The 114,549-nt window shown below is 71.6% G+C and carries 104 protein-coding genes, 3 rRNA genes and 1 pseudogene (2 of these 108 running past the window's edge); 73 read left to right on the top strand and 35 right to left on the bottom strand.

The genetic code is table 11. The features are described from left to right. Positions 1-54: the 5' end (the start) of a 4'-phosphopantetheinyl transferase gene (locus OG242_RS14115; protein ID WP_405898506.1), read on the bottom strand. Its footprint begins 609 nt before the window's first position; 54 of the gene's 663 nt are visible here — the first part of the coding sequence; its start codon is at positions 52-54; the stop codon falls past the left edge of the window. Positions 55-357: 303 nt separating this feature from the next. Between OG242_RS14115 and OG242_RS14110 the strand changes: the two genes are divergently transcribed. The 8 genes from OG242_RS14110 to OG242_RS14075 are packed head-to-tail and all read left to right on the top strand — an operon-like array spanning position 358 to position 7,284. Beyond that, a complete protein-coding gene (locus OG242_RS14110; RefSeq protein ID WP_405898505.1) occupies positions 358-1,701 on the top strand; it encodes a class I adenylate-forming enzyme family protein in 1,344 nt (447 codons plus the stop codon). Beyond that, positions 1,698-2,498 carry an SDR family NAD(P)-dependent oxidoreductase gene (locus tag OG242_RS14105; protein WP_405898504.1) on the top strand — a complete coding sequence of 267 codons (801 nt, stop codon included), beginning with the start codon at positions 1,698-1,700 and terminating at the stop codon, positions 2,496-2,498. Before OG242_RS14110 ends, OG242_RS14105 begins: the two co-directional genes overlap by 4 nt. Beyond that, on the top strand, positions 2,492-2,773 hold the full coding sequence (locus OG242_RS14100) for a phosphopantetheine-binding protein (RefSeq protein ID WP_405898503.1): 282 nt from the start codon (positions 2,492-2,494) through the stop codon (positions 2,771-2,773). The genes OG242_RS14105 and OG242_RS14100 overlap by 7 nt, the downstream gene beginning before the upstream one ends. Positions 2,774-2,820: 47 nt before the next feature. Then, positions 2,821-3,585 (top strand): AfsA-related hotdog domain-containing protein, encoded by a 765-nt coding sequence (locus OG242_RS14095; protein ID WP_405898502.1) that lies wholly within the window; start codon positions 2,821-2,823, stop codon positions 3,583-3,585. A 33-nt stretch (positions 3,586-3,618) separates the two neighbouring features. Next, entirely contained in the window at positions 3,619-3,927 is a 309-nt protein-coding gene (locus OG242_RS14090; protein ID WP_093708189.1) for a YciI family protein, read from the top strand. Next, positions 3,924-5,462: an FAD-binding oxidoreductase gene (locus OG242_RS14085; protein WP_405898501.1), complete on the top strand. Its 1,539-nt coding sequence runs from the start codon at positions 3,924-3,926 to the stop codon at positions 5,460-5,462. Before OG242_RS14090 ends, OG242_RS14085 begins: the two co-directional genes overlap by 4 nt. Before the next feature lie 44 nt (positions 5,463-5,506). After that, the gene (locus OG242_RS14080) at positions 5,507-7,087 is read left to right on the top strand and encodes an acyl-CoA carboxylase subunit beta (protein WP_405901605.1); all 1,581 of its coding nucleotides are present in this window, start codon (positions 5,507-5,509) and stop codon (positions 7,085-7,087) included. After that, positions 7,084-7,284 carry an acyl-CoA carboxylase subunit epsilon gene (locus OG242_RS14075; RefSeq protein ID WP_405898500.1) on the top strand — a complete coding sequence of 67 codons (201 nt, stop codon included), beginning with the start codon at positions 7,084-7,086 and terminating at the stop codon, positions 7,282-7,284. The genes OG242_RS14080 and OG242_RS14075 overlap by 4 nt, the downstream gene beginning before the upstream one ends. Here OG242_RS14075 and OG242_RS14070 read toward each other — a convergent pair. Both OG242_RS14070 and OG242_RS14065 read right to left on the bottom strand, forming a co-directional pair. After that, the gene (locus OG242_RS14070; RefSeq protein ID WP_405898499.1) at positions 7,274-7,915 is read right to left on the bottom strand and encodes a response regulator; all 642 of its coding nucleotides are present in this window, start codon (positions 7,913-7,915) and stop codon (positions 7,274-7,276) included. The two genes, OG242_RS14075 and OG242_RS14070, sit on opposite strands and share 11 nt — an antisense overlap. A gap of 3 nt (positions 7,916-7,918) precedes the next feature. Next, positions 7,919-9,202, bottom strand: coding sequence for a sensor histidine kinase (locus tag OG242_RS14065; protein ID WP_405898498.1), 1,284 nt, complete (start codon positions 9,200-9,202; stop codon positions 7,919-7,921). Between the two features lie 132 nt (positions 9,203-9,334). Between OG242_RS14065 and OG242_RS14060 the strand changes: the two genes are divergently transcribed. Both OG242_RS14060 and OG242_RS14055 read left to right on the top strand, forming a co-directional pair. Continuing rightward, positions 9,335-10,069 carry an ABC transporter ATP-binding protein gene (locus OG242_RS14060; RefSeq protein ID WP_405898497.1) on the top strand — a complete coding sequence of 245 codons (735 nt, stop codon included), beginning with the start codon at positions 9,335-9,337 and terminating at the stop codon, positions 10,067-10,069. Further along, positions 10,063-12,513, top strand: coding sequence for an FtsX-like permease family protein (locus OG242_RS14055; RefSeq protein WP_405898496.1), 2,451 nt, complete (start codon positions 10,063-10,065; stop codon positions 12,511-12,513). The genes OG242_RS14060 and OG242_RS14055 overlap by 7 nt, the downstream gene beginning before the upstream one ends. 6 nt (positions 12,514-12,519) lie before the next feature. Here OG242_RS14055 and OG242_RS14050 read toward each other — a convergent pair whose 3' ends face one another. Continuing rightward, positions 12,520-13,203 (bottom strand): phosphotransferase, encoded by a 684-nt coding sequence (locus tag OG242_RS14050; protein ID WP_405898495.1) that lies wholly within the window; start codon positions 13,201-13,203, stop codon positions 12,520-12,522. A 198-nt stretch (positions 13,204-13,401) separates the two neighbouring features. Here OG242_RS14050 and OG242_RS14045 point away from each other — a divergent pair, with 198 nt between their 5' ends. Together OG242_RS14045 and OG242_RS14040 are read left to right on the top strand one after the other, a co-directional pair. After that, entirely contained in the window at positions 13,402-14,766 is a 1,365-nt protein-coding gene (locus tag OG242_RS14045) for an alpha-lytic protease prodomain-containing protein (RefSeq protein ID WP_405898494.1), read from the top strand. A gap of 114 nt (positions 14,767-14,880) precedes the next feature. Continuing rightward, entirely contained in the window at positions 14,881-15,744 is an 864-nt protein-coding gene (locus OG242_RS14040) for a carbohydrate-binding protein (protein ID WP_405898493.1), read from the top strand. Between the two features lie 124 nt (positions 15,745-15,868). On the opposite strand, the gene OG242_RS14035 is transcribed toward OG242_RS14040, so the two are convergent. Beyond that, positions 15,869-17,554 carry a bifunctional 3'-5' exonuclease/DNA polymerase gene (locus tag OG242_RS14035; protein ID WP_405898492.1) on the bottom strand — a complete coding sequence of 562 codons (1,686 nt, stop codon included), beginning with the start codon at positions 17,552-17,554 and terminating at the stop codon, positions 15,869-15,871. A gap of 116 nt (positions 17,555-17,670) precedes the next feature. Here OG242_RS14035 and OG242_RS14030 point away from each other — a divergent pair, with 116 nt between their 5' ends. Continuing rightward, positions 17,671-18,828: a DUF2786 domain-containing protein gene (locus OG242_RS14030; protein WP_405898491.1), complete on the top strand. Its 1,158-nt coding sequence runs from the start codon at positions 17,671-17,673 to the stop codon at positions 18,826-18,828. Between the two features lie 68 nt (positions 18,829-18,896). Further along, a complete protein-coding gene (locus tag OG242_RS14025; RefSeq protein ID WP_405898490.1) occupies positions 18,897-21,041 on the top strand; it encodes an FUSC family protein in 2,145 nt (714 codons plus the stop codon). Positions 21,042-21,043: 2 nt separating this feature from the next. On the opposite strand, the gene OG242_RS14020 is transcribed toward OG242_RS14025, so the two are convergent. Beyond that, entirely contained in the window at positions 21,044-21,547 is a 504-nt protein-coding gene (locus tag OG242_RS14020; protein WP_405898489.1) for a hypothetical protein, read from the bottom strand. Between the two features lie 249 nt (positions 21,548-21,796). Between OG242_RS14020 and OG242_RS14015 the strand changes: the two genes are divergently transcribed. Next, a complete protein-coding gene (locus OG242_RS14015; RefSeq protein WP_018102227.1) occupies positions 21,797-22,033 on the top strand; it encodes a DUF397 domain-containing protein in 237 nt (78 codons plus the stop codon). A gap of 111 nt (positions 22,034-22,144) precedes the next feature. On the opposite strand, the gene OG242_RS14010 is transcribed toward OG242_RS14015, so the two are convergent. Continuing rightward, positions 22,145-22,645, bottom strand: a complete 501-nt coding sequence (locus OG242_RS14010; RefSeq protein ID WP_405901604.1) for an ATP-binding protein — start codon at positions 22,643-22,645, stop codon at positions 22,145-22,147. 329 nt (positions 22,646-22,974) lie between these two features. Here OG242_RS14010 and OG242_RS14005 point away from each other — a divergent pair, with 329 nt between their 5' ends. Genes OG242_RS14005 through OG242_RS13995 form a run of 3 tightly spaced genes read left to right on the top strand, consistent with a single transcriptional unit; the run spans position 22,975 to position 26,031 of the window. Continuing rightward, complete coding sequence (locus OG242_RS14005) at positions 22,975-23,856, top strand: helix-turn-helix domain-containing protein (protein WP_405898488.1); 882 nt, start codon at positions 22,975-22,977, stop codon at positions 23,854-23,856. Positions 23,857-23,910: 54 nt separating this feature from the next. After that, complete coding sequence (locus OG242_RS14000) at positions 23,911-25,368, top strand: aldehyde dehydrogenase family protein (protein WP_405898487.1); 1,458 nt, start codon at positions 23,911-23,913, stop codon at positions 25,366-25,368. A 57-nt stretch (positions 25,369-25,425) separates the two neighbouring features. Further along, positions 25,426-26,031: a PadR family transcriptional regulator gene (locus tag OG242_RS13995; RefSeq protein ID WP_405898486.1), complete on the top strand. Its 606-nt coding sequence runs from the start codon at positions 25,426-25,428 to the stop codon at positions 26,029-26,031. Between the two features lie 9 nt (positions 26,032-26,040). Here the strand turns inward: OG242_RS13995 and OG242_RS13990 are convergent, their stop codons facing one another. Then, positions 26,041-27,465, bottom strand: coding sequence for a glutamate decarboxylase (locus tag OG242_RS13990; protein ID WP_405898485.1), 1,425 nt, complete (start codon positions 27,463-27,465; stop codon positions 26,041-26,043). A 97-nt stretch (positions 27,466-27,562) separates the two neighbouring features. Then, positions 27,563-28,840: an ion channel protein gene (locus OG242_RS13985; RefSeq protein WP_405898484.1), complete on the bottom strand. Its 1,278-nt coding sequence runs from the start codon at positions 28,838-28,840 to the stop codon at positions 27,563-27,565. Between the two features lie 129 nt (positions 28,841-28,969). Between OG242_RS13985 and OG242_RS13980 the strand changes: the two are divergent. Together OG242_RS13980 and OG242_RS13975 are read left to right on the top strand one after the other, a co-directional pair. Then, positions 28,970-29,380: pseudogene (locus OG242_RS13980) on the top strand (MerR family transcriptional regulator); the annotation flags it as partial. Between the two features lie 120 nt (positions 29,381-29,500). Continuing rightward, the gene (locus OG242_RS13975; RefSeq protein ID WP_405898483.1) at positions 29,501-30,205 is read left to right on the top strand and encodes a DedA family protein; all 705 of its coding nucleotides are present in this window, start codon (positions 29,501-29,503) and stop codon (positions 30,203-30,205) included. A 23-nt stretch (positions 30,206-30,228) separates the two neighbouring features. Here the strand turns inward: OG242_RS13975 and OG242_RS13970 are convergent, their stop codons facing one another. Both OG242_RS13970 and OG242_RS13965 read right to left on the bottom strand, forming a co-directional pair. Then, positions 30,229-31,935, bottom strand: coding sequence for a threonine/serine exporter ThrE family protein (locus OG242_RS13970; protein ID WP_405898482.1), 1,707 nt, complete (start codon positions 31,933-31,935; stop codon positions 30,229-30,231). Between the two features lie 142 nt (positions 31,936-32,077). Beyond that, a complete protein-coding gene (locus OG242_RS13965; RefSeq protein WP_018520452.1) occupies positions 32,078-32,572 on the bottom strand; it encodes an inorganic diphosphatase in 495 nt (164 codons plus the stop codon). A gap of 86 nt (positions 32,573-32,658) precedes the next feature. On the opposite strand from OG242_RS13965, the gene dacB reads away from it, so the two are divergent. The 6 genes from dacB to folE all read left to right on the top strand — a co-directional run bounded on the left by dacB (position 32,659) and on the right by folE (position 40,227). Next, positions 32,659-34,155 carry a D-alanyl-D-alanine carboxypeptidase/D-alanyl-D-alanine-endopeptidase gene (gene dacB / locus OG242_RS13960; protein ID WP_405898481.1) on the top strand — a complete coding sequence of 499 codons (1,497 nt, stop codon included), beginning with the start codon at positions 32,659-32,661 and terminating at the stop codon, positions 34,153-34,155. Positions 34,156-34,204: 49 nt separating this feature from the next. After that, a complete protein-coding gene (locus tag OG242_RS13955; RefSeq protein ID WP_405898480.1) occupies positions 34,205-35,338 on the top strand; it encodes a zinc-dependent metalloprotease in 1,134 nt (377 codons plus the stop codon). A gap of 189 nt (positions 35,339-35,527) precedes the next feature. After that, positions 35,528-36,613, top strand: a complete 1,086-nt coding sequence (tilS, locus tag OG242_RS13950) for a tRNA lysidine(34) synthetase TilS (protein WP_405898479.1) — start codon at positions 35,528-35,530, stop codon at positions 36,611-36,613. 100 nt (positions 36,614-36,713) lie between these two features. Beyond that, complete coding sequence (gene hpt / locus OG242_RS13945; protein ID WP_037777945.1) at positions 36,714-37,253, top strand: hypoxanthine phosphoribosyltransferase; 540 nt, start codon at positions 36,714-36,716, stop codon at positions 37,251-37,253. 194 nt (positions 37,254-37,447) lie between these two features. Continuing rightward, positions 37,448-39,472, top strand: a complete 2,025-nt coding sequence (gene ftsH / locus OG242_RS13940; RefSeq protein WP_405898478.1) for an ATP-dependent zinc metalloprotease FtsH — start codon at positions 37,448-37,450, stop codon at positions 39,470-39,472. A 149-nt stretch (positions 39,473-39,621) separates the two neighbouring features. Continuing rightward, on the top strand, positions 39,622-40,227 hold the full coding sequence (gene folE / locus OG242_RS13935; protein WP_405898477.1) for a GTP cyclohydrolase I FolE: 606 nt from the start codon (positions 39,622-39,624) through the stop codon (positions 40,225-40,227). A gap of 687 nt (positions 40,228-40,914) precedes the next feature. Here the strand turns inward: folE and OG242_RS13930 are convergent. From OG242_RS13930 to OG242_RS13905, 6 genes are all read right to left on the bottom strand, one after another. After that, the gene (locus OG242_RS13930; protein WP_405898476.1) at positions 40,915-41,400 is read right to left on the bottom strand and encodes a DUF3180 domain-containing protein; all 486 of its coding nucleotides are present in this window, start codon (positions 41,398-41,400) and stop codon (positions 40,915-40,917) included. 62 nt (positions 41,401-41,462) lie between these two features. Then, on the bottom strand, positions 41,463-42,071 hold the full coding sequence (gene folK, locus OG242_RS13925; RefSeq protein ID WP_405898475.1) for a 2-amino-4-hydroxy-6-hydroxymethyldihydropteridine diphosphokinase: 609 nt from the start codon (positions 42,069-42,071) through the stop codon (positions 41,463-41,465). After that, on the bottom strand, positions 42,068-42,427 hold the full coding sequence (folB, locus tag OG242_RS13920; RefSeq protein WP_018520460.1) for a dihydroneopterin aldolase: 360 nt from the start codon (positions 42,425-42,427) through the stop codon (positions 42,068-42,070). Before folB ends, folK begins: the two co-directional genes overlap by 4 nt. A 211-nt stretch (positions 42,428-42,638) precedes the next feature. After that, a complete protein-coding gene (locus OG242_RS13915; protein ID WP_405898474.1) occupies positions 42,639-43,118 on the bottom strand; it encodes a nuclear transport factor 2 family protein in 480 nt (159 codons plus the stop codon). Continuing rightward, positions 43,115-43,912, bottom strand: coding sequence for a dihydropteroate synthase (gene folP, locus OG242_RS13910; protein WP_405901603.1), 798 nt, complete (start codon positions 43,910-43,912; stop codon positions 43,115-43,117). Before folP ends, OG242_RS13915 begins: the two co-directional genes overlap by 4 nt. An 87-nt stretch (positions 43,913-43,999) precedes the next feature. Continuing rightward, positions 44,000-45,841 (bottom strand): phosphatidylglycerol lysyltransferase domain-containing protein, encoded by a 1,842-nt coding sequence (locus tag OG242_RS13905; protein WP_405898473.1) that lies wholly within the window; start codon positions 45,839-45,841, stop codon positions 44,000-44,002. A 138-nt stretch (positions 45,842-45,979) separates the two neighbouring features. Here OG242_RS13905 and OG242_RS13900 point away from each other — a divergent pair, with 138 nt between their 5' ends. Continuing rightward, positions 45,980-47,101, top strand: a complete 1,122-nt coding sequence (locus OG242_RS13900; RefSeq protein WP_405898472.1) for an alpha/beta hydrolase — start codon at positions 45,980-45,982, stop codon at positions 47,099-47,101. A 57-nt stretch (positions 47,102-47,158) separates the two neighbouring features. Here OG242_RS13900 and OG242_RS13895 read toward each other — a convergent pair whose 3' ends face one another. Beyond that, entirely contained in the window at positions 47,159-48,346 is a 1,188-nt protein-coding gene (locus tag OG242_RS13895) for an ABC transporter ATP-binding protein (RefSeq protein WP_405898471.1), read from the bottom strand. 131 nt (positions 48,347-48,477) lie between these two features. Here OG242_RS13895 and OG242_RS13890 point away from each other — a divergent pair, with 131 nt between their 5' ends. The 4 genes from OG242_RS13890 (at position 48,478) to OG242_RS13875 (ending at position 52,071) form a co-directional block, all read left to right on the top strand. After that, positions 48,478-49,179, top strand: a complete 702-nt coding sequence (locus OG242_RS13890) for an ABC transporter permease (RefSeq protein WP_405898470.1) — start codon at positions 48,478-48,480, stop codon at positions 49,177-49,179. Between the two features lies 1 nt (position 49,180). Further along, on the top strand, positions 49,181-49,855 hold the full coding sequence (locus OG242_RS13885) for an ABC transporter permease (protein WP_405898469.1): 675 nt from the start codon (positions 49,181-49,183) through the stop codon (positions 49,853-49,855). A gap of 84 nt (positions 49,856-49,939) precedes the next feature. Continuing rightward, a complete protein-coding gene (locus OG242_RS13880) occupies positions 49,940-50,917 on the top strand; it encodes an ABC transporter substrate-binding protein (RefSeq protein ID WP_405898468.1) in 978 nt (325 codons plus the stop codon). A gap of 230 nt (positions 50,918-51,147) precedes the next feature. After that, positions 51,148-52,071: a hypothetical protein gene (locus tag OG242_RS13875; protein ID WP_405898467.1), complete on the top strand. Its 924-nt coding sequence runs from the start codon at positions 51,148-51,150 to the stop codon at positions 52,069-52,071. 88 nt (positions 52,072-52,159) lie between these two features. Here the strand turns inward: OG242_RS13875 and OG242_RS13870 are convergent, their stop codons facing one another. Then, positions 52,160-53,302, bottom strand: a complete 1,143-nt coding sequence (locus OG242_RS13870) for an NADH-quinone oxidoreductase subunit D (RefSeq protein ID WP_405898466.1) — start codon at positions 53,300-53,302, stop codon at positions 52,160-52,162. Positions 53,303-53,358: 56 nt separating this feature from the next. Next, positions 53,359-54,414, bottom strand: a complete 1,056-nt coding sequence (locus OG242_RS13865) for an SAM-dependent methyltransferase (RefSeq protein WP_405898465.1) — start codon at positions 54,412-54,414, stop codon at positions 53,359-53,361. A 95-nt stretch (positions 54,415-54,509) separates the two neighbouring features. Between OG242_RS13865 and OG242_RS13860 the strand changes: the two genes are divergently transcribed. Further along, complete coding sequence (locus tag OG242_RS13860) at positions 54,510-55,727, top strand: sensor histidine kinase (protein WP_405898464.1); 1,218 nt, start codon at positions 54,510-54,512, stop codon at positions 55,725-55,727. 25 nt (positions 55,728-55,752) lie between these two features. After that, a complete protein-coding gene (locus OG242_RS13855; protein WP_405898463.1) occupies positions 55,753-56,424 on the top strand; it encodes a response regulator in 672 nt (223 codons plus the stop codon). 15 nt (positions 56,425-56,439) lie between these two features. On the opposite strand, the gene OG242_RS13850 is transcribed toward OG242_RS13855, so the two are convergent. Beyond that, complete coding sequence (locus tag OG242_RS13850; RefSeq protein ID WP_405898462.1) at positions 56,440-57,558, bottom strand: DUF5937 family protein; 1,119 nt, start codon at positions 57,556-57,558, stop codon at positions 56,440-56,442. 98 nt (positions 57,559-57,656) lie between these two features. Next, a complete protein-coding gene (locus tag OG242_RS13845) occupies positions 57,657-58,856 on the bottom strand; it encodes a threonine aldolase family protein (RefSeq protein WP_405898461.1) in 1,200 nt (399 codons plus the stop codon). A gap of 166 nt (positions 58,857-59,022) precedes the next feature. On the opposite strand from OG242_RS13845, the gene OG242_RS13840 reads away from it, so the two are divergent. From OG242_RS13840 to OG242_RS13795, 10 genes are all read left to right on the top strand, one after another. Then, positions 59,023-60,072 carry a Rossmann-like and DUF2520 domain-containing protein gene (locus OG242_RS13840; RefSeq protein WP_405898460.1) on the top strand — a complete coding sequence of 350 codons (1,050 nt, stop codon included), beginning with the start codon at positions 59,023-59,025 and terminating at the stop codon, positions 60,070-60,072. Beyond that, positions 60,072-61,085: a pantoate--beta-alanine ligase gene (panC, locus tag OG242_RS13835; RefSeq protein ID WP_405898459.1), complete on the top strand. Its 1,014-nt coding sequence runs from the start codon at positions 60,072-60,074 to the stop codon at positions 61,083-61,085. The genes OG242_RS13840 and panC overlap by 1 nt, the downstream gene beginning before the upstream one ends. Beyond that, a complete protein-coding gene (locus OG242_RS13830; protein ID WP_405898458.1) occupies positions 61,082-62,815 on the top strand; it encodes an L-aspartate oxidase in 1,734 nt (577 codons plus the stop codon). The genes panC and OG242_RS13830 overlap by 4 nt, the downstream gene beginning before the upstream one ends. A gap of 2 nt (positions 62,816-62,817) precedes the next feature. After that, positions 62,818-63,849: a carboxylating nicotinate-nucleotide diphosphorylase gene (gene nadC / locus OG242_RS13825; RefSeq protein ID WP_405898457.1), complete on the top strand. Its 1,032-nt coding sequence runs from the start codon at positions 62,818-62,820 to the stop codon at positions 63,847-63,849. Continuing rightward, a complete protein-coding gene (locus tag OG242_RS13820; protein ID WP_405898456.1) occupies positions 63,849-64,646 on the top strand; it encodes a type III pantothenate kinase in 798 nt (265 codons plus the stop codon). Before nadC ends, OG242_RS13820 begins: the two co-directional genes overlap by 1 nt. Before the next feature lie 137 nt (positions 64,647-64,783). Then, on the top strand, positions 64,784-65,356 hold the full coding sequence (locus OG242_RS13815; RefSeq protein WP_405901602.1) for a hypothetical protein: 573 nt from the start codon (positions 64,784-64,786) through the stop codon (positions 65,354-65,356). Between the two features lie 43 nt (positions 65,357-65,399). After that, positions 65,400-65,579: a hypothetical protein gene (locus OG242_RS13810; protein WP_093708238.1), complete on the top strand. Its 180-nt coding sequence runs from the start codon at positions 65,400-65,402 to the stop codon at positions 65,577-65,579. Positions 65,580-65,702: 123 nt separating this feature from the next. Next, positions 65,703-66,140 carry a BlaI/MecI/CopY family transcriptional regulator gene (locus OG242_RS13805; RefSeq protein WP_405898455.1) on the top strand — a complete coding sequence of 146 codons (438 nt, stop codon included), beginning with the start codon at positions 65,703-65,705 and terminating at the stop codon, positions 66,138-66,140. Between the two features lie 9 nt (positions 66,141-66,149). Beyond that, the gene (locus OG242_RS13800; protein ID WP_026242816.1) at positions 66,150-66,707 is read left to right on the top strand and encodes an amino-acid N-acetyltransferase; all 558 of its coding nucleotides are present in this window, start codon (positions 66,150-66,152) and stop codon (positions 66,705-66,707) included. Positions 66,708-66,851: 144 nt separating this feature from the next. After that, positions 66,852-67,187, top strand: a complete 336-nt coding sequence (locus tag OG242_RS13795; protein WP_405898454.1) for an Lsr2 family protein — start codon at positions 66,852-66,854, stop codon at positions 67,185-67,187. Here OG242_RS13795 and OG242_RS13790 read toward each other — a convergent pair. Continuing rightward, positions 67,166-67,777 (bottom strand): SCO3374 family protein, encoded by a 612-nt coding sequence (locus OG242_RS13790; RefSeq protein ID WP_405898453.1) that lies wholly within the window; start codon positions 67,775-67,777, stop codon positions 67,166-67,168. The two genes, OG242_RS13795 and OG242_RS13790, sit on opposite strands and share 22 nt — an antisense overlap. 441 nt (positions 67,778-68,218) lie before the next feature. Between OG242_RS13790 and OG242_RS13785 the strand changes: the two genes are divergently transcribed. From OG242_RS13785 to OG242_RS13775, 3 genes are all read left to right on the top strand, one after another. After that, positions 68,219-70,747 (top strand): ATP-dependent Clp protease ATP-binding subunit, encoded by a 2,529-nt coding sequence (locus OG242_RS13785; RefSeq protein WP_405898452.1) that lies wholly within the window; start codon positions 68,219-68,221, stop codon positions 70,745-70,747. 342 nt (positions 70,748-71,089) lie between these two features. Then, a complete protein-coding gene (locus OG242_RS13780) occupies positions 71,090-72,286 on the top strand; it encodes a PQQ-binding-like beta-propeller repeat protein (protein ID WP_405901601.1) in 1,197 nt (398 codons plus the stop codon). Between the two features lie 414 nt (positions 72,287-72,700). Next, positions 72,701-73,426: a M23 family metallopeptidase gene (locus OG242_RS13775; RefSeq protein ID WP_405898451.1), complete on the top strand. Its 726-nt coding sequence runs from the start codon at positions 72,701-72,703 to the stop codon at positions 73,424-73,426. 34 nt (positions 73,427-73,460) lie between these two features. Here the strand turns inward: OG242_RS13775 and OG242_RS13770 are convergent, their stop codons facing one another. Further along, on the bottom strand, positions 73,461-74,045 hold the full coding sequence (locus tag OG242_RS13770) for a TetR/AcrR family transcriptional regulator (protein WP_405898450.1): 585 nt from the start codon (positions 74,043-74,045) through the stop codon (positions 73,461-73,463). Between the two features lie 123 nt (positions 74,046-74,168). Here OG242_RS13770 and OG242_RS13765 point away from each other — a divergent pair, with 123 nt between their 5' ends. Further along, complete coding sequence (locus tag OG242_RS13765; RefSeq protein ID WP_405898449.1) at positions 74,169-75,752, top strand: MDR family MFS transporter; 1,584 nt, start codon at positions 74,169-74,171, stop codon at positions 75,750-75,752. Between the two features lie 60 nt (positions 75,753-75,812). On the opposite strand, the gene cseC is transcribed toward OG242_RS13765, so the two are convergent. From cseC to OG242_RS13740, 5 genes are all read right to left on the bottom strand, one after another. Beyond that, complete coding sequence (gene cseC, locus OG242_RS13760; RefSeq protein WP_405898448.1) at positions 75,813-77,171, bottom strand: two-component system sensor histidine kinase CseC; 1,359 nt, start codon at positions 77,169-77,171, stop codon at positions 75,813-75,815. After that, positions 77,168-77,872: a two-component system response regulator CseB gene (gene cseB / locus OG242_RS13755; RefSeq protein ID WP_093708248.1), complete on the bottom strand. Its 705-nt coding sequence runs from the start codon at positions 77,870-77,872 to the stop codon at positions 77,168-77,170. Before cseB ends, cseC begins: the two co-directional genes overlap by 4 nt. 10 nt (positions 77,873-77,882) lie before the next feature. After that, a complete protein-coding gene (locus OG242_RS13750; protein ID WP_405898447.1) occupies positions 77,883-78,602 on the bottom strand; it encodes a hypothetical protein in 720 nt (239 codons plus the stop codon). Beyond that, positions 78,590-79,138: a SigE family RNA polymerase sigma factor gene (locus tag OG242_RS13745; RefSeq protein ID WP_405898446.1), complete on the bottom strand. Its 549-nt coding sequence runs from the start codon at positions 79,136-79,138 to the stop codon at positions 78,590-78,592. Before OG242_RS13745 ends, OG242_RS13750 begins: the two co-directional genes overlap by 13 nt. Positions 79,139-79,455: 317 nt before the next feature. After that, the gene (locus tag OG242_RS13740) at positions 79,456-80,358 is read right to left on the bottom strand and encodes an A/G-specific adenine glycosylase (RefSeq protein WP_405898445.1); all 903 of its coding nucleotides are present in this window, start codon (positions 80,356-80,358) and stop codon (positions 79,456-79,458) included. A 333-nt stretch (positions 80,359-80,691) separates the two neighbouring features. Between OG242_RS13740 and OG242_RS13735 the strand changes: the two genes are divergently transcribed. Next, positions 80,692-81,462 carry a hypothetical protein gene (locus OG242_RS13735; protein WP_405901600.1) on the top strand — a complete coding sequence of 257 codons (771 nt, stop codon included), beginning with the start codon at positions 80,692-80,694 and terminating at the stop codon, positions 81,460-81,462. 22 nt (positions 81,463-81,484) lie between these two features. Here the strand turns inward: OG242_RS13735 and disA are convergent, their stop codons facing one another. Both disA and radA read right to left on the bottom strand, forming a co-directional pair. Continuing rightward, positions 81,485-82,609 carry a DNA integrity scanning diadenylate cyclase DisA gene (gene disA / locus OG242_RS13730; RefSeq protein ID WP_405898444.1) on the bottom strand — a complete coding sequence of 375 codons (1,125 nt, stop codon included), beginning with the start codon at positions 82,607-82,609 and terminating at the stop codon, positions 81,485-81,487. A 147-nt stretch (positions 82,610-82,756) separates the two neighbouring features. Continuing rightward, positions 82,757-84,169 carry a DNA repair protein RadA gene (radA, locus tag OG242_RS13725; protein WP_405898443.1) on the bottom strand — a complete coding sequence of 471 codons (1,413 nt, stop codon included), beginning with the start codon at positions 84,167-84,169 and terminating at the stop codon, positions 82,757-82,759. 135 nt (positions 84,170-84,304) lie between these two features. On the opposite strand from radA, the gene OG242_RS13720 reads away from it, so the two are divergent. After that, positions 84,305-86,047, top strand: a complete 1,743-nt coding sequence (locus tag OG242_RS13720; RefSeq protein ID WP_405898442.1) for a hypothetical protein — start codon at positions 84,305-84,307, stop codon at positions 86,045-86,047. Between the two features lie 13 nt (positions 86,048-86,060). On the opposite strand, the gene OG242_RS13715 is transcribed toward OG242_RS13720, so the two are convergent. Next, entirely contained in the window at positions 86,061-86,837 is a 777-nt protein-coding gene (locus OG242_RS13715) for a hypothetical protein (protein ID WP_405901599.1), read from the bottom strand. Positions 86,838-86,975: 138 nt separating this feature from the next. On the opposite strand from OG242_RS13715, the gene OG242_RS13710 reads away from it, so the two are divergent. The 20 genes from OG242_RS13710 to OG242_RS13615 all read left to right on the top strand — a co-directional run bounded on the left by OG242_RS13710 (position 86,976) and on the right by OG242_RS13615 (position 107,765). Next, a complete protein-coding gene (locus OG242_RS13710) occupies positions 86,976-87,926 on the top strand; it encodes a Ppx/GppA family phosphatase (RefSeq protein ID WP_405898441.1) in 951 nt (316 codons plus the stop codon). Positions 87,927-88,008: 82 nt separating this feature from the next. After that, positions 88,009-88,836 carry a sugar phosphate isomerase/epimerase gene (locus OG242_RS13705; protein ID WP_093708256.1) on the top strand — a complete coding sequence of 276 codons (828 nt, stop codon included), beginning with the start codon at positions 88,009-88,011 and terminating at the stop codon, positions 88,834-88,836. Beyond that, positions 88,833-89,486, top strand: a complete 654-nt coding sequence (locus tag OG242_RS13700) for a TetR family transcriptional regulator (protein ID WP_405898440.1) — start codon at positions 88,833-88,835, stop codon at positions 89,484-89,486. Before OG242_RS13705 ends, OG242_RS13700 begins: the two co-directional genes overlap by 4 nt. A gap of 171 nt (positions 89,487-89,657) precedes the next feature. After that, positions 89,658-91,508, top strand: coding sequence for a dihydroxy-acid dehydratase (gene ilvD / locus OG242_RS13695; RefSeq protein ID WP_405898439.1), 1,851 nt, complete (start codon positions 89,658-89,660; stop codon positions 91,506-91,508). 81 nt (positions 91,509-91,589) lie between these two features. Then, on the top strand, positions 91,590-92,126 hold the full coding sequence (locus tag OG242_RS13690; RefSeq protein WP_405898438.1) for a hypothetical protein: 537 nt from the start codon (positions 91,590-91,592) through the stop codon (positions 92,124-92,126). Between the two features lie 31 nt (positions 92,127-92,157). After that, positions 92,158-92,607, top strand: coding sequence for a hypothetical protein (locus tag OG242_RS13685; protein ID WP_405898437.1), 450 nt, complete (start codon positions 92,158-92,160; stop codon positions 92,605-92,607). Between the two features lie 39 nt (positions 92,608-92,646). Next, positions 92,647-93,414, top strand: a complete 768-nt coding sequence (locus OG242_RS13680) for an ABC transporter ATP-binding protein (RefSeq protein ID WP_405898436.1) — start codon at positions 92,647-92,649, stop codon at positions 93,412-93,414. Further along, entirely contained in the window at positions 93,411-94,166 is a 756-nt protein-coding gene (locus tag OG242_RS13675) for an ABC transporter permease (RefSeq protein WP_405898435.1), read from the top strand. Before OG242_RS13680 ends, OG242_RS13675 begins: the two co-directional genes overlap by 4 nt. 74 nt (positions 94,167-94,240) lie before the next feature. After that, positions 94,241-95,050: a pyrroline-5-carboxylate reductase gene (gene proC, locus OG242_RS13670; protein WP_405898434.1), complete on the top strand. Its 810-nt coding sequence runs from the start codon at positions 94,241-94,243 to the stop codon at positions 95,048-95,050. A 734-nt stretch (positions 95,051-95,784) separates the two neighbouring features. Continuing rightward, positions 95,785-97,310: ribosomal RNA gene (locus OG242_RS13665) — 16S ribosomal RNA — on the top strand. 300 nt (positions 97,311-97,610) lie between these two features. Continuing rightward, a 23S ribosomal RNA gene (locus OG242_RS13660) occupies positions 97,611-100,735 on the top strand. A gap of 78 nt (positions 100,736-100,813) precedes the next feature. Further along, positions 100,814-100,930 (top strand): 5S ribosomal RNA (rrf, locus tag OG242_RS13655). The 16S, 23S and 5S rRNA genes sit together here, the layout of an rRNA operon. Before the next feature lie 71 nt (positions 100,931-101,001). Then, entirely contained in the window at positions 101,002-101,646 is a 645-nt protein-coding gene (locus OG242_RS13650; RefSeq protein ID WP_405898433.1) for an HAD family hydrolase, read from the top strand. 42 nt (positions 101,647-101,688) lie between these two features. Further along, positions 101,689-102,894 carry an MFS transporter gene (locus OG242_RS13645; protein ID WP_405898432.1) on the top strand — a complete coding sequence of 402 codons (1,206 nt, stop codon included), beginning with the start codon at positions 101,689-101,691 and terminating at the stop codon, positions 102,892-102,894. After that, a complete protein-coding gene (locus OG242_RS13640; RefSeq protein WP_405898431.1) occupies positions 102,863-104,035 on the top strand; it encodes an acetoin utilization protein AcuC in 1,173 nt (390 codons plus the stop codon). Before OG242_RS13645 ends, OG242_RS13640 begins: the two co-directional genes overlap by 32 nt. 112 nt (positions 104,036-104,147) lie before the next feature. Then, positions 104,148-104,963, top strand: coding sequence for a phosphatase (locus OG242_RS13635; RefSeq protein WP_405898430.1), 816 nt, complete (start codon positions 104,148-104,150; stop codon positions 104,961-104,963). A 127-nt stretch (positions 104,964-105,090) separates the two neighbouring features. Further along, positions 105,091-105,303 carry a helix-turn-helix domain-containing protein gene (locus tag OG242_RS13630; RefSeq protein WP_018525026.1) on the top strand — a complete coding sequence of 71 codons (213 nt, stop codon included), beginning with the start codon at positions 105,091-105,093 and terminating at the stop codon, positions 105,301-105,303. Between the two features lie 110 nt (positions 105,304-105,413). Continuing rightward, positions 105,414-105,512 (top strand): 30S ribosomal protein bS22, encoded by a 99-nt coding sequence (locus OG242_RS13625; protein ID WP_003948845.1) that lies wholly within the window; start codon positions 105,414-105,416, stop codon positions 105,510-105,512. A 135-nt stretch (positions 105,513-105,647) separates the two neighbouring features. Continuing rightward, positions 105,648-106,721, top strand: coding sequence for an NAD-dependent epimerase/dehydratase family protein (locus tag OG242_RS13620; protein ID WP_405898429.1), 1,074 nt, complete (start codon positions 105,648-105,650; stop codon positions 106,719-106,721). Positions 106,722-106,736: 15 nt separating this feature from the next. Next, positions 106,737-107,765 (top strand): lysophospholipid acyltransferase family protein, encoded by a 1,029-nt coding sequence (locus tag OG242_RS13615; RefSeq protein ID WP_405898428.1) that lies wholly within the window; start codon positions 106,737-106,739, stop codon positions 107,763-107,765. 24 nt (positions 107,766-107,789) lie between these two features. On the opposite strand, the gene OG242_RS13610 is transcribed toward OG242_RS13615, so the two are convergent. The 3 genes from OG242_RS13610 to OG242_RS13600 form a co-directional block, all read right to left on the bottom strand. Next, positions 107,790-108,989, bottom strand: a complete 1,200-nt coding sequence (locus OG242_RS13610; RefSeq protein ID WP_405898427.1) for a DUF5667 domain-containing protein — start codon at positions 108,987-108,989, stop codon at positions 107,790-107,792. A gap of 246 nt (positions 108,990-109,235) precedes the next feature. Beyond that, the gene (locus OG242_RS13605; RefSeq protein WP_405898426.1) at positions 109,236-110,012 is read right to left on the bottom strand and encodes an ECF subfamily RNA polymerase sigma factor, BldN family; all 777 of its coding nucleotides are present in this window, start codon (positions 110,010-110,012) and stop codon (positions 109,236-109,238) included. Positions 110,013-110,299: 287 nt separating this feature from the next. Further along, positions 110,300-111,232 (bottom strand): HAD family hydrolase, encoded by a 933-nt coding sequence (locus OG242_RS13600; RefSeq protein WP_405898425.1) that lies wholly within the window; start codon positions 111,230-111,232, stop codon positions 110,300-110,302. 105 nt (positions 111,233-111,337) lie between these two features. On the opposite strand from OG242_RS13600, the gene OG242_RS13595 reads away from it, so the two are divergent. The 4 genes from OG242_RS13595 to hemC all read left to right on the top strand — a co-directional run. Then, positions 111,338-111,613: a glutaredoxin family protein gene (locus tag OG242_RS13595; protein WP_405898424.1), complete on the top strand. Its 276-nt coding sequence runs from the start codon at positions 111,338-111,340 to the stop codon at positions 111,611-111,613. Between the two features lie 272 nt (positions 111,614-111,885). After that, positions 111,886-112,650: a redox-sensing transcriptional repressor Rex gene (locus OG242_RS13590; RefSeq protein ID WP_164639981.1), complete on the top strand. Its 765-nt coding sequence runs from the start codon at positions 111,886-111,888 to the stop codon at positions 112,648-112,650. Beyond that, positions 112,647-114,041 carry a glutamyl-tRNA reductase gene (locus OG242_RS13585; protein WP_405898423.1) on the top strand — a complete coding sequence of 465 codons (1,395 nt, stop codon included), beginning with the start codon at positions 112,647-112,649 and terminating at the stop codon, positions 114,039-114,041. Before OG242_RS13590 ends, OG242_RS13585 begins: the two co-directional genes overlap by 4 nt. After that, on the top strand, positions 114,038-114,549 hold the 5' portion of the coding sequence (gene hemC / locus OG242_RS13580; protein WP_405898422.1) for a hydroxymethylbilane synthase. The gene runs 451 nt beyond the window's last position; the window shows 512 of its 963 coding nt (coding positions 1-512); the start codon lies at positions 114,038-114,040; its stop codon lies beyond the right edge, outside the window. Before OG242_RS13585 ends, hemC begins: the two co-directional genes overlap by 4 nt.

Below are 114,549 nucleotides of genomic sequence, written 5' to 3'. Positions count from 1 at the left end.
GTCGGCGGTGGTGTCGGCGCAGGCGACGGCGGACGGCAGGATCTGCTGGATCACTTCTGCTCCTGGGGGCAACGCGCCGAATGGACCGGCGCACCGGGGCCGGCCGTATTCGGCGGCCCGCTGCCATCCCAGGACAGGTCACGGCAGTCGTGCGTTACGCCTCCCAGCATGCGCCCGTCGATGCCTCTTCCGCTACATGCCCTTTCGGCTACCCCGTACCCCTGCCCGAATGGCCACCCCGAACGGCCTCGCCGTACGAGGGCTCATAAAAGCCATATTGAGCGACGAATTACCGCGGGCTAGCTTCGAGTTATCGAATTCCGAAAGAAACCGCCCATCACCCACCAGGAGAAAACGATGCCCCATCCGTTCCTGACCCGACTGGAATCCTTCCGGGATTCCGAGGCCGTCGCCTTCGAGGGCCGCAGCTACCGCTACGAGGACCTGCTGAGGCTCGTCGGCGAGTGGCGGCTCTTCCTCGACCGGTACGAGGTCCGCGCCGGCGAGGTCGTCACGCTGGAGGGCGCGTACTCCCCGCAGGCCTGCGCCGGTCTGCTCGCGCTGATCGAGCGCGGGGTCGTCGTCGTCCCGCTCTCCACCCTGCCCGCCGCGAAGCGCGCGGAGTTCCTGGACGTGGCCGAGGTCGAGGTCGTCGTCAAGGTCGACGAGGGCGGCGTGCACCGCTGCGAGCGCACCGGCCGCACCGCTGACCACGCGCTCTACGGCGAGCTGCGGGAAGCGGGCCGGCCCGGCCTGGTGCTGTTCAGCTCGGGCACGACCGGCCGCAGCAAGGCGTCCGTGCTCGACTTCGACAAGGTCCTCGCCCGCTACGGCGAGCCCACCCGCCCCTCGCGCATCCTGTCCTTCCTCAGCCTGGACCACATCGGCGGCGTCAACACCCTGCTGCACACGCTCAGCCAGGGCGGCACCGTGGTCACGGTCGCCGAGCGCACCCCGGAGGCCGTCTTCGAGGCGATCGCCGAGCACCGGGTGCAGATCCTGCCGACCACCCCGACCTTCCTGAACATGGTGCTGATCTCCGGCGCCCACGAGCGGTACGCCACCGACTCGCTGAAGCTCGTCACGTACGGGACCGAGCCCATGCCGCTGCAGACGCTGCGCCGGCTCGGCGAGGCGCTGCCGGGCGTACGGCTCAAGCAGACGTACGGGCTGTCCGAGCTGGGCATCCTGCCGACGCGGTCGCGCGGCGACGACACCCTGTGGGTGAAGCTCGGCTCGGCCGGCTTCGAGCACCGGATCATCGACAACATCCTGTGGATCCGCTCCGAGATGGCCATGCTCGGCTACCTCAACGCGCCCGCGCCCTTCGACGAGGAGGGGTTCTTCAACACGCAGGACGTCGTCGAGGTCGACGGCGACTGGGTGCGCATCCTGGGCCGCAACTCCGAGATCATCAACGTCGGCGGCGAGAAGGTCTACCCCAGCGAGGTCGAGAGCGTCCTGCTGGAGGTCGAGAACATCGCGGAGGTCACCGTCAGCGGCCGCCCGAGCCCGGTCACGGGCATGGTCGTCAAGGCGACCGTGCAGCTCGTCGAGGACGAGGACCGGCGCGCGGTGACGCGCAGGGTGCGCGAGTACTGCGGCCGGCGCCTGGAGGCGTACAAGGTCCCGGTGCTCGTGGAGATCTCCGCCGCCCCGCAGCACTCGGAGCGGTACAAGAAGATCCGGAGCGCGGCGTGAGCGCCGCGCAGACCCCGGAGACCCCCGCGCAGGATCCAGAGACCCCCGCGCAGCCCCCGGAGCCCCCCGCGCAGGACCGGGTCGCCCTCGTCAGCGGCGGCAGCCGCGGGCTCGGCCGGCTGCTCGTCGAGCGGCTGCTCGCGGAGGGCTGGCGGGTCGCCACGTTCAGCCGGTCCGCCAACGACTTCGTCAAGGACCTCCAGGCCGAGCAGGGCGACCGGTTCCTGTGGGAGGCCGCCGACCTCGGGGACCCGGACGCGCTGCGCGGGGTCGTCCGGACGACGGTGCGCCGCTTCGGCCGGGTCGACCTGCTCGTCAACAACGCGGCCGTGCTGCACCAGGAACTCTTCCTGACCACCTCCCGCAAGCAGACCGAGACGCTGATCGCGAGCAATCTGCTCGCCCCGATCACCCTCGCCCAGGCCTGCGCCCGCGCGATGACGCGCCAGGGCGGCGGCCAGATCCTCAACATCTCGTCCATCAATGCGATCCGCGGCTACCGGGGCGTGGCGGTCTACGCCGCCACCAAGGCCGGACTCGACGGATTCAGCCGCAGCCTGGCCCGGGAACTCGGGGCCTTCAATATCCGGGTGAATTCGCTGGTGCCCGGATTCTTCGACAGTGACATGACCGAAGAAGTCACCGAGAGGAACCGGGAACGCATTCAGCGCCGCACCCCGCTCGGCCGGCTCGGCACCATGAACGAAATCGCCGACGCCGTTCTCTATCTCATCTCGCCCGCCTCTTCATTCATCACCGGACAGTCGATCGTCGTAGACGGAGGAATCACATGCTGATCGCAACCGACATCACCGCCCTGGTCCACCAGGAGATCAACGCCCTGCTCGCCGAGGCCGAGCGCCCGACGCACCCCACGCTCACCGGCACGGAGTTCCTGCACGAGCTGGGGCTCAACTCCCTGCTCCTGGCCCGCCTCGTCATCCAGCTGGAGATGGAGCTCGGCGTCGACCCCTTCGAGGAGGAGTACGTCATCTCCGACGTCCGCACGGTCGGCGCCCTGTCCGACGCGTACGTCCGCACCGTCGAGCAGCTGGCGGCCACCGCCGTCTGACGCACCGCCCCCGCTCCGTACCAGCCCCACATCCTGGAGGGATCGACATGTCGCACGAAGCACTCATCGCCGTCGGGGACCGTTTCGAGGACTTCCTCGTCAACCGCGGGACCGTCCCGGTCTCCGAGCTGATCGCCCGGCTGCGCGCCGGTGAGCTGACCGAGAGCCTGTCGGTGAGCATCGGCCAGGGCCTCAGCGCCGGCCAGCTCGCCGAGATACGCGCCCTGGCCGAGCAGCACGGACAGGCCGTCTCGCTGGGCAAGGGCGGGGTCCCGGAACCCGCCGAGCAGCGGCTCACCCACAAGCACGACGCGAAGAACATCCTGATCGGCCCGGTCGGCCAGACCGGCGAGAAGCGCTTCGTCGCCGACCTCGTCATCGACGAGCGCGTCGAGGTCCTGGAGGACCACCTCACCGGGCAGCACATCCCGGCCATCACCCTCCTGGAGGCGGCCCGCCAGATGTGGACGGTCGTCACCGAGCAGTTCTTCGTCACCGGCCCGGAGAAGACCCGCTTCGTGATCAGCTCGGTCAACTCCGAGTTCCACAGCTTCGTCTTCCCGCTGCCCGCGACCGCCCAGTACGAGTTGCTCGAACACACCCGCAGCCCGGTCGGATCGGTCTTCCGCTGCCGGATCGGCTTCCACCACGGCGAGAAGCTCGCCAGCGTCGTGGAGGCCGAGTACCGGGTCATCCCGGAGAAGTTCTCCGTGAAGCAGGAGAAGCTCGCCGCCCGCCAGGCCGTCGTCAGCGAACTGACCCGGCTCCGCGAGCAGTCCGCCCCCGCGTTCAGCGCCGGACGCGCCGCCTGACCGGGCGACCCACCACCACGGAAGGAGAAGGACATGCTGTGGGCGATCCACTGCCTGGACGCGCCGGGAAGCGCCGCACTGCGCGCGGCCCAGCGCCCGGCCCACTCGGCACGGCTGCGGGAGGCGAGCGTACGGCCCGTGCTGTACGGCCCCCTGGTGGCCGCGGACGGGACCACCGCGGTCGGCAGCCTGATCGTGGTCGAGGCCGGAACCCGGGACGAGGTGGAGGAGTTCGCCACCGGTGACCCGTTCGCCGTCTCCGGGGTGTGGGAACGCATCGACATCCAGGCGTTCGCACCCTCGGAGCGGTCCCCGGTCCGGATCGGGGCAGGCACGCCGTGAAGGTCCGCCGGCTCCCGCCCGGGGTGGACGGCCGGGAGTTCACCCGGGCCCTGGCCGCCTTCCGGGTGGCCCTGGGTCCGCGGTGGGTCCTGACCGAGGGCGCGGTCGGGCTGCCGGGCTACGCCGACCCGCAACCGGTCCTGGAAGACAGGCACTTCGGCGCGTCCGCCGCCCTGATGCCCGGCTCGGTCGAGGACGTCCGGGCGGCGGTGCGGATCGCCGGGACGTTCGGGGTGCCGCTCTCGCCCGTGCTGCCGGGGCGCGACCCCGGCTTCGGCGGCCCGGCACCCCGGCTCCCGGGGGCCGTCGCCGTCGACCTGGCCCGGATGAACCGGGTCGTCGAGGTGGACCCGGCCGGCGGCTACGCGGTCGTCGAGCCCGGGGTCACCTTCCACGACCTGGCGGAGCGCATCGCCGAACTCGGCCTGGACCAGCGGGTGGACCTGGACGGCCCGCGCTGGGGCAGCGTCCTCGGCGAGGTCCTGGAACGCTCCACCGGCGGCCCCGGATACGAGGGCGCCGACGCGTCCCCGTACGGCATGGAGGTCGTGCTCGCCGACGGGGACGTGGTGCGCACCGGGACGGCCGCCCTGACCGGCCCCGGGCCCTGGGCACCCCACGGCTGCGGACCGGCCCTCGGCGCGATGTTCGCCCGGTCCGCGTTCGGGATCGTCACCAAGCTCGGCGTGCGGCTGCGCCCCGAACCGGCCGCCCGCCGGGCCTACGCGGTCGCCGTCCCGGCGGAGGACGGCCTCGGGCCCCTGGTCGACGCCCTGCGCCCGCTGCTGAGCGACCGCACCGTCACCGGGACGCCGACCGTCCGCAGCGTGCTCCTCGACGCGGCGGCGGCCGGCAGCCGCGCCACGTACCACCGGGGCACGGGCCCGATCCCCGACAGCGTCGTCCGCACGGTGATGGCGGACCTCGGCATCGGCCGCTGGAACCTTTACGGGGAGCTGGCCGGGGCGCCCGCGGTGATCGACGCCCAGTGGTCCGTGATCCGGGACGCGCTCGCCGCCGTCCCCGGCGCCCGGTTCTCCTGGGCCGAGGCGGCCGACGACGAGGCGGGGTACGTACGGCCGCCGGCGGACGAGGCCGACGGCTGGCTGCCGTACGGGGGCCGGCTCGACCTCACGCCCGTGTCACCGGTGACCGGCGCGGACGCCCTCGCGCAGTACGCGCTGGCCCGCGACCACGCGCACGCGTACGGCAGGGACTACCTGGGCGCCTTCGCGGTCGGGGCGCGGGCACTGCACCACCGGGTCACCGCCGTCTTCGACAGGCGGCACGCGGACGACCGGGCGCGGGCCCTGGCGCTGTGCGAGGCGCTGGTCCGGGCTGCGGCGGAGGCCGGCTACGGCGTCCAGCGCGCCCACCCCGCGCTGATGGACCAGGTCGCCGCGACCTACGGCTTCAACGACCACGCCGTGCGCAGGCTCGGCGAACGCATCAAGGACGCACTCGACGCGGAGGGCATTCTCGCCCCCGGCAAGCACGGCATCTGGCCACGCCGCTACCGCGGCCTCGGCCTCTGACCCAGCAAGGGAGTCGAACCGTGGAAACCCAGACGTTGGCAGAGCTGGAGGAGGAGTTCGCGGCACCCGCCGCGGTCCTCTCGCTCCGCACCCGTACCGCCGAACTGGGCGGTCTGCACGCCACCGTGGCCGCCGGGGACACGGCCGCCACCGAACGCCAGCACGCCAAGGGAAAGCTCACCGCCCGCGAACGCATCGACCTGCTGCTCGACCCGGGCACCTTCCAGGAGGTCGAGCCGCTGCGCCGGCACCGGGCGACCGGCTTCGGCCTGGAGGACCGGCGCCCGCACACCGACGGCGTCGTCGGCGGCTGGGGCACCGTCGAGGGCCGCACGGTCTTCGTCTACGCCCACGACTTCCGGATCTTCGGCGGGGCGCTCGGCGAGGCGCACGCCGCGAAGATCCACAAGGTGATGGACCTGGCCCTGGCGGCCGGCGCGCCGCTCGTCTCGCTCAACGACGGGGCCGGCGCCCGCATCCAGGAAGGCGTCACCGCGCTCGCCGGCTACGGCGGCATCTTCCAGCGCAACACCCGTGCCTCCGGGGTGATCCCGCAGATCAGCGTGATGCTCGGACCGTGCGCCGGCGGCGCGGCCTACAGCCCCGCCCTCACCGACTTCGTGTTCATGGTCCGCGGGACCTCCCAGATGTTCATCACCGGACCCGACGTCATCCAGGCCGTCACCGGCGAGCAGGTCACGCAGAACGGCCTGGGCGGCGCCGACATCCACGCGGGCACCTCGGGCGTCGCGCACTTCGCGTACGACGACGAGGAGACCTGCCTGGAGGAGGTCCGCCACCTGATCACGCTGCTTCCGGGCAACAGCACCGAGGAGCCGCCCGCCGTCGCCGGCGACGACCCGGCCGACCGCCCCGGCGATTCCCTGCTCGACCTGGTCCCGGCCGACCCGCAGCGCCCGTACGACATGCGCCGCGTGGTGGAGGAACTGCTCGACGACGGCGACCTGCTGGAGGTGCAGGAGCACTGGGCGGGCAACATCATCTGCGCGCTCGGCCGGATCGACGGGCGCACGGTCGGCGTCGTCGCCAACCAGCCGATGGTGCTGGCCGGGGTGCTCGACATCCACGCGTCCGAGAAGGCCGCGCGCTTCGTGCAGCTCTGCGACGCCTTCAACATCCCGCTCGTCACCCTCGTCGACGTGCCCGGCTTCCTGCCCGGCGTCGACCAGGAGCACGGCGGCATCATCCGGCACGGGGCGAAGCTGCTGTACGCGTACTGCAACGCGACCGTGCCCCGTATCCAGGTCATCCTGCGCAAGGCGTACGGCGGCGCGTACATCGTCATGGACTCCCGGTCCATCGGCACCGACCTCTCCTACGCCTGGCCCGCCAACGAGATCGCGGTCATGGGCGCGGAGGGCGCGGCCAACGTCGTCTTCCGCCGGCAGATCGCCGCGTCCGACGACCCGGAGGCGACCCGGCAGCAGCTGGTCAAGGAGTACAAGGCGGAGCTGATGCACCCGTACTACGCGGCCGAGCGCGGGCTCGTCGACGACGTCATCGACCCGGCGCGCACCCGGGCCGTCCTCGCCGCCGGCCTCGCGATGCTCAGGACCAAGACGGTGGCCCTCCCGCACCGCAAGCACGGGAACCAGCCGGCATGACCATCCGACTCCTGTCCGGAGACCCCACGCCCGAGGAACTGGCCGCCGTCCTCACCGTCCTGCACGCCCTGGCCCATCACCGCGCCGAGGACCTGCCCGCCGACGTGGTCCGCCCGGCCCCGTGGGCGCGCGCGGGCCGCCGCGTCCGGCCCGGCGGCCGGAGCGAGGCGGGCTGGGCGGGCAGGTCTACCCCCTGAGATAGGTGAGGACCGCGAGCACGCGGCGGTTGGTGGTGTCGTCGAGCGACAGGTCCAGCTTGCCGAGGATGGAGCCGAAGTGTTTGCTGACCGTGCCCTCGCTGACCGACATGGCCGCCGCGACGGAGGCGTTGGACTTGCCCTCCGCCATCAGGGCCAGCACCTCCAGCTCGCGCGCGGTCAGCCGGGACAGCGGGTCCCTGCGGTGCCGGATGAGCTGCCGGACGACCTCCGGGTCGACGACGGTGTCCCCGGCGGCGACCCGTCGCAGGGCGTCGACGAACTCCTCGACGTGGCCGATGCGTTCCTTGAGGAGGTAGCCGACGCCCCGCCCGTCCGCCGAGTCGAGCAGGTCCTCCGCGTAGGTGCGCTGTACGTACTGGCTGAGCACGAGGACGGGCAACCCGGGCTGCTTCTCGCGCAGTTCGAGCGCGGCGCGCAGGCCCTCGTCGGAGAAGCCGGGCGGCATGCGGACATCGGTGACCACGATGTCCGGGCCGTGCTCGGCGACGGCCGCGATCAGCTCCTCCGCCGTCCCGGCGCCCGCCACCACCTGATGGCCGAACCGCTCCAGCAGACCGACGAGACCTTCCCGCAGGAGCACGCTGTCCTCGGCCAGTACGATCCGCAACGCTCAGCGCCTCTCGCTCGCACCCGGCACCGGGACTTCCAGGCGGAACACCGTGGGCCCGCCGGGGGGACTGGACAGTACCAAACGGCCGTCAAGGACCGAGAGACGGTCGGCCACCCCCTGGAGCCCCGTCCCGTCACCCGCCGACGCGCCGCCCCGCCCGTCGTCCGCCACCTCCACCGCCAGCCGGCCCCGCGCTACCCGTCCGGTCACCCGGATCAGCGCCGCCCCGCTGTGCTTGGCCGCGTTCGCCAGCGCCTCGCACACCGCGAAGTAGACCCCGCTCTCCACAGCCTGCGGCAGCCGCTCCGGCAGCTCCAGGTCCACGTCCACCGGCACCACCGAGCGATCGGCGACGTCCTCCAGGGCCGCCCCGAGCCCCCGGTCGGTGAGGATCTGGGGGTGGATGCCCCGGATCAGCTCCCGGATCTCCACCAGCGCGGTGTCCGCCTCGTCGTGCGCCTTCGCCAGCAGCCCGGCCAGCGGCTCCCCCGGGCCCTCCAGCCGGGCCAGGCCGAGCGTCATCGACAGGGCGACCAGCCGCTGCTGCGCCCCGTCGTGCAGATCCCGCTCGATGCGCCGCCGCTCCGCCTCGAAGGCGTCGACGATCCGGCTGCGCGACCGGTCCAGCTCCCGCAGCCGCGCCCCGTCCCCGGAGTCCGTGAGCAGCGCCCGGGTCAGCGAGGCGCGCCCGGCCGCCAGCACGCCCAGTGGGTACGCGAAGACCGGGAGCAGCACCAGCCCGGCGAGGAGCGCGGCGCACGCGGACGGGTAGGAGTGGACGAGCCAGAGCTTCAGCACGCGGGCCTCCTCGCCGCCGCTCGCGGCCAGCACCACGGGCGCCGCGATCAGCCCGCCGCACACCGCGAGGGCGGTCCCCACGGCCACTGCCTCAAGCGGCCACAGGACGAACGCGGTGAGCAGCGCGTACGCCAGCTCCCGCCAGGTCGCCCGTTCCCCGAGCCGGGTCCGCAGCCAGGCGGCGAGGCCGGTGCCGTCCGGCTCGCGGTGGACCGGGGCGAGCGGGCGGGGGTCGACGAGCCGCAGCCTGCGGCGCTCCAGGGCGGCCAGCGGGATGCCGGAGAGCGCCAGGGTGAGCAGGAGCGGGAGGCCGATGAGGACCACGGCGAGCGCGCCGCCCGCGACCGCGAGCAGGACCAGGGCGGTGAGCGCGGCGACGCCGGTGAGGACGCCCGTCAGCAGGTAGAGCGCCGCCCGCCACGGCCAGGGGCCGCGCACGTACCGCCGCTGCCGCAGGGCCTGGTGGAGGCCGGGGGAGGAGGACATGGGGGAACGGTAGGCGGCGCGGGCGGCACCGGACCACCCAGCGGATTCCACCCCTGAGGTGGAGCTGCCTCCACCCCGAAGACGCCCTCTCGCTGTGATGTGCCGTGGGCGAGGCGGCGGTTGGCTGAGGGCATGAATCACGCAGCCGTCCGACTCCGTTCGGTCACCCGGTCCTACGCCGGGAATTCCGGTGCCGTCACCGCGCTCGACGCGGTCAGCCTGGACATCCCCCGGGGCTCCTTCACCGCAGTCATGGGCCCCTCCGGCTCCGGCAAGTCCACCCTGCTCCAGTGCGCGGCAGGCCTCGACCGGCCCACCGCCGGGCAGGTGTTCCTCGGCGACACCGAACTGACCGGGCTCAGCGAGCGCCGGCTGACCCTGCTGCGCCGCAGCCGCATCGGCTTCGTCTTCCAGGCGTTCAACCTGCTCCCCGCCCTCACCGCCGAGCAGAACGTGGCCCTGCCGCTCAGGCTCGCCGGCCGCCGCCCGAAGCGCGCCGACGTACTCGAAGTCCTGGACCGGGTGGGCCTCGCCGGCCGGGCCGGGCACCGCCCCGGTGAGCTGTCGGGCGGCCAGCAGCAGCGGGTGGCGCTCGCCCGCGCCCTGGTCACCCGCCCCGACGTGCTCTTCGGCGACGAGCCCACCGGTGCGCTGGACTCCGCGACCGGCCGCGAGGTGCTGACGCTGCTGCGCACGATGGCGGACGACGGCCAGACCGTGATCATGGTGACGCACGACCCGGTCGCCGCCTCCTACGCGGACCGGGTGCTGTTCCTCGCGGACGGCGGCGTGCGCGACGAGCTGCACGCCCCGGAGGCCGGCGAGATCGCGGCCCGCATGACGCGGATGGGGGCCGTCCCGTGCTGAAGCTCGTACTCCAAGGCATACGGACCCGCTGGGTCACCCTGGCCGGCTCCTTCCTCGCGCTGGCCCTCGGCGTGGGCATCATCGCCACGACGGGGCTCGCCCTCGCGGCGACGTTCGACGGCCCGGCGCAGGCTCCGGAACGGTTCGCCGCCGCGCCGGTGGTGGTGCGGGGGGCGGATGAGGTGCGCGTACGGACCTCAGTCGGCGTCCGTACGCAGAAGCTGACCGACCCCCGGCCTGTTCCGGCGGCTGTCGCCGAGCGGCTTGAAGGGCTGGGGCGGACGGCCGTGGACCGTACGTTCGCGGTGTCGGGCGGAGAAGCGGTCGGGCACCCCTGGTCCGTCGCCGCCGCGACCCCGTACCGGCTCCTGTCCGGGCGGGCTCCGGCCGCCCACGGAGAGGTCGTGGTAGCAGCGGGCACCGCCTCCGCAGGTGACCGGATCACCCTCACCACTCCTGCGGGCCGCGGCAGTTGGGCCGTGACCGGTACCGTCCGTCCCGCCCCCTTCGAGCACGCCGTGTTCTTCACCGAGGCCGACGCCGCCCGGCTCTCCCCGGACATCGACGCCGTCGTGGTGCAGGCCGACCCGGCCGAGGTCCGCGCGGCCGTGGGCGACGGCTCCGGTCTGGCCGTCCTCACCGGGGACGACCGGCGCCGGGCCGACCCCGACCCGGACCGGGACGCCGAGGCGCTGGTCTCCGTGAACGCCCTGCTGGGCACCGCCGCCGGCATCACCGCCTTCGTCTCCGTGTTCGTCGTCGCCTCGACGTTCTCCTTCGCCGTGGCCCAGCGCCGCCGCGAGTTCGGCCTGCTGCGCATGGCGGGCGCGACACCCGGCCAGGTGCGGCGGCTGGTGTACGCGGAGGCCGCGCTCGTCGGCGTCCTCGCCTCGGCGGCGGGCTGCCGGCTCGGGCTCTCCGGAGCGCCCCTCCTCGCGCACTGGATGGTCCGACAGGGCCTCGCACCCGCCTGGTTCGCCATCGGAGACCAGAACTGGCCGCTGCACACCGCGTTCTGGACCGGCCTCGCCGTCGCCCTCGCCGGATCGGTCGCCGCGGCCCACCGCGCCGGGCGGGTCCGCCCGGCCGAGGCGCTGCGGGACGCGGCCGTGGACAGCGGCACGATGCCGCCGGTACGGGTGCTGCTGGGGGCCGCCGTCCTGCTCACCGGCGCGGTCCTGGCGGTCACCGGCCTCGTCCAGGACCCCGCGGGGCTGCTGAAGCGCAAGACGTACACCACGCAGCCGATGCTTCTGATCGTCGGCTGCGCCCTGTTCGCGCCCGTCCTGGTGCGCCCCGCGCTCCGGCTCCTGACCTGGCTGCCCGCCCGGCTGCCGGGCGCCACCGGCCTCCTGGTCCGGGAGAACGCCTCCGCCGGGCTGCGCCGGACGGCCGCCGTCGCCGCGCCCGTGCTCGTCACCGTCGCCCTGGCCGCGTCCCTGATGGGCACCAAGGCGACCATCGACGCGGCGACGGCGGCCGAGGCGCGCGGCCAGGTCACCGCGGACTTCGTGGCCGGGGCCGGACACGGTGACGTATCGCAGGAGTTCGTGGATCGCGCCCGCCGCGTCGAGGGCGCCCGGGTCAGCGCCTCGCGCGCCACCTCCGTGACCGTGCTCGAAGAGGGCACCGCGCTCATCCGCTCCGACGCCCGGGCCGTGGACCCGGCCGACGCCGCCGCCGTGTCCGCGCTGCCCGTGGTGGCGGGCCGGCTCGCCGACCTGGACGACCGCTCGATCGTCGTCAACGAGGAGTGGGAGACCCACGGGGTCGGCGAGCGCGTCAGCGTCCGGCTCGGCGACGGCCGCGCGGTCACCCTGCGCGTGGCGGCCGTGCTCGCCAAGGGCACCGGCGACAACGGCGTCTACCTCACCCCGCACAACGCGGCCGGTGCCGGCATCGACCGCGTCGAGATCGCCGTCCGCGCCGGCGCGGACCGGCAGACCGTCGAGCGCGGACTGCGCGCCGCCGGGCGGGCGACCGGCACCGAGGTGCTGACCCGCGAGCAGTGGGCCGCGACACTCGTACAGGGCGGCGGCAGCACCCGGACCGGACTGCTGATGATCCTCGCGATCGCCCTGGTCTACACGGGGATCGCCCTGGCCAACACCCAGGTCATGGCCACGGCGGACCGGGTCCGCGACTTCGCCGTGCTGCGCCTCGCCGGGGCGACCAGGGGGCAGGTGCTGCGGCTGGCCGGGGCGGAGGCACTGGCCGTGGTCGTGGTGGGCGCGGTGCTCGGCGGGGCGGTGGCCGCGCTGAACCTGCTCGGCGTACGGGCCGCGCTCGGCCGCCTCGACGTCCCGGCGTCGGTCGTCGTGCCGTGGGAGGCCGTCGGGCCGGCGGTGGCGGTGAGTGCGGCCCTGGCGGTGGTCTTCGCCGTGTTGCCGGCCTCGCTCGCCCTGCGCACCCGGCCGGTGGAGCTCGCCGGGTCACGGGAGTAGGGCGTACTACCGGCCGGCGAGCGCGGTGACCAGGCCCGCCGCCTCCCCGATCAGCGCCGTCTCGGCCGGGCTCATCGTCGGGTTGAGGGCGCGCCGGGCGGCCGCGTCGGCGAGGTGGGGCGCGGGGATGCCGTCGTCGGCGGCCAGGCGCGGCACCAGGGCGGTGACCAGCTGCCGGGCACCGTCCGCCGCCGGGTGCGCGGGGTCCACCGCCACCTGCGCCAGGATCAGCGCCGACATGGCCCGGTCCAGGGCGGGCGGGCCCTCCTCGGTGTTGCTCCAGTCGATGACCATGGGCCCGTCCGGCGTGAGCACCACGTTGTCCGGGTGCAGGTCCAGGTGCAGGACGCGGTCGTCCGGGTCGGGCGAGAGCCGGGCCGGGACGGTGTGGAGGCCGGCGAGCAGACCGGTCAGCAGCTCGGCGCCCTCCTCGGCGCCGACCTCCCCGGACATCAGCGACTCCAGCATCGTCGGACCGTACAGGCGCTGGAGGACCAGGTCGCCGGGACCGGCCGACGGGGGCTGCGGGCCGAGCCGGGGCACCGGGTAGCCGGAGGCCGACAGGTAGGACATGACGGGCAGTTCGCGGGTGGCGTCCATCCCGTCCCGGTAACGCCGCAGGACCCACGCCTCGCCCAGCTCGTACACGTCCGCGTTGCGTCCGCTGCCCAGCAGTTGGCCTATTCGCATGAGGGGAACCTACTCGGGCCCTGTATACGACGGCGGTTCAGGCCCGGCGCAGTCCGCCCCATAACGCGGTGCGATGGGGCGGACGGGATCTCCTGAAGCTGACGTGTACGCGGCTACCTTGGCGGCGAATCCCCCGCAGTGCTTCCGCCGGAGCATTCCCCCCGCAGCAGCAGTTCCCCCGAATTCAAGGAGAGTTCCGTGGAGAGATCCGTGCTCCGCAGACGGGCCCTGGCCGCGTGTACCGCCACCGTGGCCGTCGGCGCGCTCGCGCTCGCCGGGCTGACCGGCACCGCGTCCGCCGATCCCGCCGCCCCCGCCCCCGTGCCGGACGCCGCCCAGCTCTCGCCGGGCCTGCTGAAGGCCATGCAGCGGGACCTCGGGCTCACCGCCACCGAGGCCCGGGGCCGCATCGGCAACGAGTCGCGCGCCGCCGCCGTCACCGCCGGGCTGCGGTACTCGCTCGGCGACCGGTTCGCCGGGGCCCGGGTCAGCGGTGACGCCGCGGACCTGACCGTCGCCACCACCGACGCCGCGGACGCCGCCCGCATCGCGAAGGCCGGCGCCCGCGCCGAGGTCGTCGACCACAGCCTCGCCGAACTCGACGCCGCCAAGGCCGCCCTGGACCGGGTCGCGCAGCGCACCGCGCCGAAGGACATACCCGCCTGGTACGTCGACGTGCGCAGCAACCACGTCGTCGTCCAGACCGCGAAGGCGTCCGCCGCCGACGCGTTCCTCGCGAAGGCCGGCGTCTCCGCCGGCCTGGTGACGGTCACCCGCTCCACCGAGCAGCCCCGCACCTTCACGGACCTGCGCGGCGGCGACGCGTACTACATGAACGGCTCCGGCCGCTGCTCCATCGGCTTCCCCGTCAAGCGCGGCACCCAGGGCGGCTTCGTCAGCGCCGGGCACTGCGGCACGCCGGGCGTCTCCACCAGCGGCTACAACCAGCAGGCGCAGGGCTCCTTCCAGGGCTCCACGTTCCCCGGCCGCGACTACTCCTGGGTCGTCACCAACACCAACTGGACCCCGCGCCCGCTGGTCAACGGCTACGGCAACGGCGACGTGACGGTCACCGGCTCCACCGAGGCGATCGAGGGCTCCTCCGTCTGCCGGTCCGGCTCGACGACCGGCTGGCACTGCGGCACGGTCCAGCAGCGCAACAGCAGCGTCACGTACCAGGAGGGCACCGTCTCCGGGGTGACCCGGACCAACGTGTGTGCCGAACCGGGCGACTCCGGCGGCTCGTTCATCTCGGGCAGTCAGGCCCAGGGCGTCACCTCCGGCGGCACCGGCAACTGCTCCCAGGGCGGTGTGACGTACTTCCAGCCGCTGAACCCGGCGCTCCAGGCGTACGGGCTGACCCTGGTCACCAACGGCTCGACCACCCCGCCGGACCCGACCGACCCGCCGACCAACCCGGGCGGCACCTGGGCGGCCGGGACCACCTACGCGGCCGGCGCCGTCGTGACGTACGGCTCGGCGAGCTACCGCTGCCTCCAGGGCCACCAGGCGCAACCCGGCTGGACCCCGCCGAACGTGCCCGCCCTGTGGCAGGCCCTGTAACACCACCGCCACTCCAGCCCCTCAGGCGAGAGGAACGGGTCCGGGGCGACGCAGCCCCGGGCCCCCGCACCGCGCACGTGCCCTTCCCCCACCACCCCGAGGAGTCCGTCAGCCATGCCCTCCGAGTCCCAGGAACCCACCGCCCCCGCCGAAGCGGCAGGCGGCCCGGCGATCAGCCGCAAGTCCCTCCTCAAGGCCGCGCTCGTGGCCACCGCCGTACCGCTGTTCGCGGGCGGCGGGGTGGCGCTGGCGCGCGACACCGGCGCGAGCGGCGCCCCGCTCGCACCGACCCCGGACTGCGACGACGGCGACGAGCCGACGCACGACCAGATCGAGGGCCCGTACTTCAAGCCCAACTCCCCGCTCCGCACCAGCCTGGTGACGGCGTCGACGCCCGGCGTCCCGCTGACCGTCAGCGGTTACGTCTTCGGCCGCGAGTGCCGCCCCGTCTCCGGCGTGCTGCTCGACTTCTGGCAGGCGGACACCAACGGCGCCTACGACATGAGCGGTTACGGCTTCCGCGGCCACCAGTTCACCGATCAGAACGGGGCGTTCACGCTCACCACGATCGTGCCGGGGCTCTACCCGGGCCGCACCCGGCACATCCACGTGAAGGCCCAGGCGCCCGGCTCCGGCATCCTCACCACGCAGCTGTACTTCCCGGGCGAGCCGCGCAACAGCACCGACATGCTGTACGACGCGGCGCTGCTGATGAACGTACGGGCGGTGGGCTCCGGGAAGGAGGGCACCTTCGACTTCGTCCTCGATGTCGCCCAGGACCCCACGGACCCGACCGATCCCCCGACCGACCCGACCGACCCGCCGACCGAACCGGGCGGCACCTGGAAGGCCGGGACGTCCTACACCGCGGGCAACCGCGTCACATACGGCGGGGTCGCGTACCGCTGTCTGCAGGCTCACACCGCCCTGACAGGCTGGGAGCCGCCGAATGTCCCCGCGCTGTGGGAACGCGGGTAGACAGGCAGCCCTGCGGCGCGACCGCAACCGCCGCGCCCCCGTGCCCCGGGCTCTCTCCCCGGGGCACGCGGGGCGGCACGGCCCGGGCCGGAGGGGGTTCGGCTCGGGCCGTACGCGCGCCCCCTCACTTCGCGTCCGAGTAGCGCTCCACCACAGCCGTGGTGAACGGGAAGCGCACCGGGGTCTCGCCGAAGACCGTCCGGCCGGCCAGCTCGGCGGCCTCCCGGATCGCCACCGCGACCGTCGCCGTCTCCGCCGCCGGGCAGTGCACGATCACCTCGTCGTGCTGGAAGAAGACCAGCTCGGCCCGGAGCCCGGCCTCGGCGATCGACCGGCGCAGGGCCGCCAGGACCAGCAGCGCCCAGTCCGCGGCGCTGCCCTGGACCACGAAGTTGCGTGTGAACCGGCCGCGGGCCCTCGCGTCCGACGAGGCGTAACCGGGCGTGAACTCCGAGCGCCTCCCGTCCTCCTCCTGCGGGATGCCCGCCTCCCCGTCCTCCCCGTGACCGGCCGCCGGCGGGCTGGTCCGGCCCAGCCACGTACGTACGAGGCGGCCCTCCTCGCCCGCCTTCGCGGCGTCGTCCACATAGGCCACCGCGCGCGGGAACCTGCGGCGCAGGGCCGCCAGATTCTTCAGGCCGTCCCCGGACGTCTGCCCGTAGACCGCGCCGAGCAGCGCGATCTTGGCGTGGTCGCGGTCGCCGTGGAAGGCGCGGTCGGACAGCGCCGTGTAGAGGTCGCCCTCGTGGCCCGCCACCTCCATCAGGCCCGGGTCGCGGGAGATCGCGGCCAGCACCCGCGGCTCCATCTGGTCGGCGTCCGCGACGACGAGGCGCCAGCCCTCGTCGGCGACGACGGCCCGCCGGATCACCTTCGGGATCTGGAGCGCCCCGCCGCCGTTCGTCGTCCAGCGCCCGCTGACCGTGCCGCCCGGCTGGTACTCGGGGCGGAAGCGGCCGTCGCGCACCCAGTCCTGGAGCCAGCTCCAGCCGTGCGCCGTCCAGATCCGGTACAGCTTCTTGTACTGGACGAGCGGCCGGACCGCCGGGTGGTCCAGGGCCTCCAGCTCCCAGCGGCGCGTCGAGCGCACCTTGATCCCGGCCTGCGCGAAGGCCCGCACCACATCGGCCGGCAGGTCCGGGCGCACCCGGCGGCCGAAGGCGGCGGACACCTCGTCGGCCAGCTCGGCCAGCCGGCGGGGCTCGCCACCGCCCGCGTACCGCTCGCCGAGCAGCTCGTGCAGCACCTCGCGGTGGACGTCGGCCCGCCAGGGCAGGCCCGCCCGGTTCATCTCGGCGGCCACCAGCATCCCCGCCGACTCGGCGGCGGTCAGCAGCCGCATCCGGTCCGGCCGGTCCGTCGCGTCGTGCCGCGCGAGCTGCGCCGCGTACACGTCGGTCAGGGCGTCGAACGGCAGCCCCGGACCCGAGGCGGGCTCGAACAGGGAGGACTGGGAGCCGGGCTCCGCGGACCGGGGCGGCGGATCGGGCGGCACCGGACCGCCGCGCAGCCGGGCGAGCGCGGCGGCGGCGGACCGGGGCTCGCCGAGCCGGCCCTCGTGCCCGAGCAGCAGGGACTCCGCCGCCTCCACGTCGTAGGCGCGCTCCACCCGCACCCCGGCGGCCAGCAGCCGGGGGTAGACCTCGGCCGTCGAGCGCCACACCCAGCGGGTGACGTCCGGGCGGGAGCGGACCGCGCCGGCCAGGTCCGGCTCGGTCAGGACCGGGCCCGCGGGGCCGCCGGAGCGGTCCAGCGGGGCGAGGCGCGCGCCCCCGCTCTCCGTGACGGCCAGCGCCCAGCGTTCGGTCATACGAGCGAGTCTGGCACCCGGCACTGACAACGGCCGCGAGCACCGGACCGCCCCCCCGGACCGGTCGCGTGTTCGATATCCACAGGCTGTGGACGGCGGACGCCTACCCTGAGCGGATGGAATCGGTGATCGACCAGGCGTTCGCGGCCGCCCTCTACGCGGAGGGCGACGCCGGTCTCGACGCCGGCGCCTCGCTGCTCGCCGCCGCCCCGGAGGCCGACGCGGAGCTGGCCCGCCGGGGCGAGGAGTTCGTCCGCCGGGCCTGGGAGCGCGGCTGGCTGCCCGCCGACGTCGTCCGCCTCGTCCGCCGCGACCTCGACGAGCACGCGGCGGGCCTGGCCGCCGGGCTGATCGCCTCCGAGGTCCGCCGCTACGACGAGCTGCCGCCGCGCTGGCGGCCCCAGCTCGACGAGCTGCCCGCCGCGCCGCCCCCGGGCCGGCCCGACCGGTTCTCGTACGCCTCCGCGCTCCTCGCGCTCCACCGGCTGCTGCTGAACCTCCCGGCCATCGAGCCCGTCGGGCCACCGCCGGGCGCGGCGCGCGAGGCCCTGCACCGGCCGCCCGTCGCCGGTGAGCCCCGCATGCTGACCCGCATCCGCGCGCTGCTGGCGAAGGCGGAGGCGACCGGCTATCCGGAGGAGGCGGAGGCGCTGACCACCAAGGCGCAGGAGCTGATGGCCCGGCACAGCATCGACGAGGCCCTGCTCGCGGCCCGTACGCACGGCGGCCGCACCCCGGGCGCCTGCCGGATCGGCGTGGACGCCCCGTACGAGACGGCCAAGGCGATCCTGCTGGACGCGGTGGCCTCGGCGAACCGCTGCCGGGCCGTGTGGAACAGCGACCTCGGCTTCACGACGGTGGTCGGGTTCGAGGCGGACCTGGAGGCGGTGGAACTGCTCCACACCTCGCTCCTCGTGCAGGGCACCGCCGCGATGACCCGGGCGGAGGCGGGCCAGCGGGCCGGCGGACGCAAACGGACCAAGACGTTCCGGCAGTCCTTCCTGATGGCGTACGCCCAGCGCCTGGGCAGCCGGCTGGCCGACGGCACCGCCCGCGCCACGGCCGAGGCGGAGGGTGAGGCGACCGCGGGCGCCGCGCTGCTCCCGGTGCTCGCCGCCCGCGACCTGGCGGTCACCGAGACCGCCGACCAGATGTTCCCCCGCACCACGACCACCCGCGTCAGGGGCGCCACGGACCTGGACGGCTGGACCCACGGCACGGCGGCGGCGGACCGGGCGCGGATGGGCGGGGAGGCGCGGGGCATCCGGGGCTGAGTGACCGCCGACGAAGCCCCCTTCCCGTACAACTCGGGCAAAACGGTGATTCCGGTTAGGCTCGGCACATGAGCTGGCTCCGGGCGCTGAAGGAGACCGCCCGCTCCGGCCTGAAGATCGAGCGGCGCCGCCTCGAACCCCTGATCGCGCTGCGCGGCGCTGCCGGGCTCGCCCTGGTCATCGGGGTGAGCCTCGCGCTCTTCGGACCCGTGGTCGCCGCCAGCTCCGCGTTCGGCGCGTTCCAGGCCGCCATCGCCACCTTCCAGCGCAGCTGGCGCCCCCGGCCCGTGCTCGCCCTCGTCTCCGGCGTGAGCCTCGGCCTGTCCACCTTCGTGGGCTATGTGACCGGCACCCATCTCCTGCTCTTCGTGGTCCTCCTCGTCGTCTGGACCTTCCTCGCCGGGCTCGCCTGGGCGGCGGGCCCGACCGGGGGCATCATCGCCGCGTCCAACGTCGCGATCATGCTCGTCACCATCACCCTGCCGACCTCCGCCGCCCAGGCGGCCCTGCACGGCGCGATGATCATGTTCGGCGGGGTCGTCCAGGCGGCGCTGATCGTGCTCTTCCCGATCCGCAGATGGGGCGCCCAGCGCGACGCGCTCGCCGACGCCCTGGCCGCCGAGGCCGACTACGCCCGGCGGCTGCGCCACGACCCGGCCGCCCACTTCGACCCGGTGCCGTTGATGCTCGCCCGCCGGGCCGCCGCCGTCACCGCGCGCGAGGCCCGCCGCCGCCCCGCCGAACTGCATGGCTCACGCGGGGTCGCCGAGCGCATCAGGCCCGTGCTGGCCTCGCTCGCCGACCCGACCATGGGCGTGCCCGCGGAGGGCCCCGGGCGCGACCGCGTCCGCGAGCTCCTGGGCGCCGCCGGATCACTGCTCGACGCGGCGGCCCGGGCGATCCGCAAGGGCGACCCGGTCAGGCTGCCCGCGCCCGCCGTCGCCGCGCTGAAGACCCCGGACACCGGGGCCCTGCTCACCGGCCCGCCGCTGCGCGCCGCCGACCGGCTCACCGCTCTGCTCTCCGACGTCATCGAGGCGGCCGAGGGCGACGGCACCAAGGAGGAGCGGGCCGGAGCGGAGGAGGCCGCCGACGCCATCAAGGGCAGCCGGGGCGGTGAACTGCCCGCCGCACACCACCCCCGCCCCGGCCTGCTGGCGCTGGTGCCGGTGATCCTCGGGGCGATGCGCCGCGAGGTGCACCCCGGCTCCCCGATCCTGCGGCACGCCGTCCGGCTCGCCTCGGTCGCGGCGGTCGGCTACCTCATCGGCCGCCTGCTGCCGCTCGGGCACGGCTACTGGGCGCCGCTGGCGGCGGTGATGGTGATGCGGCCGGAGTTCTCGCAGACGTACTCCCGCGCGGTTGCACGCTTCGGCGGCACCCTCGTCGGGGTGGCCCTCGCCTCGGCGATCGTCGAGGCCGCGCACCCGGGCAACGGACCCCTCGCCGCCCTCGCCGTGGTCTGCGCCCTGCTGATGTACCTGCTGATGCGGACCGGCTACGCGGTCGCCCAGGCGTGCGTCGGCGCGTACGTCGTCTTCCTGCTCGGCATGGCCGGCGACGACCTCACCCAGACCGTGTTCGAGCGGGTGCTCCTCACCCTGGCCGGCGGCCTCCTGGCGATGCTCTCGTACGCCGTCTACCCGGCCTGGGAGACCCCGCGCCTGCGCAGCCGGCTCGGTGACTGGCTCAAGGAGGACGGCCGGTACGCGGCGGCGGTCGTCGACCAGTACGCGGACCCGGCCGAGCGCGGCCGGGACGACGTGCGGCGGGCGCTGCTCGCGACCCGGGAGGCCAGGGTCGCCTGGCAGGAGGCGGTGGCGACCGCCCGGCACGAACCGGTGCGCCACCGGGGCCTCTCGCACGGCGCCGCCGACGCCACCCAGCACGCCCTGGCGCAGCTCGGCCGGGTCGCGATGCTCCTGGAGGCGCACATCCCGAGGAAGGGGGCCACGTCCGTACCGGGGGCCGCCCGGCTCGCCGAGGAGTTGCGCCGGGCCACCGACCGGGGTGCGAAGGCGGTGCGGGAGCGGCGGGTGCCGGACTGGACGCCGGTGCGGGAGGCCCTGGAGAGCTGGGAGGCGGAGTGCCGGGCGCGGGAGGAGGCGCCGGAAGCCGGGGCGCTGCCTCCCGCCGGGGCCGAACTCGTACGCAACAACGTCACGTTGCTGCTCGAAGCCCTGGAGGACTTCTCACAGGGGCTGACGTCGTGACGTCACGGCGCCGGCAGGTCCGGGAGGTCGGGCATGTCCGGCAGGTCCGGGAGGTTCTCCAGCGCGTCCGAGTCGGTCCTGACGAGCGTGTCCTTGGTCCCGGAGCCCCACGCGACGACGACGGTTCTGCCGTCGTTGGACTCGACGGCGCCCGTGACGCGGGTGGTGTCGCCGTCGACGCACTTCAGCTCCAGCTCCGGCTTGCCCGTGCCCGAGACGGTGCCCGAGCAGACGTGGGAGTCGGCGACGACGACCGCCTTCCCGTCGGCGACCGAGAGCACCACCGGCTTGCCGCCGGCCTGGCCCGCCCAGGCGCCCTCCAGGGCCTTCGCGTCGCCCGCTGAGTCCCCGCCGCCGTCCCCGCCGGAGGACGCGTCACCCGTCGTCGGGTTCGCGCCGGAACCGGAATCCTTGCCGGAGTCGCCGTCGCTTCCGCAACCGGCGAGCGCGAGCGCGGTCAGCAGACCGGTGGCGAGGACTGCGCCGGTACGTGCGAGTTTGTGCATGTGGAATTCCCCCTGGAAGACGAATGGCCGCCCAAGCTACCAGTGGGCCGCCGGGGGCGCCGAGGAGTCAACTCCCGGAATCGGGAGCCGAAGAGCCCGTTCGTACGTCTATCCCGGAAGAAGCTGTAATCGCGGGAACACCCCGCGTGCACGTGCATCTGCTCGTGCATCCGCTCATGCATCGAAAATTGAACACAGCTATGATCCGGGTCAGTTGACACTTGCACCTTGCAACTCGGGGAGCGTCCTGTGCACCACGTGTACAACGGCATGGCGGCCACAGAGCTTCGCGGAGTCGTCTGGCAGAAGAGCAGACACAGCAACTCCCAGGGTTCCTGCGTGGAGTTCGCGAAACTGCCCGACGGGGATGTGGCCATGCGCAATTCCCGCCATCCCGACGGGCCCGCGCTCGTCTACACACCGGCGGAGATAGAGGCGTTGCTGCTGGGCGTGAAGGACGGCGAGTTCGACCATCTCGTGGGCTGAGAACCGCGATTTCCGGACACGACGGAGGGCCGGATTCCGCTCGCTGGGAGCGGAATCCGGCCCTCGGGCCGGTGTGTCACGCGGTGCGCCGGCCGGTCGCACCGCCCCCCGTCACACCGGGTCGGCCAGCCTGAACAGTGCCCAGACGACCTTGCCCCGTGCCGCCGCCGTGCCCGGGGTGCTCTCCGTACTCAGGACGGGCGAGGGGTGCCAGCCCCAGCAGTCGCTGAAGGACTCCACCAGGAAGAGGCCGCGCCCCGACTCCGCGGAGTCCGCCGCCTCGGAGGCCACCGGGCTCGCCTGGCTCGGGTCGCGCACCGCGCATACCAGCCGCGAGGTCCAGCGCATCAGGTGCAGCCGTACGGCAGGTTCCTGGGTGTCGCGCGGGGCGTCGGCCGGCAGGGCGTGCCGCAGGGCGTTGGTGACCAGCTCGGAGACGACCAGGGCGACGTCGTCGAAGCGCTCGCTGAGTCCCCAGCCCCCCAGGGTCGACCGGGTGAACTGCCTGGCCCCGCCCACCGCTTCGTAGCGCGGGGGCAGTGTGCAGGTGGCGGATCCGGAGACGGCTGAGGGATCGATGGGGGGAAGCCCCTGCCGTAACGGCTCGAGCATCGTCGATCCATTCGTCCCCATGCGAGGCACTCCCGGGAATCGCGGCTGCGCCGGCACTTGCGTACCGGGTACAGCGGCACAACACGAACGAGCACGCAGGTGCGCGGGCCCCATGGTTCCGAATGCGCACGGCAGATGCAAGGGCAGATGCACGTGCACGCGCCGGACCTGTCCGACCCCGTCCGGTTCTTGCTCATTTCTTCCCACGCGCTGTTTCGCCGTCTTCCAAAGGTCTTCCCATTTCCGTAATCGAATGAGTACGGGCTGAAGCGTTTTGATGGCAGAATCCGGCTCTTGGGGTTCAGGGGGAGCCCCGATGCCAGGAAGCGATGGGGAGGGTTGGACCAGTGGCGGCAGGCGAGTCGAGTGGGTCCGTGGTGCGGCGCATCCTGCTGGGCTCCCAGCTCAGGAGACTGCGTGACTCGCGCGGCATCACGCGCGAGGCGGCCGGCTACTCGATCCGGGCCTCCGAGTCGAAGATCAGCCGCATGGAGTTGGGACGGGTGAGCTTCAAGGCCAGGGACGTCGAGGATCTGCTCACGCTCTACGGCGTCACGGACGAGGCGGAGCGCGACGCCCTGCTCTCCCTGGCCCGTGAGGCCAACGTGGCGGGCTGGTGGCACAGTTACGGGGACGTGCTGCCCGGCTGGTTCCAGACGTACGTCGGTCTGGAGGGGGCGGCCTCGCTCATCAGGATCTACGAGGTCCAGTTCGTGCACGGGCTGCTGCAGACCGAGGAATACGCCCACGCGGTCGTCTCGCGCGGCATGCGCGGCGCACCCTCCGCCGAGATCGAGCGCCGGGTCGCGCTCCGGCTCGAACGGCAGAAGGCCCTCGTGTCCGAGCGCGCGCCCCGCTTCCACGCCGTGCTGGACGAGGCGGCGCTGCGCCGCCCGTACGGCGGACGGGAAGTGATGCGGGCGCAATTGCGGCATCTGATCGATATGTCGGAGCAGCCGAACATCACGCTCCAGGTGATGCCGTTCAGTTTCGGCGGACACGCCGGGGAGAGCGGCTCCTTCACGATGCTGCGATTCCCGGAATCCGATCTGTCGGACATCGTGTATTTGGAGCAGCTGACAAGCGCGCTCTATCTGGACAAGGAAGAAGAAGTCGCCCAGTACGAAAAGGCGATGGCACTGCTCCACGAGGACAGCCCCGGCCCGGAAGAGAGCCGTGACCTGCTTCGGGGACTTCTCCAACTCTCCTGAAATTTCAGTACGATGGCGCTCCTACAGGAGTCTGCACCTGAGTTAAGGGATCGCATGTCCTTCTTCCAAGAGCTGGCCGGCCAGTACATCGACGGTGAATGGCGGACGGGCACCGGCTCCTGGGACATCATCGATTTCAACCCGTACAACGGGGAGAAGCTCGCCGCGATCACCATCGCCACCGCCGCCGAGGTGGACCTCGCCTACCGTGCCGCCGAGCGCGCGCAGGGGGAGTGGGCGGCGGCGGGCCCCTTCCGGCGCCGTGACGTCCTGGAGCGCGCGCAGCGGGTCACCGAGCGGCTGGCCGGTGAGATCACCGAGGCGATCATCGACGAGCTGGGCGGCACCCGCGCCAAGGCCGAGTACGAACTGAGCCTCACCCAGGAGTTCCTGCGCGAGGCCGCCCGGCAGGCGACGGCCGCGGAAGGGCGCATCCTGCCCTCCGTCACCGACGGCAAGGAGAACCTCCTCTACCGGCTCCCCGTCGGGGTCGTCGGCGTCATCAGCCCGTTCAACTTCCCGCTCCTGGTGACGATGAAGTCGGTCGCCCCGGCCCTCGCGCTCGGCAACGCGGTCGTCGTCAAGGCCAACCAGAACTCGCCCGTCGTCGGCGGTGGCCTGATCGCGAAGATCTTCGAGGAGGCCGGGTTGCCGGCCGGACTGCTCAACGTGGTCGTCACCGACATCGCCGAGATAGGCGACGCGTTCATCGAGCACCCCGTGCCCCAGGTGATCTCCTTCGCCGGCTCCGACCGGGTCGGCCGCCACGTCGCCGCCACCGCGGGCGGCCTCTTCAAGCGCACCGTCCTCGAACTCAGCGGCAACAGCGCCCTGGTGGTCCTTGAGGACGCCGACATCGACTACGCGGTCGACGCCGCCGTCTTCAGCCGGTTCATCTACTCGGGCCAGGTCTGCATGGCCGCCAACCGCATCCTGGTGGACCGCCCGGTGGCCGCGGAGTTCACCGAGAAGTTCTGCGCCCGGGTGGCCGCCCTGAAGACCGGCGACCCGCGCGAGCCCGACACCTGTATCGGCCCGGTCATCAACACCTTCCACGCCGACTCGCTGGCCGCCCTCGTCGACCAGGCGATCGCCGAGGGCGCCGGGGCGCCGGTGCGCGGCCGGGTGCGCGGCAACCTCGTCGGACCCACCGTGCTCACCGGGCTGCCCGACGGCTCCCCGCTGCTCCACCAGGAGATCTTCGGCCCGGTCGCGCTGCTGGTGCCCTTCGACGGCGAGGACGACGCGGTGCGGATCGTCAACGACAGCCCGTACGGGCTCAGCGGCGCCGTGCACACCGCGGACACCGGGCGGGGCGTGCGCTTCGCCCAGCGGATCCGGAGCGGAATGTTCCACGTCAACGACTCCACCGTCCACGACGACCCGGGCATCGCCTTCGGCGGCGAGAAGGACTCCGGACTCGGCCGGATGAACGGGGACGCGGCGGTGGACGCGTTCACCACCCAGAAGTGGATCTCCGTCCAGCACGGCCGCAGCGTCTTCCCCTTCTGACCTCGCCGGACACCGCCCGTTAGGCTGGTCGACGGGTTGACCAGAGAGGTGGAGGGCATGTCCGCGATCCGGCTGCTGGTCCTCGGCGCTGTGCGCCAGCACGGCCGGGCCCACGGCTACCAGGTCCGCAACGACCTGGAGTACTGGGGCGCCCACGAGTGGTCCAACGCCAAGCCCGGCTCCGTCTACCACGCGCTGAAGCAGCTCGCGAAGCAGGGCATGCTGCTCGCCCACGAGGTGGCCCCGAGCACCGCGGGCGGCCCGCCGCGCATCGAGTACGAGGTCACCGAGCGCGGCACCGAGGAGTACCTCGCGCTGCTGCGCGCCTCGCTGACCTCGTACGACCAGAGGATGGACGTGCTCTCGGCGGGCATCGGCTTCATCGTCGACCTGGAACGCTCCGAGGCGGTGTACCTGCTCCGGGAGCGGCTGGCGCACCTGGCGGCCTGGCGCACCGATGTCACCGACCGCTACACCCCGGGGTCGGGCGGGCACATCGGCGAGATCATGAACATGTGGGTCCACGCGGCGGACGCCGGCGCGGAGTGGACGCGCGGTCTGATCGAGCGGATCGAGGGCGGGGCGTACGTCTTCGCGGGCGAGGGCGACCCGTTCGTGGGGGTGCTCGCCGAGGGCGAGGAGAACCCGTACGCGACCGGGTAGCGGCCCGCCTCAGTGGTGGAAGGAGGTCGCCGCGTTCTGGTTGCGGGTCAGCGGGTGCGGCTGGGCGCGCAGTTCGGGCATCAGCAGCCGCAGGTCCTCCAGGAACAGTTCCGCCAGGTCCGAGGAGAAGCCGTTGCGGCACACGACGCGGAGCACCGCCAGGTCCTCTCGGTCGGCCGGGAAGGTGTACGCGGGCACCAGCCAGCCCCGCTCGCGCAGCCGCCGCGACACGTCGAAGACGTCGTACGCCGTCACCTCGGGCTTGGTCGTCAGCGCGAAGACGGGGAGCTGGTCGCCCCGGGTGAGCAGCCGGAAGTCGCCCAGCTCCTCGATCTTCGCGGCCAGGCCGGTCGCCACGTCCCGGGCCGCCTGCTGCACGGCCCGGTAGCCGTCGCGGCCCAGCCGCAGGAAGGTGTAGTACTGCGCGACGACCTGGGCGCCGGGCCGGGAGAAGTTCAGCGCGAAGGTGGGCATGTCGCCGCCGAGATAGTTCACCCGGAAGACCAGCTCCTCGGGCAGCTCGGCGGGCGAGCGCCACAGGGCCCAGCCGACGCCCGGGTAGACCAGGCCGTACTTGTGGCCGGAGGTGTTGATCGAGGAGACCCGGGGAAGCCGGAAGTCCCACACCAGGTCCTCGTCGAGGAACGGCGCGACCATGGCGCCGGAGGCCCCGTCGACGTGGACGGGGATGTCGAGGCCCGTGCGCTCCTGGAGGTCGTCCAGGGCGGCGCACAGCTCCGCGACGGGCTCGTAGCTGCCGTCGAAGGTGGAACCGAGGATGCCGACGACCCCGATGGTGTTCTCGTCGCACAGGCCGGCGGCGGCCTGCGGGTCGAGGTGGAAGCGGTCGCCCTCCATGGGCACGAGGCGCGGCTCGACCTCCCAGAACGTGCAGAACTTCTCCCAGCACACCTGCACGTTCACCCCCATCACCAGGTTGGGCTTGGCGCTCGCCGGGTAGCGGTCGGCGTTCTTGGCCGCCCAGCGGCGTTTGAGCGCCATCGCGGCGAGCATGCACGCCTCGCTGGACCCGGTCGTGGAACAGCCGACGGCCGCCGAGGGGTCGGGTGCGTGCCAGAGGTCGGCGAGCATCGACACGCAGCGCCGTTCCAGCTCGGCGGTGCGCGGGTACTCGTCCTTGTCGATCATGTTCTTGTCGCGGCACTCGGCCATCAGCACCCCGGCCTGGGGTTCCATCCAGGTGGTGACGAAGGTGGCGAGGTTGAGCCGCGAGTTGCCGTCCAGCATCAGCTCGTCGTGGACGAGCCCGTACGCGGTGTGGGGCGGCAGCGGCCCGTCGGGCATCCGGTGCCGGGGCGGCGCCGACTCCATCCCGGCGACCGGGTCGGCGACCCCGTAGAAGGGGTTGAGCGCCAGCTTGCGGTGGGCCGCCGACGGTTCGCCGTCGTGCGCCGAGCCCTGGTGGAGCGGCATCACGGACCTGCCTTTCTCGGCTCGCGCCCGCGAGACCGGACGAATCCGACGATACGGGCGGGGCCCGCGCGCGCCACCCGTTGCTGGTCCGTACGGTTCAGCGCAGCGCCGTACCGTCCTCGCGCAGCTGCATCAGCGGCCGGCCGGTCACCAGCAGCCATGCGGGCAGCGAGGCGACGCACAGGATCGGGAGCAGGGCCGTGTCGGCGGCCAGCACCGCCGCCGTGAACAGGCTCAGCCAGCCCTGCCGGGTGACGGCCAGCAGGACACCCAGCACCCCGCACGTCACCGCCAGCGCCACCGGCACCCCGCCGACGAGTGCGTGGGCGCACAGGCCGAGCGCCACGCCGGAGAACACCGCCGGGAAGATCCGGCCGCCCCGGAAGCCGCAGGTCGCCGCGATCAGCAGGGCCGCGGTCTTCACCACCGCCATCGTCCCGAACTCGGCGGCCGACCAGCCGTCCGGATCGGCGGCGATCGTCTTCACCTCGTCCAGCCCCTTGAAGAGGGTGAGGTGCCCGCCCAGCGCCCCGAGCAGGCCCAGCGCCAGACCGCCCAGGGTCAGGGCGAGCACCGGGTGCGGCAGGGCCCGGAAGAAGCGGTGGGCCAGGGGGAACGCGTACACCGCCGCGAGCCCCAGCACCGCTCCGGCGGACGCGATCACAAGGGCGGCGAGCAGGTCGCCCCAGCGCGCGTGCGTGTACTCCGGCAGCGACAGGTCGAAGCTGGGATGGGCGGCCAGCGACATCGTGAGGGAGCCCGCCGCCCCGGCCGCGAGCGGCCCGAACAGCTTGTCCCAGAGGGCGCCGGGGCCCGGCGCGGCGGCCAGCGTCTCGGTGAGGATCAGGGCGGCGGCCACCGGGGTGCCGAAGAGGGCGCCGATGGTGCCGGCGGCGGCGAGCGCGAGCCACAGCTCACCGGGCGCGCCCGGGGCGATCCGGCGGCCGGCCCAGGCGACCAGGGCGATGTTGGCCGCGGTGATCGGGTTCTCCGGGCCGAGGCTGACGCCGCCCGCCAGGGCCAGGACGGTGACCACGAGCAGACCGGGCACCACGTAGGGCGGCAGGGGAGGGTCGACCAGGCCCATGGTCGCCGGGTCCGGGCCGCCCCGGCCGGGTACGGCGCGCAGGACCAGGCCGGTCACCAGGCCCATGGCCGTGAGCATCACGATCATCCACAGCGAGGAGTACCGGCCCACGGACAGCGCGTCGGGCAGCGTCTCCCACAGCACGTCCTGGAGCTCGTCCGCGAGCAGGCTCACCCCGAGCAGCACCAGGGCCGAGGTCACTCCGACGGCCAGGGCGGGCACGATGAGCGCGAGCAGCCGGCGGGCGGGGGCCGGCTGGGCGGTGGCGACGGCGGAATCGGTCGGCATCGGCACACCATAGCGACGCGAAAGCCGTAAAAACCTTCAAAAGGGTCAGGTGGCGGCCCGGGCTTGCACCTCACGTCGCGTCAGGACCCAGGCTCGGACGCGTACCCACACAGGAAGGAGCGGGGAGCCATGGAGCACTCCGTGGGACAGGTCGCCGGTTTCGCCGGGGTCACGGTGCGCACCCTGCACCACTACGACTCCATCGGCCTGCTCTCACCGAGCGGGCGCAGCCACGCGGGCCACCGGCGCTACGAAGACGCCGACCTGGACCGGCTGCAGCAGATCCTGTTCTACCGGGAGCTCGGCTTCCCGCTCGACGGGATCGCGGCCCTGCTCGACGACCCGGACGCGGACCCGCGGGAGCACCTGCGGCGCCAGCACGCACTGCTGTCGCACCGGATCGAGGAGTTGCAGCGGATGGCCGCCGCCGTAGAGACAGCCATGGAGGCACGCAGGATGGGCATCAACCTCACCCCCGAGGAGAAGTTCGAGGTCTTCGGCGGCAAGGACCCCGACCAGTGCGCGACGCGATCGGGGCGAACGCGCGCCGCCGGGCGTAAACGGTCACGGAGGCGGGTGGAACCCGGGGCCGTCCCAAGGCGTTGATAGCTTGGGGCGGCCACGCAGCCGCTTATCGACCTCATCCTGGAGCCCGGACCCTTGAATACGCTTGCGCTCGGACCGAGCTGGCTGGACCCGGACCACCTCATCGGACAGTTCGGCCTGGCCGGTGTGCTGGTCATCGTCTTCGCCGAGTCCGGGCTGCTCATCGGCTTCTTCCTGCCCGGTGACTCCCTGCTGTTCACCACGGGCCTGCTGGTGACGACGGACAAGCTGCACACCCCGCTGTGGCTGGTCTGCGTCCTGGTCGCGCTGGCGGCGATCATCGGCGACCAGGTGGGATACCTCTTCGGCCGCAAGGTCGGCCCCTCGCTCTTCAGCCGGCCCGACTCGCGCCTCTTCAAGCAGGAGAACGTCGAGAAGGCCCACGAGTTCTTCGAGAAGCACGGCCCGAAGTCGCTGATCCTGGCCCGCTTCGTGCCGATCGTGCGGACGTTCACCCCGATCATCGCGGGCGTCAGCCGGATGAACTACCGCTCGTTCATCGTGTTCAACGTGATCGGCGGCGTCCTGTGGGGCGTCGGTGTGACCCTGCTCGGCGCCGCCCTCGGCAATGTCGAGTTCGTGCACAAGAACATCGAGGCGATACTGATCCTGATCGTGCTGATCTCGGTCGTCCCGATCGCCATCGAGTTCCTGCGCGCCCGGAGCAAGGCCAAGAAGGAGGGCCCCGCCGTCGGCGACGACGAGCTGCCCCCGCAGGACCCGGCCGCCGGCCGCCGCGGCCGCCACGCCAAGCGCTGACCTCTCTTTGGCCTCCGACCCCGTCAGAAGCCGCGCGTCCGCTTGGCCGCGCGGCGGTTCGCGCCGCCGACCGCGCCCGGCACCCGCATGAACAGCCGGGAGATCTCGCTCCCCAGGTTCACCCCGATGGCGATGGCCAGGGCCGTCGCCACCGCCGTCGACAGCGAGGCGAGGCCCCGCGCCAGCTCGTTCTGCGCGACGCCCAGCAGACCGAAGTACGTCGCCGAACCGGGCAGCAGCGGCCCGATCGCCGCCGTGATGTACGGCAGCGACGACGTGTAGCGGTACCGCGAGAACAGCTGCCCGAACAGCCCGACGAGCCCGGCGGCGGCGGCCGTCGCGGCCACCGCCGACAGGTGGCCCGTCCGGGCCATCGCCCCGAAGACGATCCAGGCCACTCCGCCGTTCAGGGTCACCGCGAGCACCGTCGCCCGCTCCTGCTGGAGCAGGATCGCGAACGACAGGGTCAGCACCATCGACGCCAGGATCTGGATCACCGGCCGGTCGTGGGTGATGAGCCGCGCGTCCGGGTCCAGCTTCGCGCCCAGCTGGAGGCCCCCGTACAGGGCCAGCAGCACCCCGGTGACGATGGCGATGAAGAAGTACATGACCTCCAGAAGGCGCGCCGAGGCCGTGATGTAGTACCCGGTCAGGCCGTCCTGCACGCCCGCCACCAGCGCCCGCCCCGGCAGCAGCGCGAACAGCCCACCGGTGATCACCGCTGACGGCCGTACGTCCGACCAGTGGGTCAGCGTCAGCGCCACGCCCATCGCGGCGGGAGGCATCGCCGCCACCACGAACTGGTAGAACTCCGGCAGCCCGCGCCCCGCACACAGCCAGGCCAGCCGGTCACCGAGCATCGCCCCCAGCGCCGCGATCACGAACACCAGCGGACCACCGCCGACCAGCACGGACGCCGCCCCGGCCAGCCCGCCGGCCGCCATCGTGAGCACCCAGCCGGGATACGGGTGCCGGTTGCGCCGGATCTCCGCCAGCCGCCGGTACGCCTCCTCCAGCGATACCTCGTCGTCGGCCGTCGTGATGTCGTCGATCAGCCGGAAGACCGCCGCGAGCCGCGTGTAGTCGGTGCCCCGGCGGCGTACCGTACGGCTCGCCGTCACCGGGTCGTCCACCAGCGACGGCTGATGCGAGATCGACAGCAGGGTGAACGTCACGGTCGGCTCGCAGCGGTCGAGCCCGTAGCTGCGCATCACCGCGAACATCGCCGCCTCGACGTCCTCGGCGCCCTCACCGCCCGCGAGCAGCAGCTCCCCGATACGCAGCGTCAGGTCGAGCACGCGCGGAACCGGGGGCCCCGCCTCCTCGTCGTGCCGCTGGACCGGCTCGGTGGCCGGGCGCTCGGCGACCGGCATCCGCAGCATCGTGCGCATCCGGTCCTGCCAGGGCGCCTCCTTCGTCAGCCGGACCATCGGCACCCCGTATGCCGGGGTGAACGCCGGCGGGGAGTCGCGGAAGCTGTACGTGCTCGGCGTGGCGAACGCCGAACCGGTCGTCTCGGAGCCGGAAGCGGAACCCGTACCGGAACCGGAACCGGAACCGGAGGCCGGGGCCTCGGGCGTCACCCCGGCCGGAAGGGCGAATTCCGACGTCGGGTGATCCTCCTCCGGCGGGGCAGCGGGCGGCTCGGTCCCGACCGGTTGCGAGAAGGCGCTGTGCGCCTCGTCGGACAGGGGCTTCTCGTCCTCGGGCCCGCCCGGTTCCGCCACCACTCGACCTCGCTCCTCCTCGGCTGCGCGTCCTAGGCTGCGCTCCTGCCCAGTATGGCCACGCCCAAGGGAGGCCACACGAAACGGGCGGCACACCGGTGAGGTGTACCGCCCGTTTCACAGCCCGCTCGCGAGAAGCGGAATGTCAGTGCGCGCCGCCCTGCGCCTCAAGGCGCTTGCGGGAGGCGACGATCTCGGCCTCGGCCTCGGCGCGGCCGACCCAGTCGGCGCCCTCGACGGACTTGCCCGGCTCCAGGTCCTTGTAGACCTCGAAGAAGTGCTGGATCTCCAGGCGGTCGAACTCCGACACGTGCTGGATGTCCTGCAGGTGCTCCACCCGGGGGTCGGACGCCGGGACGCACAGCAGCTTGTCGTCGCCGCCGGCCTCGTCGGTCATCCGGAACATGCCGATCGCGCGGCACTTGATGAGGCAGCCCGGGAAGGTCGGCTCCTCCAGGATCACCAGCGCGTCCAGCGGGTCGCCGTCCTCACCGAGGGTGTCCTCGACGAAGCCGTAGTCCGCCGGGTAGCTGGTCGAGGTGAAGAGCCGACGGTCCAGACGAATCCGGCCGGTCTCGTGATCCACCTCGTACTTGTTGCGCGAACCCTTCGGGATCTCGATAACGACGTCGAACTCCACGGGTGGCTCCTCCATGATCAACACATACGACTGGTGGTTAAGTGTCCCTCACGCAGATGTGTGCTCGCGAAAGGGGCTGGTCAACGGTGGCCGAGCCGGTGGAAAGACCGTCGACCGAACCGCCCGGCACGCCGGGCGGAAGTCTCGCGGCCCGCCTGGGCGTACGCGGCGGAGCGGACAACTGGCGGTTCACAGCCGTCTCCGCCGTCGCGGGACTGGCCCTCGCGGCCGGCGCCGTCCTCGCCGCCGGCCCCTGGGACTCGGGTCAGCGTAAGGCCGAGCGGGACCGGGCGACCGCCGCCGAACGCACAGGTGGCGCACATCACGACGCCGACGGCCCCGACGGCCCCGCGCCCGCTCCGAGCGCTCCCGCCGTCCTCGCCGCGCTGTCCGCCACCGGCACCCGCACCGGCACGAAGGACGCCCCCGCCGGCGCCCTCCGCGACCTGCGCGCCGTCCTGGACCCGCTGATGGAGAACGACGCGCTGGGCGACCGGCGCGCCGCCGTCGTCATCGACACCGCCACCGGCAAACGGCTCTACGGCAAGGGTGCCGACGCCCCCATGACACCCGCCTCCACGGTCAAGATCGCCACCACCGTCGCCGCCCTCAGCGCACTCGGCCCCGCCCACCGCATCCCCACCACGGTCCGCGCCTCCGACGACCTGCGCACCGTCACCCTCGTCGGCGGCGGCGACCCCACCCTCGACAAGGCCGACCTGCGCGCCCTGGCCGCCGGGACCGCCCGCGCGCTCAAGGCGGGCAAAGCCGGTTCCGTACGCCTCCGCTACGACGCCTCCGCCTATTCGGGGCCCTCGCACCACCCGATCGGCCCCAACGAGAACATCGCGCCGATGAGCGCCCTGATGGTGAACGAGGGCCGCCAGGACGACTCCTCCAAGGGCCCCGCCCCGCGCACCGAGGACCCGGCCGGCGACGCCGCCCGCACCTTCGCCGGGCTCCTCGACGCCGCAGGCGTCACCACCAAGGGCGCACCCGCCCCCGGCCGCCCCGCCAAGAAGTCCCGCACCGTCGCCACCCACCTCTCCGCGCCCCTCTCCGGCCTCGTCGAACGGGCGCTGACCAACAGCGACAACGACATCGCCGAGGCCCTGGCCCGGCAGACCGCCATCGCCGCCGGTGAGCCCGCCGACTTCAACGGCGGCCGACGGGCCGTCACCGCCCAGCTCAGGAAGCTCCGGCTGCCCCTCAAGGAGGTGAACGTCGCCGACGGCAGCGGCCTCGACCGCAAGGACAAGGTGACCGCCGCCCTGCTGGCCGGCCTCCTCGCCCGGGCGGCCGACCCGGCCCACCCCGAACTGCGCCCGGTCCTCACCGGCCTCCCCGTGGCCGGGTTCAGCGGCACGCTCAGCGGCCGCTACACCAGCAAGGCCGGCGGCACCGGCTTCATCCGCGCCAAGACCGGCACCCTCACCGGCGTCAACAGCCTCGCCGGCACCGTCGTCGACACCCGGGGCCGGCTCCTTGCCTTCGCCTTCCTCGCCTCCGGCACCACCGCCCCCACCGAGGCCCAGGCCGCACTCGACAAACTCGCCACCGCACTCGGCGCCGGCAAGCGATGAGCCCGTCAACACCTCACCGCGTCAAGGGCAGAGCACGTACGGTTGACGCATGACGAGCATCGGTGGTGCAGGGATGGTCGACTGGAACCTCGCGGTCGCGACCGCGACCCGGCTTGTGCGGCCGGGCCCCGAGATCAGCCGCGAGGAGGCCCGCGAGGTCGTCGCGGAGCTGCGCAGGCACGCGAAGGCCGCGGAGGAGCACGTCCGTTCCTTCACCCGGATGATCCCCGAGGGAACCGAGCCCGAGGACACCCCCGTCCTGGTCGTCGACCGCACGGGCTGGATCAAGGCCAACGTCGCGGGCTTCCGCGAACTGCTGCGCCCCCTCCTGGAGAAGATGGAGGAACGGCGCAGCGGCGGCGCGGGTGGCGCCGTGCTCGGCGCGGTCGGCTCCAAGGTGACCGGCGTCGAGGTCGGCATGCTGCTGTCCTTCCTCGCCTCCCGCGTCCTCGGCCAGTACGAGACCTTCGCCCCCGCCACCCGCGACCTCCCCGCCTCCGCGGACGGCGGCGGCCGGCTCCTGCTCGTCGCGCCGAACATCGTGCACGTCGAACGCGAGCTGGAGGCCGACCCGCACGACTTCCGGCTCTGGGTCGCCCTCCACGAGGAGACCCACCGCACCCAGTTCACCGCGGTGCCCTGGCTCCGCGACCACCTCCAGGGCGAGATCCAGTCCTTCCTGGACGAGACCGACGTCGACCCGATGACCTTCCTGGAGCGGCTGCGCGAGGCCGTCCAGTCCCTCTCCGGCGGCCGGCCCGAGGGCGAGGAGGGCGAGGACGGCGGCCGCAGCCTCGTCGAACTCGTCCAGACCCCCGCCCAGCGCGAGATCCTCGGCCGGCTCACCGCCGTCATGTCCCTCCTGGAGGGACACGCCGACTACGTCATGGACGGCGTCGGCCCGGAGGTCGTCTCCTCCGTCGCCGAGATCCGCGAGAAGTTCCAGCAGCGCCGCGCCCGCGGCGCGAGCCGTCTCGACCAGGCCCTGCGCAAGCTCCTCGGCCTCGACGCGAAGCTCCGCCAGTACCGGGACGGCGAACGGTTCGTCCGGGCCGTCGTCGACGAGGTCGGCATGGACGGCTTCAACCGTGTGTGGACCTCGCCCAACACCCTCCCCACCAAGGCCGAGATCGCCCGGCCCGAGGACTGGATCGCGAGGGTGCACCGTAAGGCAGAGTCGTGATCAAGGCTCCGGACCCGAAGGCAACGCGCCGGTAATCACCCATCCGAGGGACCGTAGGGGCATGGGAAGGCGTGCAATGCTCGATGAACGGCATTGCTCTGTCACCATCGACGCACTCTGAGTGACGGCACTCCTTCCCGTCCCGGCACTCCGAGACACCCCTGAAGAACTTCACGAAGGGCACCGGACATGGGTCCCCATCCTGCGGTCGCGGCGATACGCCTGGCGGTCCGCCGCGTACTCCACGACGTCATCGCCGAACACGCCGAACAGACCGAACGCGCCGGGCACGCCGCCCCGCACCCCGAGCTCGCGCAGGCCGGGGCCGGCAGCCGCCGCGGCGCACTCCCCGACCGCCCCGACACCCCCCTGGTGCTCGTCGCCTGCTCCGGCGGCGCCGACTCCATGGCGCTCGCCTCCGCCCTCGCCTTCGAGGCCCGCAAACTCCCCGTCCGCGCCGGCGGCATCACCGTCGACCACGGCCTCCAGGACGGCTCCGGCACCCGCGCCTCCGAGGTCGCCGCCCGGCTCGCCGCCATGGACCTCGGCCCGGTCGAGGCCGTCGCCGTCCGCGTCGGTCGCGAGGGGGGCCCCGAGGCCGCCGCCCGCGACGCCCGCTACGCCGCCCTCGACGCCGCCGCCGAACGCCACGGCGCCGCCGCCGTCCTCCTCGGCCACACCCGCGACGACCAGGCCGAGACCGTCCTGCTGGGCCTCGCCCGCGGCTCCGGCATCCGCTCCCTGTCCGGCATGGCCGCCGCCTCCGGCCCGGCCCGCCGCTACCGCCGGCCCTTCCTCCACCTCGACCGGCAGACCGCCCGCACCGCCTGCCTCGCCCAGTCCCTGCCCGTCTGGGACGACCCCCACAACATCGACCCCGCCTACACCCGCTCCCGGCTGCGCCACGAGGGCCTGCCCGCCCTGGAGAAGGCCCTCGGCAAGGGCGTCGTCGAAGCCCTCGCCCGTACGGCCCAGCTCTCCCGCGACGACGCCGACGCCCTCGACACCTGGGCCGCCGAGGCCGGCCGAGACGTACGCGACGACGCCGGCCGGCTGGAGTGCGCCAAGCTGTACGCGCTGCCCCCGGCCGTACGCCGCCGGGTGCTGCGCCGGGCCGCCATAGAGGCGGGTTCCCCGGCCGGCTCGCTCTTCGCCCGGCACATCGAGGAAGTGGACCGCCTCGTCACCGGCTGGCGCGGCCAGCAGGCCATCAACCTCCCCGGCCGCGTCGAAGCCCTGCGCCAGGGTGGCAGACTGGTCATCCGGCAGAGCTGACGCACGAGCGGCTGACATGCAGGGCGAGCGGCCGCGCAGGCCCGGGACTCCACCCCGGGCCCGGCAGGCACAGAAAGAGACGCGGGTGAACGAGAAGGACATGGGCACCGACCTCCAGTCGGTGCTCCTCACCAAGGAAGAGATCGACGCGAAACTCGTCGAGCTGGCCGCGAAGATCGACGCGGAGTACGCCGGCAAGGACCTGCTCCTCGTCGGGGTCCTCAAGGGCGCGGTCATGGTCATGGCGGACCTGGCGCGCGCGCTGTCCACCCCCGTCACCATGGACTGGATGGCCGTCTCCTCGTACGGCGCGGGCACCCAGTCCTCCGGTGTCGTCCGCATCCTCAAGGACCTCGACACCGACATCAAGGGCAAGCACGTCCTGATCGTCGAGGACATCATCGACTCCGGCCTGACGCTGTCCTGGCTGATGTCGAACCTCGGCTCGCGCGAGCCCGCCTCGCTCGAGATCTGCACCCTGCTGCGCAAGCCGGACGCGGCCAAGGTCGCGCTCGACTGCAAGTGGGTCGGCTTCGACATCCCCAACGAATTCGTCGTCGGATACGGACTGGACTACGCGGAGAAGTACCGCAACCTCCCGTTCGTCGGGACCCTCGCCCCGCACGTATACGGAGGCTGAGGGCGCGCGGCCCCCCGCCGGGAGCGCCGGGAACCCTCGCGGGCTTCCCGCCGTTGAGCCTTCGTAGGCGGGATTGCCGGACGTCCGAGGCGGACGCCGGTGACCTCGCTGGGGTACCGTCCGAAGAACACTCTTTACTCACAGCAGCATTTACCTACGGGCAGGAGGGACGGGGCGAACTTCGCTCCGTATGGATGGACGTGAAGCGATACTTCCGTGGGCCGGTCATGTGGATCGTGCTGGCCGTCCTCGCCGTGGTCGTGTTGATGAATGTCGTCGGCTCGGGCGGCGGCTACAAGACGGTGGACACCGGCCAGGTGATCCAGGCGATCAGCAAGAACCAGGTGGACCAGGCCAAGCTCACCACCGGTGACGACCAGATCATCAAGATCGAGATGAAGGACGGCCAGAAGCTGGCCGACGAGTCGGGCAGCAAGTTCCAGGCGAGCTACATCGGCAACCAGGGCGTCCAGCTCGCCGATCTGCTCCAGAAGAAGTTCGAGAGCGGCGACATCAAGGACGGGTACACCGTCTCGCCGTCGAAGCAGTCCCCGTTCGTCTCGATCCTCTTCTCGCTGCTGCCCTTCGTCCTCATCGTCGTCGTCTTCCTGTTCCTGATGAATCAGATGCAGGGCGGCGGCTCCAAGGTCATGCAGTTCGGCAAGTCCAAGGCCAAGCTGATCACCAAGGACACCCCGAAGACGACGTTCGCCGACGTGGCGGGCTCGGACGAGGCGGTCGAGGAGCTCCACGAGATCAAGGAGTTCCTCCAGGAGCCGGCCAAGTTCCAGGCCGTCGGCGCCAAGATTCCCAAGGGTGTCCTGCTCTACGGGCCCCCCGGTACGGGCAAGACCCTGCTCGCGCGCGCCGTCGCGGGCGAGGCGGGCGTCCCGTTCTACTCGATCTCCGGTTCCGACTTCGTCGAGATGTTCGTCGGTGTCGGTGCCTCCCGGGTCCGCGACCTCTTCGAGCAGGCCAAGGCGAACGCCCCGGCGATCGTCTTCGTCGACGAGATCGACGCCGTCGGCCGCCACCGCGGCGCCGGCATGGGCGGCGGTCACGACGAGCGCGAGCAGACGCTGAACCAGCTGCTCGTCGAGATGGACGGCTTCGACGTGAAGGGCGGCGTCATCCTGATCGCCGCCACGAACCGGCCGGACATCCTCGACCCGGCGCTGCTGCGCCCGGGCCGTTTCGACCGGCAGATCGCCGTCGACCGCCCGGACATGCAGGGCCGTCTGGAGATCCTCAAGGTCCACCAGAAGGGCAAGCCGGTCGCCCCGGACGTCGACCTCGGCGCCGTCGCCCGCCGCACGCCCGGCTTCACCGGTGCCGACCTGTCGAACGTGCTGAACGAGGCCGCGCTCCTGACGGCGCGCAGCAACCAGAAGCTCATCGACAACGCCATGCTGGACGAGGCCATCGACCGCGTCGTGGCGGGCCCGCAGAAGCGGACCCGGATCATGTCCGAGAAGGAGAAGAAGATCACCGCGTACCACGAGGGCGGACACGCCCTGGTCGCGGCGGCCTCCCCCCAGTCGGACCCGGTCCACAAGATCACGATCCTCTCCCGCGGCCGCGCCCTCGGTTACACGATGGTGCTCCCGGAGGAGGACAAGTACTCCACGACGCGCAACGAGATGCTCGACCAGCTGGCGTACATGCTGGGCGGGCGCGCGGCCGAGGAGCTGGTCTTCCACGACCCGACCACCGGCGCCGCGAACGACATCGAGAAGGCCACGGCAACGGCCCGCTCGATGGTCACGCAGTACGGCATGACGGAGCGGCTCGGCGCGATCAAGTTCGGCGGCGACAACACCGAACCCTTCGTCGGCCGCGAGATGGGCCACCAGCGCGACTACTCGGAAGAGGTCGCCGCGCTGGTAGACGAAGAGGTCAAGAAGCTCATCGAGACCGCCCACAACGACGCGTGGGAGATCCTCGTCGAGAACCGCGACGTGCTGGACGCCCTGGTCCTCCGCCTCCTGGAGAAGGAGACCCTGGGCAAGGAGGAGATCGCCGAGATCTTCGCCCCGATCGTCAAGCGCCCGGCCCGCCCCGCGTGGACCGGATCCGCCCGGCGTACCCCGTCCACCCGTCCCCCGGTCCTCTCCCCGAAGGAGCTCGCCCTCACCAACGGCGCGAGCACCGCGAACGGCTCGGTCACGGACACCGTCCCGGCCACCGAGACGCTTCCCGAGGAGCGCCCCGAGAGCTAGTCACCGACCCGGTGTGGCCCCTGTCACGGGGCTTTCACCAGGCCCGGAATGGATGCCGCGTCCCCCAGGTTCTAGCCTATTGGGGGCGCGGCATTTCCGTACACCCACGCGGATGTCCCCGCAGTGACGGCTCAAGGAACGAGGCACACATGACCGACCCGGTGACGCTGGACGCCCAGAGGCCGATCGGCGAGTTCGACGAAAAGCGTGCCGAGGCCGCCGTCCGAGAGCTGCTCATCGCCGTCGGCGAGGACCCGGACCGCGAGGGGCTGAGGGAGACGCCAGGGCGCGTGGCGCGGGCGTACAAGGAGATCCTCGCCGGTCTGCGGCAGGAGCCCGAGGACGTCCTGACGACGACGTTCGACCTGGGGCACGACGAGATGGTCCTGGTGAAGGACATCGAGATCGTGAGCCTCTGCGAGCACCACCTGCTCCCGTTCCACGGGGTGGCACACGTCGGATACATCCCTGCGGAGAGCGGCAAGATCACGGGGCTGTCCAAGCTGGCGCGTCTGGTCGAGGTCTTCGCCCGGCGACCGCAGGTCCAGGAGCGGCTGACCACGCAGGTCGCGGATTCGCTGATGCGCATCCTGGAGGCGCGCGGTGCGATCGTCGTCATCGAGGCGGAGCACATGTGCATGTCCGTTCGCGGCGTCCGGAAGCCGGGTGCGAAGACGACGACGTCCGCGGTGCGTGGGCAGCTGCGTGAGGCATCTACCCGGGCCGAGGCGATGAGCCTGATACTGGCGCGGTAGCCGGATTGTCAGTGCTGCGGCGTAACCTCCCGAATCCAGGCATGACCAGGTGATTCGGGAGGTGCGTCATGGGGGGGGGATCACCGAGCCGGCAAACGGTGAACGTCGTCGGAGGACGGGGGCGGGCCGCGAGCGTGAGCGTGGGCTCGCGGTTGTGGACCCTTGACGGCGAGCGTACGGCTCCGACCTGCGTCGTCGGCGTGAGCGCCGTCAAGGGACGTGCGGCGGTGGACGTGGTGACCAGTCACGCGACGTTCACCGTGGCCCCGGAGCAACTGCTCGGGACACCGGACGGCTGGGTGCACGCCCGGGACGTGGCGGGGACGGTGCTGGCCTGGACGCACGCCAGGAAACTGTGTCGGGAGCGGCTGACGATCAGGCCCGGATACGACTTCGGCTACTCCGTCGGTGCGACGTGTGCCGACGGAACCGTGGGCACGAACCATGTCTCGCTCGTGGTGAACGAGGAGGCGTTCGCCGCCAAGTACGCCCAGTGCCTGAGCGCGGCCACAGGGCTGCGTGCCCGGCTGGAAGGTGTGACGCGCCCGTCCGGCTGCCTCGGGCGGGATGTGCCGGGGTTCCGCGTACGGGTGGGCTCCCCGTACCGTGCGGATGCCCTGCGTCAGTACGTCGGGGGCGACGCCCACCATATGCGGCAGCGCTTCCCCCGTGTGGTCCTCGCCGGCCCTACGCCGCCGCCGCGTCCGGTTTGTTGTCGTCCTTGTCGTCCGGGAGCTTGCAGACGTGTTCCAGGAAGAGGGCGGCGGCGATGACGGCGATGCCGGCCAGGACCGCGAAGGCGGCGTAGACGGCCTGGTCGCGGCGGGGCGGGATGTCCAGGGAGCCGAGCAGGAAGACGGCCGTGCCGCCGTACATCCCGGAGACCAGGGCCACGACGAGGGCGCTCGCCTGGGCGAAGACCAGGGCGCGGGCGGCCATCATGGGCTCGACGCCCTTCGCGCCCGGGCGCCGTTCGCGCTGGGCGCGCAGACGGGAGCGGATGGACAGCGCCGTGGCCAGCAGGACGACGGCGATCACCGCGAGCACGATGGGCGCGGCCAGCGGGACGCTCGGCAGCGTGCCGAAGGAGTCCCACAGGCGGGCGGCGCCCCAGGACAGGACCCCGACGGCGGCGAAGAGGCCGGCCAGGACCCCGAGCCGTAGTTGCTTCACCGGGTGAGCCGCCCTTCGCCGCCTGTGGTCCGTCGTGCTGTGTTCTGTGAGCCTAACGACTACTACGGCAGCCGGAGTTCCAGGTCGGCCCGGGGGAGCACGCCGTCGCGCCCGACACCGGTCAGCAGATCGGCGACCGGGCCCGCGCCGGGCAGCTGTGCCTCGGGGTCCACGTCGTGCCACGGGACGAGGACGAAGGCGCGCTCACGGGCCCGGGGGTGGGGGAGGGTCAGCACCGGGTCGTCCGATACGACGTCCGCGTACGCGACGATGTCGACGTCGATGGTGCGCGGGCCCCACCGCTCCTCGCGGACCCGTTCGAAGGCTTCCTCGATGGCCTGGCCGCGCTCCAGGAGGGACGACGGGGGCAGCGTCGTCTTCACGACGACCACCGCGTTGAAGTACGACGGCTGGGAGCCGGGGGCGACGCCCCACGGCTCCGTCTCGTACACCGGGGAGACGGCCTTGACCCGCAGGCCGGGCGTGTCCTCCAGGGCGTCGATGGCGCCCTGGAGGGTCTCCAGGCGGTTGCCCAGGTTGGCGCCGAGCGAGAGCACGGCGAGTTTGGGGTTGGAAAGCGTGATGTCCGCCGCGTCCACCTGCTCGACCACGGAGGCGGGCACCGGCTGTACGGTCGGGTCGCTCTGCCCTTCGGTGGAAAATGCAGTCATGCTCGGCTCCGGGTGATGGTGATGGTGACGTCGTCGAACGGGACGGTGATGGGCGCGTCCGGCTTGTGCACCACGACCTCCACCTCCTCGACGCCGTCGTGCTTGAGGCACTGCTGGGCGATGCGCTCCGCGAGCGTCTCGATCAGGTCGACCGGCTCGCCCTGGACCACGCCGACGACCTCCTCCGCGACCACGCCGTAGTGAACGGTCTTCGTCAGGTCGTCGGCGGCTGCCGCGGGGCGGGTGTCGAGGCCGAGCACCAGGTCCACGATGAACGTCTGTCCCTCTTCCCGTTCCCGGGGGAAGACGCCATGGTGCCCACGGGCCTTGAGGCCGCGCAGCGCGACACGATCCACGCGAATCACTCCTGCTGTCGTTGGTCGTAGGGCACGGGGCCGCGTGCGGGCGGCCGGGTGCCCGGTTTCGAATCTACCTGCGGGCACCGACAGCCCACCCCCGCGGGGGCCCGGGCGTGCGGGCACGGAACAGATAGCCGCTGATACCCCGAAGCGGCGGAGTCCAATCCCGTTGGGCCGGCTTTCCTGTCCGGAGGGAGACCGGGCCCGCTCAGGACGTGGTGTCTTCGTCCTCTTCCTCGCCGGTATCGGCCAGTACGGGCGAACCGTGGTGGGACCAGAGCTTCCAGCCCTCCGGCGTGCGGCGGAACACATTCGTGGCGACCACGAGCTGCCCGACGAGCGGGCCGAGCGAGGCGCCCTCCTCGGCCGGGCCGCCGCTGAGGATGTTCTCGGTGCAGGTCACCAGCGCGGTGTCGCCGGTCATGGAGACGCCGACATCGGTCAGGAAGAACTGGATGTACTCGGTGTTCGCCATGATCAGCGCGTAGCTGCGGAGCACCTCGCCCCGGCCGCTGAGCACCGGCCACCCCGGGTGGACGCAGGAGGCCGTCAGGTCCTCGCCCGGCAGCCAGGCGGCGGTCAGCGCCTCCAGGTCGCCGCGTTCCACGGCCTCGTAGTAGGCGGTGTTCGCCTGCTCGACGGCCGCGATGTCGGCGGCGGCCCCCGCGTCGTCCCTCGGCCCGTTCACGCGGCTCCCTCGATGGCGCGGGCGACCCGGACGGCGTCGGCGGTGGCCCGTACCTCGTGGACGCGGACGGCCCAGGCGCCGGCCCGGGCGGAGAGCGCGGAGACGGCGGCGGTGGCCGCGTCGCGCTCGCGGGCGGGCGGCGGGGCGGCCCCCTCGCCGGCCAGCACACGGCCGAGGAACCGCTTGCGGGACGCGGCGACCAGCAGGGGGCGGCCCAGGGCGTGCAGCGCGTCCAGCCGGGCGAGGAGCGCGAGGTCGTGCGGGGCGTCCTTGGCGAAGCCGAGCCCGGGGTCGATGACGACGCGTTCCGGCGCGATGCCGCCGGCGACCGCCGCGTCCATCCGGGCGCGCAGCTCGTCGACGACCTCGGCGACCACGTCCCCGTACACCGCCCGGCTGTTCATCGACTCGCTGAAGCCGCGCCAGTGCATGACGACGAAGGGGGCCCCGGCCGCGGCGACCACGGGGACCATGTCGGGGTCGGCCCGGCCGCCGCTCACGTCGTTGACGAGGACCGCGCCGGCGGCTGTCGCCTGCTCGGCGACGCGGGCGCGCATGGTGTCGACGGAGACCGTGACCCCTTCGGACGCCAGGCCGCGGACCACCGGGATCACCCGGCGCAGCTCCTCGGCCTCGTCCACCCGGCTGGCGCCGGGACGGGTCGACTCGCCGCCGACGTCCACGAGGTCGGCGCCCTCGGCGACCAGGTCGAGGCCGTGCTTGACGGCCGTCGTGGTGTCGAACCAGCGGCCTCCGTCGGAGAAGGAGTCGGGCGTCACGTTGACGACGCCCATGACCGCGCAGCGGTCCCACTCCGGCAGCCCCTGGACCGTTCCGCGCAACGTACTCATATGACCAGCGTAGGCCCGCACGCGAACCCTTTACGCCGTGCGAGCTCCCTGTCCGCCCGCAGGCGGCCGTACGTGGGCGCAGGGGCGGCGTGGGCCGACCGGGAGGCGGCTTGCCAGGGGGCGGGGGAGCGCGAGGTTGACGAAGCCCTCGGCCTGCATCGCGGCGAACGAGATGCGGGGCAGGTCGCGGGCGTTGCGGTAGACCACGAAGCGGGGCTCCCAGCGCGGCCGGAACTTGGCGTTGAACTTGTACAGCGACTCGATCTGGAACCAGCGCGAGAGGAAGATCAGCAGCCCGCGCCAGACCCGCAGGACGGGCCCCGCGCCCAGCTTCTCGCCCCGGGCGAGGGCGGAGCGGAACATCGCGAAGTTCAGCGAGACGCGGCTGATCCCGAGCCGGGGCGCGGCCTGGAGGGAAGCGACGATGAGCAGTTCGTTCATGCCGGGGTCGGCGGACCGGTCGCGGCGCATGAGGTCGAGGGACATGCCGTCGGTGCCCCAGGGCACGAAGTGGAGTACGGCCTTCAGGTCGCCGTGGGGGGAGTCGGCACCGTGCTCGTCGGCCTTGTGGGCGGTGGCGACGAAGCAGTCCGCGTCGGCGGCGTCCCCGATCCGGCCGAGCGCCATGGAGAAGCCGCGTTCGGTGTCGGTGCCGCGCCAGTCGGCGGCGGCCCGGCGGATGCGGGCGAGCTCGGCCTCGCCGATGTCGGCCACGCGCCGGACGCGGGTCTCGTAGCCGCCCCGCTCAATGCGCTTCACCATCTGGCGTACGTTGCGCATCGCGCGGCCGGCGAGGGAGAAATCCGCGACGTCGACCACCGCCTCGTCGCCCAGTTCCAGCGCGGTGAGTCCGGTCTCGCGGGTCCAGACCTCGCCGCCGGTCTCGCCACAGCCCATGACGGCGGGGGCCCAGGAATGCGCCCGCGCCTCGTCCATGAAGCGTTCGATGGCGCCGGGCCAGGCCTCCACGTCGCCGATCGGGTCGCCGCTGGCGAGCATCACGCCGGAGACCACGCGGTAGCAGACCGCGGCCTTGCCGCTGGGTGAGAAGACGACGGCCTTGTCGCGGCGGAGCGCGAAGTGGCCGAGCGAGTCGAGCCCGCCGTGCCGCTCCAGCAGGGCGCGCAGCCGGGCCTCGTCGTCCTCGGTGAGGCGGGCGGCCGGGTGCTCGGGGCGGAAGGCCAGGTAGATGGTGGTGACGGCGGTCAGCAGGCCGAGGGCGCCGAGCGAGTAGGCGACGGTCCAGGAGGTGTCCCCGGCGTAGTCGACGGGCCCCTCGAAGCCGAACAGGCCGTACAGCACGTGCTGGAGACGGTCGGCGATGCTGGGGCTGCCGACCATGCGGCGGGGGTGGGCGCTGACGATGACCAGGCCGAGCCCGAGCGAACCGGCGCCGAGCAGGACGAAGTTGGCCAGGGCCCGCCACCGGCTGCGCGGGTCGGGCAGGGCGGCGAATTCACCCCGGTGGCGTACGAGCAGACAGCACAGCGTCAGCGATACGAGTGTGCCGAGGACCGAGTGCCGGTAGGTGAACTGGGCCAGCGCGCCGGCCGGCAGCAGCACGACGGCGGCCCGCCAGGCGCGACGCTTGTGGCGCTTGAGGCCGTGGGCCAGGAGGAGCAGCAGGACGCCGGCGCTGAGCGACAGCGCGGCGGCGAAGGGGCCGAGGGCCCCGGGGAGCACCTCGGCCAGACTGTGCATGCGGCTGTGCCGGAAGCGCGGGAAGACCCCGGCCGCGACGTCGATCAGTCCGACGGCGGCGCAGGCGGTGCCGACGAGCGCCGGTACGGCTTCCGGACGGGGGCCGCGCAGATGCGTACGCGCGCGAACCGGAACCGATCCTGATTTATCCCCATCTAGCGTGACAGACATCGCTTCCCGTGGTTCCGCGTGAGATTCCTGGAGTCCGGCGGCCGGAGCCCTGCGGACGATGTGCGACCTCTAGGACGAGCCTTCCGGGCCGCGGGTTCACCGTTGCCCGGAAATTTCCTGACAGAAAGTTCACCGGTCATGGGCCTTACGGACAAGCCGCTGCTGATCCTTGCGATCGCGCTGGCCGTCGTGCTGTTCACCGTCACCGTCTGGTGCTGGCCGAGGCTCGCCCGGCGCAGCGCGCCGGCGGTGCTCGGCCGGGTGGGCATGCTGCTCGCGACCCAGGTGGCGGTGTTCGCCACGGTCGGCCTGCTCGCCAACAACAGCTTCCTCTTCTACGGCTCCTGGGCGGACCTGTTCGGCCGCAAGCAGGACATGGGCGTGGTCACCGACCACGCGGCCGGGACGCTGGCCGCGAAGAACATCGTCCGGGTGGGGACGCAGCGGCCGGACGTGCCGGGCGGGGCGAGGGCGACGGTGGGCGGGCGGATCGACAAGGTCGTGATCGCGGGCCGGCACTCGGGCATCGAGAGTTCGGCGTACGTGTACCTGCCGCCGGAGTACTTCCAGCCGGCGTTCGCCCGGCGGAAGTTCCCGGCGGTCGTGGTCCTCACCGGCTACCCGGGCACCTCGGAGAACCTCATCAAGGGGCTGCGCTATCCGCGTACGGCGCTCGACCGGGTGAAGGCCGGACGGGCGCAGCCCATGGTCCTGGTGATGCTGCGCCCGACCGTGGCGCCGCCCCGGGACACGGAGTGCGTGGACATAGAGGGGGGCCCGAAGACGGAGACCTTCTTCGCCGATGACCTGCCCCGGGCGGTCTCGGCCGGATACCGGGTCGGCAAGCGCGCCCGCAACTGGGGCATCATCGGTAACTCGACCGGCGGGTACTGCGCCCTGAAGATCGGGCTGCACCACCCGGACAGGTTCGCCGCGAGCGCGGGGCTCTCCGCGTACTACAAGGCGGCCGAGGACCCGACGACGGGCGACCTCTTCCACGGCGACGAGGCGGCCCGGCGCCGCGCGGACCTGCTGTGGACGCTGGACAACCGGCCGCAGCCGGACTCCTCGTTCCTGGTCACGAGCTCCCGTCACGGCGAGCCGAACTACGCCGGCACGCGGGAGTTCGTGGCCAAGGTGAAGCAGCCGGCGCAGGTCTCCTCGATCGTGCTGGACAGCGGCGGCCACAACTTCAACACGTGGCGCCGGGAGATCCCGGCGGCGCTGGAGTGGCTGAGCAGCCGGCTGAGCGAGAGCTGAGACGGCGGCCGGAACCCCTCCCGCGGGCCCCGGGCTCGCGGGAGTGGGCCCGCCCCGCTACCCCGCCGCCGTCTCCGCCACGCCGGTGACGCTCTCCACCGTCACCTCCGCGCGCGGCACCGCGCGGCCGTCAGCGCCGACCGAGCGGCGCAGCGCCTCGTGGAGGCGGGCCGGGGTGAGCACGCCCAGGAAGCGGCCCTCGCCCGCCCCGTCGATGACGGCGATCCAGCCGGCGTCGTGCTGGAGCATGGTGGCGAATGCCTGTTTGAGCGGGGCGCCGAGGGGAAGCCACGCCTCCATCCGGCGGGCGTGGTCGCGGACGGTGCCCTTGGAGCCCGTACGCGTGTCGTCGGCGGCGATCCAGCCGTGCAGGTGCTCGTCGCCGTCCAGGACGACGGCCCAGCGGGCACCCTCGGCGCGGAGGCGCTCGGTCGCGGCGGCCAGCGGGTCGTCGAGGTGGACGACCGGCGGATGGTCGCAGTCGCTCTCCTCGACGGGGGTGACGGAGAGCCGCTTCAGGCCCCGGTCGGCGCCTACGAAGTCCGCGACATAGCCGGTGGCGGGGGCGCCGAGCACCGTGGCGGGGGTGTCGAACTGCTCGATCGAGCCCTGCCCGTAGACGGCGATGCGGTCGCCGAGACGGACCGCTTCCTCGATGTCGTGGGTGACGAACAGCACGGTTTTGCGGACCTGTTCCTGAAGCTTCAGGAATTCGTTCTGGAGGTGCTCGCGCACCACGGGGTCCACCGCGCCGAAGGGCTCGTCCATCAGCAGGACCGGCGGGTCGGCCGCCAGCGCCCGTGCCACGCCGACGCGTTGGCGCTGACCGCCGGAGAGCTGCTCGGGATAACGGTCGCCATAAACGGAAGGATCGAGTCCGACCAGATCGAGGAGTTCGGCCGCGCGGGCGCGGCCCTTTCCGCGTTTCCACCCGAGGAGATGGGGAACGGTGGCGGTGTTCTCCAGGACCGTCCTGTGCGGGAAGAGGCCCACTTGCTGGATCACATAGCCGATGCGGCGGCGCAGCTGGACGGGGTCGATGGCGGATATGTCGTCCCCGTCGAGGAATATCCGGCCCTCGGTCGGTTCGATGAGCCGGTTCACCATCTTCATGGTGGTCGTCTTGCCGCAGCCGGACGGTCCGACGAGCGTGACCAGTTCACCCTCGGCGACCTCGAAGGAAAGGCCGTCGACGGCGGTGGTGCCGTCCGCATACCGCTTGGTGACGTGCTCGAAACGGATCATGGTTCCCCATTGTCGCGGGTGTTCTGTGAAGGACATGTTGCTGGAATACAACGGCTCCGGCGATTGTCAGTGGTCGAGGATAGGCTCGCCGGACATCAGTACGAGAAGGCGAACGGGAGGTGGGGGGACGGATGGCCGGACAGAACTGCCTGGTGACGAACGACTGGATCTGCGGGGAGTATCTCCGCACCCGCAGCCAGGAGTTGACGGACGCGACCGTCCAGCACATCTGGATCACCGCCGTCTCGGTCGCGATCGGGGTGGCCGTCGCCTTCCCGCTGGCGCTCCTCGCACGCCGCGGCCGGCATTTCGCCGCACCGGTCCTCGGGCTGACGACGGTGCTCTACACCGTGCCCTCGCTCGCGATGTTCTCGCTGCTGCTGCCCCTGTTCGGGCTCTCCGCTGCGCTGGTGGTCACCGGTCTCGTGCTGTATTCGCTGACCATCCTCGTACGCAACATCCTGGCGGGCCTGGAAGCGGTGCCCGAGGAGGCGAAGGAGGCCGCACACGGCATGGGGTACGGGCCGGCCCGCCTGCTGTGGGAGGTCGAACTGCCGCTCGCGCTGCCCGCGCTGATGGCGGGGATACGGATCGCCACGGTGTCCACGATCGCGCTCACCACGGTCGGGTCGATCGTCGGCCGGGGCGGCCTCGGCAATCTCATCGAGGACGCGCTGCCCAGCTTCTTCAAGGCCCAGGTGCTGGCCGCCTCGGTGCTCTGCGTGCTGCTCGCGGTCGTCGCGGACCTGCTGCTGCTCGGTCTGCAACGGCTGCTGACGCCCTGGACCCGCATACGCGCCGCGCACGGCCCGGCCAAGGCGGAGGCGGTCTGACATGGGGGTTCTCGGGGACGCCTGGACCTGGCTCACCACCGGCACCAACTGGTCCGGGGAGAGCGGGGTCGCCCACCGGCTGGGCGAGCACCTGTACGTGAGCGGTGTGGCGCTCGCCCTGTCCTGCGCCATCGCCCTGCCCGTCGCGCTGTACCTGGGCCACATAAGGAAGGGCGGCGCGCTCGCGGTCAACCTGGCCAACGTCGGCCGGGCGGTCCCCGTCTTCGCGGTGCTGGCCCTCTTCATGGTCTCGCCCCTGCGCAACGCGGGCTACATACCCACGATCACCGCCCTGGTGCTGTTCGCCGTGCCGCCGCTGCTGACCAACGCCTACGTCGGGATGACCGAGGTGGACCGTTCGGTGACGGAGGCCGCGCGCGGGATGGGCATGTCGGGCGGCCAGCTCTTCCTGCGCGTCGAGCTCCCGCTGGCGTACCCGCTGATCATGACCGGGCTGCGGTCGGCCGCCGTCCAGGTCGTGGCCACGGCGACGATCGCGGCCATGGTCGGCCAGGGAGGCCTCGGCCGCATCATCACCGCGGGTTTCAACACGTACGACACCGCGCAGGTGGTGGCGGGGGCACTGCTGGTGGCCGTGCTCGCGCTGCTGGTGGAGGCGGTCCTGGTGGCCCTCGACCGCCTGCTGTCCCCACTGCGCCGCCGCCGGCCCGCGTAGGGGACCCGGCTCACCCACCCGTAATTCTTGTTGCATACGCACCATTTGTCGCATACGGCCTCGCCGCCGTGGACGGAGAAGAACATGACCAGCACCTCACGCATGGCCGGCGCCGTCATCGGCATCCTCGCGCTGGCGGGCTCGCTCGCCGCGTGCGGCGGAGACAGCCTGGAGAAGGACAAGGGCGCCCCGGCCGGGGGCGGGGACTCCGGCAAGAAGGGGTCGCTCGTCGTCGGCGCCGCCGCCTTCACCGAGTCCAAGGTGCTCGCCGAGCTGTACGCCCAGATCCTCGGGGACGCCGGATACAGCACCTCGGTCACCACCGTGAAGAACCGCGAACTCTACGAACCGTCCCTGGAGAAGGGCGAGATCGACGTCGTACCGGAATACGCGGCGACCATCGCGGAATTCCTCAACGCCAAGGTGAACGGCGCGAAGGCCGCCGAGTCGAAGCCGGTCGCCTCGGGCGACACCGCCGCCACCGTGGCCGCCCTGAAGAAGCTCGCCGAGCCGCGCGGACTGAAGGTCCTTCCGGCAGGGAAGGCCGTCGACCAGAACGCGTTCGCGGTGACCAAGGAATTCGCCGGCAAGCACAAGCTGAAGACCCTTTCGGATCTCGGCGCGGCGAAGATCGGCGTCAAGGTCGCGGCGGGCGACGAGTGCGAGGTGCGGCCGTTCTGCGCGCCCGGCCTGAAGAAGACGTACGGCATCGACGTCACCGGAATCGACCCCAAGGGCGTCGGAACCCCGCAGTCCAAGCAGGCGGTGAAGGACGGCAAGGACCAGCTCGTTCTCACCACGACCACCGACGCGGTGCTGGACACCTACGACCTGGTGTTCCTGGACGACGACAAGAAGCTCCAGAACGCGGACAACGTGCTGCCCGTTCTCAACGCCAAGGACGCCGGCGCCCAGGACATAGCCGACGCACTCGGCAAGCTCACCGGCGCGCTCACCACCGAGGACCTCGCCCACCTCAACCGCAAGGTCGACGCGGAGCGCGCCAAGCCGGCCGATGTGGCCCGCGAATATCTGCAGTCGAAGGGACTGATCAAGAAGTAGAAAGGCCCCGGGGGAGGCGCCCGGAGAAGGGGTCGCGGGAGCCGCCGGGTAACTTGCCGGGCACAGATTGCCGGGCGGCTCCCCAAGTACGCCGCGCACACGGTAAATTTCGGGCCATGCCACGTGGACGCCATCGCCATTCGCCACCACTGCACAGAATCCTTCCGCCTTCGGCAGTCGCCGGGGCATCGGTCGTCTGTGCCGCGGGAGCCTGGCTGCTGACCGAGCCCATGGTCCTGCGCGCCCTGGTCGCCGCCGCAGCGGCCGCCGCCGTCACCGGCGCGGTCCTGATGCGCAGCTGGGACCGCGAGGCGGGACGCCGTGTCGCCGATCTGACGCGTGCCCGCGCTGGCGACGAGTGGCGTGCCGAGGAACGCCTTGCGGAGCTCGAAGCGGACCTGGAGGAGGCGCGCGAGATCCGGGCCCGCCTGGAGACGAAGCTGCGCCGCAAGCGCGTGGAGCTGGCCGGACTGCGCGGCGAACACGCCGCGCTGCTGCGGCGGTACGCCAACGCCGAGACCGAGCGCGCCAGCGTCCTGGAGAGCCGGCGGCAGCTCGCCATCGAGGCGTCCGCGCCCGCCCGCGAACTGCCCGCCGCCCGCTCCACCCCCACCCCCGACGCGTACGCCCGCGCCGCCCGCGCGCTGGCCGACCTCCCGCGCAACGCGGCGCTCCAGAAGGCCCGCCGCATCGCCGACGAGGCCCGGCAGCGGGACCTCGCGGAGCGCGCCCGGGAGACGGAGGAGCGCCGGGGGAAGCACGCGGCGGCCGAGCCGTCCGGGGCCGGCACCGGCCAGGACCGCCGTCCGCCCGCCGCCCTGCCCGCGACCAGGCCCGCCGCCCAGGCACCCGCCACGCGCCCGGTCCCGGCCGCCAGCGCGGTCGTCCCGTACGCGGCGTCCCGCCGGCACCTGGTGCCGCAGGGCAGCTTCGACTTCTTCGGTACGCAGAAGGCCGAGCCCGCCGCGATCGAGCCCGCCGCGATCGAGTCCGTGCAGAACGAGGACCTGGCCGACGTGGTGGGCGAGGAGGCGCTGGCCGCGCACCGCTCGGACGCGTCCGAGGAGCGTGCCGTCGGCAAGGTCATCGACCTCACCGCGCACGACGAGACCGAGCAGCTCGACGTGGCGGAGCTGCGCAGCGCCATCTCGTAACGCGCACGGCAGACGGCGTACAGCACGAGGCAGCACGACGGCCGCCACCCGGACCCCGGGTGGCGGCCGTCGCGTCGTTCCGGCCCGCCTACTTGTCGATGTCGCCGACGACGAAGAACAGCGAGCCCAGGATCGCCACCATGTCCGCGACCAGCGTGCCCGGCAGCAGTTCGGTGAGCGCCTGGATGTTGTTGAACGACGCCGAGCGCAGCTTCAGCCGGTACGGGGTCTTCTCGCCCTTGGACACCAGGTAGTAGCCGTTGACGCCGAGCGGGTTCTCGGTCCAGGCGTAGGTGTGGCCCTCGGGGGCCTTGAGGACCTTGGGCAGCCGCTGGTTGACGGGCCCCGGCGCGAGGCCGGCCATCCGGTCCAGGCAGGCGTCCGCGAGGTCCAGGGCGTTGTGCGTCTGCTCCAGCAGGCACTCGAACCGGGCCAGGCAGTCGCCCTCGGTCCGGGTGACGACCTTCAGGGTGCCTTGCAGCTCCCCGTACGCGAGATACGGCTCGTCGCGCCGCAGGTCGAAGTCGACGCCCGAGGCACGGGCGATCGGCCCCGACACCCCGTACGCGTGCACCGCTTCGGCCGACAGCACGCCGACGCCACGGGTGCGGCCCCGGAAGATCTCGTTGCCGAGCACCAGCCCGTCGTACACGTCCATCCGGGAGCGGACCGAGGCGACGGCGTCCCGGGCGCGGCCGAGCCAGCCGGCCGGCAGGTCCTCCTTGAGGCCGCCCACCCGGTTGAACATGTAGTGCATGCGGCCGCCGGAGACCTCCTCCATCACCGCCTGGAGCTCCTCGCGCTCGCGGAACGCGTGGAACACCGGGGTGATCCCGCCCAGTTCGAGCGGGTACGAGCCGAGGAACATCAGGTGGTTGAGGACCCGGTTCAGCTCGGCGAGCAGGGTGCGGGTCCAGACCGCGCGCTCGGGGACCTCCATGCCGAGCATGCGCTCGACGGCCATCACGACGCCCAGCTCGTTGGAGAACGCGGAGAGCCAGTCGTGGCGGTTGGCGAGCATGATGATCTGGCGGTAGTCGCGGGCCTCGAACAGCTTCTCCGCGCCGCGGTGCATGTAGCCGACGACCGGTTCGGCGTGCTGGACGCGTTCGCCGTCCAGGACGATGCGGAGTCGGAGCACGCCGTGGGTGGAGGGGTGCTGGGGGCCGATGTTGAGCACCATGTCGGTGCTTTCGGCTGCGCCGCCGATGCCGATGGTCGTCTCCGTCATGGGGCGATTATTGCGTGCCGCGCCGTTCCTCGGGGCGCTGCCCCGGACCCCGCTCCTCAATCGCCGGAGGGGCTGGATGGTGCGGAGGGGCTGGGTTGTGTGGTGGGGCTGGATTGTGCGGAAGGGCTGGGTTGTGCGGCGGGGCTGACCACGTGGCTCAGCCAGCCGAAGTCGCCCAGGCCGCCCCTGGCCGTCAGTTCCGCCGCCTCGCCTGCCGTGGACAGGGTGCGGACGTACGCGGCCGGGTCCGTCGATGCCAGGGTCAGGGGCGGGCGTCCGCCGGTGATGCCCAGGGCCGCCAGGGCCTCGCGCTGGGTACGCAGGTCCGCGTCCCGTCCGCCCGCCGCCGCGCACGCGTCCAGCGCCACGTGCGCCGTCAGGTCGCAGCTCCCGTCCGGCACCGGCCGCACCTCGCGCCCGGCCCGGAAACCGGTGAGCGTCCCGTACGGTGGGCGCTGTCCGCGTGCGTGCGTGTAGTCCACCGCCACCGCGAGGCCCGCGGACAGGGACGCCACCGCGTCCGCCCACGCCTCGTCGCGCGGGCGGCCGATCTCCGCCCGGCTGCCCGGACCCGCCGACGGCCACCAGCGCCGCAGCCACTCCGCGTCCGCCCCGGTCACCGGCGCGCCCAGCCGCTCCGCGCCGTCGCGGGTGCGCACCTCGACGTACCGTTCGACGCCCTCGTCGTCCGTCTCCGCGACGGGCAGCGGCACGTTGTCCAGCCACTCGTTGGCGAACAGCAGCCCGCGCACCCCGGGCGGCGGCTCCGCGCACCACTCCACCCGGGGGTCCAGGCCGTCGGGGCGGGCGGCGAGCTCGACGGCGTACGCGCGCACGGCGAGGTCCGCCCCGCCTGCGGCGGGCAGCGCGGCGAGCACCCCGGTGACCAGTTCCCCGCGCCCGGCGCCCATGTCGACCAGGTCCACGTCCGCGGTGCCGAGCCCGGCCGCCGTACGGACCAGCAGCCGGGCGACGGCGGCGGCGAAGAGCGGGGAGGCGTGCACGGAGGTACGGAAGTGGCCCGCGGGGCCCTCGGGACGCCGGTAGAAACCCTCGTCACCGTAGAGCGCGGCCTCGGCCGCCTCCTGCCACCCGCGCCACTCATCCATCATGTTTCCCAGTCTCCACCTTGGGGAGTACGGTCCCAGGACCCGGATCGACCCTTCGGCTGACCCGGCACCCCTCGGTCTTCTTTACGCTGGGTTACGTGCAGCGCCTCTACGATTTCATCCGCAGACACCCGACGGGCGTCGACAGCTTCTGGGCTGTCTTCCTCCTCGGGCTCTCCGGCATGACCATCGTGGTCGGCGACGTCGGGCACGGCGGCCGTCTCGAACGCATCGCGATCGTGCCGATCGTCATCGGTCTCTGCCTCGTCGTCGCCCTGCGCCGGCGCGCGCCGGAGAAGATGCTGCTGCTCGCCATCGCGATGGGCGTCCTGCAACTGGTCTGCGGCGTCCGGCCGAACGCCGCCAACTTCGCCATGCTCGTGATCACCTTCACGGTGGCCACCGTCGGTGAGCGCTGGGCCTCCCGGCTCGCCCTGGCGTGCAGCCTGACCGCGGCCTCGATGTCCCAGCTCCGGTGGCCGGACGAGGAGGGGGCACCGCGCAACTGGGCGCAGGCGGCGTTCGTCGTCATCGTGCTGACGGTCCCGTTCGTGCTGGCCTGGGTCCTCGGCGACTCGATGCGGACGCGGCGTGCCTACTTCGACCAGCTGGAGGAGCGGGCGGCTCGGCTCGAACGGGAGCGGGAGGCCCAGTCGAAGGTCGCGGTGGCCGCCGAACGGGCCCGGATCGCCCGCGAGCTGCACGACGTCGTCGCGCACAACGTCTCCGTGATGGTGGTGCAGGCCGACGGCGCCGCCTACGTCATGGACGCGGCGCCCGACCAGGCCCGGCAGGCGCTGGAGACCATCTCCAGCACCGGCAGGCAGGCCCTCGCGGAGATGCGGCGGCTGCTCGGGGTGCTGCGGACGGGGGACGCGCAGGAGAGCGGGGAGTACGTCCCGCAGCCCGACGTGGAGCAGATCGAGGAGCTGATCGACCAGGTCAGGGCGGCCGGTCTGGCGGTGGACTTCAAGGTCGAGGGGACCGCCCGCCCGCTGCCCAGCGGCGTCGAGCTGACCGCGTACCGGATCGTGCAGGAGGCCCTGACCAACACCCGCAAGCACGGTGGCCCGCACGCCGGGGCGAGCGTGCGGTTGGTCTACTTCGACGACGGGCTAGGCCTGCTCGTCGAGGACGACGGCCGGGGCGCGGCGCACGAGCTGTACGAGGACGGGGGCGCCGACGGCGCCGGCCACGGCATGATCGGCATGCGGGAACGGGTCGGCATGGTCGGCGGCACACTGGACGCCGGGCCGCGCCCCGGCGGAGGATTCCGGATCAGCGCGCTGCTGCCCCTCAAGGCCGCCGACCGCTGAACGAACGAGGAGAGAACAGGCCCCCATGGCGATCCGCGTGATGCTCGTCGACGACCAGGTGCTGCTGCGCACCGGATTCCGGATGGTGCTCGCAGCCCAGCCCGACATGGAGGTGGTCGCCGAGGCCGGTGACGGCGCGGAGGCGATCGAGATCCTGCGCGCCACCGCCGTGGACGTGGTGCTGATGGACGTACGCATGCCCCGGCTGGACGGTGTCGAGGCGACCCGCCGCATCTGCGCGCAGCCCGACCCGCCGAAGGTGCTGATCCTGACGACCTTCGACCTCGACGAGTACGCGTTCTCCGGGCTGAAGGCCGGGGCCAGCGGCTTCATGCTGAAGGACGTGCCGCCGGGCGAACTGCTCGCCGCGATCCGCTCCGTGCACAGCGGGGACGCGGTCGTCGCCCCGTCCACCACCCGCCGGCTGCTCGACCGGTTCTCGCCGATGCTCCCCAGCGGCACCGCGGAACCCCAGCACAAGGACATCGCCAGGCTCACCGAGCGCGAGCGCGAGGTGATGCTGCTGGTCGCCCAGGGCCTGTCGAACGGCGAGATCGCAGGACGCCTGGTGCTCTCCGAGGCGACCGTGAAGACGCACGTCGGCCGCATCCTGACCAAGCTGTCCCTGCGCGACCGGGTGCAGGTCGTCGTCCTCGCCTACGAGACGGGCCTGGTACGCGCCGGCGGCGCGGGCTGATCCGAACGACAGGCCCTAGCGCAGGATCCCCTCCAGGAAGTCGCTGCCGAGCCGGGCCACCACGGTCAGGTCCAGCTGGTGCAGCACGTACCGGCCGCGCCGCCGGGTCGTGACCAGACCGGCCTTCTTGAGCACCGCGAGATGGCGGGAGACCTCGGGCGCCGTGATCCCGTTGGTGTCGGCGAGTTCGCCGGTCGTGTACGGGGAACGCGCGATGTTCCGGCACAGCCGCATCCGCATCGGGTGGGCCAGCGCCTCCATCCGCAGCTGGAGCAGCTCCACCGGGGCGGGCGCGGGCAGTTCCGGCCGGTGCACCGGGTAGTGGATCACCGGGCGCCAGCCCGGGGCGTGCACCACCATCAGATGCGGCCAGCCGAAGCTGGTCGGGATCAGCGTGAGCCCGGGGCCGACGGCCGGGTCCGTGGCGTCGGTCGCCCCCTCGGCCAGCTTGTCGACGCTGATCCGGCCGCCGTCCGCGTCGAGCGAGAGCGCGGGCGAGACCGCCCGTATCGCCTCGGCGACCCCCTTGCGCCGCAGCAGGTCAGTCTTGTGCCGCGCGTCCGCCACCAGCTGGATGCGCGTCCGCTCCCAGGTGTCCGCGAAGAACGCCTGATCGCAGTCCTCGAACAGGCGGCGCAGCCAGCGGCGTACGGGAGCGGGGTCGGCCAGCAGCCGCTGGGTGAACTCCACCTGGCGGGGGCCGCGTGCCGCCGCCATGTCCAGGGCCCGGGCGCGCGCCTCGGCGTCGCGCAGCGGGGAGGCCGCCCCGGTCCCGTAGAAGGCGGCGCAGGTGAACTCCAGGGCGGCCGAGACGAACCGGTCGTCGTCCAGCCGGTCCAGGATGTCCAGCTCGGCGGCGAGGCTGTCGCCCGGCATGCCGTCGCCCCCGACGACCCCTGCGGACGGCATGAAGATGTCCGAGAAGGTGTTCCGCCACAGGAACTCCGCCTCGTGCAGCCGGTCGGCGAGGTCGGGCTCCAGGGCCGTGGTGGTGGCCGTCGCCCAGCCGTGCAGGCCCGGGTGGTGTCCCGGCTCGGAGAGGGCGTGCAGGGCGACCCCCAGCTCGACGAGCGGGGAGGTCGTGAAGACGATGCGGGCGGGGTCGAGCCCCGCGATGCCGATGGTGACGCTCACCCGTCCATGGTGCCGGGTGGGTACGACAGCCCGGACGCGGATTGACGGCGGGCGTCAATCCGCGTCCTCGACCGGATCCGTCCGGGGGACGGGCCGGCTCAGCTCTTCCCCGGCAGCCGCTCCAGAAACGCGGCCACCGCGTCCCGCACCTCCTGGGCGGTCCACTCCAGCCCGGCCTCCGTCACGGTCACCTCCGTGAACGACACCCCGGGCGCACCGGTGCCGGGCGTGGACCAGCGGCGGAAGAGCACCGTGCCCGTCTCCTCCGCCTGCCGCACCGACGCCTCCGTCAGCTCGTCCGCCCCGTACGGCAGCCACACCCGGAACTGATGGGTCTGCGGGGGCTCCGGCTGCACCCGGAACCAGCCCGCCCCGGCCTGCGTGAACCCCTCGGCCAGCGCGGCCGCCACGACCTTGGCGTGTGCCACGTACGAGGGCAGCTTCGGCAGCTCCCGGTCGAGCCCCGTCAGGGCCGCCACCGCCGCCGGGAACTGCTGGTAGGGCAGGCCGCCGTACCGGTGCCGCCAGACGCGGGCCTCCTCGACCAGCGAGGCGGAACCGGCGAGCACGGCCCCGGAGATCCCGCCGAGGGACTTGTAGAACGACACGTACACGCTGTCCGCGAGCGCGGCGATCTCCGGCAGCCCGCGCCCGAAGTGCGTGGCGCACTCCCACAGCCGGGCCCCGTCGAAGTGGACCACCGCGTCCCGCTCGCGCGCGGCGGCCACCACCTCTTCCAGCTCCTCCCAGGTGGGCAGCACGAAACCGGCGTCCCGCAGCGGCAGCTCCAGCATCAGCGTGCCGAACGGCTCCGGGAAGTCGCGGATCTCGTCCGCCGTGGGCAGCCTCGGGTCGGACGTCGGGTGGACGGTGCGCAGCCCGCTGACCGCCCCCAGCGCGCCGCCCTCGTGCACCTCGGGGTGGGCGAGCGGGTGCAGGGCCACGGTGGGGTTGCCGGTGCGGCCCGCCCAGCAGCGCAGCGCCACCTGCTGGGCCATCGTCCCGGTCGGGAAGAACACGGCGGCCTCCGCGCCCAGCAGCCCGGCGACCCGCTGCTCCAGCTCGCCGGCGACGCCGTTCCCGTAGATGTCCGCGGGCAGGTCGAGATCGGTGACCGTCCCGGCGTCCGCCGCCAGGGCGGCCAGCTGCTCGCCGAGCGTGTCGTCCTGGGGGAGACGGGACAGGACGCGCCCGGCCTGCCGCCACGCGGTGAACCGGCGCAACCGCCAGGCCTCGCCGTCCCCGGCCGCCGCTTCGTCCGCCGCCCCGTCCTTCACCTGCGTGTTCATGTTTGCCATGGAACGATCATCACGCAGAACGCCGGGCCTGCCCACATGGTTTCCGACGCCCGACGGGCGCGGTATCCACAGCCTGTGGACAGCCGGGATGGCGGGGCGGACGCTGGCGTAGCATGCAGAGGAATCGTCCGGTACCCCCCGCGGACTGGAACGGAAGGCCCGCAGTGTGAACGCAACAGCTCCCAAGGACCCCCTCGACGCGAGGGACCGCCCCGCCCGGCTCACCGTCGGCGTGGTGGGGGCGGGCCGTGTCGGCCCCGCCCTGGCCGCGTCCCTCGCCCTCGCCGGACACCGCCCGGTCGCCGTCTCGGGCGTCTCCGACGCCTCCGTGCGGCGCGCCGCGGCCCTGCTCCCCGACGTCCCCCTCGTGACGCCGGCCGACGTCCTCGCGCGCGCCGAGCTCGTCCTGCTGACCGTCCCCGACGACGCCCTCCCCGGGCTCGTCGAGGGCCTGGCCGAGACCGGGGCCGTCCGCCCCGGACAGCTCCTCGTCCACACCTCCGGGCGGTACGGGACGAAGGTGCTGGCCCCCGCCCGGCGGGCCGGCGCCCTGCCGCTCGCCCTGCACCCCGCGATGACGTTCACCGGAACCTCCGTGGACGTCCAGCGGCTGGCCGGCTGCTCCTTCGGGGTCACCGCGCCCGACGAGCTGAGGCTCGCCGCCGAGGCGCTGGTGATCGAGATGGGCGGCGAGCCGGAGTGGATCGCGGAGGAGTCCCGTCCGCTCTACCACGCGGCCCTCGCCCTCGGCGCGAACCACCTGGTCACGCTGGTCGCCCAGTCGATGGAGCTGCTGCGCACCGCCGGGGTCACCGCCCCCGACCGGATGCTCGGCCCGCTGCTCGGCGCCGCCCTGGACAACGCCCTGCGCTCCGGCGACGCGGCGCTCACCGGCCCGGTCGCGCGCGGCGACGCCGGCACGGTCGCCGCGCACATCGGCGAGCTGCGCGCCCATGCCCCGCAGGCGGTCGCCGGTTACGTCGCGATGGCCCGCGCCACCGCGGACCGCGCCCTCGCCCACGGGCTGCTCAAGCCGGAGCTGGCCGAGGACCTGCTCGACGTCCTCGCGGACGGCGGCTCCGGCGCGAACGGCCCCGGCGCGAGCGGCTCCGGCCGGCCCGGCCCCGGCGCGAACGGCCCCGGCGGCTCCGGCGCGAACGGCCCCGGCGGCCCGACCCCTTCCGGCGACACCGGCAGCGGACCGGAGGAGTCCTGATGACCGCGACCACATCCGCCCCGGCCCTGCTGCACACGGCCGCCGAGCTGCACGCGTACGCCCCCGAGGGGCGGCGGGCCGTCGTCATGACGATGGGCGCCCTGCACGAGGGCCACGCCTCCCTGATCCGCGCCGCCCGCACCCACGCGGGCCCCGCCGGGCAGGTCGTCGTCACCGTCTTCGTCAACCCGCTCCAGTTCGGCGAGGCCACCGACCTCGACCGCTACCCGCGCACGCTCGAAGCCGACCTCGCGGTGGCCGCCGCGGCGGGCGCCGACGTGGTCTTCGCCCCGTCCGCCGACGAGGTCTACCCGGGCGGCGAACCGCAGGTCCGGATCTCGGCGGGCCCGATGGGCGAACGGCTGGAGGGGGCCTCGCGCCCCGGGCACTTCGACGGCATGCTCACCGTCGTCGCCAAGCTCCTCCACCTCACCCGCCCCGACACCGCGTTCTACGGGCAGAAGGACGCCCAGCAGCTCGCCCTGATCCGGCGCATGGTCCGCGACCTGAACTTCCCGGTGGAGATCGTCGGCGTGGAGACGGCCCGCGAGCCGGACGGCCTCGCGCTCTCCAGCCGCAACCGCTTCCTCGACCCGCACGAGCGCCACACCGCGCTCGCCCTGTCCCGGGCCCTGTTCGCGGCCCGCGACCGCCTCGCCGCCCAGGCCGCGCTGCACGCCCGCGCCCGGGCCACCGGCGCGACCGAGGACCGGGCCGCCGGGCTCAACCGGCTCGGCGAGGCCCGCCTCGCGGCCGACGCCCAGGCGGTGGCCCGCGCCCGCCCGGACGCCGGACCCGCCGCCGTGCGCGCCGCGGCCCGCACGGTCCTGGAGGAGGCGCAGGCCGCGAGCCCGCCGCTCGACCTGGACTACGTGGCGCTCGTGGACCCGGCCGACTTCACGGAGATCCCCGACGACCGCGCGGCCGGCGAGGCGATCCTCGCGGTGGCCGGCCGGGTCGGCGCCACCCGACTCATCGACAACATCCCCCTCACCTTCGGAGCGACATCGTGACCGGAATACGGCTGACCGCCCCCGCACCCGGCTGGTCCATCGACGCCGATGTCGTGGTCGTCGGCTCCGGCGTCGCCGGGCTCACCACCGCGCTGCGCTGCGCGGCGGCGGGCCTCGCCACCGTCGTGGTGACCAAGGCCCGGCTCGACGCCGGCTCCACCCGCTGGGCGCAGGGCGGTATCGCCGCGGCCCTCGGCGAGGGCGACACCCCCGAACAGCACCTGGACGACACCCTGGTCGCCGGCGCCGGGGTCTGCGACGAGGCGGCCGTGCGCGCCCTGGTCACCGACGGCCCCGACGCGGTGCGCCGGCTCATCGAGACCGGAGCCCGCTTCGACACCGCCGAGGACGGCTCCGTGGCCCTGACCCGCGAGGGCGGCCACCACCGCCGCCGCATCATCCACGCCGGCGGCGACGCGACCGGCGCGGAGGTCTCCCGCGCCCTGGTGGAAGCGGTCCGCGAGGCGGCCCTGCACACCGTCGAGAACGCCCTCGTGCTCGACCTCCTCACCGACGCCGAAGGCCGTACCGCCGGCGTCACCCTGCACGTCATGGGCGAGGGCCAGCACGACGGCGTCGGCGCGGTCAACGCCCCGGCCGTGGTCCTGGCCACCGGCGGCATGGGCCAGGTCTTCTCCGCCACCACCAACCCGTCGGTCTCCACCGGCGACGGCGTGGCCCTGGCGCTGCGGGCCGGTGCGGAGGTCTCGGACCTGGAGTTCGTCCAGTTCCACCCCACCGTGCTCTTCCTCGGCACCGGCTCCGAGGGCCAGCAGCCCCTGGTCTCGGAAGCGGTACGGGGCGAGGGCGCCCACCTCGTCGACGCGCACGGGACGCGCTTCATGGTCGGGCAGCACGAGCTGGCGGAGCTGGCCCCGCGCGACATCGTCGCCAAGGGCATCACCCGCCAGATGCAGCTGCACGGCACCGACCACATGTATCTGGACGCCCGCCACTTCGGCGCCGAGATGTGGGAGCAGCGCTTCCCGACCATCCTGGCCGCCTGCCGCGCCCACGGCATCGACCCGGTCACCGAACCGATCCCGGTCGCACCGGCCGCGCACTACGCCTCCGGCGGCGTCCGTACCGACCTGCGGGGCCGTACGACCGTGCCCGGCCTGTACGCCTGCGGCGAGGTCGCCTGCACCGGGGTGCACGGCGCGAACCGGCTGGCGTCCAACTCGCTGCTCGAAGGACTCGTCTTCGCCGAGCGCATCGCGGCCGACATCGTCGCCACCCGCCCCCGCGCGGGCGAGGCCGTCGACAAGGAGCCGGTGTTCTCCCCGCTCCTGGCCCCCGAGACCCGGGCCATGGTCCAGCGCATCATGACGCGGGGCGCCGGTGTCCTGCGTTCCGCCGCGAGCCTCACCACGGCGACCGACGAACTGGAGGACCTGCACCGCAGCGCGTACCTGAAGGCCGGGGCCGCCGAGCCGAAGACCGCGGAGCCCGGTGTCGAGACGTGGGAGGCCACCAACCTGCTGCTGGTCTCCCGGGTCCTGGTCGCCGCCGCCCGGCAGCGCGAGGAGACCCGCGGCTGCCACTGGCGCGAGGACCGGCCCGAGCGCGACGACGAGCACTGGCGCCGCCACCTCGTCGTACGGCTCGATTCCGACCGGAGCCTCGTCCTCCGTCGGACGGATACCGATGCGTTCGGGCCCGTGGACGCGCCCGGGGCAGCAGACTGCGCAGCGACGAGCACCACCCACCCCACTCCCGAGGAGCCGTAACCGTGAGCACGCCCGAAGAGAATCCGCGCCCCACTCCCGTGGACGTACCGCTGATCCGGGTCGGCGCGCCCGCACCCGCCGCCGGCGGCTGCGGTGACGGCTGCGGCTGCGGCGGCGACGACGAGTACGAGGAGTGCGGGCTCGACCCCGCGCTCGCCCAGCTCCTCGTCGAATCCGGCCTGGACCCCATCCAGGTCGAGGACATCGCGCACCTGGCCATCGCGGAGGACCTGGACGGCGGGGTGGACGTCACGACCGTCGCCACCGTCGCCGAGGACGCCATGGCCACCGGTGACTTCACCGCCCGCGAGGCCGGCGTGGTGGCCGGTCTGCGCGTCGCGGAGGCGGTCCTGTCGATCGTCTGCACCTCCGAGTTCGAGGTCGAGCGGCACGTCGAGGACGGCGACCGCGTCGTCCCCGGCCAGAAGCTGCTGACCGTCACCACCCGCACCCGCGACCTCCTCACCGGCGAGCGCAGCGCCCTCAACCTGCTCTGCCGCCTCTCCGGCATCGCCACCGCCACCCGCGCCTGGGCCGACGTACTGGAGGGCACCAAGGCCGAGGTCCGCGACACCCGCAAGACGACCCCGGGCCTGCGTGCCCTGGAGAAGTACGCGGTGCGCTGCGGCGGCGGCGTCAACCACCGGTTCTCGCTGTCCGACGCCGCGCTGGTCAAGGACAACCACGTCATCGCGGCGGGCGGGGTCGCCGAGGCGTTCAAGCGGGTCAGGGAGGAGTTCCCGGACGTCCCGATCGAGGTCGAGGTGGACACGCCGGCCCAGCTCACCGAGGTGCTGGACGCGGGCGCCGACCTGATCCTGCTGGACAACTTCACCCCGGCCGAGACCGCCGACGCGGTCGCCCTGACCGGCGGACGGGCCTTCCTGGAGTCCTCCGGCCGGCTCACGCTCGACTCGGCCCGCGCCTACGCGGAGGCCGGGGTCGACTACCTGGCCGTCGGCGCGCTGACCCACTCCTCGCCCATCCTGGACATCGGCCTGGACTTCCGCGACACCGACGGGGCCGGCGCCTGATGCTGCTCACCATCGACGTCGGGAACACCCACACGGTCCTCGGCCTGTTCGACGGCGAGGAGATCGTCGAGCACTGGCGGATCTCCACCGACGCCCGCCGCACCGCGGACGAGCTCGCCGTGCTGCTCCAGGGCCTGATGGGCATGCACCCGCTGCTCGGCATGGAGCTGGGCGACGGCATCGAGGGCATCGCGATCTGCTCCACGGTCCCGGCCGTGCTGCACGAGCTGCGCGAGGTGACCCGCCGCTACTACGGCGACGTCCCGGCCGTGCTCGTGGAGCCCGGCATCAAGACCGGGGTGCCGATCCTGATGGACAACCCGAAGGAGGTCGGCGCGGACCGCATCATCAACGCGGTCGCCGCCGTCGACCTGTACGGCGGTCCGGCGATCGTCGTCGACTTCGGCACGGCCACCACCTTCGACGCGGTCTCGGCCCGGGGCGAGTACACCGGCGGGGTCATCGCGCCCGGCATCGAGATCTCCGTCGAGGCGCTGGGCGTCAAGGGCGCCCAGCTGCGCAAGATCGAGCTGGCCCGGCCGCGCAGCGTCATCGGCAAGAACACCGTCGAGGCCATGCAGGCGGGCATCATCTACGGCTTCGCGGGCCAGGTCGACGGCGTCGTGGACCGGATGAAGAAGGAACTGGCCGCCGACCCGGACGACGTCACCGTCATCGCGACGGGCGGCCTTGCTCCGATGGTGCTGGGCGAGTCCTCCGTCATCGACGAGCACGAGCCCTGGCTGACCCTCATCGGCCTCCGTCTGGTGTACGAGCGCAACGTGTCGCGCCTCTAGCGAAGGGCCCCTGACCGGCGGCTCCGTGCGCGGCGGCTCTCCGGAGCCGCCGCGCCACCGACGACCAGTTAAGCGGATTTTGTCCCTTTAGCACGTATTGTCGCGTCATGCCCACGCCCTACGGATCACGCGGCGGTATGGCGTTCAGCGCGGACGAGCTGCGAGTGCTCCGACGCGCCCTCGCCTTCGCCCTGCACCCCGCGCCCCTGCCCGACGAGGATGTCCAGGACTGCCTGCGGCTGGCGGGCAGCGTGGACGACGCCGTCGCCGAGGCGGGACGGCTGCGCGCCTTCCTCCTCGCCGACCTCGTCCGCTACCGCGACGCCCTCCCCGGCTCCCTCACCGGCTACCTGGAACTCCTCCAGGACGCCCTGGCCGCCGGATACGACCCCCGCCCCGAGGATCTGGCCGCGCTGCGCGCCCTGCGCGGCGGCCCCCTCGCCGCCGCGCTCCTGGAACGCTGCCAGATGGTCGCGGAGCGCTCGGTACGCGCCCGGCTCGCCGGACGGGCCGTGCACGCGACCGCCCCCGCGCCCCGCAGCCGCCTCACCGCCCTGCCCGGCGGGCGCGCCGCGGAGCCGGACAAGCCGAAGACGCCGGCGGCCCCCGGCCGTCCCGTACCGCCGTCCGAGCGGCCGGCCCCGAAGCCCTCGGAGGTCTTCCCGCCGCGCCGGCCCGTGCCCCGGCCCCCGGAGCGCCGCGCGGGGTAGGGCCTCTCCGGAGGTCCGGGAGCGGCTCGCTACTCTGGACGGCATGGACTACGTATCCGCGCTCGTGCCCCCCGTGGTGATGGCCGCCTTCTTCATCGGCCTGGTCGTGACGATCGTCAAGAGCCAGGGCGGTCCCAACAAGGCCAAGGAGGACGCGGCCGTGGACGCGGCGATCAGCCGCGCCGAGTCGGTCCACCAGACCCCGCGCGCCGAAGGGGCCTGACCCTCCCGAGGCGCGTACCGCACACCTGGCGTACCGAAAGGGCGTACGGCTCCCGAAGGGCCGTACGCCCTTTTGCTGTGTAAATAGCTACGCATTCCAGACATCTGGCACTAAGGTGACGCTGTGCCCCGTCAATTGGGAGAGCTTGAGGACGCCGTGATGACACGGGTCTGGGAATGGAACCGTCCGGTCACTGTGCGGGAAGTCCTGGAGGACCTTCAGCAGGAGCGGTCCATCGCCTACACCACCGTCATGACGGTAATGGACAATCTCCATCAGAAGGGCTGGGTCCGCCGCGAAGTGGAGGGCCGTGCATATCGATATACGGCCGTCTCCACCCGCGCCGCATACGCCGCCGCCCTGATGAACGAAGCCTGGTCGCGCAGCGACAACCCGGCGGCCGCGCTGGTCGCGTTCTTCGGGATGATGTCGGCCGAGCAGCGCGAGGCACTGCGGGACGCGATGCGGATCGTTCTGCCCACTCTTCCCGAGGACGGCGCGGCGCCCGGGGACGAAGCCGTGGAAGCGGCCGATGACGCGGAGCCGGAGTCCGGGCGATAGCGTCTGCGTATGTCCTCAGAGCTTCCGCAAACCGATTTGCAGACCGAACCGTCGGTTATAAACGTGGCCATCACCGTCCGGCGCGCGCGGACGAGCGATGTGCCGGCCGTCCGCCGTCTCCTCGACGGCTACGTGCGGGAAGGCATCCTCCTCGACAAAGCCACGGTGACGCTTTACGAGGACATCCAGGAGTTCTGGATCGCCGAACGGGACGAGGACGCCTCGGTCGTCGGCTGCGGCGCACTGCACGTGATGTGGGAAGACCTCGCCGAAGTCCGTACGCTCGCCGTCGATCATGGCATCAAGGGCGCCGGAGTGGGGCACCAAGTCCTCGACAAGCTGCTGCGGACCGCCCGCTGGCTCGGCGTCCGACGGGTTTTCTGCCTCACCTTCGAAGTCGACTTCTTCGCGAAGCACGGCTTCGTGGAGATCGGAGAGACGCCGGTCGACGGAGATGTCTACAGCGAGCTGCTGCGTTCCTATGACGAGGGAGTCGCGGAGTTCCTGGGTCTCGAACGAGTGAAGCCGAACACCTTGGGCAACAGCCGGATGCTGCTGCACCTGTGACCGCGGGAAGTAGGGCGATCCCTATGTCCGAATCGCGCACGTTTCCCGTCTCCTTGAGCTGCTGAACCCCTCCCGGGGGTTTGTGTTTTCCGGGGAAAAGCGGTTTCCTTTCCGCGTACTCCATTTTCGATGAAAGGAAATCCAGTGGCACAGAAGGTTCAGGTCCTTCTTGTTGACGACCTCGACGGCGGCGAGGCGGACGAGACGGTGACGTTCGCGCTGGATGGCAAGTCCTACGAGATCGACCTCACCACCGCCAACGCGGACAAGCTGCGTTCTCTTCTCGAGCCCTACGCGAAGAGCGGCCGGCGTACCGGTGGCCGTGCGGCGTCGGGCCGCGGCAAGGGCCGTGCCGTCTCCGGTGGCAGCAAGGACACCGCCGAGATCCGCAAGTGGGCCCGCGAGAACGGCCACGACGTGAACGACCGGGGCCGCGTTCCCGCCGGGATCCGTCAGGCCTACGAGGAAGCCAACGGCTGAGCAGCGGGCTCTTCGGGGAAGACGCCCGCCCGGGCTCGCGTCAGCCGGGCCCGGTGGCATTCCGTCGCCACGGCGTCCACGAGCCGGACGAGGTCGGGGGCATCGCCACGCCTGCTCCCGAAGCCGGAGAAGGCCGGGAGAACCGGCGCTCCGTCCTGTTCCCGTGACGCCCCGGGGGGCCGCAGCCAGGAGGCGGCCCCCGGCTCCACCGGATGCCCGGGCGGCGGCGGAGCGGTGATCCGGCCGCCCGCGCCCAGCCGGCCCAGCGAGAGCGCGACCCCGCCCCACTCCAGCCAGTCGAGCAGCCCCGGCAGCTCCTCCGCGCTCCCCGGCGCCACCAGCAGGCTCATCCGCAGCCCCATGAGCGCCACCGGCCCGGTCCGGCCCACCCGCCGCAGCGCCGCGTGACCGGCGACGGCGGGGACGACGAGCGCGTCGAACCGCAGCCCGGTCAGCAGCCGCACCGGCGAGGTGCCCGCCGTGGTCCAGCCGAGCTCCCGCTCGTACCAACCGCCCCAGGGCTCGCCCCGTACCTCACCGCCCCGCTCGACGGGAGGCGGGACACGGGGCGGCGGGACGGTGAGGGCCATGACGGAACAACCCCCGACCGGCCCTCCCGGTTACGCAACGCTTACGGGCAAACGCATAGGGTGTCCGGGTTGGGGGCGTACGGGCGCATTCAGGAGTACGAAGATGTTCGCCCGTAGCGGAGGGAACCCGCGTACGCCGCATGGACTGTCTGTAATTGCGGGTAAGACATCCCTAGTGGGGAGGGGCGACACGCAAGCCATGCACGTCTCACGTTCGCCATCGGCGTACTGGCGACTGGGGTATTGGCCTGGCCTGCGGGAACATCGTCTCGCACCATCGGGTTGGAGGAGTTGTCGGCGTTCGGGGCGGAGGAACCGCCAGGAAGCAAGGCCGGGTGTCGGCAGTTGAAATGAGCGGTCCCCGCTTGCGGGACTAAGCTGCGGAAGGACAGGGAGGGGACCGACCCCTTACTGCCTGACCGCTCTGAGGAGCGATTAACGATGTTCGAGAGGTTCACCGACCGCGCGCGGCGGGTTGTCGTCCTGGCTCAGGAAGAAGCCCGGATGCTCAACCACAACTACATCGGCACCGAGCACATCCTCCTGGGCCTGATCCACGAGGGTGAGGGTGTCGCCGCTAAGGCCCTGGAGAGCCTCGGGATTTCGCTCGAGGCGGTCCGCCAGCAGGTGGAGGAGATCATCGGCCAGGGCCAGCAGGCCCCGTCCGGCCACATCCCCTTCACGCCCCGAGCCAAGAAGGTCCTGGAGCTGTCGCTCCGCGAGGCCCTCCAGCTCGGCCACAACTACATCGGTACGGAGCACATCCTGCTCGGCCTGATCCGCGAGGGCGAGGGCGTCGCCGCCCAGGTCCTCGTGAAGCTCGGCGCCGACCTGAACCGGGTGCGCCAGCAGGTCATCCAGCTGCTGTCCGGGTACTCGGGCGGCAAGGAGGCGGCCACCGCCGGCGGCCCCGCGGAGGGCACGCCCTCCACGTCGCTGGTGCTCGACCAGTTCGGCCGCAACCTCACGCAGGCCGCTCGCGAATCCAAGCTCGACCCGGTCATCGGGCGCGAGAAGGAGATCGAGCGGGTCATGCAGGTGCTCTCCCGCCGTACCAAGAACAACCCGGTCCTCATCGGCGAGCCCGGCGTCGGCAAGACGGCGGTCGTCGAGGGCCTGGCGCAGGCCATCGTCAAGGGCGAGGTGCCCGAGACCCTCAAGGACAAGCACCTCTACACCCTGGACCTCGGCGCGCTGGTCGCCGGCTCCCGCTACCGCGGTGACTTCGAGGAGCGCCTGAAGAAGGTCCTCAAGGAGATCCGCACCCGCGGCGACATCATCCTGTTCATCGACGAGCTCCACACCCTGGTGGGTGCGGGCGCCGCCGAGGGCGCGATCGACGCCGCGAGCATCCTCAAGCCCATGCTGGCGCGAGGCGAGCTGCAGACCATCGGTGCCACCACGCTCGACGAGTACCGCAAGCACCTGGAGAAGGACGCCGCGCTCGAGCGCCGCTTCCAGCCCATCCAGGTCGCGGAGCCGTCGCTGCCGCACACCATCGAGATCCTCAAGGGCCTGCGCGACCGCTACGAGGCCCACCACCGCGTGTCCATCACGGACGAGGCGCTGGTCCAGGCCGCGACGCTGGCCGACCGCTACATCTCGGACCGCTTCCTGCCGGACAAGGCGATCGACCTGATCGACGAGGCCGGTTCCCGGATGCGCATCCGCCGGATGACCGCGCCGCCGGACCTCCGCGAGTTCGACGAGAAGATCGCGGGCGTGCGCCGCGACAAGGAGTCGGCCATCGACTCCCAGGACTTCGAGAAGGCGGCCTCTCTCCGCGACAAGGAGAAGCAGCTGCTGGCGGCGAAGGCCAAGCGCGAGAAGGAGTGGAAGGCCGGCGACATGGACGTCGTGGCCGAGGTCGACGGCGAGCTCATCGCCGAGGTCCTCGCCACCGCCACCGGCATCCCGGTCTTCAAGCTGACCGAGGAGGAGTCCTCCCGGCTGCTGCGCATGGAGGACGAGCTCCACAAGCGCGTCATCGGCCAGAAGGACGCCATCAAGGCCCTCTCGCAGGCGATCCGCCGTACGCGGGCCGGTCTGAAGGACCCGAAGCGCCCCGGTGGCTCGTTCATCTTCGCCGGCCCGTCCGGTGTCGGTAAGACGGAGCTGTCCAAGACGCTCGCCGAGTTCCTCTTCGGTGACGAGGACGCGCTGATCTCCCTCGACATGTCGGAGTTCAGCGAGAAGCACACGGTCTCGCGTCTCTTCGGTTCGCCCCCCGGCTACGTGGGCTACGAGGAGGGCGGGCAGCTCACCGAGAAGGTGCGCCGCAAGCCGTTCTCCGTCGTCCTCTTCGACGAGGTCGAGAAGGCCCACCCCGACATCTTCAACTCCCTGCTCCAGATCCTGGAGGACGGTCGCCTGACCGACTCCCAGGGCCGGGTCGTGGACTTCAAGAACACGGTCATCATCATGACGACCAACCTCGGGACCCGGGACATCTCCAAGGGCTTCAACCTGGGCTTCGCCGCCCAGGGCGACGTCAAGACGAACTACGAGCGGATGAAGGTCAAGGTCAACGACGAGCTCAAGCAGCACTTCCGGCCCGAGTTCCTCAACCGTGTGGACGACACGGTCGTCTTCCACCAGCTCAGCCAGGAAGACATCATCGAGATCGTCGACCTGATGATCGCGAAGGTGGACGAGCGGCTCAAGGACCGTGACATGGGCATCGAGCTCAGCACGGACGCCAAGAAGCTGCTCGCCAAGAAGGGCTACGACCCCGTGATGGGCGCCCGGCCGCTGCGCCGGACGATCCAGCGCGAGATCGAGGACATCCTCTCGGAGAAGATCCTCTTCGGCGAGCTGCGCCCCGGCCACATCGTGGTCGTCGGCAGCGAGGGCGAGGGCGACGACCAGAAGTTCACCTTCCGCGGCGAGGAGAAGTCGGCTCTGCCCGACGTCCCGCCGATCGAGCAGGCGGCAGGCGGCGCCGGCCCGAACATGTCGAAGGAGGCGTGACAGGCGCCCGCTGCCCCTCCCGGCAGTAGCGCCCGAGCGTCCGAAGGGGCGGCCCCGGACCGGTTTCGACCGGCCGGGGCCGCCCCTTTTCCGCATTCGGCGCGGCCTTCTTTCCCGGAGCGCACGACTCTTTTCTTCGCGGCGCGCACGGTGACAGGCGCGTCACAGAAGCGTCCCGGTCACGATCGCTACGCGTGTTGGCAAACATCCGTTGGCTAATCTGGCGCAGCCCCGGGTGACCTGCCCGGGGAAGGTTTCTCGTTCGCAAACGAGAGACCCCGGAAAGTTGCAGCGAGGGGGATGGGGCACGCCATGGGCAGAGGCGATGTGTCACGCAGGCGGATGATCAAGCTGGCCGGCGCCGGAGCGGGACTGGCCCTGCTGGGCGCCGGGACCGCGGCCTGCGGGCCGGAGGAGGAGCCGGCCGAGGGCGGCGGCTCCGGTTCGCGGAAGCCCGGGGAGTCCGGGAAGCCGGGAGGCGCGGCCCCCGCACCCGGTGGGAAGCCGGAGCCCGCCTGGCAGCACACCACCACGTTCGACGGACTGGCCTGGATATCGGCGGTCGCCGTGGTCGACGACGTGGTGCTCGTCTCCGGTGACCCGTTGGTGGCCCGCGACCTGGCCACCGGCAAGGAGATCTGGTCCCGCGCCGAGGTCACCACCCCCGGCGCGAGCATGCTGATCGGCGACGGCACCCTCTACCTGGCCAGCGCCCGGTACGACGGCAACATCATCGGGCTCGACCCCAGGACGGGCAGGGACACCTGGCGCAGCCGGCTGGGCGACGAGGAGTACTCCCAGCCCCGGGTCATCGCCGCGGACGCCGACCACGTCTACGTCGTCGCGGGAATCCTGGACAAGGACTTCCGGACGCCCGACAACGTGATCGCCGCCATCTCCACCGGCTCCGGCAAGGTCGTCTGGCGCGAGCAGCGCGACCACGGCACCGAGCAGAACGGCATCACCGCGCAGACCTCCGGCAAGCGCCTCGTCTACACGGACTTCCGCAAGAACCTCACGGTCCGCGACACCGCGACCGGCCACCAGGTCTGGACGAAGAAGATCGGCCGCACCGGCAACCGCGGCTTCGTGGTCCACGAGGGCCTCGTCATCATCGCGACCGGCGAGCAGCTGCGCGCCTTCGATCTGGAGACGGGTGCCGAGCGCTGGTCCCTCGCGACCGAGAAGTACAGCCGGTTCAACGACCCGGCGGTGCTGGACGGCGTCCTCTACGCCTCCGACACCGTGCACGCCCTGTGGGCGGTCGACCCGGCGACCGGGAAGCGCCGCTGGCACAACAAGGAAAGCCTGGACGTGGCCGCCCCGTGGCAGTTCGCCAAGGTGGGGGACGTCCTCTACGGGGCGACCGAGTTCGACAAGGACGGCGGCGTCCACGCCTTCGACCCGGCCGACGGCAAGCTGCTGTGGACGTACAACGACGGTTCCGGCGACCTCGACCGCTGGTACCTGGCCTCGGGCGGCAGGCGACTGGTCGCGCTGCACGCCAAGAAGGTGACCGCGCTGCCCGTCGGGCAGTGATCGGCCCCGGGCCGAAGGTCCCGAAACGGACGGCCTTCGGTCCCACCGCCGGTGACAAGGCGCACAGGCCATTCGAGGCCTACTAGCCGCCTTAGGAGGAACGGGCCCGATCCGTCGGGGGCCTTTCGGCCCTGCGGCGGACGGGCCCTCGGCGTGCGGGGCGTCGTATGCCCACACAGGGGGCGTATGTCCGGTTGGGGCGGTTTGGAACTGGGTCTAAACCCGTTCCGCCGAGGACTTTCGGGGGCCTTCCGGAGGGGCTCGGGCGGGAGTGCGCCGGGCGAATTCCCGGGGTGCTTTCTACGGCTTTTGATCGTAGATGGGGTGTTTGAGCATCGGCGGGGGTGCGGGTTACCAAGGTATGGCCAGCCCGGCACACCGCCGGGTCCAGTCATCTCCGGAGGATTTCCGCTTATGTCGAAGCGCGTTACGTTCCAGTCCCGCCGCCCGTCCGTGTCCCGTGTTCGCGGCGCTGTGGTGGCAGCCGGTCTGGGGACGTCGATGGTTCTCGGTGCGGGCGCTGCGTTCGCGGCCGGCACTGCGGACGCCCCCCAGGCCTCGAACCTGGTGACCACGACCACCGCCGACTCGGTCGCCCAGCAGGCGGCCGCGCAGGGCAAGGCGGCGGCCAAGCACACGGCCGAGAAGAAGGCCGACGCGGCGAAGAAGAAGGAAGCGGCGAAGAAGAAGGCCGCCGCCAAGAAGAAGGCCATCGCCAAGCTTCCCTGGGAGGCCCCGGTCAACCACTACGAGCTGAGCGCGAGCTTCGGCAACGACGGCAGCCGCTGGGCGCACAAGCACTCCGGCCAGGACTTCGCCGTGCCGATCGGCACCAAGGTCGAGGCCGCCCACACCGGCACGATCGTGAAGGCCGGCCCGAACGGCGGCGGCGACGGCCCCGCGTACGGCAACGCCATCGTGATCTCGCACGGCAACGGCACGTACTCCCAGTACGCGCACCTGTCGAAGATCGACGTGCACATCGGCCAGCACGTGAAGAAGGGCCAGAAGATCGCCCTGTCCGGCAACACCGGCAACTCCAGCGGCCCGCACCTGCACTTCGAGATCCGGACCACCCCGAACTACGGCTCGGCGGTCAACCCGGTCAACTTCCTGCACAAGCACGGCATCAACGTCTGATACGTCCGGTCCGGCCGTGCCCCCGCCCCCCCGGCTACCGGGGGGTTTCCGGGTCATGGGCCCGGGTGACCAGTTCGACGGCGACTTCGAGAGCGGCCTTGCGCTTCTCCTCGGGGTCGCCGTCGACGTCTTTCAGGGCGAGCATCCCCGCGTGCAGGGTGAAGAGCGCGCTGAAGCACCGCACCTGGTCGGTGAGCGGCGCGTCGGGTTCCTTGATCAGGTCCACCAGGCCCAGGACCCGGTGCTTGATGGTCTCGCCGATGCTCAGATCGCGTACCGTCGCCTGGTTCTCCTGCATGAAGCGGAAGAGCGGGGCCGCGTGCGCCAGCGCGTCGCTGTAGCGGCGCAGGAGCTCCGTCTTCATCCCCAGGGTGCGCGGCTGGGCCTCGCCCCAGGTGATCAGCTCCTCCACCGGCCGGTTCAGGTCCTCGAAGATGGAGACGAGGATGTCTTCCTTCGTCTTGAAGTGGTAGTAGAGCGCCGCCTTGGTGACCCCCAGTTTCTCGGCGATCTCCCGCAACGAGGTCTTCTCGTACCCCTGCTCGGCGAAGAGCTCCAGGGCGACGTCCTGGATGCGCTGGCGGGTGTTGCCCCGGCGCGGCTGCGGCGTGCTGCCCATGGTGCTCTCCCAAAAACTTACTTGACGCCCGGCTAGTTACGGGTCTACCTTCCTCCAGTGTAATCAACTAGCCGGGCGGCAAGTAAGGGCTCGGTGAGCAGGGTGACTGGGGAGTTGGGGAAGATGGCGGACCTGATCAAGACGGCCGACGGGAAGGCGGACGGCCCACCGGCCACGAAGGCGGAACCATCGGCTCCGCCGCAGCGCAGCGTCCGGGTGGTGGTCCTCGCCCTGATGATCGCCATGCTGCTGGCGATGCTCGACAACCTGATCGTCGGCACCGCGATGCCGACCATCGTCGGCGACCTCGGCGGCCTCGAACACCTCTCGTGGGTCGTCACCGCCTACACCCTGGCCACCGCAGCGGCCACCCCGATCTGGGGCAAGCTCGGCGACATGTACGGGCGCAAGGGCATCTTCCTCACGTCCATCGTGATCTTCCTGATCGGCTCGGTCCTCAGCGGCATGGCCCAGGACATGGGCCAGCTGATCGGCTTCCGCGCCGTCCAGGGCCTCGGCGCCGGCGGCCTGATGGTCGGAGTCATGGCGATCATCGGTGACCTCGTGCCGCCCCGTGAGCGCGGCAAGTACCAGGGCATGATGGCCGGCGTGATGGCCATCGCCATGATCGGCGGACCGCTGGTCGGCGGCACCATCACCGACCACCTCGGCTGGCGCTGGAGCTTCTACATCAACCTCCCGCTCGGCGCCGTGGCCCTGGTCATGATCACCACGGTCCTGCACCTGCCCAAGCGGGAGCGCACCAAGCGGAACGTCGACTACCTCGGCGCCGCGCTGCTCACCGTCGGCATCACCGCGATCGTGCTGGTCACCACCTGGGGCGGTTCCGAGTACGACTGGAACTCCGCGGTCATCATGGAGCTCATCGCGATCGGCGTCGCCGCGCTGGCAGGCTTCCTCTTCGTCGAGACGAAGGCCGCCGAGCCGATGATCCCGCTCCACATCTTCCGCAACCGCAACTTCACGCTGATGTCCGTGGTCGGCTTCATGGCCGGGTTCGTGATGTTCGGCGCGGTGCTCTTCCTGCCGTTGTTCCAGCAGTCCGTCCAGGGCGCCTCCGCGACCAACTCCGGACTGCTGCTCCTGCCGATGCTGCTGTCGATGATGGTCGTCTCGCTCGTCGCGGGCCGCGTCACCACCAGCACCGGCAAGTACAAGATCTTCCCCATCGTGGGCTCGATCCTCATGGTCACCGGCCTGTTCCTGCTCGCGCAGATGGACACCGGTACCACCCGCTTCACCTCGGGGCTCTACATGGCGGTGCTCGGTGCCGGCATGGGCTTCCTGATGCAGATCACGATGCTCGTCGCGCAGAACAGCGTCGAGCTGAAGGACATGGGCGTCGCCTCCTCCTCCACCACCCTCTTCCGGACGCTCGGCAGCTCCTTCGGCGTCGCCATCATGGGCGCGCTGTTCACCGGCAGGGTCCAGGACGAGATGGCGGCCAACGGCGGCGGCGCGGCCACCGCGCACTCCGCCCAGCTGGACGCGGCGAGCCTGGCCAAGCTGCCGGTGCCGGTGCGCGAGGCGTACGAGTTCGCGGTGTCCTCCGGTACGCACATCGCCTTCCTGGTCGGCGCGTCCGTCGGCCTGGTCGCGGTCGTCGCCTCCTTCTTCGTCAAGGAGGTCCCGCTGCGGGGCGCCGGCCCGGAGACCAAGGCCGCCCCGGCGGTCGCGGAGGTCTGACCGGACACGTATGTACGACGGGGGCCCCGGGACAACGCGTCCCGGGGCTCTCGTCGTCGTTCAGACCCGCTTCCCGGCCCCCGGCTCCCCGGCCGGGCTCCGGTGCTCCGCGAACTGGAGCATCGGATAGCTGCCCGTGTCCGTCGGCGCGTGCTCGGGCAGCCACAGCACCGCGACCGCCCCGCCGCTGCCCTCCGCCGCACCCTCCGGCGCCGCGTTGCGGAAGGTCAGCCGGGCCCCGAGCACCCGGGCCTGCCCGGCCGCGATGGTCAGCCCGAGCCCGTGCCCGCGCCCGGCCCGGTCGGCCGACCCGGTACGGAACCGGCTCGGCCCCTCCCGCAGCAGCGCCGCCGGGAACCCCGGCCCGTGATCGCGGACCCGGACCACCCGGCCCTCGACCGTGACCTCCACTGGGGCCGCCCCGTGCTTGGCCGCGTTGCCCAGCAGGTTGCCCAGGATGCGCTCCAGGCGGCGGGGGTCCGTGTTCACCCAGGACTCGTGGACCACCTGCACCCGGACCTCCGGGTCCAGCAGCGCGACCCGGCGGCTGACGAACTCGCCGAGCGCGATCTCCTGGAGCTCGGCCCGCTCCGACGCGCTGTCCAGCCGGGCCACCTCCAGCACGTCCTCGACCAGCGTGCGCATCGCCTGCGCCCGGTCGCGCACCAGTTCCGTCGGGCGGCCCGGCGGCAGCAGCTCCGCCGCAGTGAGCAGCCCGGTCACCGGGGTCCGCAGCTCGTGCGCGATGTCCGCGGTGACCCGGCGCTCCGCCTCGATCCGCTCGTTCAGCGCGTCGGTCAGCGCGTCCACCGCACCGGCCAGCTCATCGGTCTCGTCGCGCACGACCCCGCCGACCGCCTCCCTGACCCGGACGTCCGTGTTGCCCTGGGCGACCTTGCCCGCCGCCGCGGCCGCCTTGCGCAGCCGGCGCGAGAGCTGGCCGCCGATCAGCACACCCAGCGCGGAGCCGCCGAGGACCACCGAGACGGAACCGATGATCAGGGCCCGGTCCAGGTCGCCCATGATCGTGGTCGAGCGGTCCGCGAACCGGGTGTGCAGCGACAGCACGTTCCCGTTGCCCACCGGCACGGCCGCCCAGACGTCGGGCACCCCGCCGGACTCCTCGACGTGCGTGGCGCGGCGGTTGCGCCGGGTCTCCGCGCGAAGGCTCCGCGGCATCGTCGGGTCGTTGAGCTTCGCCCCGAACCGGGGGTCGGCCCTCTTCGTCTTCTTCGCCTCGTACAGCAGCTGCGCGTACGTCAGCCGCTCCAGCTGCACCTCGCGGGCGTTCTCCAGCATCGAGACCCGGGCCGCGTTGTGCACCACCAGGCTCAGCGCGACCGCGATCAGCGCCCCGACCGCCGCGATCGCGATGCTGATCTTCCAGCGGACGCCCGTCCGCAGGGAGGGCCGCCTCATGCCCGGAGCTTGTAGCCGAAGCCGCGGACCGTCTCGATGCGGTCCTGGCCGATCTTCGTCCGCAGCCGCTGCACATGGACGTCCACGACCCGGGTGTCGCCGCCCCAGCCGTAGTCCCAGACCCGCTCAAGCAGCTTGTCGCGGGAGAGCACCGTGCCGGGCGCCGACGAGAACTCCAGGAGCAGCCGCATCTCGGTCGGGGTCAGCCCCACCTGCGCACCGCCCCTGCGGACCTCCATGCCCTCGGTGTCGACCTCCAGGTCCCCGAAGACGAGCACCCCGCCCTCGGCCGCGGGCTCCGGCTGCCCGCCGCCGGCCCGGCCGCCCGACGCATGGCCGAAGCGGCGCAGCACGGCCCGGATCCGGGCCACCAGGACGGCCCCGTCGAAGGGCTTGGTGACGTAGTCGTCGGCGCCGGCCTCCAGGCCGAGGACCACGTCGATGGAGTCGGCCCGCGCCGACAGCATGATCACCGGGACCGTCGACTCGTCCCGGATGCGGCGGCAGAGGCTGACCCCGTCCAGACCGGGGACCATCACGTCGAGCAGCGCGATGTCGGGCTGCTTCGCCCGGAACGCCTCCAGGCCGGTCAGCCCGTCGGGCACCGCGGTGACCGCGAAGCCGTCCCGCTCCAGCGCCAGCTGGGTGGCCTCGCGGATGACGTCGTCGTCCTCGACGAACAGCACATGGGTCTCGGCCATCGGAAAGCTCTCAGTTCCTCGACGGTTCCGTGGGCGCGGGAAGGTCTCCGTCACCGCCGCCCACGGCTCGGTTGAAGTCGTTGTGCACCCGGTCCAGCTCGCCGAACCGGCCGCTCGCCCAGTGGTACGTGATCACTTCCTCGCCCGAGGGATAGACCACCGAGTCCTTCTTCTCGTACACCTGGGTCGTCACCACCAGGTCCCCCCGGTCGATGGTGCCGTACACGGCGGGCTGCTCGACGGCGAAGACGTTCTCGTACGTGCCGTCGGCGCGCGGCCGGTAGACGTACGTGCCGACGCCCACGGAATCACCGCAGGTCATCACGTTCACCACGACGTCGGCGGACGCGCCGCCGGTGAGCTTCCCGTACGAGGAGTCCACCGGGTACTCGTCGCCGCTGCACGGCTTCAGGCCCATCCGGACCTGCCCGCTCACCTTCGGGTCCGCCTTGAGCAGCTCCACGGCGTCCACCCGCGGCGCGGGCCTCGCCGTGGACGCGGGCGTGGTGCTCGGGGTGACGCGGACCACCGGCTCGGCACCCGCCGGGCCCTCGTCCCGGGTGCCGGTGCCGCCCGTGGTGCAGCTGACGGCGAACAGCCCGAAGACGGCGAGCCCGGCGAGTGCCGCGCTGCTCGCCGCCCAGCCGGTCAGCGGGCGTCTGCCGGCCGTTCCCCCGCCCGTCGTGCCGGTGACCGTCTCCTCGTCACCGCTGCCTGTCAGGCCGCGCACCGCTCCCGCCCCCGCTCCTCGGCGAGCCCGGCCTCCCGGCTCGCCGCTTCCCTGTTCTCCAGCTCCTGGCGCAGTCGTGCCAGCGCACGGTGCAGCGTGCTCTTCACCGTACCGGCCGACATGCCGAGCGCCGCGGCCGTCTCCTCCGTGCTCATCTGCTCCCAGTGTCGCAGGACGACGACACTGCGCTGCTTCGGAGCGAGCACGCCCAGGATGTCCATCAGCAGGGCGCGGTCGGCGCGCTGCTCGGTGCCGTCCTCGACGCTGGCGTCGGGCAGCTGCTCGGTGGGCACCTCGTCGAGCTTGCGGGCCCGCCACCACTCGGTGCGGGTGTTGATCATGACGCGGCGCAGATAGGCGTCGGCGAGGGACTTGTCCTGGATGCGGTCCCAGCGGCCGTACGTCCGGGCCAGCGCGGTCTGCAGCAGGTCCTGGGCGTCCACCGGGTCCGGGACGAGCCGGCGCGCACTGCGCAGCAGCGCCTCCTGCCGGGTCCGTACGTACTCTTCGAAGCCGAGCACCTCGCCCTGCGCCATCACAACCGCCTCCATCCCCGTGGAACCCCGTAGTACCGCTCGTACCGCTGTCCGCCGGTGGTCGTTCCGGCCGACGTCGCAGACGCTACGGAGCTGTTGTCACGAGGCTGTGCGGAGCAGCCATAGGCGGGCGCACGGCTGTCCATCGGTTGTGTAACAGCGCAGGGAGGAGCCCGGACAAAGGCCCCCGCGCCGGACGCGGACAGGGTCCGTCCGTCCCGTCATTGTGACGGGGCGGACGGACCCTGTCCGCGTTTGTTACGAAGGCGGGCGGGCCCGGTCGTCTCCTTGTTACGAAGACGGCCCGGCCCGGTCCGTCAGGTCAGCGGCAGCCGGTAGCGGCCACCGGCCAGCGGCTCGACCAGACCGTCGGAGACCAGCCCGTCCAGTGCGCGGGCGCGCTGCACCGGCTCGTCCCACACCGCGTCGAGCGCCGCCTGCGGCACCGGCCCGACCGCGTCCCGCAGCACGGCCAGCAACCTGCCGCGCACCTGCCGGTCCGTGCCGGCGTAGGTCTGGCCCCGGCGCGGCGGCCCCTGGTGCGCGGGCTTCCCGGCGAGCCGCCAGGCGCACTGCTCCGCGATCGGGCAGCGCGAGCAGTCCTCGTTCTTCGCAGTGCAGACGAGGGCGCCCAGCTCCATCGTGGCCGCCGCCCAGCGGGCCGCCCGCTCGTCCTCGTCGGGCAGCAGCTCCCGGGCGAGCCTGCGTTCGGCGGCGGTGGTCGCGTTCGGCGGGTACTGGATGCCGGCTGCGGCCCGGGCGAAGACCCGGCGGACGTTGGTGTCCAGGACGGCGTGCCGCTGCCGGTACGCGAACGAGGCCACGGCCGCCGCCGTGTACTCGCCGATGCCGGGCAGCGCGAGCAGCTGGGCGTGCTCGCTCGGTACGTCGCCGCCATGGCGTTCCGTTATCGCCTGGGCGGCCCCGTGGAGCCGTAGTGCCCGGCGCGGGTAGCCGAGCCGGCCCCAGGCACGGACCGCCTCACCGGGCGGCTCGGCCGCGAGGTCGGCGGGGCGCGGCCAGCGGGCCAGCCACTGCTCGTACACCGGGAGTACCCGGCTGACGGGGGTCTGCTGCAGCATGAACTCGCTCACCATCACACCCCAGGCACCCGCTTCGGGGCGGCGCCAGGGCAGATCGCGGGCGTGCTGGTCGAACCACCCGATGACGGGGGTGTGGAGGGAGGAGGGGGGCGTCTGGGTCGCAGTCGTGGCAGTCATCGCACCATCGATCCTGACACGGCGTTCCGGTAAGAGGCCCCACGCCCCGCGAGCCGTTGCGGCAAGTGGCCGATGGGGCCTTTTCCGCCCGGTCGAGGGCGTTGGCCCTGCGTAAACGTTTCATCGCACCGGGTCATTGCGGATGTGCTCGGCGGCCGAACTGGCCTTCGCGGAATGATGATCCGGAAAACTTGGGGGCCAAGGCGGCGGGTGGGGCGGGAGTTGGGCCGGATCTCTCGTACAGTTTGCGCCGTGGGATCTCTGCGTAGTCCGATCGGTCCGCTACCCTCCAGCATCTACTGGCGACGGAGGGCGGTCGCGGCGGCCCTGGTCGTGCTGCTCGCACTGCTGATCGCATGGGCCGTCACCTCGGGTGGCGGCAAGGGGAAGCCCCACGACGACTCCAAGGCGCCCGGCTCCAGCCCGGCCGGTTCGATCACGCCCGGACCTTCCGGTTCCGGCCCCGCGATCAGCGAACAGCCCGGCGGGGGCGGCGAGTCGGACGGCTCCGGCGGCAGCAACGGTGACGAGGACGGCAGTTCGGGCGGCGGTTCCGCCGGCACGGGCGGCTCGTCCGGCTCCTCGGACGCCAACGGCGGTGGCCAGGAGACCGGTTCCGGCTCCGCCTCCGGTTCGAGCTCCGGGTCGGCTTCCGGTTCCGGTGCCGAGGCCGCGCGGCCGGTGCCGGCGGGCTCCTCGCTCCCCGACTGCGTCCCGGGCTCGATCCGGCTCAGCCTGAAGACCGAACTCAGCTATTCGCCCGACGAGAAGCCGAAGTTCCGCCTCTTCGCCACCAACACCTCGTCCACCGCCTGCAAGGCCGACTTCGGCCCGAAGAGCGCGGTGTTCACCGTCACCGAGGCGGGCGGGGACGACGACGAGGTGTGGTCGTCGAAGGACTGCCCGCGCAAGCCGGCACCCGTGCTCCTTGAGGTGCCCGCCGGGACGACCGTCGTGCACACCGTGGAGTGGGACCGCGACAGGAGCGCCCCCAAGTGCGCGACCCCGCCGCCGGGGAGGGCGAAGCCGGGCACGTACCTCGTGGAGGCCAAGGCGCCGGGCGAGCCGGTGCAGCGCGCCTCGTTCGTCCTCGCGAAGGACTGAGCCCGCGCGGCCGGCCCGGGGCCTACACGTACCGTTCGAGGATCGACGACTCGGCCAGCCGGGACAGGCCCTCGCGCACGCTGCGCGCCCGGGCCTCGCCGACCCCGTCCACCGTCTGCAGGTCGTCCACGCTCGCCGCGAGCAGCTTCTGCAGACCGCCGAAGTGCTCCACGAGCCGGTCGATGATCGCGCCGGGCAGCCGCGGCACCTTCGCCAGCAGCCGGAAACCGCGCGGCGACACCGCCGAGTCCAGCGTCTCGGGCGAACCGCTGTAGCCCAGCGCCCGCGCCACCACCGGGAGTTCGAGCAGCTCGGTGTGGGTCAGCGAGTCCAGCTCGGTCAGCGCCTCCGCCACCGTGCGCGAACGCTTCGCGGTCGGCTCCGGCACGTAGTCCCGCACGACCAGCTCGCGCTCCGGCTCCACGCCCGCGATCAGCTCGTCCAGCTGGAGCGACAGCAGCCGTCCGTCGGTGCCGAGCTCCACCACGTACTCCGCGATCTCCGTCGCGATCCGGCGGACCATCTCCAGGCGCTGGGCCACCGCCGTCACGTCCCGGACGGTCACCAGGTCCTCGATCTCCAGCGCGGAGAGCGTCCCGGCGACCTCGTCGAGCCGCAGCTTGTACCGCTCCAGCGTCGCGAGCGCCTGGTTGGCGCGGGACAGGATCGCCGCCGACTCCTCCAGGACCCGGCGCTCCCCGTTCACGTACAGCGCGATCAGGCGCATCGACTGGGAGACCGAGACCACCGGGAAATTGCACTGCTTGGAGACCCGGTCCGCCGTGCGGTGCCGGGTGCCGGTCTCCTCGGTGGGGATCGACGCGTCCGGGACCAGTTGCACGCCGGCCCGCAGGATCTTGGTCATGTCCTTGTCGAGGATCAGGGCCCCGTCGAGCTTGGCGAGCTCCCGCAGCCGTGTCGCGGTGAACTCCACGTCCAGCACGAAGCCGCCCGTGCACATCGACTCGACGGTCTTGTCCATGCCGAGCACGATCAGACCCCCGGTGTTGCCGCGGAGAACGCGCTCCAGGCCGTCCCGCAGGGCCATACCGGGCGCGACGGCGCTCAACGAGGCGCGGATCAGCGCCTCGTTACCCGTGGTTTGGCCGGACTTTCCGGGCGATGCTGCCCGGTCGCTGGCTGCCACTGCACTCCTCCGGTCACAGGTTTGCGGTGCCCTCGTGGCCTGCCGCCGCGGAACGGGCCGGATCCGATCGAAGGACCCACGGGGATGTCTCGGACACCCCCCGGTCCCTCGTACCGTTCGTACGGACGGGCGAGACCAGGGCAAAGTCTACCGGCGCGCGTCGTCCTCCCGGGGGGCCTGTGCGCGGGTCCGGCGCGGGAGCGCCCTGAGCGCGTCGCCCATGTCGGCCACTTCCGTCACCTTCATACCCGCCGGGACCTTGCCCGGATCGGTCGGGACCAGGGCGTGCGTGAACCCCAGCCGGTGCGCCTCGGCCAGCCGGCGCTGGACCCCCGTGACCCGCCTGACCTCGCCCGCGAGCCCCACCTCGCCGATCGCCACCAGGTTCTTCGGCAGCGGTGTGTCGCTCGCCGCGCTCGCCAGCGCCAGCGCGATGGCCAGGTCGGCGGCCGGCTCCGACAGCTTCACGCCGCCCACCGTCGCGCTGTAGATGTCCCGCTTGCCCAGCGAGCTGATCCGGCCGCGCTGCTCCAGGACCGCGAGCATCATCGACACCCGGGACGTCTCCAGGCCCGACGTGGTGCGCCGGGGCGAGGGGATCTGCGAGTCCACCGTCAGCGCCTGCACCTCCGCGACCAGGGGCCGCTTGCCCTCCAGGGTCACGGTCAGGCAGGTGCCCGGCACCGGCTCGTCGCGCCGCGTGAGGAAGAGGCCGGACGGATCGGCGAGGCCCGTGATGCCCTCGTCGTGCAGCTCGAAGCAGCCGACCTCGTCGGTCGCCCCGTACCGGTTCTTGACGCCGCGCACCAGACGCAGCCGGGCATGGCGGTCGCCCTCGAACGACAGCACCACGTCCACCAGGTGCTCCAGGAGCCGGGGCCCGGCGATCGCGCCCTCCTTGGTGACGTGGCCCACGAGCAGCGTCGACATCCCGCGCTCCTTGGAGGCCCGGATCAGCGCCCCCGCCACCTCGCGGACCTGCGCCATCCCGCCCGGCGCGCCCTCGATCTCCGGCGAGGCCACGGTCTGCACCGAGTCCAGGACCAGCAGCGAGGGCTTGACCGCGTCGAGGTGGCCGAGCACCGCCGACAGATCGGTCTCCGCCGCCAGGTACAGGTGGTCGTTGATCGCGTGGATCCGGTCGGCCCGCATCCGGACCTGGGACGCGGACTCCTCAGCGGTCACATACAAGGTGCGGTGCTCGTCGGTCGCCGCCTTCGCCGCGACGTCGAGCAGCAGCGTGGACTTGCCGACGCCCGGCTCGCCCGCGAGCAGCACGACGGCCCCGGGCACCAGGCCTCCGCCCAGCACCCGGTCCAGCTCGCCCACGCCGGTGGGCCGGGCCGTGGCCTGCCGGCTGTCGACCTGGCCGATGGGCAGGGCGGCGGTGGACACCCGGCCCGCGGCCGTGGTCCGGACGGCGGGGGCACCGCCGAACTCCTCGACCGTCCCCCACGCCTGGCACTCGGGGCAACGGCCGAGCCACTTCGCGGTGGTCCAGCCGCATTCGGTGCAGCGATAGGACGGCCGGTCCTTCGCGGATTTCGTACGGGCAGCCATGGCGCCACCGTATCGGTGGGGTCGGACAACGAGGCGGGGGAAGCCTGTCCTTTATCGCGCGATACGTTCACCCGAAAGGGTTAAATCTACTCAAGGAGCACCAGGGGTCCGCCCCGCCCTGCCTACGGTCGCAAGGTGACGAGCAGCAGGCTGCAGACCCCCACGCACACCCCCGAGCCCCCCACGAACACCACCCGCGTGCACCGGGGGCAGCATCGCGCGCCCCACGCCTCGCCGAAGCAGCCGCCCGCCCGTTACGAGCCCCATCTCGACGGCCTGTTCACCTACTGCCTCTCCGTCCTCTGCGACCACGACGCGGCCACCGAGGCGCTCGGCGGCGTCCTCGCCCTGGCCGAACGGCAGGGCGCCCGCTGCCCGGCCGTCGCGGAGGAACGTAAAACCTGGCTGTACGCCCTGGCCCGGTGGACCTGCCTGCGCCGGCTCACCGAACAGAAGCAGGGCCGCCGCGCCCACCGCCGCCCCGACGACGCCCGGCCGCACCACGGCCCCGCACCCGAGGCGCACCGCCGGGAGCTGGCCCGGCTCGCCTGGCCCGAGGCGGCGGGCACCACGCCGGAGCAGCGCGAGGCCCTGGAGCTGGCCGTACGGCACGGGCTGACCCCGCGCGCGGTCGCCGCCGTCCTCGGCCTCGACGCCACGTCCGCCCGCGAGCTGCTGGCCGGCGCCGCCTGCGAGGTCGAGCGCACCCGGGCCGCCCTGGCCGTCGTCGAGAAGGGCAACTGCCCCACGGCCGGCCGGCTCACCGGCGACCACCGCGCGCTGCTCTCCGCCACCCTCCGCCGCGAGCTCGTACGGCACGTGGACGACTGCCCGCGCTGCCGCCGCGCCGCCGAGTGCGCCGGGGCCGGGCGACCGTGGCCCGGAAAAGCGGTGACCCCGGCCGCCGTGCTGCCCCTCGTGGAAGCGCCGGGGCCGTCCGCGTACGTGGCCATGCTGCACGCGCAGAAACACCAGAAGAATCGGTCCGCCACACCGCGCTTCGACCGCACCGGCTTCCCCGTGGACCCCAAGGACCACGCCGCGCGCCGCGACAGGCTGCGCTCCCGGGTCCTGACGACGACGGTCGTCGCCACCGTCGTCGCCGCCCCCGTCATCGCCCTGTGGTCCGCCTACCGGGGCGCCCCGCTCACCGGCGAGGGCCGCGACGGCTCCGCGGTCAGCGCCGCCGACAGCGACACCGGCGCGGGCGAAACCCCGTACGACCACTACGAGAACGCCGGCAACGCCCGCCCCGACGCCGGCAGCCGCTTCACGGACCGGGACACCCTCCCGGAGGTCTCCGCCGAGGTCGTCAGCCCCGGCGCCGGTCCGTCCCGCGCCCCGGACCAGGGCGAGGGCCGGCTCACCGTCGAGGCCCGCACCTCCGGCTCCGCCACCCTCGTCACGCTCACCGCGTCAAAGGCAGGACCGGTCTCCTGGTCCGCGGCCACCGACCGCTCCTGGGTACGCCTGAGCCGGACCTCCGGGAAGCTCGCGGCGGGCGGCAGCGTCACGATCCGCGCCGTCGTGGACCACGCGCGGGAACCCGCGGGCCCCTGGACCGCCCACCTCACGCTCGCCCCCTCGGGCGCGGTCGTCGCCCTGCACGGCTACGGGGCCAAGGCGCCCGGCACCTCGCCGCGCCCCGGCCACCCGCCGCGCGGCACCCTCCACCCGCGCCCGCCGGTCCCGGCCGACCCGACGCCCACCCCCACGGAGCCCGAGCCCACCCCGGACCCCCCCGAGCCGACGCCGGACCCGACCGACCCCACGCCCACCCCGACGGAGCCCGGGACGAGCCCGACCCCCGACCCGACCGGCTCCTCAGGACCGCCCGCGCCGCCGAAGGACCCGAGCACCCCGCCCCGGGCGGACTGACCGTGCAGCGTTTCTACGCCGGGTCCGCCGGGTGCGGGGCCATCGGCAGCAGCGAGGCGAGCCGCTGCTCGCACAGCTCGGTCAGCGTGGCGTACGCCTCCTTGCCCATCAGCTCGATGAGCTCCGGCCGGTACGACACGTACACCGGCTCACCCGCCCCGTGCGCCGACGTCGCCGACGTGCACCACCAGTGCAGGTCGTGGCCGCCCGGACCCCAGCCCCGCCGGTCGTACTCACCGATCGACACCTGGAGAACCCGCGTGTCGTCGGGCCGGTCGATCCACTCGTACGTACGCCGCACGGGCAGCTGCCAGCAGACGTCCGGCTTGGTCTCCAGCGGCTCCCGGCCCTCCCGCAGCGCCAGGATGTGCAGCGAGCAGCCCGCCCCGGCGGGGAAGCCCGGCCGGTTCTGGAAGATGCACGAGCCCTGCCAGCGCCGCGTCTGGCGCTCCCCGTCGTCGTCGGTCTGCGTCCAGCCCGTCTCCGAACCGACGTCGTGGAACTGCCACAGCTCCGGAGTGAGGCGCGCGACATGACCGGCCACCCGCTTCTCGTCGTCCTCGTCCGAGAAATGCGCGCCCAGCGTGCAGCAGCCGTCGTCCGCGCGGCCCGCCTGGATGCCCTGGCAGCCGCTGCCGAAGACGCACGTCCACCTGGACGTCAGCCAGGTCAGGTCGCAGCGGAAGACCTGCTCGTCGTCGGCGGGATCGGGGAACTCCACCCAGGCGCGCGGGAAGTCGAGCTCCGTCTCGTCGGAGGGATCGGGCTCCGCCGTCGCCGGCGTGTGCATCTCCACCTTCTCCACGTGCTTGATGTCCTGCGGGACGTCCGGCACGACGTCCCGCTTCTTCGTGGCTTTGCCCGGCTTCGCCTTTTTCGTCTTTGGCACGCGCCCAGAGTAAGGCCGACCGGCAGTAGCGTTCCCCGTATGAGACTCGGAGTCCTCGACGTGGGGTCGAACACCGTTCATCTGCTGGTGGTGGACGCGCATCCCGGCGCCCGCCCGCTGCCCGCGCACTCGCACAAGGCCGAGCTGCGCCTCGCCGAGCTCCTCGACGAGGACGGCGCGATCGGCCCGGTCGGCGTGGACCGGCTGGTCGGCACGATCGCCGGCGCGCTCGAAGCCGCCGAGGACAAGGGCTGCGAGGACGTCCTCGCCTTCGCCACCTCCGCGGTACGCGACGCGAGCAACGCCGATCAGGTGCTCGACCGGGTACGGGACGAGACGGGCGTCGACCTCGCGGTCCTCAGCGGCACGGAGGAGGCCCGGCTCACCTTCCTCGCCGCCCGCCGCTGGTACGGATGGTCCGCGGGCAAGCTGCTGGTCCTGGACATCGGCGGCGGCTCGCTGGAGATCGCGTACGGCATGGACGAGGAACCGGCCGCCGCGGTGTCCCTGCCGCTGGGCGCCGGGCGCCTCACCGCGGGCTGGCTGCCGGGCGACCCGCCGGACCCGGCCGAGGTGAAGGCGCTGCGCCGGCACGTACGGGCGCGCATCGCCCGCAGCGTCGGCGACTTCGCCCGCATCGGCCGCCCGGACCACGTGGTGGCCACCTCCAAGACGTTCAAGCAGCTCGCCAGGATCGCGGGCGCGGCACGCTCCGCCGAGGGCCAGTACGCGCAGCGCACCCTCAGCCGCAAGGCGGTGGAGGAGTGGGTGCCGAAGCTGGCCGCGATGACCACCGAGGAGCGCCAGACCCTCCCCGGCGTCTCCGAGGGCCGCGCCACGCAGCTGCTGGCCGGGGCGCTGGTCGCGGAGGGCGCGATGGACCTGCTGGACGTCGACGAGCTGGAGATCTGCCCCTGGGCGCTGCGCGAGGGCGTCATCCTGCGCCGCCTGGACCACCTGCCGTCGGACGGTCGAGCGGCGCTCGACTGAGCGCCCCCGGGGCCCGTGCGGCCCTTCTCACTTTCCGGCGCTCTCCCTCGGCGGGGCACACCACAGCCCGTACGCTGTCTGCGTGGCAGAACCAGTGGTGCGCGTCCCGGATGCGAAGGTCGCCCTGTCGACGGCCTCGGTCTATCCGGAGTCGACGGCGACGGCCTTCGAGATCGCCGCGCGCCTCGGCTACGACGGCGTCGAGGTCATGGTCTGGACCGACCCGGTCAGCCAGGACATCGAGGCCCTGCGCCGGCTCTCCGACTACCACCAGGTGCCGATACTCGCCGTCCACGCGCCCTGTCTGCTGATCACCCAGCGGGTCTGGTCCACCGATCCGTGGGTCAAGCTCCAGCGGGCCCGCGCCGCCGCCGAGAAGCTGGGCGCGTCGACGGTCGTCGTGCACCCCCCGTTCCGGTGGCAGCGCAATTACGCCCGTGACTTCGTCACCGGAATCTGGCGGATGGCCGACGAGACGGACGTCCGGTTCGCCGTCGAGAACATGTACCCGTGGCGCTACCGGGACCGCGAGATGCTCGCGTACGCCCCCGACTGGGACGTCACCAACGACGACTACCGGCACTTCACGGTGGACCTGTCGCACACCGCCACCGCCCGCACGGACGGCCTGGCCATGGTGGACCGGATGGGCGACCGGCTGGCCCACGTCCACCTGGCCGACGGCAAGGGCTCCAACAAGGACGAGCACCTGGTGCCCGGCCGGGGCGACCAGCCCTGCGCGGAGCTGCTGGAACGGCTGGCCGGTTCCGGCTTCGACGGGCACGTGGTCATCGAGGTCAACACCCGCCGTGCGATGTCCACCGCCGAACGCGAGGCCGACCTCGCCGAGGCCCTCGCCTTCACCCGGCTCCACCTCGCCTCGTCCGCCGAGCGCGCCCCGCGCTCATGACCGACGACGCGCCGGCCCCCAGGCGCCGGGGCCGCCCCGCCCGTACGTCGGCGGACACCGGCCCCGACGCGCGCACCCGCATCCTGGAGGCCGCCCGCACGGAGTTCTCCGAGCGCGGGTACGACAAGACCTCGGTCCGGGGCATCGCCCGCGCGGCCGGCGTGGACTCCGCGCTGGTCCACCACTACTTCGGTACGAAGGACGAGGTCTTCGCCGCCGCGATCGAGCTGTCCTTCGAGCCCGCCCTCCTGGTCCCGGCCGTCCTCGAAGGCGACACCCGGGACGTGGGCGAACGCCTGGCCCGCGCCTTCATCGCGATCTGGGAGAACCCGGCCACCCGCGCCCCCCTCCTCGCCGTACTCCGCTCCGCCCTCACCCACGAGGCCGCCGCGAAGGTCCTGCGGAGCTTCGTACTCCGGCGCCTGCTGGAGCGCGTGGCCGCGGGGCTGAACGTCCCGGACGCGACGTTCCGCGCGGAGCTGGCGGCGTCGCACATGGTGGGGATCGCGATACTGCGGTACGTGCTGAAGGCGGAGCCGTTGGCGTCGGCGCCGCCGGAGAAGATCATCGAGATGGTGGCCCCGACGCTCCAGCGCTACCTGGCGGACCCGTCCGCGCAGGGGCTTACGGGCAGCCCCTCCGGCGATTGAGGAGCGGGGTCCGGGGCAGAGCCCCAGGTTCCGGGAAGGGGCGGGGTGGGGAACAGGCCCGCCGCAGGCGCCCCAGCCCCAGCCTTCCGTATAGCGGACACCCGGTCCACATCCTGGCACCAACGGCGTACTCTCGACACCAGTCTCAAACGCAGTAAGGAGCGAAAGACGATGCCCACGCTGAGGTCCCGCACAGTCACCCACGGCCGCAACATGGCCGGCGCCCGCGCCCTCATGCGGGCCTCCGGCGTAGCGAGCGAGGACATCGGCAAGCCGATCATCGCCGTCGCCAACTCCTTCACCGAGTTCGTCCCCGGCCACACCCACCTCGCCCCCGTCGGCCGCATCGTCTCCGAGGCGATCAAGGCCGCAGGTGCGGTGCCCCGCGAGTTCAACACGATCGCCGTGGACGACGGCATCGCCATGGGCCACGGCGGCATGCTCTACAGCCTGCCCTCCCGCGACCTGATCGCGGACAGCGTCGAGTACATGGTCGAGGCCCACTGCGCCGACGCCCTCATCTGCATCTCGAACTGCGACAAGATCACCCCGGGCATGCTCATGGCCGCGATGCGCCTGAACATCCCGACGGTCTTCGTCTCCGGCGGCCCGATGGAGGCCGGCAAGGCCACCCTCGTGGACGGCACGGTCCGCAAGCTGGACCTGGTCAACGCGATCAGCGACGCCGTGGACGAGAGCATCTCCGACGAGGACATGCTCCGTATCGAGGAGAACGCCTGCCCGACCTGCGGCAGCTGTTCCGGCATGTTCACCGCCAACTCGATGAACTGCCTGACCGAGGCCCTCGGCCTCTCCCTCCCCGGCAACGGCTCCGTCCTCGCCACGCACACGGCCCGCAGGGCGCTGTACGAGAACGCCGGCCGCACGGTCGTGGACATCACCAAGCGGTACTACGAGCAGGACGACGCGACGGTCCTGCCGCGCGCCATCGGCAGCCGCGCCGCGTTCGAGAACGCGATGGCGCTGGACATCGCGATGGGCGGCTCCACCAACACGATCCTGCACCTGCTGGCCGCCGCCCAGGAGGCCGAGCTGGACTTCGACCTCGACGACATCAACGAGGTCTCCCGCCGCGTCCCCTGCCTCTCGAAGGTCGCCCCCAACGTGGCGCCCGGCGGGACGTACTACATGGAGGACGTGCACCGGGCCGGCGGCATCCCCGCCCTCCTGGGCGAGCTGCACCGCGGCGGACTGCTCAACGAGGACGTGCACGCGGTGCACGCCGACACCCTCGCGGACTGGCTGAAGAACTGGGACGTGCGCGGCGGCTCCCCGTCGCCCGAGGCCGTGGAGCTGTGGCACGCGGCCCCCGGCTGCGTCCGCTCCGCGACCGCCTTCTCGCAGTCGGAGCGCTGGGAGACCCTCGACCTGGACGCCGCCGGCGGCTGCATCCGCGACGCGGCCCACGCGTACTCCGAGGACGGCGGCCTCGCGGTCCTCAAGGGCAACATCGCGCTGGACGGCTGCGTCGTGAAGACGGCCGGCGTCGACGAGTCGATCTGGACGTTCGAGGGCCCGGCGGTCGTCTGCGAGTCGCAGGAGGAGGCCGTCGACAAGATCCTCCGCAAGGAGATCACGCACGGCGACGTCGTCGTCATCCGCTACGAGGGCCCGCGCGGCGGCCCCGGCATGCAGGAGATGCTCTACCCGACGTCCTTCCTGAAGGGCCGCGGCCTCGGCAAGACCTGCGCCCTGATCACGGACGGCCGCTTCTCCGGCGGTACGTCGGGCCTGTCCATCGGCCACGCCTCGCCCGAGGCGGCCTCCGGCGGCGCGATCGCGCTCGTCGAGGACGGCGACCGCATCCGGATCGACATCCCGAACCGTTCGATCGAGCTCCTGGTCCCCGAGGACGAGCTGGCCACCCGCCGCGAGGCGCTGAACGGCGTGTACGCCCCGAAGAACCGCGACCGCAAGGTCTCGGCGGCGCTGCGGGCGTACGCGGCGATGGCGACGAGCGCCGACCGCGGCGCGGTCCGCGACGTCTCGAAGCTGGGCTGACCCCGGTGTGCGGCCCCCGTGGACGCAGGGGCCGCACCCAGGTCTGACGGGTCCGCCCCCGACTGCGGGATAATCGACCCCGTGAGCGAGAACAGCGAGACCCCCGACGGCGTGGCCTCCGGCCCGTCCGAGCCCGCGACCCCGCAGGGCCCGCAGCCCGAGCCCCTCCGCTTCTTCGGGACCACCTGGGTCGCCCACGACGGTCACTACGGCCTGCGCCGCGCCGGCGCCGCCGTCGGTTCGCTCGCCGCGGCCGTCGCCGCCTGCTTCGTCCTGCGCTTCGCCTACCAGGGCCTGGAGATCGCCGACATCGGCGGTTTCGTCGGCGTGCTGGTCGTCGCGATGTTCGCCATCTGCAGCGCGGTCGCCTTCCGCAAGACCTGGGAGGGCTTCAGCCGCCGCCCGGCCGACCCGGCCCGCGAGGAGACCCTGCGCGGCCTGAAGGCCATCGGCTTCGTCGGCTCGCTGCTCGCGTACTTCTTCCGTACGTTCACCGAGGCGCCCGGCGAGAAGCTGCGGCGTACGGAGTACGAGGAGGCCACGGCCCGGTACGCGAAGCGCCGCGCCGCCCGCACCGGCAACCCCGCGTCCCGGAAGAAGAAGGGCCGCCGCGGCTGACGCACCCGGGGCCGGCGGGCACGATGACCGCATGACCACGACACACGCACCGGATGCGGTCCCGGGCCCCTCGCGCGCCCTGTCCTTCGACCGGGCCGCCGCCCAGTACGCCGCCGCCCGCCCCAGCTACCCGGACGCCCTGTTCGACGCCGTCGAGGACCCAGGGCCTGTCGCCCAGGAGGAACGGCTCCTCCGCTTCTTCGGCGTCGGCCCGGAGGAACTGGGCCCAAGGCGCTCGGCCGTCCAGGACCGCGACCTGCCGCCGGACCTCGCCTTCACCCACCGCCGCGTCCCGTGGACCCGGCGCGTCCCCCTCACCACCCACGTCGACAACCTCGGCAGCCACTCCGCGTTCCTGACCACCGACGACGAGGCGGCCCGAAGCTTCCTCGCCGAGGAGCGGAACCGGCTCCTGGCGGAGTTCCCGGACGGCACGGTGGAAGAGGCGTACGTCGTCGGGCTGAGCGCGGCCGTGCGCTGAACCTTGACGGCGACGCCCTGCGGAGAGAATATTCATCACATGATGAATTCTTCGGGCGTCGCCGTCGAGGCCCGTGGCCTCACCGTCCAACGAGGCAGCCGCACGGTCCTCAGGGGCCTCGACTTCACCGTCGAACCCGGCAGGATCACCGGCCTCCTCGGCCCCTCCGGCTGCGGCAAATCCACCCTCATGCGTGCCGTCGTCGGCACCCAGGCCAAGGTCACCGGCACCCTCCAGGTCCTCGGCAGCCCCGCCGGCCACCCCTCCCTGCGCCCCCGCGTCGGGTACGTCACCCAGGCTCCCTCCGTCTACACCGACCTCACCGTCCGGCAGAACCTGGACTACTTCGCGGCGGTCCTCCGGCCGGGCCGCGCCCACCGCGGCACCCGCCGCGACGCCGTCAGCCGCGCGCTCACCGAGGTCGACCTGACCAGCCACGAGGACGCCCTCGCCGGCAATCTCTCCGGCGGCCAGCGGACCCGCGTCTCCCTCGCCGTCGCCCTGCTCGGCACCCCGGACCTGCTCGTCCTGGACGAACCGACCGTCGGCCTCGACCCGGTCCTGCGCCGCGACCTGTGGCAGCTGTTCCACACCCTCGCCGCCGAACGCGGCACCACGCTCCTCATCTCCTCCCACGTCATGGACGAGGCCGAGCGCTGCCACCGCCTCCTCCTCATGCGCGAGGGCGAGATCCTCGCCGACGACACCCCGGACGCCCTGCGCACCGCCGCCGGCACCGACACCGTCGAAGAGGCATTCCTCCACCTGGTCGACGCGGCCGCCACCCGCAAGGAGAACGCCCGATGACGACTACGGCCCCTCTCAGCCCCGCCCGCACCCTCGCCACCGCCGCCCGCGTCCTGCGCCAGCTCGCCCACGACCCCCGCACGGTCGGTCTGCTCCTGCTGGTCCCGGTCCTCCTGATCACCCTGCTGCGGTACGTCTTCGACGGCAGCCCGCAGACCTTCGACTCCATCGGGGCCTCGCTGCTCGGCATCTTCCCGCTGATCACGATGTTCCTGGTGACCTCGATCGCCACCCTGCGCGAACGCACCTCCGGCACCCTGGAGCGCCTGCTCTCGATGCCGCTCGGCAAGGGCGACCTGATCGCCGGTTACGCGCTCGCCTTCGGCGCCGTCGCCGTCCTCCAGTCGCTCCTGGCCACCGGGCTCTCGGTGTGGGCCCTCGGCCTGGACGTCATGGGCTCGCCCTGGCTGCTGCTCCTGGTCGCCGTGCTCGACGCGCTGCTCGGCACGGCACTCGGGCTGTTCGTCTCGGCGTTCGCCGCCTCCGAGTTCCAGGCCGTCCAGTTCATGCCCGCGGTGATCTTCCCGCAGCTGCTGCTCTGCGGCCTCTTCATCCCCCGCGACCGAATGGCGCCCTTCCTGGACGCGATCTCGGACGTGCTGCCCATGTCGTACGCCGTGGACGGCATGAACGAGGTCCTCCGCCACACCGACGTCACCGGCGACTTCGTCCGCGACGTACTCGTCGTGGCCGGCTGCGCCCTGCTCGTCCTGGCCCTCGGGGCCGCCACCCTCCGCCGCCGCACCGCGTGACGGGGCGGTGCGAAGATGGCGCCGACGAGCACTGAGCACCGCGCACATCGAGCACCGCCCGGAGGGTGAACGGCATGACCCAGACAGTTGCAGTCCTCGGCACCGGCAAGATCGGCGAGGCCCTGCTCAGCGGGATGATCCGGGCCGGCTGGCGCCCGTCGAACCTGCTGGTCACCACCCGCCGCTCGGACCGGGCCGCCGAACTGCGCGACCGCTACGGCGTGGACGCGGTCACCAACGCGGACGCCGCCAAGCGGGCCGACATCCTCATCCTCGCGGTCAAGCCCCAGGACATGGGGCGCCTCCTCGACGAGCTGGCCCCGCACCTCACCGCCGACCGCCTGGTCATCAGCGCGGCGGCCGGCATCACGACCGCCTTCATCGAGGAGCGCCTCGCCGCCGGGACCCCGGTCGTACGCGTCATGCCGAACACCCCGGTCCTGGTCGACGAGGGCATGTCCGTCATCTCCGGGGGCAGCCACGCCACCGGAGAGCACCTCGCCTCGGCGGACACCATCTTCAAGGGGGTCGGCAAGACCCTCCGCGTCCCGGAGTCCCAGCAGGACGCGGCCACCGCCCTCTCCGGCTCGGGCCCCGCGTACTTCTACTTCCTCGTCGAGGCGATGACCGACGCCGGCATCCTGCTCGGCCTGCCGCGCGCCCAGGCCCACGACCTCATCGTCCAGGCCGCGATCGGCGCCGCCGTCATGCTCCGGGACAGCGGCGAGCACCCGGTCAAGCTCCGCGAGGCCGTCACCAGCCCGGCCGGCACCACCATCAGCGCCATCCGCGAGCTCGAGAACCACGGCGTACGCGCCGCCCTCATCGCCGCACTCGAAGCGGCCCGCGACCGCAGCCGCCAGCTCGCCTCCGGCAACGGCTGAACCAGCCCGCCGCGCCGGATCGTCCGCCGCCGGCGCGGTGCGCCGAGGCCGGGGGTTGACACGACCCGCCGACGTCCGTAGTGTGCTCCGAGTTGTCCGACGTGAGCGCCGGCCCAGGTCGGTCCCCGGACAGCCATTCCGCAGTAAACACAACGAGCACGCGACAGTTGTCGCATGCGTTGGCGTGCGCCTGTACGGAATGAGGAATCCGCGTTCGAAGGAACGCGACCCCGATTAGCGTCGGGGCCCAGGATTCCGCTAATGTCTCACTCGTCGGAACGGCCCAACGGCCGGGAGGACAAGCCCGCTGACTGGGAATCAGGCCCGAAAGGATCTGATAGAGTCGGACTCGCCGGAAAGGGAAACGCGAAAGCGAAGAACTGGAAAGCGAAAACCGCTTGACCCGCTTCGACCGGGAATCGGACACGAAAGAGTCTGATAGAGTCGGAAACGCAAGACCGAAGGGAAGCGCCCGGAGGAAAGCCCCAGAAAATGTTCTGAGGGTGAGTACAAAGGAAGCGTCCGTTCCTTGAGAACTCAACAGCGTGCCAAAAGTCAACGCCAGATATGTTGATACCCCGGCCTGCTACGGCAGGTTGGTGGTTCCTTTGAAAGTCCTGCGGAACCTTCGGGTTCGGCAGGCAAAAACACAGCGAGGACGCAGTGGACGACGGGTCTTATTCCGACCTTGTCGTTCCGCTCTCGTGATGTGTTGTCCCGATTACGGGAAAACATTCACGGAGAGTTTGATCCTGGCTCAGGACGAACGCTGGCGGCGTGCTTAACACATGCAAGTCGAACGATGAAGCCCTTCGGGGTGGATTAGTGGCGAACGGGTGAGTAACACGTGGGCAATCTGCCCTTCACTCTGGGACAAGCCCTGGAAACGGGGTCTAATACCGGATAATACTTTCCTCCTCCTGGAGGAAGGTTGAAAGCTCCGGCGGTGAAGGATGAGCCCGCGGCCTATCAGCTAGTTGGTGGGGTAATGGCCTACCAAGGCGACGACGGGTAGCCGGCCTGAGAGGGCGACCGGCCACACTGGGACTGAGACACGGCCCAGACTCCTACGGGAGGCAGCAGTGGGGAATATTGCACAATGGGCGAAAGCCTGATGCAGCGACGCCGCGTGAGGGATGACGGCCTTCGGGTTGTAAACCTCTTTCAGCAGGGAAGAAGCGAAAGTGACGGTACCTGCAGAAGAAGCGCCGGCTAACTACGTGCCAGCAGCCGCGGTAATACGTAGGGCGCAAGCGTTGTCCGGAATTATTGGGCGTAAAGAGCTCGTAGGCGGCTTGTCACGTCGGTTGTGAAAGCCCGGGGCTTAACCCCGGGTCTGCAGTCGATACGGGCAGGCTAGAGTGTGGTAGGGGAGATCGGAATTCCTGGTGTAGCGGTGAAATGCGCAGATATCAGGAGGAACACCGGTGGCGAAGGCGGATCTCTGGGCCATTACTGACGCTGAGGAGCGAAAGCGTGGGGAGCGAACAGGATTAGATACCCTGGTAGTCCACGCCGTAAACGTTGGGAACTAGGTGTTGGCGACATTCCACGTCGTCGGTGCCGCAGCTAACGCATTAAGTTCCCCGCCTGGGGAGTACGGCCGCAAGGCTAAAACTCAAAGGAATTGACGGGGGCCCGCACAAGCAGCGGAGCATGTGGCTTAATTCGACGCAACGCGAAGAACCTTACCAAGGCTTGACATACACCGGAAAGCATCAGAGATGGTGCCCCCCTTGTGGTCGGTGTACAGGTGGTGCATGGCTGTCGTCAGCTCGTGTCGTGAGATGTTGGGTTAAGTCCCGCAACGAGCGCAACCCTTGTTCTGTGTTGCCAGCATGCCCTTCGGGGTGATGGGGACTCACAGGAGACTGCCGGGGTCAACTCGGAGGAAGGTGGGGACGACGTCAAGTCATCATGCCCCTTATGTCTTGGGCTGCACACGTGCTACAATGGCCGGTACAATGAGCTGCGATGCCGCGAGGCGGAGCGAATCTCAAAAAGCCGGTCTCAGTTCGGATTGGGGTCTGCAACTCGACCCCATGAAGTCGGAGTTGCTAGTAATCGCAGATCAGCATTGCTGCGGTGAATACGTTCCCGGGCCTTGTACACACCGCCCGTCACGTCACGAAAGTCGGTAACACCCGAAGCCGGTGGCCCAACCCCTTGTGGGAGGGAGCTGTCGAAGGTGGGACTGGCGATTGGGACGAAGTCGTAACAAGGTAGCCGTACCGGAAGGTGCGGCTGGATCACCTCCTTTCTAAGGAGCATCTAGACCCTTTCGGGGGTCCAGAGCCACTACGTCGGCAAATGTTCGACGGTGGTCAGCTCATGGGTGGAACGTTGACTACTCGGCACGGCACATGAGTCTTCACTAGTACTGCTTCGGCGTGGAACGTGAGGGTTGATGGGTCGGGTCGGGCACGCTGTTGGGTATCTGAAGGTACGGCCGTCATGGTCGTCCTTCGGTTGCCGGCCCCAGTGCACTCACCCGGTTATGGGTGGGGTGATGGGTGGCTGGTCGTTGTTTGAGAACTGCACAGTGGACGCGAGCATCTGTGGCCAAGTTTTTAAGGGCGCACGGTGGATGCCTTGGCACCAGGAACCGATGAAGGACGTGGGAGGCCACGATAGTCCCCGGGGAGTCGTCAACCAGACTTTGATCCGGGGGTTTCCGAATGGGGAAACCCGGCAGTCGTCATGGGCTGTCACCCGCTGCTGAACACATAGGCAGTGTGGAGGGAACGAGGGGAAGTGAAACATCTCAGTACCCTCAGGAAGAGAAAACAACCGTGATTCCGGGAGTAGTGGCGAGCGAAACTGGATCAGGCCAAACCGTATGCGTGTGATACCCGGCAGGGGTTGCGCATGCGGGGTTGTGGGATCTCTCTTTCACAGTCTGCCGGCTGTGAGACGAGTCAGAAACCGTTGATGTAGGCGAAGGACATGCGAAAGGTCCGGCGTAGAGGGTAAGACCCCCGTAGCTGAAACATCAGCGGCTTGTTTGAGAGACACCCAAGTAGCACGGGGCCCGAGAAATCCCGTGTGAATCTGGCGGGACCACCCGTTAAGCCTAAATATTCCCTGGTGACCGATAGCGGATAGTACCGTGAGGGAATGGTGAAAAGTACCGCGGGAGCGGAGTGAAATAGTACCTGAAACCGTGTGCCTACAAGCCGTGGGAGCGTCGCGCATCGAGCTTGCTCGGTGCGTCGTGACTGCGTGCCTTTTGAAGAATGAGCCTGCGAGTTTGCGGTGTGTTGCGAGGTTAACCCGTGTGGGGAAGCCGTAGCGAAAGCGAGTCCGAATAGGGCGGTTTAGTAGCGCGCTCAAGACCCGAAGCGGAGTGATCTAGCCATGGGCAGGTTGAAGCGGAGGTAAGACTTCGTGGAGGACCGAACCCACCAGGGTTGAAAACCTGGGGGATGACCTGTGGTTAGGGGTGAAAGGCCAATCAAACTCCGTGATAGCTGGTTCTCCCCGAAATGCATTTAGGTGCAGCGTCGTGTGTTTCTTGCCGGAGGTAGAGCACTGGATAGGCGATGGGCCCTACCGGGTTACTGACCTTAGCCAAACTCCGAATGCCGGTAAGTGAGAGCACGGCAGTGAGACTGTGGGGGATAAGCTCCATGGTCGAGAGGGAAACAGCCCAGAGCATCGACTAAGGCCCCTAAGCGTACGCTAAGTGGGAAAGGATGTGGAGTCGCAGAGACAACCAGGAGGTTGGCTTAGAAGCAGCCACCCTTGAAAGAGTGCGTAATAGCTCACTGGTCAAGTGATTCCGCGCCGACAATGTAGCGGGGCTCAAGCGTACCGCCGAAGTCGTGTCATTCATACGCATAGGGCCAACGCCTGTATGGATGGGTAGGGGAGCGTCGTGTGCCGGGTGAAGCAGCCGCGGAAGCGAGTTGTGGACGGTTCACGAGTGAGAATGCAGGCATGAGTAGCGATACACACGTGAGAAACGTGTGCGCCGATTGACTAAGGGTTCCTGGGTCAAGCTGATCTGCCCAGGGTAAGTCGGGACCTAAGGCGAGGCCGACAGGCGTAGTCGATGGACAACCGGTTGATATTCCGGTACCCGCTTTGAAACGCCCAATACTGAATCAGGCGATGCTAAGTCCGTGAAGCCGGCCCGATCTCTTCGGAGTTGAGGGTAGTGGTGGAGCCGATGAACCAGACTTGTAGTAGGTAAGCGATGGGGTGACGCAGGAAGGTAGTCCAGCCCGGGCGGTGGTTGTCCCGGGGTAAGGGTGTAGGCCGTGTGGTAGGCAAATCCGTCACACATTAAGGCTGAGACCTGATGCCGAGCCGATTGTGGTGAAGTGGATGATCCTATGCTGTCGAGAAAAGCCTCTAGCGAGTTTCATGGCGGCCCGTACCCTAAACCGACTCAGGTGGTCAGGTAGAGAATACCGAGGCGTTCGGGTGAACTATGGTTAAGGAACTCGGCAAAATGCCCCCGTAACTTCGGGAGAAGGGGGGCCATCACTGGTGAGGGAACTTGCTTCCTGAGCTGGGGGTGGCCGCAGAGACCAGCGAGAAGCGACTGTTTACTAAAAACACAGGTCCGTGCGAAGCCGTAAGGCGATGTATACGGACTGACGCCTGCCCGGTGCTGGAACGTTAAGGGGACCGGTTAGCTGCTCTTCGGGGTGGCGAAGCTGAGAACTTAAGCGCCAGTAAACGGCGGTGGTAACTATAACCATCCTAAGGTAGCGAAATTCCTTGTCGGGTAAGTTCCGACCTGCACGAATGGCGTAACGACTTCTCGACTGTCTCAACCATAGGCCCGGTGAAATTGCACTACGAGTAAAGATGCTCGTTTCGCGCAGCAGGACGGAAAGACCCCGGGACCTTTACTATAGTTTGATATTGGTGTTCGGTTCGGCTTGTGTAGGATAGGTGGGAGACTTTGAAGCGGCCACGCCAGTGGTTGTGGAGTCGTCGTTGAAATACCACTCTGGTCGTGCTGGATGTCTAACCTGGGTCCGTGATCCGGATCAGGGACAGTGTCTGATGGGTAGTTTAACTGGGGCGGTTGCCTCCTAAAGAGTAACGGAGGCGCCCAAAGGTTCCCTCAGCCTGGTTGGCAATCAGGTGTTGAGTGTAAGTGCACAAGGGAGCTTGACTGTGAGACCGACGGGTCGAGCAGGGACGAAAGTCGGGACTAGTGATCCGGCAGTGGCTTGTGGAAGCGCTGTCGCTCAACGGATAAAAGGTACCCCGGGGATAACAGGCTGATCTTCCCCAAGAGTCCATATCGACGGGATGGTTTGGCACCTCGATGTCGGCTCGTCGCATCCTGGGGCTGGAGTCGGTCCCAAGGGTTGGGCTGTTCGCCCATTAAAGCGGTACGCGAGCTGGGTTTAGAACGTCGTGAGACAGTTCGGTCCCTATCCGCTGTGCGCGTAGGAATATTGAGAAGGGCTGTCCCTAGTACGAGAGGACCGGGACGGACGAACCTCTGGTGTGCCAGTTGTTCTGCCAAGGGCATGGCTGGTTGGCTACGTTCGGAAAGGATAACCGCTGAAAGCATCTAAGCGGGAAGCCTGCTTCGAGATGAGTATTCCCACCAACTTGATTGGTTAAGGCTCCCAGTAGACGACTGGGTTGATAGGCCAGATGTGGAAGCCCGGTAACGGGTGGAGCTGACTGGTACTAATAGGCCGAGGGCTTGTCCTCAGTTGCTCGCGTCCACTGTGTTAGTTCTGAAATAACGAACAGCCGTGTCAATATCCGGTTGGTTCAATTTCATAGTGTTTCGGTGGTCATTGCGTTAGGGAAACGCCCGGTTACATTCCGAACCCGGAAGCTAAGCCTTTCAGCGCCGATGGTACTGCAGGGGGGACCCTGTGGGAGAGTAGGACGCCGCCGAACTCCTTTTAGGAAGAGCCCCGTGCCCTTGTGGCACGGGGCTTTTTCGCGTTCCGACCCTTTAAGGTCGTGCCATGCGCTACGAACTTGTCATCTTCGACAACGATGGTGTGCTCGTCGACAGCGAGCCGATCGCCAACACCGTCCTGGCCGGCTATCTCACGGAGCTCGGGCACCCCACCTCGTACGAGGAATCCCTGCGGGACTACATGGGATCCGCCGTGCACCGCGTCCACGACCTCGTCCAGGAGCGGACCGGGACCAAGCTGCCGGAGGACTTCGACGTCACGCTCCACTCGCGGACCTTCGCCGCGTTCGAGGCGGAGCTGGAGCCCGTCCCCGGCGTCGGCGACCTGCTGGGCAAGCTCGTCGCCGACGGCATCCCTTACTGTGTCGCGTCCTCCAGCAGCCACCAGCGCATCCGGGTCAGCCACCGGGAGACCGGGCTCGACCAGTGGTTCGAGGAGGAGTGGATCTTCAGCGCCGAGGACGTCGGCCGGGGCAAGCCCGCGCCCGACCTCTTCCTCCTCGCCGCCGAACGCATGGGCGTCGCCCCCGGCCGGTGCGTGGTCATCGAGGACAGCCCGCTCGGCGTCGAGGCGGCCCGGGCGGCCGGCATGGACGTGTACGGGTTCACCTCGATGATGCCCGCGGACCGGCTGAGCGGTGTGACCGGGTATTTCTCCGACATGGGACAGCTGCCGGAATTGCTTGCCTGACGCGTCTACCCACGGGTAGAAACTGGCTCTACGCTCGCGGCCATGACAGATGCACGGTTGCGGCACGGCAGGGCGTCCCTCGCGTTGAGCTTCTTCGTGCAGGGGGTCACCTTCGCCCTTCTGGTGACGCGGATTCCCGCCATCCAGGACCGGTACGGGATATCCGACGGCCTGCTGCCCGTGTTCCTCGCCGCCGTGCCGATCCTGGCCGGGGTGGGCAGTGTGCTCACCGAGAAGGTGGTCGCGCGGGTGCGGCCGCGGGTGGTGCTGCGGTGGGCCCAGCCCGTCGTGCTCCTCGCGCTTCTCGGCGTCGGCGCCGGCAGCGAGCTCTGGGCGGCCGCCCTGGCGCTCGGGGCGTTCGGGCTGGCCGTCGGTGCGCTGGACGCGTCCATGAACATGATGGGCGTCAGCCTGCAGCGGGCGTACGGGCGCTCCATCATGCTCGGCTTCCACGCCGCGTACAGCCTGGGCGGGATCGCCGGGGCCTCCCTGGCCTGGGCCGGGGCGCACTGGGACCTGTCGCTGCTGGCCTCGTACCTTCCGGCGGTCGTGGTGCTGCTGCCCGCGGCGTTCATCGGGAGCCGGTGGTACGTGGAGGGCGCCGACGAGCAGCGCGAGACGGGCGGCGAGGCGGCGAAGGGGGCCGGAGCGGTCTCGTTCCGGCTGCTGCTGCCGCTGTGCCTGGTGATGAGCTTCGCGTACATCGGGGACTCGACGGTCTCCAACTGGAGCGCGAAGTATCTCCAGGACGTGCTGGGCAGTTCGGAGCAGCTGGCCACCGTGCCGTACAACGTCTACATGGTGACTACGCTGCTGGGGCGGGCCGTCGGGGACCTCGGCGTACGGCGGTTCGGAGCGGTCGCCGTGGTGCGCGGCGGGACCGTGCTCGCGGCGGCCGGGTTCGCCGTGGTGGCCGTCGCCGGCGGGGCGTGGACGGGGATGCTCGGGTTCACCATGCTCGGGCTCGGGCTGTGCGTGATCGTGCCGCAGACCTTCGCCGCGGCCGGGCGGATGTTCCCCGGGGCCAGCGACACCGCGATCGCGCGGCTGAACATCTTCAACTACGTGGGCTTCCTGGTCGGCTCCCCGTTGGTCGGGGCGCTCGGGGACGCCTGGAGCTACCGGGGCGCGATGCTGGTGCCGATGGTGCTGGTGCTCGCGACGCTCCTGTACGCCAAGTCGTTCGGCGCGGAACCCGCCCGATACGGTGGCGGGCATGAGCGGCCGCGCACAGCTGATGTGGGATGACGCAGTAACGGGCTACGACTTCGGGGAGAGCCACCCGATGGACCCGGTCCGGCTCGCCCTGACGATGGGACTCGTGCGGGCGTTCGGTCTCGACCGGGCGGTGGACGTGGTGACGGCGAAGTCCGCCGGGGACTCCACGCTGCGGCTGGTGCACCGGCCGGACTACGTGGCGGCGGTGAAGGCCGCCTCGGCCGATCCGCGTGCGGCGGACCAGACGTACGGCATCGGGACCGTGGACGACCCCGCGTTCGCCGGGATGCACGAGGCGTCCGCGCTGATCGCCGGGCAGTCCGTGGCCGCCGCCGAGGCGGTGTGGCGGGGCGAGACCCGGCACGCGGTGAACTTCACCGGCGGGCTGCACCACGCGATGCCCGGGGGAGCCGCGGGTTTCTGCATCTACAACGACCCGGCGCTGGCCATCGCGCGGCTCCTGGAGCTCGGCGCCGAGCGCGTCGCGTACGTCGATGTGGACGTGCACCACGGCGACGGGGTGGAGGCGGCCTTCTGGGAGGACCCGAGGGTCCTGACGATCTCCCTGCACGAGCACCCGCGGACGCTCTTCCCGCAGACCGGCTGGCCGGAGGAGACCGGGGCGGGGCCCGGTGAGGGCGGCGCCGTCAACGTGGCGCTGCCGGCCGGGACCGGGGACGCCGGGTGGCTGCGGGCGTTCCACGCCGTGGTGCCCGAGCTGCTGGCCGACTTCCGGCCGCAGGTGCTGGTGTCGCAGCACGGGGCGGACACCCACTTCGAGGACCCGTTGGCGCACCTGGCGGTGTCGCTGGACGCGCAGCGGTCCGTGATGGCGGCCTGCCACGACCTGGCGCACACCTACGCCGACGACGGCCGCTGGGTGGCCCTCGGCGGCGGTGGGTACGCGGTGGTGGACGTGGTGCCCAGGTCCTGGACGCACCTCGTGGGCATCGCCGCGCATGCGCCGGTCGACCCGGAGTCGGTGATCCCGTCGTCGTGGCGGGACGAGGTGTACGCGCGCACGCGGCAGTTGGGGCCCGCGCGGATGACGGACGGGCGGGCGCCCACGTGGTCGGCGTGGGAGGACGGGTACGACCCGGCGGACCGGCTGGACCAGGCGGTGCTGGCGACACGGCGTGCGGCGTTCCCGCTGCGGGGCCTGCTCACCTGACGCGGGCACGGATGGCCCCCGGCGTTACGGGGTTGAGTACGGGTTACGCCGACTGTGGGGCGTAATCGGGCTTTTGGCCCCCGGAAGGGCCGGTTCGGGCAGCATCGGTGGGGTGTTGAGCACCGGAGCGCTGCGTGCGCATCTGCTGGCGGCCCGGCTGGCCGGGCCCGTGGCGACCTCGCGTGAGGTGAGCCTGCGGAGTTATCGGCTGTTCGCGGCCCGCGACCCCCGGGTGACGCTCGGCCTCGACCCCGGACGGGGCTGGGGCGAGCGGGAGTTGCTGGAGCTGATGGCGGACAGGTGCGGGGTCTCGGACGATCCCACGCATGTGTCGGGGCCCGATGTCATCGATCCGGAGCGGACGGTGGCGGGGCTCGACGCGTTCGCCGCGCGGCTGTCGCAGGCGGCGGCGCGACGGGTTCCGGTGCTCTTCGGGACCGGGCATCCGCACCGGCTGATCGGCTTCTACGCGGCGCTGGCAGACGCCCTGTCGTCGGCGGGCTGCCCCGTTCTCACTCCGGCACAGGGCCGATGTATCGACATAACGACTCGGTTTGGCGTACGTGCGTACCACCTCGACTACGTACGGGGCGTCGCGCTGGTGCGTGAACCCGGCGCGGGGGCGGCCGGCGGTGGCACCGGCGCACACTCCCACTCGCCGCTGCCCGTGCGGGTCGCCCTGGAGGCCGCCGCGGCCGGGTGCGGACCGGTTCCGGAGCTCGTCGTCGGGGACCACGGATGGGTCTGCGGTGCAGGTCAGCTGGGCATCGAGGCGATCGGTCTCGCCGATACGGACGACCCCGCGCTGTTCGTCGGGGAGGCCGAGGGGCGGGTGGCGGTGGCCGTTCCGCTGGACGACGCGGTGCGGTCCGCGTACTACCTGCCGCTCACGCGCTATGTACTCAATCGGGCATGTCTGTCACAGTAGCGGCCGATCGTCTCTCCTCTTCCCCACTCGCATCACCCGCCCCTAACCTGGGGAGTGAGCGCACAACGACGAAGAGTCACCGGAGGGGAAGCCGGTGCGCGTCTCGTGCGGAAGGTACAGGTGAGTCATGGCTGCTGACAGCGAGAGGCCTCTGAACGAGGTCAAGTTTCTGACCGTGGCGGAAGTCGCCTCGGTCATGCGGGTGTCGAAGATGACCGTGTACCGCCTGGTGCACAGCGGTCATCTGCCGGCGATCCGGGTGGGCAGGTCCTTCCGGGTGCCGGAGCAAGCGGTTCACGAGTATCTGCGCGAGTCCTTCGTGGGGGTGGCATCGGCCTGACATTCCCCTCGGATTACGTCCCTCACGCGGTGGCGGGTAGGCTAGGCCGACGTAGGTCGTGTGGGCCCAGACGCCCCGCACCAGTGAAGAAGAAGTGAGCGAGGGTAGTCGTGGGCTCTGTTATCAAGAAGCGGCGTAAGCGGATGGCCAAGAAGAAGCACCGCAAGCTGCTCAAGCGCACGCGCGTTCAGCGTCGCAACAAGAAGTAGGCGAACGCAGTTCGTGAATCCGCAGCCCTCCCGCCGTTCCGGCGGGAGGGCTGCGGTGCTGTGTGCGGGGGTGCTCACCGGTTACGGTGACGTCCTGACCGACCGAATGCGGGAGACCGACGGAAGGCGCTGATCTTGGGGAAGGTCGTGCTCGTCACGGGAGCGGCCCGGCAGCTGGGCGGCCGTTTCGTGCGGCGTGTCCAGCGTGATCCGGACGTGGAGCGGGTGATCGCGGTCGACGCGGTCGAGCCGGGGCACGAGCTGGGCGACGCCCTCTTCGTCCGGGCGGACATCCGCGGGCCCGCCGTCGCCAGAGTCCTCGCCGAGCACGCCGTGGACACCGTCGTGCACCTGGACGTCAGCGGCTTCGCGCTCGGGGCCCAGGCGCGTACGGCGGTCAAGGAGACCAACGTCATCGGCACCATGCAGCTGCTCGGCGCCTGCCAGAAGGCCCCGGCGGTGCAGCGGCTCGTGGTGAAGTCCAGTACCGGCGTGTACGGCTCGGCGCCGCGCGATCCGGCGGTCTTCCACGAGACGACCCCGCCCAAGTCGCTGCCGGGCGGCGGCTTCGCGAAGGACGCGGCGGAGGTCGAGGGGTACGTACGGGGCTTCGCGCGCCGCCGGCCGGACGTGGCCGTGTGCGTGCTGCGGTTCGCGAACATCCTGGGGCCCGACGCGGACTCGCCGCTCGCCGACTATCTGTCGCTGCCGGTGCTGCCGACCGTCTTCGGGTACGACCCGCGGCTCCAGTTCGTCCACGAGGACGACGTCATCGACGTCCTGGGCATCGCGGCCGGCGAGCCGAGGCGCGGGACGCTGAACAGCGGCACGTTCAACATCGCGGGCGACGGGGTGCTGCTGCTCTCGCAGTGCGCGCGGCGGCTGGGGCGGCCGACGGTGCCGATGCTGCTGCCCGCGGTCACCTGGGTCGGGCAGGCGCTGCGGGCGGTCGGCATGACCGACTTCTCGCCGGAGCAGATCCGGCTGCTCACCCATGGCAGGGTGGTCTCCACGGTCCAGATGCGCGAGACGCTGGGATTCGTGCCGCAGTACTCCACGGGGGAGACGTTCGCGGACTTCGCGCGCAGCCGGGCGCCGGGGCTCCTGCCGCCCGGCACGGTCGGCCGGGCCGTGGACCGCGTGGCCGCGGCGGTGCCCCGGATCGCCGGGACCGGCGGCGACACCCACCCGACCCCGAGCGCCAGGTAGAGGAGCGCAGCGACGATGGCGGATGCCAAGGTCATTCCGTTCGACGACGACCGTTCGCGGCCGGGGGGTCTGCCGCGCGCCGCGCGCCGGCGCCCTCCGGTACGCGGTACGGGGTCGGTCAGCGCCCTGCCGGGGCAGGCGGACCCCGGCGAGCACCGGGAGAGCCGTCAGGAGGGCGCTCAGCGGGCCGGGGAAGCCGAGCGGGGCGCCTGGGACCGGCGGATCGCGGGCGGGCTGGCGTTCCTGCGGCGGCGGGTCACCGGTGAGTACGACGTGGACGAGTTCGGCTACGACGAGGAGCTGACCGACCAGGTCCTGATGTCGCTGCTGCGGCCGGTGTACGAGAAGTACTTCCGGGTCGAGGTGAAGGGCGTCGAGAACATCCCGGCCGAGGGCGGGGCGCTCATCGTGTCCAACCACTCGGGGACGCTGCCGCTGGACGGGCTGATGCTGCAGGTCGCGGTGCACGACCACCATCCGGCGGGGCGCCATCTGCGGCTGCTCGCGGCGGACCTGGTCTTCATGCTGCCGGTCGTCAACGAGCTGGCCCGCAAGGCCGGGCACACGCTGGCGTGCGCGGAGGACGCGGAGCGGCTGCTGCGCAAGGGCGAGGTCGTCGGTGTGATGCCGGAGGGCTTCAAGGGGATCGGCAAGCCGTTCGGCGAGCGGTACAAGCTCCAGCGCTTCGGGCGGGGTGGCTTCGTGTCGACGGCGCTGAAGGCCGGGGTGCCGATCGTGCCGTGCTCGATCGTGGGCGCCGAGGAGATCTATCCGATGATCGGGAACTCCAGGACGCTGGCGCGGCTGCTGGGTTTCCCGTACTTCCCGATCACGCCGACGTTCCCCTGGCTGGGGCCGCTCGGGGCGGTGCCGCTGCCGACGAAGTGGACGATCCAGTTCGGCGAGCCGATTCCGACGGACGGCTATCCGCTGGAGGCGGCGGAGGACCCGATGCTGATGTTCAACCTGACGGACCAGGTGCGGGAGCAGATCCAGCACACGCTGTACAAGCTGCTGGTGCAGCGGCGGTCGGTGTTCTTCTGACGGCCGCCGCCGCACCGGTGCGGGTCAGCCCTTGTCGTCCTCCGCGTCGATGCCGAGGCCGCCGATCAGGCCCGGGAGCAGCGGCGGGATGGTGATGTCCGGCGTCGGCGTCGAGCTCGGGGTCTCCTTCGAGGGGCTGCTCGCGTCGGGGGACGGCGGGTCGAAGAGGCCGTCCGTGCCGCCGCCGATCAGGCCGTCGGCCGGGCTGCTGCCGGTGTCCGAGGGGCGCGGCGAGGAGCTGGTGCCCGTGCCGCCGGCGTCCTTGTGGCGCGCGGAGGACGAGGGCGACGGGGTGGGTGCGCCGGTGGTGGGGTCCGCGCTGGTGCCGGTGGAGCCGGAACGCTGGGATCCGGCGCTCTTCTCCGGGGGGCGCGGGAGCAGCGACTGCAGCGGTGCGACCTCTTCGTCCATGGCCTCGAAGACCGAGCTGACCTGGTTGCCCACGTCGGTCAGCTGGACGGGGAGGCGGTCGCGGAGGCTGGTCCAGCTGTCGCGGTGGGAGCGGGAGAAGGAGTCCAGGGTCTGGATCGGGCCGAGGGCGCCGTCCCGTTCGTACGCGGCGTGGAGGAGGCGGTGGCCCTCGGTGGCGTCGTGGGTCATGCCGTTGAGCGTGCGCCGGATCTCGCCGAGCTGCTCGTGGTCGAGGTGGCCCGAGCGGGCGCGCTCCATGAGCCGGCGGGCCTCGCTGAGGCGGGTCGACGCCTGGTCGAGGTAGATCTCGCCGCGGTCGGTGTCGTCGCGGGTGAGGCCGAGGTGGATGTCCTCCATGCCGCGCTTCAGCCCGTAGAGCGAGTCACCGGGGAGGGCGTCGGAGCTGGCAGCGGCGACGCCGCCGAAGGCTCCCGCGGCCACACCGACGGTGAGCCCGCCGGCGGCGAGGCCCTTCGTCCAGCGGGATCTGGGGCGCAGTTTGCGGAGCGGGGAGGCGCGGTGGCTGCCCCTGCTCCGTTGCCCCGGCACCGTAGGGTCCGCGGGCGCGCCTCCCTGGGCGAACATGGCTTCCATGGCGGCGACGAGCTGGGCTCGCTGCACCACTTTGACCTCGGGGTCCAATACCGGCTTCGGTAGCTCACCGAGGCCGTTCGCCAGGGCCAACAGCGGTCCTCGGTCGGCCTGTTCGGCCGGGTCCTCGGGCTGTACGGCCGCCGCACCGCGGAGCGACTGCTCCTCCAGGGCCTGGGCGAAGGCGTTCGCCCGCCGGTGTGCCGAGACGTTTGCGATCACTGGCGGCACCTCCTCTCGTCATGACGGTCGACTCCCCTGGCTGTCCGGAAGGTTGCACACCTTGAGCGCTTCCACACGATCGAGTGAGCGTCTGCGGACATGGTGTGACGACAGGGGGCCTGCAACCGGCACAACGAGTGGCGCGGCACTTGGGTTACGCACGAAAGATGATCGGACCAGTGCGCGCTGAACCCGGTGCCGGGAGGGGCACTGCCGTCGGAGCCGGCCCGGCCGGGGGAGGCGGCGTCAGCGGGCATCGTCCGGGAGGAGCCGGGCGAGGGTGCGGACCGCGCGGTACTGGAGGGTCTTGATCGCGCCCTCGTTCTTGCCCATCACACGGGCCGTCTCGGCGACCGAGAGGCCTTGCAGGAAGCGCAGGGTCACGCACTCCTGCTGCTGGGGGTTGAGCCGGCGCACGGCCTGGAGGAGCGCCGCGTTGGAGAGGGACTCCATGACGGAGTCCTCGGGGCTGCGGGCGACCTCGTTGGCGTCGAGCATTTCGCCGGTGGTCACTTCCAGCCGGAAACGACTGGATTTGAAGTGGTCGGCGACCAGGTTGCGCGCGATCGTGACCAGCCAGGCGCCGAAGTCGCGGCCCTGCCAGGTGAACGTGGAGATGCGGCGCAGGGCGCGCAGGAAGGTCTCGCTGGTGAGGTCCTCCGCCGTCGCCTTGCTGCCCACGCGGTAGTAGATGTAGCGGTAGACGGTGTCGCTGTACTGGTCGTAGAGGCGGCCGAAGGCGTCGGCCTCGCCGGCCTGGGCGCGCTCGACGAGCTCCATCATGCGCGCGCTGTCGCTGTCGGCGGCGGGCCGCCGGACCGGAGCGGCGGTCGCCGCGCCGCGACTGCCGCGTCTTCCGACCGCCGCGGCGCGTTCGGCCAGGGCATAGCAGGGGCCGGCAGGTGCAGGGGTGGCGAATGCGGGTACGGCGTACGCGGTGGGGACGAAGCCGCGCATGCGTTCGGCTACTGATGCGCGCAGCGTAGCCAGGCCCGAGGCGTCAACCCCGACGTGTGGGTACACGGGACTCCCAGAGGCAGAGCTTCCATCACGAGCAGTGCGAAACCGTCACTCGTCGTAGTGAGTGGCGGGTCCGGAATGCGTCTGAGGAGAATAACGCTTCGTACAGGCGACGCTACGCCGAGTTGCGGAAATCACCGGTTGGGTCGCTTCCGTGCCAACTTTTCGACGCACCAAGTCGCACATCGTGACCGCTTGTTGATCGATTCGCTTCGAGATCTGTCTGCGGGCGCAACGGGTTGTGGTCGGTGAAAAGAGTGCCCGGTGTTGACGCACGCGGACGCGGAGAGTCAGCGGCGGCGGCGGTGCAGGGCGACGGCCGCGGCGGTGCCGCCCGCGAGCGCGCCGACACCGGCGGCGGCCGGGATGCCGACCTTGGCCGCCTTGCGGCCGGTGCGGTAGTCGCGCAGCCGCCAGTCCAGGGCGCGTGCGTGCTTGCGGAGCTTGGTGTCCGGGTTGATCGCGTACGGGTGGCCCACCAGCGACAGCATCGGGATGTCGTTGTGCGAGTCGCTGTACGCGGCGCAGCGCGCCAGGTCCAGGCCCTCCGCCGCCGCCAGGGCGCGGACCGCCTCGGCCTTCGCGGGGCCGTGCAGGGGCTCGCCGACCAGGCGCCCGGTGTAGACGCCGTCGACCGATTCGGCGACCGTGCCGAGCGCCCCGGTCAGGCCGAGGCGGCGGGCGATGATCGTGGCGGTCTCCACCGGGGCGGCGGTGACCAGCCAGACCTTCTGGCCGGCGTCGAGGTGGGCCTGGGCCAGGGCGCGGGTGCCGGGCCAGATGCGGTCGGCCATGTACTCGTCGTAGATCTCCTCGCCGATCGACATCAGCTCGGAGACGCGGTGGCCCTTGACGATGGACAGGGCGCTGTCGCGGGCGTCCTGCATGTGCTCCGGGTCCTCGACGCCGGCCAGCCGGAACCACGCCTGCTGCCAGGCGAACCGGGTGAGCTCGCGGCGCTCGAAGAACTTGCGCTTGTAGAGGCCGCGGCCGAAGTGGAAGATCGCGGCGCCCTGCATCACGGTGTTGTCGAGGTCGAAGAAGGCGGCGGCCCGTTCGTCGCCGACGACGGGGAACTCGGGCTCCCGCGCCTCGGTCTCCTCGGCGGCGGATTCGGCTTCGAGCGAGGACTTCCGCGCGGCCTCCGCCGCCGCCTCGCCCGCCAGCACGCTGCGTGCGGTCGCGGAACGCCTGCGGGGGGTGAGCCATCCAAAAGCGGCCATGCGGTGAGCATAGCCAGTCGTCCCGGCCCTTCCGGTTCCGCCGTGGTGCCGCGGTGTGAACTCCAGGTGTCCGGGACAGCTCCGCGGGGGCCGCAGAATGAGGGCATGAGTGCCCTGCTGCGTCGTAGGAAGAAGAACCCCGCCGAGCGTGTGGTGACCCTGGTGGGGAAGCCCGGCTGCCACCTCTGCGACGACGCCCGCGCGGTGGTGCGCGCCGTGTGCGAGGAGACCGGCGCCTCCTGGGAGGAGAAGGACATCGCCCGGGACGAGGAGCTGTACCGGGAGTACTGGGAGCAGATCCCCGTCGTGCTCGTGGACGGCGAACAGCACACGTTCTGGCGGGTCGACCCGGTGAGACTGCGCAGCGCGCTGCTTTCCTGAGTGAAACCCGGTTACCATCGTGGGCGTTTTGAGTGGTCTCGGGGGCGTGGCTGTGAGGAGTGTGTGCTGCTGTGCCCCCTTCGGGCCCGCAACGGGCTGATGCGATCCATGGTTCCTGGATCGCACGACGTATGTGCGTGACCCCGGTCACGTTGACCGGACAAAACGGACACAATCTTTGTGCACGCGTTCACAAAGACATAGCCTGCATTCGACGGGGCGGTCTTGGGACATACGGCCGCCTGCAGCCCCGCTCATCCCGCAGGAGCACCGTGGCAACTGGCCGAAATCACCGACCGGCGACCCGCAGCCGAGGAATTCCCGAGGCCACCGTCGCCCGACTTCCGCTGTATCTCCGCGCGCTGACCGCGCTCTCCGAGCGCTCGGTCCCCACGGTCTCCTCCGAGGAGCTCGCGGCGGCGGCGGGGGTCAACTCCGCGAAGCTGCGCAAGGACTTCAGCTATCTCGGCTCGTACGGGACGCGCGGCGTCGGCTACGACGTCGAGTATCTCGTCTACCAGATCTCGCGCGAACTGGGCCTCACCCAGGACTGGCCGGTCGCCATCGTCGGCATCGGAAACCTCGGCGCGGCCCTCGCCAACTACGGCGGCTTCGCCTCGCGCGGCTTCCGCGTCGCCGCCCTGATCGACGCCGACCCGGCGATGGCCGGTACGCCCGTCGCGGGCATCCCCGTCCAGCACGCCGACGACCTCGACCGCATCATCAGCGAGAACGGCGTCTCCATCGGCGTGATCACCACCCCGCCCGGCGCCGCCCAGCAGGTGTGCGACCGGCTCGTCGCCGCCGGGGTCACCTCGATCCTGAACTTCGCCCCGACCGTCCTCTCCGTGCCCGACGGCGTCGACGTGCGCAAGGTCGACCTCTCCATCGAGCTCCAGATCCTCGCCTTCCACGAGCAGCGCAAGGCCGGTGAGGAGGGCGTCGACACCACGCCCGACCCGGCCGCGCCGCCCGTGCGAGCCACCACCGGCCGGAAGGGACCCGACGGGGACATGCCCGCCGTGATGCCGGCATGAGCCTGCTCCTCGTGGGTCTGAGCCACCGCAGCGCCCCCGTCTCCCTGCTGGAACGGGCCTCGCTGGCCGCCGACACCCAGGCCAAGCTGCTCCAGGACACCCTGGCGGCCGAGCCCGCCGCCGAGGCCGCCGTCCTCGCCACCTGCAACCGCATCGAGCTGTACGCCGACGTGGACAAGTTCCACGCGGGCGTCGCCGAGCTGTCCACGCTGCTCGCCCAGCACAGCGGCGTCGGGCTCGACGAGCTCACTCCGTATCTCTACGTGCACTACGAGGACCGGGCCGTCCACCACCTCTTCTCGGTGGCCTGCGGGCTGGACTCGATGGTCGTCGGCGAGGGCCAGATCCTCGGCCAGATCAAGGACGCGCTGGCCCTCGGCCAGGAGCTGCACACCGCGGGCCGGCTGCTCAACGACCTCTTCCAGCAGGCCCTGCGGGTCGGCAAGCGCGCCCACAGCGAGACCGGGATCGACCGGGCCGGGCAGTCGCTCGTCACCTTCGGCCTGGAACAGCTCGCCGACGGCCCCGACACCGCCGCCTGGGCCAAGGGCAAGCGCGCCCTCGTCATCGGCGCCGGCTCCATGTCCTCGCTGGCCGCCGCGACCCTGGCCCGCACCGGCGTCGCCGAGATCGTCGTCGCCAACCGCACCCGGGCCCGCGCAGACCGCCTGGCCGAGATCCTGAACCAGCCCGGCTCCACCGGCGTGCGCGCGCACGCCGTGGAGATGGGCGAGGTCACGGGTGAACTGACACGTGCCGACATCGTCGTCTCGTGCACCGGCGCCACCGGCCTCGTGCTCACCGCCGACGCCGTCGCCGGGGCCCTCGGCCTCGCCCCCGCCCGGGACGCGGCGAGCGGCCTCATCCCGGCGCAGTCCACCGGACCGGTCCGCGTGGCGCTGCTCGACCTCGCCATGCCGCGCGACATCGACGCGGGCGCCGGACGCCTCGACGGTGTGCGCCTCGTCGACATCGAGTCGCTCGCGGAGGCGTCGGCCGACGCCCCGATGGCCGCCGATGTGGACCAGGTGCGCACCATCGTCGCCGACGAGGTCGCCGCCTTCGGTGCCGCCCAGCGCGCCGCCCACATCACCCCGACCGTCGTCGCCCTGCGCACGATGGCCGCCGGTGTGGTCGCGGACGAGATCACGCGGCTGGACGGACGCCTCCCCGACCTGGACGAGAAGCAGCGCGCCGAGATCACGCAGACCGTGCGCCGCGTCGTCGACAAGCTCCTGCACGCGCCCACCGTGCGGGTCAAGCAGCTCGCCAGCGAGCCCGGCGGCGCCGGGTACGCGGACGCGCTGCGAGAACTCTTCGACCTCGACCCGCAGACGGTCGCCGCCGTCTCCCGGGCAGACCTGAACGACCCGAATCGAGGGCGGTCATGACCGACAACTCACCCCTGCGGCTGGGGACCAGGCGCAGCAAGCTCGCCATGGCGCAGTCCGGGCACGTCGCCGACGCGGTCAGCGAGGTGACCGGCCGCGCCGTCGAACTCGTCGAGATCACCACGTACGGGGACACCTCGCGGGAGCACCTGGCGCAGATCGGCGGGACCGGCGTGTTCGTCGCCGCGCTGCGCGACGCGCTGCTGCGCGGCGAGGTGGACTTCGCCGTCCACTCGCTCAAGGACCTGCCGACCGCGCAGCCCGAGGGCCTCGTCCTCGCCGCCGTGCCGGTCCGTGAGGACCCGCGCGACGTGCTGGTGGCCCGGGACGGGCTGACCCTCGCGCAGCTGCCGGCCGACGCCCGTATCGGCACCGGATCGCCGCGCCGCATGGCCCAGCTCAACGCGTACGCCCGGAGCCACGGCCTCGACATCGAGACCGTGCCGATCCGGGGCAACGTCGACACCCGGATCGGGTTCGTACGTGACGGCGAGCTGGACGCGGTGGT

The organism is Streptomyces sp. NBC_00727 (assembly GCF_045161745.1).
GTDB lineage: Bacteria > Actinomycetota > Actinomycetes > Streptomycetales > Streptomycetaceae > Streptomyces.
This window is presented reverse-complemented; position numbering and strand designations above follow the sequence as displayed.

Bases quoted from the DNA above. Each gene is read 5' to 3' on its own strand.
- folE (WP_405898477.1), top strand. From the start codon at position 39,622: ATGACCGACCCGGTGACGCTGGACGCCCAGAGGCCGATCGGCGAGTTC.
- OG242_RS13700 (WP_405898440.1), top strand. From the start codon at position 88,833: ATGACCGACGACGCGCCGGCCCCCAGGCGCCGGGGCCGCCCCGCCCGT.
- folP (WP_405901603.1), bottom strand. From the start codon at position 43,912: ATGGGCGTCGTCAACGTGACGCCCGACTCCTTCTCCGACGGAGGCCGC.
- OG242_RS13895 (WP_405898471.1), bottom strand. From the start codon at position 48,346: ATGATCCGTTTCGAGCACGTCACCAAGCGGTATGCGGACGGCACCACC.
- OG242_RS13855 (WP_405898463.1), top strand. From the start codon at position 55,753: ATGGCGATCCGCGTGATGCTCGTCGACGACCAGGTGCTGCTGCGCACC.
- OG242_RS14000 (WP_405898487.1), top strand. From the start codon at position 23,911: ATGTCCTTCTTCCAAGAGCTGGCCGGCCAGTACATCGACGGTGAATGG.
- OG242_RS14090 (WP_093708189.1), top strand. From the start codon at position 3,619: ATGCTGTGGGCGATCCACTGCCTGGACGCGCCGGGAAGCGCCGCACTG.
- OG242_RS13685 (WP_405898437.1), top strand. From the start codon at position 92,158: ATGACCACGACACACGCACCGGATGCGGTCCCGGGCCCCTCGCGCGCC.
- OG242_RS14025 (WP_405898490.1), top strand. From the start codon at position 18,897: ATGAGCTGGCTCCGGGCGCTGAAGGAGACCGCCCGCTCCGGCCTGAAG.
- ftsH (WP_405898478.1), top strand. From the start codon at position 37,448: ATGGACGTGAAGCGATACTTCCGTGGGCCGGTCATGTGGATCGTGCTG.
- OG242_RS13990 (WP_405898485.1), bottom strand. From the start codon at position 27,465: ATGCCGCTCCACCAGGGCTCGGCGCACGACGGCGAACCGTCGGCGGCC.
- OG242_RS13585 (WP_405898423.1), top strand. From the start codon at position 112,647: ATGAGCCTGCTCCTCGTGGGTCTGAGCCACCGCAGCGCCCCCGTCTCC.
- OG242_RS13745 (WP_405898446.1), bottom strand. From the start codon at position 79,138: ATGGCGCAGGGCGAGGTGCTCGGCTTCGAAGAGTACGTACGGACCCGG.
- OG242_RS13650 (WP_405898433.1), top strand. From the start codon at position 101,002: ATGCGCTACGAACTTGTCATCTTCGACAACGATGGTGTGCTCGTCGAC.
- panC (WP_405898459.1), top strand. From the start codon at position 60,072: ATGACCGCGACCACATCCGCCCCGGCCCTGCTGCACACGGCCGCCGAG.
- OG242_RS14010 (WP_405901604.1), bottom strand. From the start codon at position 22,645: ATGCTCGAGCCGTTACGGCAGGGGCTTCCCCCCATCGATCCCTCAGCC.
- OG242_RS13630 (WP_018525026.1), top strand. From the start codon at position 105,091: ATGGCTGCTGACAGCGAGAGGCCTCTGAACGAGGTCAAGTTTCTGACC.
- OG242_RS13780 (WP_405901601.1), top strand. From the start codon at position 71,090: ATGATCAAGCTGGCCGGCGCCGGAGCGGGACTGGCCCTGCTGGGCGCC.
- cseC (WP_405898448.1), bottom strand. From the start codon at position 77,171: ATGAGGCGGCCCTCCCTGCGGACGGGCGTCCGCTGGAAGATCAGCATC.
- OG242_RS14095 (WP_405898502.1), top strand. From the start codon at position 2,821: ATGTCGCACGAAGCACTCATCGCCGTCGGGGACCGTTTCGAGGACTTC.
- OG242_RS13715 (WP_405901599.1), bottom strand. From the start codon at position 86,837: ATGCACACGCCGGCGACGGCGGAGCCCGATCCCTCCGACGAGACGGAG.
- OG242_RS14035 (WP_405898492.1), bottom strand. From the start codon at position 17,554: ATGACCGAACGCTGGGCGCTGGCCGTCACGGAGAGCGGGGGCGCGCGC.
- OG242_RS13640 (WP_405898431.1), top strand. From the start codon at position 102,863: ATGAGCGGCCGCGCACAGCTGATGTGGGATGACGCAGTAACGGGCTAC.
- OG242_RS14100 (WP_405898503.1), top strand. From the start codon at position 2,492: ATGCTGATCGCAACCGACATCACCGCCCTGGTCCACCAGGAGATCAAC.
- proC (WP_405898434.1), top strand. From the start codon at position 94,241: ATGACCCAGACAGTTGCAGTCCTCGGCACCGGCAAGATCGGCGAGGCC.
- OG242_RS13880 (WP_405898468.1), top strand. From the start codon at position 49,940: ATGACCAGCACCTCACGCATGGCCGGCGCCGTCATCGGCATCCTCGCG.
- OG242_RS13845 (WP_405898461.1), bottom strand. From the start codon at position 58,856: ATGGCAAACATGAACACGCAGGTGAAGGACGGGGCGGCGGACGAAGCG.
- OG242_RS13710 (WP_405898441.1), top strand. From the start codon at position 86,976: ATGAGACTCGGAGTCCTCGACGTGGGGTCGAACACCGTTCATCTGCTG.
- OG242_RS13740 (WP_405898445.1), bottom strand. From the start codon at position 80,358: ATGACTGCCACGACTGCGACCCAGACGCCCCCCTCCTCCCTCCACACC.
- OG242_RS13900 (WP_405898472.1), top strand. From the start codon at position 45,980: ATGGGCCTTACGGACAAGCCGCTGCTGATCCTTGCGATCGCGCTGGCC.
- OG242_RS14005 (WP_405898488.1), top strand. From the start codon at position 22,975: ATGGGGAGGGTTGGACCAGTGGCGGCAGGCGAGTCGAGTGGGTCCGTG.
- OG242_RS13765 (WP_405898449.1), top strand. From the start codon at position 74,169: ATGGCGGACCTGATCAAGACGGCCGACGGGAAGGCGGACGGCCCACCG.
- OG242_RS13785 (WP_405898452.1), top strand. From the start codon at position 68,219: ATGTTCGAGAGGTTCACCGACCGCGCGCGGCGGGTTGTCGTCCTGGCT.
- folK (WP_405898475.1), bottom strand. From the start codon at position 42,071: ATGACTGCATTTTCCACCGAAGGGCAGAGCGACCCGACCGTACAGCCG.
- OG242_RS13675 (WP_405898435.1), top strand. From the start codon at position 93,411: ATGACGACTACGGCCCCTCTCAGCCCCGCCCGCACCCTCGCCACCGCC.
- OG242_RS14110 (WP_405898505.1), top strand. From the start codon at position 358: ATGCCCCATCCGTTCCTGACCCGACTGGAATCCTTCCGGGATTCCGAG.
- OG242_RS14020 (WP_405898489.1), bottom strand. From the start codon at position 21,547: ATGCACAAACTCGCACGTACCGGCGCAGTCCTCGCCACCGGTCTGCTG.
- OG242_RS13955 (WP_405898480.1), top strand. From the start codon at position 34,205: ATGACGAGCATCGGTGGTGCAGGGATGGTCGACTGGAACCTCGCGGTC.
- OG242_RS13810 (WP_093708238.1), top strand. From the start codon at position 65,400: ATGGACTACGTATCCGCGCTCGTGCCCCCCGTGGTGATGGCCGCCTTC.
- OG242_RS13680 (WP_405898436.1), top strand. From the start codon at position 92,647: ATGATGAATTCTTCGGGCGTCGCCGTCGAGGCCCGTGGCCTCACCGTC.
- OG242_RS13645 (WP_405898432.1), top strand. From the start codon at position 101,689: ATGACAGATGCACGGTTGCGGCACGGCAGGGCGTCCCTCGCGTTGAGC.
- OG242_RS13870 (WP_405898466.1), bottom strand. From the start codon at position 53,302: ATGACGGAGACGACCATCGGCATCGGCGGCGCAGCCGAAAGCACCGAC.
- OG242_RS14040 (WP_405898493.1), top strand. From the start codon at position 14,881: ATGCCCTCCGAGTCCCAGGAACCCACCGCCCCCGCCGAAGCGGCAGGC.
- tilS (WP_405898479.1), top strand. From the start codon at position 35,528: ATGGGTCCCCATCCTGCGGTCGCGGCGATACGCCTGGCGGTCCGCCGC.
- OG242_RS14030 (WP_405898491.1), top strand. From the start codon at position 17,671: ATGGAATCGGTGATCGACCAGGCGTTCGCGGCCGCCCTCTACGCGGAG.
- OG242_RS13800 (WP_026242816.1), top strand. From the start codon at position 66,150: ATGTCCTCAGAGCTTCCGCAAACCGATTTGCAGACCGAACCGTCGGTT.
- OG242_RS13600 (WP_405898425.1), bottom strand. From the start codon at position 111,232: ATGGCCGCTTTTGGATGGCTCACCCCCCGCAGGCGTTCCGCGACCGCA.
- OG242_RS14050 (WP_405898495.1), bottom strand. From the start codon at position 13,203: ATGCGAATAGGCCAACTGCTGGGCAGCGGACGCAACGCGGACGTGTAC.
- cseB (WP_093708248.1), bottom strand. From the start codon at position 77,872: ATGGCCGAGACCCATGTGCTGTTCGTCGAGGACGACGACGTCATCCGC.
- OG242_RS13885 (WP_405898469.1), top strand. From the start codon at position 49,181: ATGGGGGTTCTCGGGGACGCCTGGACCTGGCTCACCACCGGCACCAAC.
- hpt (WP_037777945.1), top strand. From the start codon at position 36,714: ATGGGCACCGACCTCCAGTCGGTGCTCCTCACCAAGGAAGAGATCGAC.
- OG242_RS13995 (WP_405898486.1), top strand. From the start codon at position 25,426: ATGTCCGCGATCCGGCTGCTGGTCCTCGGCGCTGTGCGCCAGCACGGC.
- OG242_RS14065 (WP_405898498.1), bottom strand. From the start codon at position 9,202: ATGTCCTCCTCCCCCGGCCTCCACCAGGCCCTGCGGCAGCGGCGGTAC.
- OG242_RS13775 (WP_405898451.1), top strand. From the start codon at position 72,701: ATGTCGAAGCGCGTTACGTTCCAGTCCCGCCGCCCGTCCGTGTCCCGT.
- OG242_RS13790 (WP_405898453.1), bottom strand. From the start codon at position 67,777: ATGGCCCTCACCGTCCCGCCGCCCCGTGTCCCGCCTCCCGTCGAGCGG.
- OG242_RS13890 (WP_405898470.1), top strand. From the start codon at position 48,478: ATGGCCGGACAGAACTGCCTGGTGACGAACGACTGGATCTGCGGGGAG.
- OG242_RS13875 (WP_405898467.1), top strand. From the start codon at position 51,148: ATGGTCCTGCGCGCCCTGGTCGCCGCCGCAGCGGCCGCCGCCGTCACC.
- OG242_RS13770 (WP_405898450.1), bottom strand. From the start codon at position 74,045: ATGGGCAGCACGCCGCAGCCGCGCCGGGGCAACACCCGCCAGCGCATC.
- OG242_RS13815 (WP_405901602.1), top strand. From the start codon at position 64,784: ATGGCGTTCAGCGCGGACGAGCTGCGAGTGCTCCGACGCGCCCTCGCC.
- OG242_RS13615 (WP_405898428.1), top strand. From the start codon at position 106,737: ATGGCGGATGCCAAGGTCATTCCGTTCGACGACGACCGTTCGCGGCCG.
- OG242_RS14075 (WP_405898500.1), top strand. From the start codon at position 7,084: ATGACCATCCGACTCCTGTCCGGAGACCCCACGCCCGAGGAACTGGCC.
- OG242_RS14060 (WP_405898497.1), top strand. From the start codon at position 9,335: ATGAATCACGCAGCCGTCCGACTCCGTTCGGTCACCCGGTCCTACGCC.
- OG242_RS13595 (WP_405898424.1), top strand. From the start codon at position 111,338: ATGAGTGCCCTGCTGCGTCGTAGGAAGAAGAACCCCGCCGAGCGTGTG.
- ilvD (WP_405898439.1), top strand. From the start codon at position 89,658: ATGCCCACGCTGAGGTCCCGCACAGTCACCCACGGCCGCAACATGGCC.
- OG242_RS13820 (WP_405898456.1), top strand. From the start codon at position 63,849: ATGCTGCTCACCATCGACGTCGGGAACACCCACACGGTCCTCGGCCTG.
- OG242_RS13905 (WP_405898473.1), bottom strand. From the start codon at position 45,841: ATGTCTGTCACGCTAGATGGGGATAAATCAGGATCGGTTCCGGTTCGC.
- radA (WP_405898443.1), bottom strand. From the start codon at position 84,169: ATGGCTGCCCGTACGAAATCCGCGAAGGACCGGCCGTCCTATCGCTGC.
- OG242_RS13865 (WP_405898465.1), bottom strand. From the start codon at position 54,414: ATGATGGATGAGTGGCGCGGGTGGCAGGAGGCGGCCGAGGCCGCGCTC.
- OG242_RS13985 (WP_405898484.1), bottom strand. From the start codon at position 28,840: ATGCCGACCGATTCCGCCGTCGCCACCGCCCAGCCGGCCCCCGCCCGC.